Source organism: Paeniglutamicibacter sp. GQ140 (genome assembly GCF_059759235.1).
The window spans coordinates 1-97,725 of sequence record NZ_JCAXDW010000017.1; the positions used below are offsets into that span (position 1 = coordinate 1).

The following is a 97,725-nucleotide window of genomic DNA, read 5'->3' on the forward strand; positions in this document are numbered from 1 at the left end:
CGCCGATGCCTCCGCGCTTGCTCACCCGGCCTGATTGCCTGTGGTGACGCGTGGGATTTCTGGTGCCAAAGGCCTGTCTGCTGGATACCTGCTGTGCGCGTGCCCCAGGTTCGATAAGCCACTGCATGTCCCACGGCAAGGATCCAATCCTAGGGCGGAAGCCTGGACCCAGTGGATTTCCAGGCTTCGCTGCCCGGATACCTAATGGCGGTAGCGACCCGAGTCGCGCTATCCGCGGGCTCCACGCCTCCCAGACATGCACCCGGATCTCACGACCGGTCATGGGAGCTGACGAAGGACTATGGATGCGCCAATGGTCGTAGAGAGTGCTGGACCGCGCTCCAGTGAGCGTCTACGTCTGCGCTGACGGCAGGTCCTATTGCGTGCGACCCGGAGTGCTGGGCTCGCTTGTCGCCTCCCCGCCCCCAGGTAGTCCATAGGCATGAAACCAGCGTCTGCTCCGGCGCGGGGCAGGGGCCCCTCCCCCGGCGAGTTGGTTGCTCCCGTTTGCCCTGGTGGACAGTTCGCGGCATGTATCTTGTGGCAGGTGATGGCCACGGTCGGAAGCATTTTTCGGCGGACAACCATACAACGTTCGCCTCATCCTGCAGCCCACCCCTGGCTGTTCATGGCGCGGTGGGGCGCCTACCTCGGTGTCTGGGTGGCGATCCATTTTCGTCCCCGCAGGGAGGGGTAACCATGGATTGCCGGGGCGGAGTATTGGCAATGGGCGTAACCGTTTCACGTGAAACATCTGTCGGTTTGGCTGGCTCGCGAACCCGTGTCCCCCGGGTGCAGCTGAGTCCATGTTTCACGTGAAACTTTTGTTGGCGCACGCTATTGGTTTCCTGCCTAGGGATTCTGCAGTACCCGTTCGAGCCTCCAGATCCCTGCCTAGGGCCGGTTGTATGACCAGCGGGTGAAGGGCCGACACCCTGTCGAGTCCCTGCCGTACCTCAATCGATCGTTGATCGGCGAACATCGCGGAAGGCTTGGTGGGCCAAGGGAGGTCAGATCTTTCAGTGTGCCTGGTACCCCTGCGGCTCGGGATTCGTATATCCACCGGATCATGGGCGCCCTTGTCGTAGAGGAGTGCATCGCACACGTTGCTGTGTTGAATGTCCTTGGATATGTCCATGCAACCCGCATCGAGGCCTGACAACGGTCCGCAGCCGCAGCAGAGCATTGGCCGTCACCTGCTGCCAGTGGCCGACACCGCGCTGCCTCTTAGCCCGCCCCGACTTTAGGTCGCATAGTGAGTGCTGGGTTGCTGGCCCTCGGTCCCGGTATCGCTCGTCCTCCCCTAGCCATTTCAATCGGTCCCCTAATGCTGTCGCCGAGGATCGATAGATGTCGGCCGCATTGCCGAGAGGGCGCAACCAAAGGCTGAAACGACGTCCAGATGTACACAAAGCGATGTTCCTGATCCACGCTGCCAATGCACCCGACACATTGCAGCGCCACATGACACGGCCAAGCCCACTGCGAATTCCCGTTCCGGGAGCGGCAGGTGTCGTTCATGGTGGGGCATCCGGCGAGGTGCGCGCAACGTCCGGTTCGGCAGAATCTTGCCTGGGTGGCAGGCTCCATGCTCCGCGACCTGCGGAACCTTGAAACAGGAAACAGCATAATGCCGTGCCGACAGAGCTTGTCCGGCGGGTTCAACGACTACCTCAGTCAGGAAACTACCGCGGTCTCGAACCGATTCATCGGTCAATTCGGCCCGCCCCGTCCGACGACGGGCCTGGTGAGCGGTGCGAGCTTGGAACTCGCGGCCCAGTTGGAACCGCTACCCCTGTACCCGACTCCGGATCACTGACGTCGTGCCTCGAGGCGCGGTTCAATGACTTCTGCTCATACACTCAAATATGAGCCCAGGCCCTGAGGTGTTAGATACCGAAGGCGTTTGCGGCCATGGGGTCCAAACCGTGATCTGGACGGCTAATACGTCGGCTGACATCAGCCTGGTACACCAAGACCTTTGCCTGGCCCCTACTGCGCCACCCAGGAAAAGGTTCTGACGTTTACCGGGCCCCCGGTCGAAAGTGGTCGATTCACGAGCCCCTTCTCTGCCTGCCCGGACTCGGGACCACTCCCCCGAGAAAGGCAACAGGTCTCTGTGACCGGCAGCCCGGTCCTATCTCTCCGCTTGTACTTCGCCGACGGACTACCACCGAGGGGGCGAGCGTAAAGGTGGAACCCAAGCGCCTATCTCCGTCGCCCCCCGAGCTGATCCCTTCACCTTGGGTCGGTTGTGTTTCGTCAAATTTAAGTCGGCCATTAAAGCGCTAAGAATCAGGCCACGTGGGCTCGGTTTCCTGCCATGTCGGCGTTTGGCCTACTTCATGAGCGCATTCTTGACCCGGTAGGACTCGCCACGGAACTGCAACAGCCGCCCATGGTGCACCAGCCGGTCGATGACGGCGGCAGCCATGTTGTCGTCCCCGAACACGCTGCCCCACCGAGAAAACTCCAAATTTGTCGTGATGATCAGGCTCCGTTTTTCATACCCGTCCGCGATCACCTGGAACAAGCGCCTGGCCCCTCGTTGTCGATCGGCAGGTATCCCAGCTCATCGATGGCGATCAACTGGTTCTTGGCCAGGGACGCGAGTTCCTTGTCCAGCCGGTCCTCCTCCTTCGCCCGGCGCAGCATCATCACCAGCGCCGAGGTGGTGAAGAACCTCGCGGCGATGCCCTGCCGGCACGCGGCCGCCACCAGGGCTGTGGCCATGTGGGTCTTGCCGGTGCCCACGTCCCCGTAAAGCACCAGGTCCTGCGCCCGGTCAATGAAGTCCAGGGATTCAAGGGGATGGCTTCCATAGTCTTCGGGGAACCTGACGTTGCTGTAGTCAAACCCGGTCAGTGATTTCATCGCGGGCAGCCGTGCGGCCTTGAGCAGCCGCTGTCGCCGGGATTCGAGCCGGGATTCGTGCTCGGCGACCAGCACCCCGTGCAGGTATTCGCGTTGCTTCGGGGTGCCCTTCTCGGCCCATTCGGTCAACACGCTGCCGGTGAGCGAGGCGTGCTTACCGGCCTCGAGGAGGTCTTGGTCGGTGATCGGGTTCATGCGACCTCTCCTGTGGTGATGTTCAGGGTGGTGAAGGTGTCATAGACGCTCAAGTCCACGTTCGCTGCCGGTGGTTCGGTGCCGTCGGCCAGCCGGCGGGCGAGCATGCCCAGCATGGCCATGTCCGGTCCGTCCCCGCGTTGGATCAGAGTGTCGGCCGCATGTATCGCATGGTGGAATCCGGTGGTCCCGGACGCGGCATCCACGGCATTGAACAGCCGACGCCGGTCGGTGGGCGTGGCCTTGTCCGGCCACTCGCGCACCGGGTCGGCGACCAGGGCGCGTAGCGGGGAATGAGACCAGGCACCGAGCTTGGTCACCAGCAACGGGACACAGTCGGTGGCGGGTTGTCAGCACCACGTCGAAAACAGCCATGAGCGGCAATTGAATTTGCCACGGAGTCGACTCGATCGTGGACGGCAACCCTGAGCAGGTGCCGGCGGCCGAAAGGCATTGGCCCCTCTTTCAGTTGCTGCCTGGGCGGACGAGGGTGCCCGGTTCAGCGACCGCCTCAGTTCATTCTAAAACCGTGGATCGGTCGGTCGCGCTCGGTTCTGTGACGGCACCATCGCCAGACATGGATGGATGCTCAGGAGCTCCCACGGGTGGCTCGATTCAGCACAACGTTCACGTGGAAGCTTCGGATGGACCGCCTCAGGGAATGCCAACATCTCCGTCATGGGAGGCCTGGACTCCTCTGGGCCCCAGCCGGGCAAGAAGAGGATGTCCGCCTGCGGTCAACAAGGTTGCTGCAGGGTCACCCTAGAGTTTCGCCCGTGGGCAGTGTTCGGTTGCCGCTGACACAGGTTCCACTGCTGTACGTGCGATCGGAATGGCTTCCAGCTCCCATCCATGGCTGTTGGCAACCTGAGCTGGCGTGCCGCTGGTCCGGGTGTCCCGGCAGCGATGCGAGCCCGGGACAACATTCATACTCCCCTGTCCGGTGCGGTAGCCCCAGACAGGGCAGCGTTCCTCCCCGTCTACGCGCCACTGCACACCATGGCCGTCGGCGTCGATCAACGAGCTCGAAGTCTCCGGCGGCAATGCCGTTGGACCTCGTCAGCGTTTCGAATGCCCATCCCGGGGACGCCGTCGACCATCGTCATCCAAATCCGGTTGCTCACAAGCGCGGAGGGCCGCGAACTTGGATTCTCTCTTCGTGCAGAGTTGCAGGCAAAGTCGCCGTGAGCTCGTTCTGGACTCCATGGAAAGACTCATCGATAAGGGAATGAGGCCCAGGGTGTGGACGGCCATCGTCCGCTCCGCGCAGGACACATACGAAACCGAGATATTGATCTCGATGGAAACTTGCTCTCCTCCGGCATCCTCCACTGCTGCGTCCTGGATCCGGACACGGGTTATTGAATACGTCGGGCAGCATCTCACAGCTGCAGCCCCCGTGGTCGGACAAACTCCGCCGTCGGCTCGTTGCACACCTGCACCTGTGCGACACGGGGCACGAGTACGGGCTCTTCAGTCCTTCGGAGATTCCGCCGTCGTTACACTGCCCGGAAGGCGTGGCTACGTCGCATCGCATCAGACCCATGGGCATTGGTCACTTCGCCCAACTATCGCGACCAAAAGCCGCGTCCGGGATGCCCTTGCCACCAAGTTGGTGGGCGTGCCAATTCGATGTGGACAGACTCCGAAATCGTATGGATTTGACTCATGCGGCTCCGGATCGCACAATCCAGCAGTCTGTTCGCGTTACGTCCCGAGGACAATACGCGATTCGGGGCAGGCAGGCGGTACCTACCGTTCCAACGATCGTCAGTCCATGAGGCCCAGCATCTCTGACACTCCCATGAGTAGCCGAGGGTAGGCACGCTTGTCTTGGCCATTCCGTCTTCGGTTCTCTCCGCTCACAACATGGCCCACGCCGATTCAGGCCACGAAATATTTTGAAAGGCCAGCCCTTTCGCAGCCTTCCAAGACATCCTCGCGCGTCGGCGTTCAACTGAGAATGGATATTTACTTCGACGGGAGCCACCGATATTGGACGTGGCGACCATGGCCAGCACCAAGGGCGAGCGATTTCCACTTGACAGGTCCGAGCCGCACCGGGGGCCCGCCGGCCGAACTGCCACCTGGATCGAGTCCGGAGATGGGAACATGCGCGAGACGCTCTGGTCCTCCCGGGCATGAATTCACGAGTTGGAGCCCGCCGGTTCCGACCCAGGCCGCTGCTGGCCCGAATTGGCAGCATCAGTGGCCCCAAGGGGACTGGACAGTGTCCCCCAAAGCGCCGAATACCGTTGCGGACCAATAGTTGGGTGGACAACTCTGCAATCGTCCGCTGTCTTGCCTCATCACCGCTCTCGTTTTCAATCGGTGGGACCATGCGTCATCCTCAGGTCGTGATAGCGCTACTCCTGAAGCGCTTCGGCAGCCGTCATCTTGTTTCACGTGAAACATCATCTCCACCATGCACGATTGATCTTGTCTGGGCGTCAGTGGAGGGCAGTCCAGCCACCGCTTCTCTGGAGTGGAATCACGGACTTCCTGGGTAGCCGGCAAGTTCCAAGCGATTCGATTGAAACGAAGATCTAGCGTCCACCGGGTGCAGCCCGTCATCGACGATGGGTGTTCGCTCGTGTCTGACAGCCTCATCCTCTGCCAATACTCGACCGCACAGGCGTCCTAAGCGCTGGAGCTTGATCGGTCTCAATTCATGGCGACAGCACTGTCGCGCCGCTCCTGGACTCAGGCATGGGTGCAGTTGTCGTACTTGTCCTGGTTCGCAGTCACCATAAGTCGCCACACAAGTCCGACTCCCCTATTCGATGCCGACCCTCGCATGGCTGCCCCCAGGGGCCCCCTAGGGGCCTTCGGGGACGTCTGGTGCCGTACGTAGTCCGGAGATGCCCCCAGTCGCTCTCGAGGGCTTCTGCGGGCTCCTTGACGCCATGCGAGACCCCACGCGGCACAGGTCGGTGCTGTGGCCGTCGACTCCGAGAGCACTGGACGTCCAGCTACAAAGTATCCCTACTTGGTTAAACGAAAAGGGTGGAGTGTTTCACGTGAAACACTCCACCCTTTTTTCGCCTGATTGCCTACTTCGCTTCGGACTCCGGCGACAGCACGCTCATGATGCGGTTCAAATCATCGACGCTGGCGAATTCGATGCTGACACGACCCTTCCGAGCACCTAACGAAATCTTTACGTTCGTATCAAGCCGGTCAGAGAGCGAAGTTGCCAAGAAGTCCAACCGCTCATGGCGCGGCGTCTGCTTCGGAGCCGCGGTCTTGCGCGGCTTTTGCTGACCATCACTCATGGCCACGGCTTCTTCGGTAGCCCGGACGGACATCCCCTCGTTGACGATCCGCTGTGCCAGCTGCTCGATCTCCGCGGCATCGGCGAGACCCAACAGCGCACGCGCATGTCCGGCGGATATGACACCCACGGCTACTCGACGCTGCACCAGTGCGGGCAACTTCATTAGTCGGATTGTATTGGAAATCTGCGACCGTGAACGACCTATACGTTCCGACAGGACTTCCTGTGTGCAATCGAATTCGCTAAGAAGCTGCTGGTACGCGGCTGCCTCTTCGAGCGGGTTGAGCTGCGAACGGTGAAGGTTTTCCAGTAGTGCATCCCGGAGGAGATCATCGTCTTGCGTTTCACGGACGATTGCCGGAATTGTTGTAAGGCCGGCTGCCTGGGTGGCACGCCATCGGCGTTCACCCATAACGATCTCGTATGGTTCTTTGTCATTCTCCTTGGAGGGACGAACCACAATCGGTTGCAGCAGGCCGACTTCGCGAATGGAGTGGACCAATTCGTCCATGTGTTCTTCGTCAAAGTATGAACGCGGTTGCTTACGGTTCGGGTGGATCTGGTCAACCGACAGCTCGGCAAAGCTGGCACCTGGCACCTCCACTAGGTTGCTGGTGTCAGTTTCAACCGCTTCCATCTCTCCAGCACGGCCGGAAGACGCAATGAGACCCGGCATCTGGGCGCGGCGCTTTTTAGCAGCTGCGGACGTGGCTGGGGCCGATTTGGCTTTTTCTGCGGCAACTTCTTCTTCGGTCTTGCCCGGCACGAAGAACATATCGACCGGCCGAGCCTTTTTGCCATTGGCGCCACCGGCAGCGGTCTTTGGCTTGGAAGGAATCAGTTCCGGATTCTTTGCCGTTTTCGCGGTGGCCGGCTTTGATGTTTCACGTGAAACATTCGCTGGAGTCTCCTCCTCGGATTCCGCGACCGGGCTGCTCGAAATCAATGCACCAAGACCTCGTCCTAAACCACGTCGCTTTTCCGACATTGGATGTTACTCCCTTTCGACACCGTTACTACCCTGACCCAAGGCAATTCTACTGGGTGGTGATTGATTGTTGAGGACGCGGCTCACGGGTGTGGCTCGCAGAAGCCCGAAGTGCGACTTTTTGCACCCTACCCGACCCCAGGTCATGTAGCTATCCGCCAAAGAGACGCTTCTTCGGCATTCTTACTCTAAAACAACTTAAATTGGGCACTTATCGAACCGTGGCCAGACTATTCTCGCTTTGGCGTGGGTCAGACATGGAAAATTACCGGAAGCGCAACAAAACCTAGTGGTTGCCGCGCTCGGCGATCTCGGCAGCTGCTTCCAAGTAGGAAAGCGCACCCGTAGAGCTCGAATCATAAGTGATGACCGTCTGCTGATAGCTGGGTGCTTCGGAGATGCGCACGCTGCGGGGAATCAAGGCCTGCAACACCTGGTTCGGGAAATGCTCGCGAACCTCGCTTGCAACCTGAGCGGCGAGGTTTGTCCTGCCGTCATACATGGTCAGGAGAATCGTCGAGACCGTGAGATCCGAATTGAGATGCTTCTGGATCATTTCAATGTTCTTGAGGAGCTGGCTGAGGCCTTCCAATGCATAGTATTCACACTGGATAGGAATCAAGACCTCGCGGGCGGCAACAAACGCGTTGACTGTCAAAAGCCCGAGGCTGGGCGGGCAATCGATGAAAACGTAATCCAGGCGGTCCATGCCGTTCGCATCGCGATACTCAGCATACTGTTCCAGGGCTCGTCGCAGCCGTTGCTCGCGGGCCACCAGCGACACGAGCTCAATTTCCGCCCCAGCCAAGTGGATGGTTGCAGGTGCCACGGTCAGGTTATTGATGTCAGGGCATGTGGCCACAACTTCAGCGAGAGGTAAGTCGTTGATGAGCACATCATAAATGCTGTCGACATCCGCGTGGTGTTCAATGCCCAACGCAGTCGAAGCGTTTCCCTGCGGATCAATATCAATCACCAGGACGTTGAGGCCCGCTATGGCCAGGGCGGCCGCAATGTTTACAGTGGTCGTCGTCTTGCCGACGCCACCCTTTTGGTTGCTGACAGTCATGTAGCGGGTGGTGTCCGGCTTGGGCAACTGCCGGCCGCTCAACTTTTCCCGCCTTTTGTGTTCGCTTGCCAGCTGGCTTGCCAGCGGAGAACTATCGTCAGTGGTATCGAAAACGTTTCGTGCCATCACAGGTTCCTTCGCCACCACTGGGTCCTCTCCATCGGAATCCGCCAATTCCACCGCTTCGATCTCGTCGAGAATCATTGCAGTGGTAAAGATTGTTTCACGTGAAACAACATCGGACTCGGTTGAATCAATCGTTTTAGGTTGTTCTTGAGAGTTTGATGAGCCAAAACTAGCGAAAAGCGCTGCAAACGGTGGAATCTTGTTAACGCTACGCTTCAAAACAGTTCTTTCTACTAACTCAACAGGTGGCATGGAGCCACCTGATACAGCCTATCGCTAATGCGCTAACCTACGTTGATACGCACCACGGTGGTTGGTTCGCTGAGAATCTCTTCTCCCACCGTTACGACCTCGGTCTTCTTACCTCCGAGACGACGAATCATCTTCGCAGCCTTCTCGACTTCTTCGGCCGCAGAGCGCCCCTTGATGGCCAGGACAGTCCCCTTCCCATGAAGTAGCGGGATGGTGAGCCCTGCGAGGTTCGTCAGAGCCGACACCGCGCGAGCCGTGGCAAAGTCCGCGTTCACGTGCTCCACGACTTGCTCGGCGCGCCCACGCATCACCGTGACGTTTTCCAACTCAAGGTCCTCGACGACTTCGTGCAGCCAGATGCAGCGCCGCTCCAATGGCTCGATCAAGGTCAGCTCAAGGTCGGCACGAGCCAAGGCAAACGTCAGTCCCGGGAGCCCTGCCCCACTGCCTACGTCAGCCACATGAGCGCCCTCGTCAATTAGGGTGGCAACGACGGCACAGTTCAAGACATGCCGGGACCACAGGCGTGGAACTTCACGAGGGCCTAGCAGTCCGCGTTCCATGCCGGAGGTGGCCAAATGCTGAACATAGCGCTCGGCAAGCCCCAGGCGATCACCAAACACTGTCCGGGCGGCTTGGCTCTCTTCTGCGGTAAGTTCTACTTCGTTGCTCATAGAATTGTTGTTCCTTGGTTCCGGGCTTAAGAGTCGGCTGGAGACACAACGATGTGGCGGCCGGGGCCTTCACCCTCGGACTCGCTTTGCATGCCCAGGGCAGCCACACAATCGTGTACCAGCTTGCGTTCGTAGGCGCTCATGGGCTCGAGGGCTACACTTTCGCCGTTGGCTTTGACCCTGGCGGCGGCTTCCTCGGCAATGCGCTTGAGTTCACCGGCTCGCCCCTGGCGGTAGCCAGTGATGTCCAGGACTAGACGCGAACGGTTGCCGGTCGCTGTCAAGACGGCCAGCCGGGTGAGCTCCTGCAGGGAGTCCAAAACCTCGCCCTTGGCACCAATCAGGCGACGCAGCGACTTTTCGTCTTCGGGTTCACCGGCGATTGAAATGTAGGTCCGCCCACCACGGACTTCAATGTCGATGTCTCCGTCGAGGTCCGCAATATCGAGCAATTCCTCGAGGTAGTCCGCGGCGATGTCGCCTTCCTCTTCGATGTTCCTCGCTTCATCGGGAACATCGTTTTCCTGTACCGGATTTGCGGTATCGACAGTTTCGCTCTGCTCAACATTGCTCATGACTATTTCTTCTTCCTGTTCTTGCGCTGGGGCTGCACGCGCTGCACCTTTGGCTCCTCGACGACCGCTGCTGCAGCTTCGGCTTCAGCCTTCTTCTGGCCGATCGGAGGAAGTCCCTTGGCGGCACGGCGCTCATTGAGCTCGCGCTCTGCCTGCGAACCGGGAGTCGGGTTGTTGCGAATTACGTAGTACTGCTGGCCCAAAGTCCAAAGGTTCGTGGCCGTCCAGTAGATCAGGACACCGATCGGGAAGTTGATCCCGCCGATGCCGAAGACCAGCGGAAGGATATAGAGCATGATCTTCTGCTGCTGCATGAAGGGACCCTCGAGGGCTTCCTTCGTCATGTTCTTGGACATGATTTGCTTCTGCGTGATGAACTGCGAGGCAGTCATGGCAAGAATCATGATGACGGCAACAATGATCACCGCGGCGCTTGGGGATCCCGAGTTCAAGGTGTTCAGGAAGGTGTCGGAAAGACGGGCGCCAAAAATCGACGAATTGTCAAAACTACGGATGTGATCGGCAGAAAGCGCGCCAACAGCCGAATTGGTCGCACTGGCCTTGGAAGCGTTGTTCAAAACAGTAAACAGCGCAAAGAAGAACGGCATCTGCACGAGCATGGGCAGGCATGAAGAAAGCGGGTTCGTCTTGTGCTTCTTGAACAGCTGTCGCTGCTCCGCAATCATGGCCTGCTGCGAGAGCTGGTCCTTTTTGCCCTTGTATTTGGCCTGAAGCTTGCGCAGGTCAGGTTGCAGGGCCTGCATGGCGCGCTGTGCCTTGATCTGCTTGACGAAGACCGGAATCAAGGCCGTACGAATCAAGAGCACCAGGAAGACGATGGACAGCGCCCAGGTCCACCCCGAGCTGGGGTCAAGTCCGATTCGAGTGAACAATTCGTGGAAGGCCCAAAGGATCCACGAGACTACATACCGAAAAGGGCTCAGTAGCAGGTCAAAGAAGTTTGTCATTACCGGTCATGCTCCTCAGGCCGCATCTGCGGCATCTTCGTCGGCGGGAATCGGAGGATGATTCATCACCATGATCTTGGGGGTCTTGCCTTCTGGCCAAATTCGTCGGCCGTCGGGAACGTAATCGATCCCGCCATGGCTAAAAGGATTACATCTTAAGACACGCCAGATGGTTAATCCGATGCCTTTGATGGCGCCATGTACCGTAACTGCTTCAAGGCCATAGGCCGAGCAGCTGGGAAAGTAGCGACAAACATCGCCATAGACCGGCGAAATAATCTTGCGATACACCATCAGGAACCCGATGAGGAGGTTTCTGGGGATATCTATCAGGAACCAGATGAGCCCGGTTCTGGGTCTAGGATCCTTTTTCATGCTTAGCACCTGCCTTACGGACAACCGATTCAAGTCCGGAGAGGACCTGCTGGCTCAAATCGTTCCAATCGGTGCCGGCGGAGCCAGGCAAAGCCCGGAGCACGACGTCGAGACCGGTGGCATCCGCAGAGAACTGCTTGGCCAATGCACGCATCCGTCGCTTGACGAGGTTGCGGTGCACGGCATTGCCAACGGCCTTGGAAACGATAAAACCAAAACGGTTATTGCCCTGGGGTTCGTCGGAGCGAACCCGTGCATATAGCACTACGTTCCGGCGCCCAGTGCGGGCGCCGGAACGTACAGTGGCTGTAAAGTCCTGCGAAAGGCGCAAACGTTGGTTCTTTGGCAACACGACGTCACGCGTCGAGTCTGAAAAACAAAGAACCCACGAAAACCTGCGCCATTCCAGGACAGTAGTGCTTAATGGTTATGCAGAAAGTTCGACGCGACCCTTGCCGCGGCGGGTTGCCAAGATGGCACGGCCTGCACGGGTACGCATACGAAGTCGGAAACCGTGCTTCTTGGCACGACGACGGTTATTCGGCTGAAAAGTCCGCTTGCTCACGGTAGTAACTCCAAGACGATCATGTGATGCGCCTTGCCCGTTGCTAATAAGTAGGGAAGAACAGGCCGACGCTCGTATTCAGGTGGCCCTCATGGACTGTTCCATGCTTTCGATGGCCAATAGGTCTTCGAAGGCATCTCACAGTGCCAAAAGTGCGCACATAGGACTACACAACGATAGGGGTGCAAGTGAAGGTACGTCAAATTGAGCCCAGCGACGGCCCACCGGGACCCTGTGCACAATGTGATCTTAATTGTGGATACCGCGGTGGATAAGCGGCCAAAAAATCCGAATAGCGGGCCTGACACCTTGATCCTAGAGATCAATTTTTACTTGGAACCCCGCAGATTTGCAAGCCCTTGGGAGATATCCACCCCGAGTTATCCACCGTCTGTGCATAACGCTGTGGATGACGGCTAGAATCATTCCGTTGGGGTCCGGCAGTTCTGGGCCCCATTCGTCGCCCGTTTGGTCGATGTAACAGAACGAAGGGGCCTAATTGTGAGCACGGACGAGACCAATAGTGTCGGCAGTGCCTGGCGCCAGGTAGTTCGCCATATCGAACAAGACGACCGTGTGACGCCCATGCAGCGTGCATTTGCCGCCTTGGCACAGCCCCAAGGTCTCATCGGAACGACGCTCTTGCTGGCGGTTCCCAACGAGTTGACTCGTGACGTTCTCCAAACCCAGCTCAAGGATCCGCTTGAACAGTCGCTGAAGCTTGTTTTCCAGTCGGATATCAGGTGCGCGTTCAGCATCGACTCGGACTTGGTCCCGGAAGAGGTCCCGGCTCCCCCGGTCGAGCTTCCACCCGTTCCCAAGGCACGGATCAGCGATGTGCTTCCTCAGCCTTCGCCTCCTTCCAATTCCCAGGAATTCGGCCGGCTGAACCCCAAGTACATCTTCGATACGTTTGTCATTGGTTCTTCGAACCGTTTTGCCCACGCCGCCGCCGTGGCGGTTGCAGAGGCTCCGGCCAAGGCCTACAACCCCTTGTTTATCTATGGCGATTCCGGTCTTGGCAAGACTCACCTGCTTCACGCAATCGGACATTACGCCCGCCATCTCTACAACGGCATCCGCGTCCGCTACGTGAATTCCGAGGAGTTCACCAACGACTTCATCAACTCCATTCGGGACGATGAGGGTGCCAGCTTCAAGCAGACCTACCGGAACGTCGACATCCTGCTGATCGACGACATCCAGTTTTTGGCCAACAAGGACGCAACCCAGGAAGAGTTCTTCCACACCTTCAATGCCCTGCACAACCACAACAAGCAGGTTGTGATCACCTCTGACCTGCCGCCAAAACAACTCTCGGGCTTCGAAGACCGCATGCGATCGCGTTTTGAATGGGGCCTGCTCACCGACATCCAGCCGCCCGAGCTTGAAACCCGCATCGCGATTCTGCGCAAGAAGGCCACGGCCGAGAACCTTTCCGCGCCCGATGAGGTCATGGAATACATCGCTTCCAAGATCTCCACGAATATCCGGGAGCTCGAGGGCGCCTTGATCCGCGTTACTGCCTTCGCGTCGCTCAACAACCAAACCGTTGACATGAGCCTTGCAGAAACGGTTCTGAAGGACTTGATCACCGACGAGGGCGCCCAGGAGATTACGCCGGCGACCATCGTTGCCCAGACAGCGGAGTACTTCAACCTCACGATTGAAGAGCTCAACAGCAAATCCAGAACCAGGACCCTGGTGACTGCACGACAAATCGCGATGTACCTCTTGCGAGAACTCACGGATATGTCGCTGCCGAAGATTGGCCAGGAACTCGGTGGCCGTGACCACACCACCGTGATCCACGCCGACCGCAAGATCCGCGAACTCATGGCCGAGCGGCGGGCCATTTTCAATCAAGTGACCGAGCTGACCAACCGAATCAAGCAACGGCAACGCGAAGGCTAGAAGGCCCACAAATCCAATAACCACAGGTGTGGATAAACCTGTGGATTATTAAGTGGACTACATCGATTCCCTGCGGATAACTACAGGGGCAGCTGTGGATCCCTTAATTCACGGGAAAAGTTATCCACGGAGCCGTGACACTCAGTGTCACGCCCAGTCACATGTTGTGCACATGCATAATTGGTGCGTTCCCGCGGCCGGGAGTGCTTATCCACAGTATCCACAGGGGTTATTAACACTACTAATCCCATCTTTCTTATTCATCCAGATAACAAGTCCACTTCTGCACCCATGCGTCCAAACTGCGTCAAATGCCTCCTCGTCGACCTCTTTGTCTGGATTGCCGAGTACCGGTTGGCCAGGAGATCAATTCGTGGAAACGTCTCCTCTGGATTGCTGCTTGCCGGAACTTCGTCACTGGATCTTCTTTGCTGCCAAGGGCAAGGCCGAGCCACTTGAATTCCTTGTCCATGAGCTGAAAAGCGTTCGTCAGAATGATTCACCGCAGGCAAACCCCTCCGGGAAGCTTCGCGAACCACATCCACTGGTCTCCGGCATACGCCGGACATGTGATTTCCCTGGCTTCTGTTGATTTGGTCTGGTTTCTAAAGTGGCGCTTCCCGAATACCCGGATGCAATCGCTGCCTCGTTGATCCACGGCGCGCATGGGATTCTGGTTTCGAGCCCCAAAGCCACGTTTCACTCCAAGCCAGAAGCCCGATCATCATCACGGACTTGTAAAAGCCGGTATGCTCGAAGGCTGTGCCGTAGTTCTGCCATCAGATGCAGTCGGTTCACAAAGCGAGCGTGCCAACTCATACCGTTTCCCGAATCGGTTCTGCGTTTGGATTTTTTCCGAGCCGCTAAGCTTGCTTTAAGTCATGTACTGTCGACTTCGTCGTGAAAGGCGGACCACTTCGTGAAGTTCAGCGTTGAAAAGGATGTATTGGCCGAAGCCGTGTCCTGGACCGCCCGTTCACTTTCCCAACGGCCGCCCTCCCCGGTGCTCTCAGGCATCCTCATCACCGCAACCAGCGGTACCGTTTCCTTGGCCGGGTTCGACTACGAGATCTCTGCCCACCTCGAAATCGCTGCAGATGTCGCCGCCGAGGGAACCATTTTGGTCTCTGGCAAGTTGCTGGCGGAAATCTGCCGAAGTCTTCCAAACGCCACCGCGGTCATTGAAACCGACGGCACCAAGGTCACCCTGACGTGCGGTCGAAGCCGCTTCCACCTGGCCACCATGCCGGTGGCGGAATATCCGGAACTTCCATCGCTTCCCGAGGTCACAGGTGTCGTCGATGGCGAGGCTTTTGCCCATGCAATCAACCAGGTGATCGTTGCCGCGTCCAAGGACGACACCTTGCCGATTCTCACGGGTGTCAAGATGGAGATCGAAGACGACCTGATCACCTTCCTGGCCACTGACCGTTACCGACTGGCCATGCGTGAAGTCCACTGGAAGCCCTCACAAGCAGGCATTTCCACCTCTGCGCTGGTCAAGGCGAAGACCCTGAACGAGGTTGCCAAGACCCTGGGATCCGCAGGCGAACTGAAGATTGCCCTGGGCGAAGGCAACGAACTCATCGGTTTCGAAAGCGGAAACCGCAGGACAACCTCGTTGCTCGTGGACGGTGACTACCCGAAGATCCGCTCACTCTTCCCGGAAAACACGCCGATTCATGCCACCGTGCGCACCTCCGATCTCATGGAGGCCGTCCGCCGCGTGGCGGTTGTTGCCGAACGCAACACCCCGGTCAGGCTTTCCTTCTCCGGCGGCCAGCTCTCCCTCGATGCCGGCACCGGTGAGGATGCCCAGGCCGAGGAATCCATCGAGGCGCAGATCGACGGCGAGGAAATCACCGTCGCATTCAACCCCGCATACCTGAGCGAGGGACTGAACGCATTCGACAGCGAATTCGTGCGTTTCTCCTTCACCAGTGCACCGAAGCCCGCCATGATGACGGCGCAATCCTCCCTGGACGGACAGGACAGCGACCAATACCGCTACCTGGTCATGCCGGTGCGCCTACCAAACTTGCCCAATTAGGTTGCCCGCGGGGGAAAACCTGGTTTTTCCACCCGTCGCAATCTCGTGTTCGACCGCTCCACGTCCGCTCCAAACGGAGCGGTCGAACACAACTTTTCTTGGCGGTTCCAGCCAAGGCTTCATCACCAGATCTTTGGCACCCCGCCCCTTGATCCCACCGCAGGACGTATAGGTGTATATCTCACATGTCTCTCTCACCGACTTCCGCTCATATGCGCAAGCCGATGTCGAGCTGGGGCCTGGCACCAACGTCCTGGTAGGTTCCAACGGCGTCGGCAAGACCAACATTGTCGAGGCCATTGGCTATCTGGCAACGCTTTCCTCCCACCGGGTCACCAATGATGCACCGCTGCTGCGATTTGGCACCGACCGGGCATTGGTCCGTGCACGCGTCCAGCGGGCCAATCTGGTCACCACCCTCGAGGTGGAAATCACCGCCGGCAAGGCAAATCGCGCCCGGATCAACCGCGCCAACCCGGTGCGGGCCCGCGACATCCTCGGGATCGTGCGCACAGTGCTCTTCGCACCGGAGGACCTGGCCCTCGTCAAGGGCGATCCTTCCAACCGCCGCCGTTTCCTTGACGAGCTGCTGGTGACCCTGCGCCCCGGCGAGGCCGCGACGCGCGGGGACTACGATCGGGTGTTGAAACAGCGCAACGCCCTGCTGAAGTCGGCCCGGGCGGGAGGCAAGCCCTCCACCGCACACGAATCCACGCTCGACGTCTGGGACACCCATCTCGCACGTGCTGGTGCCCGGGTACTGCGCGGGCGCCTGGAGGTGCTGCGCATGCTCTCCCCCTACATGGGTGCCGCCTACGCGTCGCTTGCCGACGCCAACAAGGAAGCCCGCGCCTATTACCAGGCCACGGTCCTGGACGATTTCGACGGCGAGGAATCACCCGCAGGGGCGACTGCGGGGGAAGACGACAGCGCGCGGGTGGCCCCGGCCGCGCTGCTGGAGGCCAGCACGGAGGAACTCGAGGAAATGTTCCTCGCGGCCCTGTTGAAAACGCGTACCAAGGAACTTGAACGAGGCATCACACTGGTTGGTCCGCACCGCGACGACGTCCTGCTGACGCTGGGCGGTGCCCCGGCGAAGGGCTACGCCAGCCACGGCGAAACCTGGTCCCTGGCCCTGGCGCTGCGGCTAGCCGCCTACAAGGTCATGGGCGAGGACGATCCGCGGCCCGGCGCCGGACCGATCCTGATCCTGGACGACGTGTTTGCCGAACTCGACGCCACGCGGCGCACGCGCCTGGCCTCCATCGTGGCCGGCGCCGACCAGGTGATTGTCACCGCCGCGGTCGCCGGGGACGTGCCCGAGGAGCTCGGCGGCACGTTCCTGAAGGTCAGCCCGGGAGTGGTGCACTCGTGAGCGAGGAGAAGGATCCACACGCCCCCGAGGCGCTGGACGCAGCCCGCGCGATCCTCAACCGCATGCGCGAGTCGGCCCTGAGCCGGGGCGAAGCCCGAATCGACGCCGCCAAGGCCGCCAAGTTCGAGGAGAACGCCGCGGCGCGTAAGGCGCGGCGGCGGGCGAGTTCCGCGCCGGCGAAATACACCGACGGACGGGACCCCCAGGAAATCGGCAACCTCTTCGGCAAGATCGTGCGCGACCGGGGCTGGAGCGCCCCGGTGGCCGTCGGCTCGGTGCTCTCGCGCTGGAGCGAGCTGGTGGGTCCGCAGATTGCCGCGCATTGCACCCCCGAGTCCTTCGAGGATTCCACCGTGGTGGTGCGCTGCGACTCCACGACCTGGGCCACGCAAATGCGGCTGCTCTCCCACGAACTGCTGAAGCATTTCGACAAGGAACTGGGCGCGGGAGTGATCACCGTGATCCGGGTCCTCGGGCCCGCCGCGCCCTCCTGGCGCCACGGCGGCCGATCGGTCAAGGGCCGCGGTCCGCGCGACACCTACGGGTAGCAGAGCCAAAACGCGTAGCTGGCCGACTGGCGCACCGGGACGGCCCGAGCCACATAGCCCCCCACGCGAGGCCGGACCAATCGCTCCCAACCCTGCTTGGCGGCCAGTGGCGGTATATAGCCGCCCGTCAATGGCGGGATAATTTGGACCGGCGCGGTAGAATTGGAACAGGCGTTTTGTCCGTGCGACAAGACGCTGGTTCATGATCGGGCACCTTCGGTGTTCGGCCTTCCACTGTTTGAGGAGTCTGTAGCACCTGTGTCTACCGATAACACCACACCCCAGGAACCAATCGATTCCGTAGAGGCAGCTGAAACACCCGCCGCAAAACCTGCAGAAGAGCAGGTCAGCGGCCGAGTGGAGCACACCTACGGCGCCCAGGACATCACGGTTCTTGAAGGCCTCGAAGCGGTGCGCAAGCGCCCCGGCATGTACATCGGTTCCACCGGGCCGCGCGGCCTGCACCACCTGGTCTACGAGGTTGTCGACAACTCCGTCGACGAGGCCCTGGCCGGGCACTGCGACCACATCAAGATCAACCTGCAGGCCGACGGCGGCGTGCGCGTCGAGGACAACGGCCGCGGCATCCCGGTCGACATCCACCCCACCGAGGGCAAGCCCACGGTAGAGGTCGTCATGACCATCCTGCACGCCGGCGGCAAGTTCGGCGGCGGCGGCTACGCTGTCTCCGGCGGCCTGCACGGCGTGGGCATCTCCGTGGTCAACGCCCTGTCCTCGCGCGTGGAGACCGAGATCTGCCGCCAGGGCAGTTCCTGGCACATGTCCTTCGCCGACGGCGGCAAGCCGCAGGGCACGCTCGTCAAGGGCGAAGACACCGACGCGACCGGCACCACGCAGACGTTCTACGCGGATGCCTCGATCTTCGAGACCGTCGAGTTCGACTTCGAGACCCTGCGAGCCCGCTTCCAGCAGATGGCGTTCCTGAACAAGGGACTGCGCATCACCCTCACCGACGAGCGCACCCTCGAGATCGACGCCGACGAGATCGCCACCGAGGAAGACGAGGCCAACGACGCCGCCCCGAAGCACCGCGTGGTGGACTACCTCTACAAGGACGGGCTGCTCGACTACGTCAAGCACCTGAACTCCTCCAAGAAGGTCGAGCTGGTCCACGAGGACGTCATCGCCTTCGAGTCCGAGGACACCACCAAGGGCATCAGCGTCGAGGTCGCCATGCAGTGGACCAACTCGTACTCCGAGTCGGTGCACACCTACGCCAACACCATCAACACCCACGAGGGCGGCACCCACGAAGAGGGCTTCCGCGCCGCCATGACCTCGCTGATCAACCGCTATGCGCGCGAAAAGACGATCCTGCGCGAAAAGGACGAGAACCTCACGGGCGACGACATCCGCGAGGGATTGACCGCGGTCATCTCCGTCAAGCTCTCCGAGCCGCAGTTCGAGGGCCAGACCAAGACCAAGCTGGGCAACTCGATGGCCAAGGGCTTCGTCCAGGGCGTGGTCAACGAGGAACTCGGCGACTGGCTCGAGCGCAACCCGAACACCGCCCGGGACATCATCCGCAAGGCCCAGCTCGCCTCGCAGGCGCGCATGGCCGCACGCAAGGCCCGCGACAACGCCCGCCGCAAGTCCCCGCTGGAATCCTTCGGCATGCCGGGCAAGCTCTCGGACTGCTCCTCGAAGAACCCCGCCGAGTGCGAGGTCTTCATCGTGGAGGGCGACTCCGCAGGCGGCTCGGCCAAGCGCGGGCGCAACCCGCACACCCAGGCCATCCTGCCGCTGCGCGGCAAGATCCTGAACGTCGAGCGCGCCAGGCTTGACCGCGCGCTGGGCAATGCCGAGGTCCAGGCCATGATCACGGCCTTCGGCACGGGCATTGGCGAGGAATTCGACATGGCCAAGCTGCGGTACCACAAGATCGTGCTGATGGCCGATGCAGACGTCGACGGCCAGCACATCACCACGCTGCTGCTGACCCTGCTCTTCCGCTTCATGCGCCCGCTGATCGAGAACGGCTACGTCTACCTGGCGCAGCCGCCGCTGTACCGCATTAAGTGGTCAAACGCCGCGCACGAATACGTGTACTCGGACAAGGAACGCGACGAATCGCTGGTCGCCGGCGCCGCGAAGAACAAGCGCCTGCCCAAGGACAACGGCATCCAGCGCTACAAGGGCCTGGGCGAGATGGACTACTCGGAACTCTGGGACACCACCATGGACCCCGAGCACCGCACGCTGCGCCAGATCACCATGGACGACGCCGCCGCCGCGGACCAGATCTTCTCCGTGCTGATGGGCGAGGACGTCGAATCGCGTCGAAACTTCATCCAGCAGAACGCCAAGGACGTGCGCTTCCTGGACATCTAGTCCTCGATTTCCCGCACTCCCCCGCGTTTTAGACACAGACTTTTGACTAGAGGAAGAAATCGATGAGCGATCAGACTCCCGAAAACCCGCAGGACAACGCACCCGGCAGCGACGAGATCGTCGAGGGCGCGGTGATCGACGACGCCGTGGCGGTGAACCTCGGCGTCGACAAGATCGACCAGATCGACCTGCAGACCGAGATGCAGCGCTCCTACCTTGACTACGCCATGGCCGTCATCGTGGGCCGCGCGCTGCCGGATGTGCGCGACGGCCTGAAGCCCGTGCACCGCCGCGTGATCTACGCGATGTACGACGGCGGCTACCGCCCCGAGCGCTCCTACAACAAGTGCGCCCGCGTGGTCGGCGAGGTCATGGGCCAGTACCACCCGCACGGCGACACCGCGATCTACGACGCCCTGGTCCGCCTGATCCAGGACTGGACCATGCGCTACCCGCTGGCCCTGGGCCAGGGCAACTTCGGCTCCCCGGGCAACGACGGCGCCGCCGCCCCGCGTTACACCGAAACCAAGATGGCCCAGCTGGCCATGGAGATGGTCCGGGACATCAACGAGGACACCGTTGACTTCCAGGACAACTACGACGGCAAGAACCAGGAACCCACCATCCTGCCGGCGCGTTTCCCGAACCTTTTGGTCAACGGCTCCTCCGGCATCGCCGTGGGCATGGCCACCAACATCCCGCCGCACAACATGCGCGAGGTCGCCGCGGGCGTGCAGTGGTACCTGCAGCACCCCGAGGCCAACCGCGAGGAACTGCTCGAAGAGCTGATGCGCCACGTCAAGGGCCCGGACTTCCCCACCGGCGCCATGATCCTGGGCACCAAGGGCATTGCCGATGCCTACCGCACCGGCCGCGGCTCCATCACCATGCGCGCCGTGGTTTCCGTCGAGGAACTCCAGGGCCGCACCTGCTTGGTCGTCACCGAGCTTCCCTACCAGGCCAACCCCGACAACCTGGCGGTGAAGATCGCCGAGCTGGTCAAGGACGGCAAGATCTCCGGCATTGCCGACCTGCGCGACGAGACCAGTGGCCGCACCGGCCAGCGCCTGGTCATCGTGCTCAAGCGCGACGCCGTGGCCAAGGTCGTGCTGAACAACCTCTACAAGCACACCGAGCTGCAGTCCAACTTCTCCGCGAACATGCTCGCGATCGTCGACGGGGTGCCGCGCACCCTCTCGCTGGACGCGTTCATCCGCCACTGGGTCACGCACCAGATGGAAGTCATCATCCGGCGCACCCAGTTCCGCCTGCGCAAGGCCGAGGAGGAGGCGCACATCCTGCGCGGCCTGCTCAAGGCCCTCGACGCACTGGACGAGGTCATCGCGTTGATCCGCCGTTCCTCCACCACCGAGGCGGCACGCGACGGGCTGATGGAAATGCTCGACATCGACGATCTGCAGGCCAGGGCCATCCTGGACATGCAGCTGCGCCGCCTGGCCGCCCTGGAACGCCAGAAGATCCAGGACCGCCACGCCGAGCTCGAGGGCATGATCACCGAATTCAAGGTCATCATCGCCGATCCGCAGCGCCAGCGCACCATCATCTCCGAGGAGCTCGCCGAGATCGTCGAGAAGCACGGCGATGACCGGCGCACCAAGGTCCTGATGGGCTACGACGGCGACATGAGCGTCGAGGACCTGATCCCCGAGGAGGAAATGGTCGTCACCATCACCCGCGGCGGCTACGTCAAGCGCACCCGTAGCGACAACTACCGCTCGCAGCACCGCGGCGGCAAGGGCATCAAGGGCGCACAGCTGCGCGGCGACGACGTGGTGGAGCACTTCTTCGTCACCACCACACACGACTGGCTGCTCTTCTTCACCAACCACGGCCGCGTCTACCGCACCAAGTGCTACGAACTGGCCGAGGCAGGACGCGACGCCAAGGGCCAGCACGTGGCCAACGTGATGGCCTTCCAGCCCGACGAGCACATCGCCCAGGTCCTTGACCTGCGCAACTACGAGCAGGCCCCGTACCTGGTGCTCGCCACCCGCAACGGCCTGGTCAAGAAGACCCGCCTGGCCGACTACGACACCAACCGCACCGCCGGGGTCATCGCCATCAACCTGCGCGAGGGCGACGAGCTCGTCTCCGCGCAGCTGATTTCCGAGACCGACGACCTGATGCTGGTTTCCCGCAAGGGCCAGTCGGTGCGCTTCACCGCCACCGACGAGGCGCTGCGCCCCATGGGACGAGCCACAAGCGGCGTGACCGGCATGAAGTTCCGCGAGGCGGACGAACTGCTGGCCGCCGACGTGGTGACAGAGGATTCCTACGTGTTTGTGGTCACAGAGGGCGGCTATGCCAAGCGCACCTCGGTGGGCGAATACCGCGTGCAGTCCCGCGGCGGCATCGGGATCAAGGTAGCGAAGCTCGCCGAGGACCGCGGGGACCTTGTCGGTGCACTGATTGTGCACGATGAGGACGAGGTTCTGGTGGTCATGGAGGGCGGCAAGGTCGTTCGCTCCGACGTTTCGCAAGTTCCCGCCAAGGGCCGCGACACCATGGGTGTCATCTTTGCCAAGCCGGACAAGAAGGACCGCATCATCGCCGTGGCGAAGAACACCGAGCGCGGTCTCGGAGAGAACCCCGAGGAAGATGCAGTACCGTTGAACGCGGAAAAGACACAAGAAACGGCCTCCGAGGCCCTGCCGGGTGATGAAAACCCTGCGGGAACCGAGGAAATCCTTGGACACGACGACGAGGCCACCAACGACGGAGGTAACGCGTGAGCACCCCGAATACGCCCCGCCCGGCGGGCGGCACTGGTGGTACCCGTCCCGCACCGCCACGACAGGCACCCGTAGGCGCCCAGCGCCCCGCCGGAGCGCCGCGGCCAGGATCCGCACCCCGGCCCGCGGCCGCGCAGCGCCCGGCTGGCACCCCCCGCCCCGGGGCCCCGCGCCCCGCCGGTGCGGCCCAGGGGCGCCCGCAGCAGCTGGTGCGCCCGGCGCCCAAGGCAAAGGTCCGCAAGGCACGCTTGCTCATCTCCAAGGTCGACCCCTGGTCGGTGCTGAAGATGGCATTCCTCCTTTCGGTGGCCTTGGGCATCGTCACTGTCGTTGCCAGCGTTGTCCTGTGGTCGGTGCTTGACCTGACCGGAATCTTCGAGTCCATCAACGGGCTGTTGCGCGAGATCATCGGCTCCGAAACCGGGTTCGACTTGATGGAGATCGCTTCGCTGGGCCAGGTTGCCTCGTTCGCCACCATCATCGCCGTGGTTAATGTGGTATTACTCACTGCGCTGTCCATGCTTTCAGCGGTGCTTTACAACCTCTCGTCGACCCTTGTCGGCGGCATTGGTGTGACCCTGACCGACGATTAATTCGCGAAAACACGCCAAAATCGGCCCTCGAAGCCCTTTGCAAAGGGGGCTTGGAGGGCCGATTTGTTTCTTGGGCGGTTTCTCGGGTATTGTTTTATCTCGTTCCCAGCGGGAACAAAGAGGGCGTATAGCTCAGGCGGTTAGAGCGCTTCGCTGATAACGAAGAGGTCCCTGGTTCAAGTCCAGGTACGCCCACGGATTCCCTCGTCCGACCGATAGGTGAAAGGAAATCTCCATGCGGAAATTTCTGGTGTTGGTGGCAGTAGCCGCAGGCATTGTTGGTTATCGGAAGTACAAGGAATCTTCGGCTGAAAAGGCCACCTGGAGCCAGGGTACCGATAAGGTAAACTGAATTCATTCAGGAACATCGCGCACTTGCTAGCAGGCATGCGGTGTATAAAAAAATACGGGGACTTAGCTCAGTTGGTAGAGCGGTAGCTTTGCAAGCTTCAGGTCAGGGGTTCGACCCCCCTAGTCTCCACCGAAGGAAAAGGCCCGGAACGAAAGTTCCGGGCCTTTTGCGCTTAAACCGGAGCTGGGTCCGTGCCCGGGAAGGGAGCCCCGAACCGGTGCCTCGCTGCCCGCATTCGGTGCCGCCGCACACGGAACCATAGAGTGGTCAAGTGACTTTTCTTCTGGCCCTGGTGGGCGTCCTGGGTGTTGCCGCGTCTGGCCCGCTCATTGCCGCCTTTCCCGCGGTCCCGGCCCTTTCCATGGCCCTGTGGCGCAACGCGGTGGGAACCGCCGTCATGGCCGTTCCCGCCCTGGTGACCGACCCGCGTGGCTTCGGCCGGCTCCGCCGCCGGGAATGGGGCTGGAGTGCGCTGGCGGCCGTGTCGCTGGCCTTGCACTTCGCCTTCTTCATGACCTCGATCCGGATGACCACGGTTGCGGCGGCAACCGCTCTCGTATGCCTGCAGGCGGCCTGGATTGCCCTCTTCCAGTCCCTGCGGGGAACCAGATACGGCTGGCGGGTGGGGCTCGGGGTGCTACTGGCCTTCTCCAGTGTCCTGGTCATTACCGGGTTCGACATCGGTTCGGGAACGGAGGCCCTCATCGGTGACGGGCTGGCCCTTGTCGGCGGCGTCCTGGCCGCCGCCTACACGCTGTCCGGCTCCAAGGCCCGCGCCACCATGAGCACCAGTTCTTACACCACCATCTGCTATGGCCTGACCTCGGTCCTGCTCCTGCTGATGTGCCTGCTGGCCGGCGAACCGATCTGGGGATTCGACCTCAATGGCTGGATCGGCATCCTGGCCTTGGCCGTGTGCTCGCAGATCCTTGGCCATTCGGCATTCAACCACCTGTTGAGCTCGCTGGGGCCGTTGACCGTCTCCACCCTGATCCTGCTCGAGATCCCAGGGGCAGCCCTGCTGGCCGCATTGTTCCTCGGCCAGGTATTGCCCGCGGGCACGGTCGTGGGGCTGGCTGTCATCCTGGTGGGCCTGTTCTTCGTGGTGCGTGGCCAGGGCCGCGCCCAGGCCAAGGCAGCGTCTCTCGCGGAACCTCCGGCAAAGGAACAGGGCGGCACCTGACCCGTCGCTTCTCCCGTGGTCCGGGGCAAGCGACGGGTCAGGTGCCGCCCTGCAGCTGGATGTCGTTGCCCCGCGGCTTCCGTGTGGACGCCAGGGGCTGACAACACTACTTCTTGGTGCGGGGACCCGGCTTCGGCGCGGTGTCTGCATCGTTGGCCTCGGCGACCTTGGCCTCGCTCGTGTCGACGGCCTCCTCGGCCTTGTGCTTGGCGGTGGTGGCTGCCTCCGAGATTTCCTCAGCGGTTTCGGAGAGCTTCTCCTTGGTGTCGGCGACCGCTTCCTTGGCCGCTACTGAGGTGTTCTCCTTGGCCTCGGCCGCGGACGAGGCCACCTCGTCGCGAACCTCCTCCACGCTTGCCGGAACCTCCACCGGGCCACTGGCGCGCACTGTGGTCGGTTCCACCGGTGCCGGGGTCTTCCACGGGTCATCGATGGGCTTTGACGCGCGCCATGCGGCTACGGCCGCGGCTCCCGCGGCAGCAATGACCGCAACGACTAGCCAGCCCTTTTTCTTCTTCGCGGGCTTCTGCACCTTTTCAATCTCCTTGCTGACAGTTTCGGCGGCGGCACTTGCCGTGCCCTGGAGACGCTGGACGGTTTCAGCACTCGGGGTGAGTTTGTCGGCGACCTGGTGCAGTGCCTCGGAAGACTTGGCCTGTTCGAGCTTGCGGGTCGTGAACTCGGCCGCCTGGCCGATCTTTTCGTTGGCGGTCGGCAGGTATTCATTCAGCACGACATCGCGCGCGTGGCTAAGCGCGGGGGCTGCCTTCCCGAGTGCCTCGTTCAGGGCCGGGGTGGCACGATCGACAGCCTTCTGAACACGGGGGGTCGCTTCGTCGATGGCCGCGGAGATGCGCGGGCCCACCCGCTCAAGGGATTCCTGGATCATCGGGCTGACCTTGGCGACGGTCTCGGACAGTTCGTGGGCAGCCCAGTTCAGACCCTCTTGGATCCTCGGGGATGCGGTCTCGATGCCCTTTTCTATGCGCGGAACGGCCCACTTCACGGCCGTGTCCACCTTTGGCGCTGCCCAATCCATTGCCTGTTCGGCGCCAGTGGCAACACTTTCACCAAAGTCTCGAGCAATACGTTCTGACTTCACAGTGAACCCCTTTGATCGTTTCGTAAGCTTCGTCCTAGCCTACGACCTACGCTTGGCTTACAGCCATTACCTGCCCGGCATATAAACAATCGATTATCCGTGTTCACTGAGCGCGTAGCCATTCGCAGCGGCGGTTCAAGCGCGCATGGAAGAATGACTTCATGACTGCAATCCCTACGCATACAGCCACCATCCACACCAACTTGGGCGACATCGTCGTCAACCTTTTCGGCAACCACGCCCCCAAGACCGTGAAAAACTTCGTCGGGCTTGCCACCGGTGAACAGACCTGGACCGATCCGCGCAGCGGCGAGGAGAAGACCAACACCCCGTTGTACAACGGCACGATCTTCCACCGCATCATCTCCGACTTCATGATCCAGGGCGGGGACCCGCTGGGCCAGGGCACCGGCGGCCCGGGCTACCGCTTCGACGACGAGATCAACCCCGAGCTTGATTTCCGCGAGCCGTACAAGCTGGCCATGGCCAACGCCGGCATCCAGATGGGCCAGGGCACCAACGGTTCCCAGTTCTTCATCACCTCGATCCCGACCACTTGGCTGCAGGGCAAGCACACCATCTTCGGTGACGTCACCGACGAGGCTTCGCGCAAGCTCGTTGACCAGCTGAACGTCGTTCCGACCGACGGCCGCGACAAGCCACTGGAAGACGTCGTCATCAGCAGCATCGACATCGCCGCCGTCTAGCCACGTGAATTCGGCGCGCTTCACGCGCCGTTGACCGTGAAGGGCCCCGTCTGCCGCCTCGCACGTTTGTTTTTCACCTCGCCCTGCAAAGTGAAAGATGACGGCGGGACGTGTGGATGGGGCCTTTTGCATGGCCAGACAGGCCGTGCGCCCATGCAACGTTCCCGGCTCCAGCCCCTGGACCGCGGCACCCGAACCCCGTCCCGTGAAACGGGACAATGAACGTACTTACCCAGGAGCATCGATTCCATGTCCTATGGACTGTCCAACCCGAACCAGTCCGCCAAGGCCCCGGTGTGTCCGAGGCACCCCGACCGGATCTCATACGTCAGCTGCCAACGGTGCTCGCGCCCGGCGTGCCCCGAATGCCAGGTGACGGCGGCGGTCGGGACCCAATGCGTGGACTGCGTGCGCGAGGCCAACCGGCAATTGCCGAGCACCCGGACGGTGTTTGGCGGCAGAACGACGGACGGCCGGCCCCTGGTGACGTACGTGCTGATCGCAATCAACGTGATCGTCTTCGGACTGCAGATGCTGCTGCCAAACGTCAGCACCTACGTGGTCTATGCGGGGCTCTACACCAGCCCATACCTGGAGCCCGAGCCGTGGCGCATGCTCACCTCGACCTTTGCCCACTCGACATCCTTCATCGGACACATCGCCTTTAACATGTACGCCCTGTATATCTGTGGGCGCGTGCTCGAACCAATGTTGGGACGGTTGCGCTTCCTGGCCCTGTATCTGGTCGCCGGGCTGGGTGGTTCCGTAGCGGTGCTCTTGATCGCCGATCCGCGGATTCCGGTTCTCGGCGCCTCCGGTGCGGTGTTCGGACTCTTTGCCGCGATGTTCGTGCTCCTGCGTTCACGCGGAGTGCAGACCATGCAGATCCTGGTCCTCATCGCGATCAACCTTGCCATTGGTTTCATCTTCCCGGGGATCGCCTGGGAAGCCCACGTGGGAGGGCTGGCGGTCGGCGCCGCCACCGCAGCCATCATGGCCTACGCGCCGAAGGGACCCCAGCAGGCCCTGATGCAGTGGGCGGGGACTGCACTGCTGGTCTTGCTGCTTGTGGCCTTGACTTTCTATGGGGCAGCCAACATTCGACTTGGATAGGAAAACGGACGCGGCTGCAGCAAAAGTTGTCCACACGGGTTATCCACACTGTTAATAACTCACAACCATGTAATTCACACGAGCCTGACCGGCCTTAGCGCCCGCGCTGACGCCGGTCAGGCTTTATTGTGGACAGTTTTTGGCACGTATTCACAACTTCATCCACACCTGTGGATAACTTAGTGCACAACCTGTGCAGTGTTTGGTCTCCGATTCGAAAACAGGACGAACCGCATTCTTCGAAAATATAACCTAATCCGCGGGAGCGCGCGGAAAATAGGGCGTCCGGAGGGGTGTGCGACCCCCGTTGTCCACACGCCTTATCCACAGTGTTAATAACTTACGCACATGTAATTCACACTGGAGAAAAGCGCGGAATGCCACGAATCCCGTGTGCTGCGAGGCGAAACCCACAGCCTTGTCCCCAGCTGTGGATAACTTTCGTGCACAGCATGTTACTAAGTTTTGCCACCCTCCGACACTCGCATCCCTGTGAATGATCGGGCGAAAATGCAAAACTGGACCCTGTCCGCACCTTCGCACCAACCATGCTTCTTCACGTAGTCACCGGAGGCCCCAAATGCGCCGAGATTGGATCCATCCCGAGCAGGTAGCCGCGTGGGCCGGGCTGACGAACCGGCTGGCGGTCGTTGACGATACCGGGGAATTCTACGAAGTCGAGGATCTCGCTGAAGAGCTCGAAGAACCGGGCGTCGATCCCGAGCGAGATACCCTCGGGCTCTGGGACAACGACACCATGATCGGTTTCGGCCAGCTTCGACTCGGTGAACAGTTGCGCGACGGCCGCGGGCGAGTTTCCATCGGCGGCGGCATCGCCCCCGAATACCGGCGGCTCGGCCATGGTTCGGCAATCATGGACACCTTGGAATCCCGGGCGGGGGCAAAGATGGCCGAACGCCATCCCGGCATTGACTTCACCATCGACATGTGGGGAAACGCGCCCGGGCACAGCGCGGGTGCCATGGCCCTGTCCAGGGGCTATGAGGCGGCCCGCTATTTCCAGGACATGTCGATGAAACCAGGCGAATTCAAGCCTCGGGGACGCCCTGCGGCCGGAGCCGAGGGCGCGCGGCTGGTTGCCTACTCCCCCGCCCTCTCCGAGCCGGTCAGGCTCCTGGACAACGAGGCATTCGCCGATCACTGGGGTTCTGCCCCGAAGAGCGTCGAGGAATGGGCGGCCATGACCGGCGCACGCTCCTTCCGGGGCGAATACTCCACGGTGCTCCTGGAAGACGGCACCGGCCCGGCATCCGCCCGGGTGCTCTGCTATGTCTTGGCCGCCGAATGGGTGCCCGGGGAGCTTTACATCTCCCGTGTGGGCACCGCGCGGGCAGCCCGCGGGCGCGGCTATGCGGCCTGGGCCCTCTCCGCGACCGTCCAGTCCGCATTCACCGCCGGATTCACCAAGGCGGACCTGGCGGTCGATGTACATAGCCCCACCCGCGCAGCGGGACTCTACTCCCTTCTGGGCTTCGAGTTGGTCCGCCAGGGGACGGTGTACCGCAAGGCCGTCCGGGCGCAATGATCAGTTGGCGGGCGGCGCCATGACCCGACGTGGGGAATTGTCAGGCAAATATCGGCAACAACAGTGAAGCGGCGAGCAAGGCCATGAGCGACGCGATGACGGCATCGAGGATGCGCCAGGATCGGGGACTGGCAAAGAACCCGCGCAAGTAGCGTGCCCCGAATCCCAGGCCGATGAACCACAGGATGCTGGCAAGCGCCGCACCCGCTCCAAAAACCCAGCGCCCGGTGTCGCCTTGGGCCGCGGCGATGGAGCCGAGCAGGATCACGGTGTCCAGGTAGACGTGCGGGTTGAGCCACGTCAGGGCCAGCGCCGTGATGGCCGCTGAGCGTCGCGGGGTCGGTGCCATGGCGGTGTTGGTTTCCATCCCCTGGGGGCTGATGGCCCGACGGCCGGCAAAGAAGGCGTAGACGAGCAGGAACGTGGCGCCACCGATCCGTGCAACGTCAATGAACCACGGGGCCACCGCCAGCAAGGCGCCAAGCCCGGCCACCCCGGCAAAGATCAGGACGGCGTCGGAGACCAGGCAAATCAGCACCGTGATGCCAACATGTTCCCTTCGGATGCCCTGGCGCAGGATAAAAGCGTTTTGGGCGCCGATGGCAACAATCAACGACAGGCCACTGGCCAGGCCGGAAACAAAAGGAAGGAACGTCACCAACCGAGATTAGGTGAACCAGCTAAGACGTGTCGAGCTAAAGATTATTAGCGTCCATTAGGATTTCTAACTATGGACTTTCCCGCGGAGCAGCTTCAGACATTCAAGGCCGTGATCGATGCCGGAACCCTGGAACGGGCGGCGCGGCAACTGAACGTCACCGCATCCGCCGTCAGCCAACGACTCAAGGCCCTGGAAAAACGGGCAGGTAGCGTGCTGTTCATTCGTTCCCGGCCGATTCGGACCACCGGCAGCGGGGAGGTGCTGCTGCGTTTGGCGCGCGAGATCCAGATGTTGTCCACGGAAGCGCAGCGGGAGCTTGGATTGGACGCGAGCGGCGGCCAGGGGTCCCGGCGCACGGATCTCAGCGTTGCCGTGAACGCCGATTCCCTGGCCAGCTGGTTCGCCCCGGTACTCGATGGGCTGGCCGCCCAGGACGTCATGAACTGCGAGATCCTGCGCCACGACCAGTCCCATTCCACCGAGTTGCTTCGATCGGGTCAGGTCATGGGAGCGGTGACGACGAAACGCACTCCCGTCCAGGGGTGTTCCTCGGTGTATTTGGGAACCATGCGCTACCGGGCCATGGCCGGTGCGGGTTTCGTGGACCGATGGCTGCCGGGTGCCGACCCGGAGACCGAACTCGCGCTCGCGCCCATGGTGAGTTTCGATCGGAGCGACGACCTGCAACGGGAGCTTCGCCGAAGGATAGTAGGCGCCCGGGTCCCGGAATCACCAGTGGAACATTTTGTGCCCGACTCAAGGGTCTACGTGGCGGCAGTGGCGGCTTCGCTGGGTTGGGGCATGATTCCCGAGATCCAAGACCCGGGGGACGGTTCGCTGGTGTGCATCAATCAAGGATGGACGAGCGAGGTCCGCCTCTACTGGCAGCGGTGGAAAGTGCCCTCCCAGGCACTGGACCTGCTGACGGGGATGGTCGTCGACGCGGCAGGGGCCGCGGGGCTGCGCCAGGATCGTTGAGGCTTCCGGCAGCAGGCCGCCCAACGTCAGGACCGGGGTTCAGCTAGGTTCCGCGGGCAAGCGGAGCGCCGTCGGTGCCGGGATCTGGCAGCGGGTTCTGACCGTCCCGGGACCGGTCGTAAATCGTCGCGGTTCTAGTTTCCTCCGCCGGGAGGGCCGATGAACAGAAGTACAGCGGTGATCGCCGCAACCAGTACCAGGCCTGCAATTGCCGCCAGCCAGGGGCGACGCAATGCCGTTGCCTGCAGCTTCTCGACGAGCCCCTGGGGGGCCTCCCCGCCCGGGGCCAGGCGCCAGGAATCACTGAGCAGCCCACGCCGCAACATTGCCCGCTCGAAGGGCAGGGTGGCGAAGGGAATGACCGCCGATGTCAGGCCCAGCACCCCGCGGGAAACACTCCAACGCTCATTGGCCCAGACAAACAGCGTCACCAGACCGTAGGCAATGAACACCACTCCGTGGACCATGCCGAAGATACGGACAAAGATCTCCGGTCCCACACCGTACTTGATGACCATGGCGATGATGAGCAGCGCCCACGTGACCATCTCGGCGGCCGCAAGAAAACCATACAGGCGCTTCGGCGAGAGCTTTGACTGGGTGGTGACGGAGGGGGACCCTCCGGCAAGACTGGGGCGAACCATGGGGTTTGGCATGCCTTTCTGGTCGTTGGTGTGAACGGCGTGTGCAGGCCGGGGAGACTGCCAGGGCGTGCGCATTTGAGCGCACCGGCGCCCCGGACGAGGGAGCCGTACCCGGACGGCGACAAGTCGGCCACGAAAGGAATCGGTGTTAGCTACATGTCGTGGATAGTCGTCTCTGGCCCTTCTGAGGCCACCTGGGCCATGGCCCTGGGAGTCGCGGAGGGATTCACCATGCTCTTTCCCACCGCGTTCTTTGGCGGCGAGACCATCAGCGTGACCAAGATCCTGCTGAGGGTCGGGCTGGTGGGCTACATCGTCGGCCCGGAGGCCGTGAGCTAGCGCCAGCCCGTGGTCATGAAGAAACCAACCATGGCCACGCCAAAGCCGATGACGATGTTCCAGCCGCCGATGTCCGGGATCGGGAGCAGGGTCTGGGAAATGTAGTAGACCATGATCCAGACCAGGCCGAAGATCATCAGGCCGAACATGACCGGCTTGTACCACTTGGGCAACGGCTTGTCGTAGGTCTGGGCGTTGCCGCCATCCTGTGGCTTGCGGTTTTTCCGACGTGTCTTGGATTCAGGCACTGCTGCTCCTCGAGTCTTCAGGCGCCGGCACGATCCAACGAGTACGTGTCCGAACGGTAGGCTGGTAAGTGGGTGTTGGCGGCAGGTTCTTCCCGCCAACACGCTTACATCCAATACTATCCGCTCAAACTGGACGCCGCCGGGTATCAGGGTGGTCCAAGTGACAGTGAGGGAAGTTCCCATGACACGATCCGCATTGCGGACGAGGGCCAAGGCCACGCCGGGCCAGCGCCTTTTGGGCGGAATCGGCGAAATCCTTATCACGCTGGGAATCGTCCTGCTGCTCTTCGTCGGCTGGGAATTGTGGTGGACCAACATCGATGCCGGTCGCACCCAATCCCAGGTGACTTCCCAATTTGTCCAGGACCTCAACATGGGCAGTCCCGGAGCCTCGAACGCGCAAGGGGAAGCGGATGAGGATTTCGGCACGGCCCCGATCACTACGATCCCGGATGGGGAAACCTTCGGGATCTTCTACATCCCGCGTTTCGGAAAGGACTTCGCCCACCCGGTCACCAACGGCGTCGGGATGGATGTGCTGAACTCGGTGGGCATTGGCCACTATCCAGACACCCAGGAGCCGGGCGAACCAGGAAACTTTGCCGTTGCGGCCCACCGGCAGACTCATGGCCAGGTGTTTTGGAACATCGACAAGTTCCAGGACGGGGACAAGGTCTACCTGCAGACGCGCAAGGGTTTCTACACCTATGAGTGGCGCGACACCGAGATCGTGCACCCCTCGCAGAGCGAGGTGCTGCTGCCGGTTCCCCATCAGCCGGGCGCCGAGCCGTCGGCCTCCATGCTGACCATGACCAGTTGCCATCCGCCCTTCACCACACGAATGCGCATCATCGCGTACGCCGAACTGGAGTCGTGGCGGCCGGCCGATGCAAGTCCGCCGCAGGAAATCGCCGACCTGGTGACAAAGACGATGGAAAACTAGGAACACCACACATGTATGCATGGATCTTCTCCAAACTCCCCGGGCCGTTGTGGTTCCGCGTCATCCTGGCGGCGCTGCTGATAGCGAGCGCCGTATTATTGCTCATGACCTATGTCTTCCCGTGGCTGAGCCAGTACAGCCCGTGGACCGAATCAACGATTGGCTTGATGCTGCTGTGAGCACCCCCAAGATCCTGGTGATCGACAACTACGACAGTTTCGTCTACACCCTGGTCGGTTACCTGCAAGAGCTGGGAGCCGAAACCACCGTGATCCGCAACGACGACCTGTCCCTGGCCGAGGTCATCGAACTGGCCGAGGCCCGCGACGGAGTCCTGGTATCCCCCGGCCCCGGCACGCCCGCCGAAGCAGGGGTCTGCATCGAGACGATCAAGTGGTGCGGCGTGCACGCCAAGCCCATGCTCGGGGTTTGCCTCGGACACCAGGCCCTGGCCGAGGCCTACGGAGGTGTCGTCACGCACGCGCAGGAGCTCATGCACGGCAAGACCTCCCCGGTTCTCCACACCGGGCACCCGATCTTCGCGCACATCCCCAGCCCGTTCACCGCCACCCGCTACCACTCGCTGGCGGCGGTGCGCTCGAGCATTCCCGATTCCCTGGAGATCACCGCCGAGACGGAGAACGGCGTGATCATGGGACTGGCACACCGCGACGCCCCGCTGTGGGGCGTGCAGTTCCACCCCGAATCGGTTCTCACGGAAGGTGGATACCAAATGCTTGGCAACTGGCTCGAATCCCTGGGCCTGGCCGGCGCCGCCGAGCATGCGGCAACGCTGAGCCCGCTAATCCGCGAGGCATAACCCGATCCAACGCCGAGGGGCCCTGAATCCTCAGATTCAGGGCCCCTCGGCGTTTCCGCCACATAGCGGTGGCAGCAGCCTGACTACGGGCTTGGCACCGGCAACACCGGTAGCGGAAGGGCAGGATCCTTGCCCTTCCCCGACTTTTCTGTCGGCGCCGGGGAAGTGGGGGTGCCGGAGGATTCCTTCGGGGCACTGGGGCCTTCCGAGGCGGTGTCAGTCGGTGTCGGCGTCGGGGAGGGTTCCTCGGGCTTCACGGCAACCGTGACCCTGACGGTGCCGCCCTGCGGGGTGGTGGAACCGGGCACGGGATCCTGGTTGATGATCGTTCCTGGTTCAACCGCGGCATTCGGTTCCTCAACGGTGGTGATTCCCAGACCAACCTCGGGATCCTCGAGAAGCTCCGTGGCTTCGGGAACCATCAGGTTGACCAGCTGTGGAACACTGACCATCCCGGTCGACAGAACCAGATCGATCTTGGTGCCGACCTTGACCTTCTTGCCAAGCTTTGGTTCCGTGTCCACCAGCCAGTCCGTGGGAATCGACGGATGGTTGGCGCGGGAGACCGTGCCAATCTCGAATCCCAGGTCGGTCAGGACCTGACGTGCCCCTGCCTCTGACTGACCGGAGAGGCTCTCCGGCAGGACCCGTGCCTCCGGCCCCTTGGAGACCATGAGCCGCACCGTGGTGCCCTTGCGGACCTCCCTGGGAGCAGCCGGATCGGATTCAACGACCAAGCCGGTTTTGATCTCGTCGTCGAAAACCGTTTCGACCTTCGGTACCAGTTGCAGCTCCCGAAGCGTCGACTCTGCCTTGGCTTGGGTCATTTCCTGGAGAACGGGGACGGCAACGGGGGCGTTGCGTTCTGCCTCGGCGCGCATCCAGTTGTAGAAGAAGAGGCCCGAAACCACCAAGGCGAGGACCAGAACCGTCGAAATCGCCACGGTCCAGTTGCGCTTGGATTTCGCGCGGTGCTCATTGAGCTCACGTTGCAGGTTTTGTTCCCAGATCGGTGGCGTTTCCCAACGGGAATCCTCGGCGACAGGTTCCAGGTATCCGGTCTGGTTGACCGGAACCGATGCGGCGCTGTCGGGGGTCGACGTGGATATGGCTGCCGTGGGCGCCGCCGCAAACGGGGCGACCGCGGTCAGGTCCCCGTTGTTTGCCCGGGATTGCGGCAGCGGAGCGGTGAGCTCCTCCGGGGGCAGGGCGATCCCGCCGCGGGCATTGGAGAGCGCCGTCGCGAATGCCGTGGCGTCGGCGTAGCGGTCCTCGCGGTCCTTGGCCAGCGCCTTGAGCACCACAGCATCAAAGATCGGGTCAAGCTCCGCAACCAGCGTGCTCGGGGCCGGGGCGTACTCCCCCACATGCTGGTAGGCGACGGATACGGGAGAGTCCCCCGTGAAGGGAGGCCTTCCGGTGAACAGTTCGTAGAGCAGGCATCCGGTGGAATACAGGTCGGTGCGGGCATCGACGGCCTCGCCGCGGGCCTGCTCCGGCGAAAGGTACTGTGCGGTGCCAACGACGGTCTGCGTCTGGGTCATGGTGCTGGCCGAATCGGCCAGGGCCCGGGCAATGCCGAAGTCCATGACCTTGAGGTTGCCGCGCTCGGTGACCATGATGTTGGCCGGCTTGATGTCGCGGTGCACGATTCCCATGGAATGCGAGTGCGCCAGGGCCTCGAGCACGCCGAGGACGTACTTGATGGCCAAGTCGTTGGTCATCTCTCCGGACTTGATGAGGTCGCGCAAGGTGCGTCCGCGGACATACTCCATCACGATGAAGGGCAGTTCGACGGTTGAACCGGAGAATTCCTGTTCCTCCTCGCCGGTGTCGAAGACCGAGACGATGTTGGGGTGGTTCAGCCCGGCCACCGCCTTGGCCTCGCGTCGAAAACGGGCCTGCACCATGGGGTCGCGCGCCATCTCGGCACGCAAGAGCTTGATGGCTACCTTGCGCCCCAAGACCTGGTCGACGCCCAGGTGCACGTCGGCCATCCCGCCGCGTCCAATGAGCTCACCGACGACGTAGCGGCCGTTGAGAATCCGTTCCTCGGTCACTGTGAAAACACCATCATCTATTCGGTCACCGTGGGCGAACCGGTTGCGCCGGCGGCCGCCGACGATGACGTGGTCTCGGTTGTAGGCGTGGTGCTCTCCGTGGGCGGTGTCGGTGATTCGCTTGGAGTTTCCGTCGGGGTCGGAGTCGGGGTGGGTGTCGGCTCCGCCGGGCCCAGCGAGAGGATGTAGGTGACAGTCGTTCCCGGAGTCACCTTGGCGCCGTCAACGGGGCTCTGGGCAATCACGGTCCCCGCAGCCAGCGAGTTTTCCTGTGCCTGGCCCTCGCGCGGCTCCAGGCCAAGGGCCTCGAGTTCCGAAATTGCCTGTTCCTCGTCCATGCCCAGCAAACCGGGGACCGCCACCGTGGTGACGGGGGGCGTGCTCGAGCGCGTGGGTGTCGGTGTCGGTGTAGGGGTGGGTGTTTCGGACGGCGTCTCGGACGGTGTTTCCGAGGTCGGTTCGCTGCTCTGGGTCGTGGCGGTGGTGGGGCTCTGGCTGGTTTCCGGCGAGTTGTCGGCGGTGAGCAGGGGGAACAGCCAGGCGCCGAGGATCGCAAGTACCACCAAGGCGATCAGCGCTATCAGCGGCGCGGTCCATGGGTTGCGCTTCTTCTGCGGGGTGCGTCGGTCGGCGACCTCGGTCTCATATTCGTCAACAGGTTCGTCCTCCCAGCGCTGTGAGGCTCCCATGAACGAATCGGAGTCCGCGCTGTCGGTGCCCTGTGCGGGCACCTGCGGCAGCGCGTTGGTGGCCGGGGCTGCGGCCGTCGGGCCGACAGGAGGGAGCGCAACGGTCTCGTTGCCCCGGGTCACCGGGGTGTGGTTGATGGCCTGCGTGGCGGCATCGGAACCCGAAAAGAGCAGCATCCCGGGCACGGCGAGCGTAGCCGTCTCCGGGTTCCCGGCGCGGATGGCGTCGGCGGCCACGGCCAGGGCCTCGGCGTCGGCCGGACGGTCGGCCGGGTCCTTGGCGAGCATCGACATCACCAGCGAGCGGACCGGCACCGGGATGTTTTCCGGCAGCGGCGGCGGGGTGTCGTTGACCTGGGCCAGGGCAATGGCGATTTGGGACTCGCCGGTGAACGGGCGGCGTCCGGCCAGCAACTCGTAGCCGATCACGCCGAGGGCATAGATGTCCGAGCTGCCCGTGGCCTGCTGCCCGGTGGCCTGCTCCGGGGCCAGGTACTGGGCGGTTCCCATGACCTGGCCGGTGGCCGTGAGGGGAACCTGGTCGGCAATGCGGGCAATGCCGAAGTCGGTGATCTTCACGCGGCCGTCGGGCAGCATCAGCAAGTTGCCCGGCTTCACGTCGCGGTGCACCAAGCCCTGAACGTGGGCGGCGGCAAGCGCCTTGGCGGTCTGCGAGATGATCGACAGGGTGCGGTCGGGCGAAAGCACCCGTTCGCGCTCGATGATGGTGGACAGCGGCTGACCGGGCACCAATTCCATGACCAGGTAGGCAGAGCCCTCTTCCTCGCCGTAGTCGAAGACGCTAGCGATGCCGTTGTGGTTCAGCAGGGCCGTGTGGCGGGCCTCGACGCGGAAGCGCTGGAGGAATCCGGGGTCGCCGGTGTATTCCTCCTTGAGGATCTTGATAGCCACCAGGCGGCCAAGGACCTGATCCCTGGCCCTCCACACCTCACCCATGCCACCAATGGCAATACGGTCGGTCAACTTGTATCGACCGCCCAAGGTGATACCGGAAATTGGCCTCACTGGTTGAACACCGCCTCTAGAATCTTCTTCAGGTTGGGACTGGTCAACGAGGAACCAGTCTTGAAATCAATTTTTTCAAACACAATTGTCACCGCGACCTGCGGGTCGTCCGCCGGTGCGAACCCGGTGATCCAGGAGTTCACGAGGCCCTGGCCGCCGGGGATTACCGAGGTTCCGGTCTTCGCCGCAACGTCCAGTCCCGGGACCTGGGCCCGGACCGCCGTGCCGTTCTTGACCGGGCCGCGCATCAGGTCGGTGACCTGGTCGGCGACCTCCTTGCTGGTCGCGGTGCTGAATTCCTTGGGTTTGCTTTCCGAAAGCACCCTCAGGTCCGGGGCAATGACCTGCTTGACCAGGTTCGGCTGCATGATCACCCCGTCGTTGGCGATGCCCATGGCGGCCATGTTCATCTGCATGGCAGTGGCGCGCACGTCGCGCTCGCCAATCACCGACTGGCCGAGCGCGGCCGGGTCGAGATCCGGGGGGAAGACGCTGGGCACCACGCGCATCGGGATCTCCAGCTGCTGGCCGAAGCCGAAGCGCTCGGTGACGTCCTCGAATGGTCCCCTGCCCAGGTCCTCGCTGATGCCCACGAAGGGGGTGTTGCAGCTTTGGGACACGATGTCCGCGAATGTTGCCTCGGGGATCGCCGCGCAGTTGCCGCCGTAGAAGTTCTTCAGCGGCGTCTTGGTTCCCGGAAGGGTCACGCTCGGGGGATTCTTCAGGACCGTGTCGGCGGTGTACTTCCCGGATTCCAGGGCGGCAACCATGTCGAAGATCTTGAAGGTGGACCCGGGGGCCGTGAGGTTGCCGATGGCCGGGTTCCGGTAGGGGCTCAGCCCGTTGACCTTCAACAACTCCTTCATGTTGGCCGCGGCCTGGCTGGAGCTGTGCACCGCCAGCTTGTTGGTGTCGTAGCTGGGCTTGGACGCCATGGCCAGGATGTTTCCGGTCTTGGGCTCGGACACGATGATGGTCCCGAGGGTTCCGCCGGGGATCAGGTCGTAGACCAGCTTCTGCAGCTCGCCGTCGATGGTGAGCTCGACCGAGGCGCCCTCGTTGGCCTTGCCGGAGAACAGGTTGATCACGCGGTCGAAGAACTGGTCCTGGCTCTGGCCGGTCAATTCCTCGTTCATCTCGGATTCGAGCTGAGTCGAACCATTGGACAGCGAGTAGAAGCCGGTCAGGTGCGAATAAAGCTCGGGATCGGTGTAGACGCGCTGGTACTTGAACTGCCCCTCCGAAGGCTTGGACTCGGCAATGGGCTTGCCGTCGACCAAGATGGCGCCGCGCGGAAGATCGAATTCACGGAACAGCTGGCGCTTGTTCAGCGCGTTGTCGTTCAGGTCCTCCGAGGCCAGGAACTGGACGTAGCTCAGCGCGCCGAGGCTGAGCACGAACAGCAGCATCACGGCGATCCAGGTGTTGCGAATGGCTTGGTTCATCGCTTGGTCTCCTTCAGCGACTCAAGGAGGCCCCGGGAACGGCGGGGAGCCTTGGTGGCCACCTCCGCCGTGGCCGAGACGCCGGAGAGCATGGGACGGCGTGAATTGTGCGAAATCAGCAGCAGCAAGGCAACAATGATCCAGTTCGAGAGCAGGGAGGAACCGCCGGCGGCCATGAACGGCGTGGTGAGTCCCGTCAAAGGGATCAGGCGCGTGACGCCGCCGATCACCACGAAGCACTGCAGCCCGATGGTGAAGGACAGCCCGGTGGCCAGCAGCTTGCCAAAGGTGTCGCGCGATCCCAGGGCGGCACGCATGCCGCGACTGACCAGGATCAGGTAGAGCAGCACGATGGCACTCAGGCCGATGAGCCCAAGTTCCTCCCCGAGGGAGGCGACGATCATGTCGCTGTTGGCCAGGGGCACCATGTAGGGGCTGCCGTTACCCAGGCCGGTTCCCATCAACCCGCCGTTGGCGAGACCGAAGAGCCCTTCGACGATCTGCCGGCTGCCGCCGCTGGCGTGGTAGATATCGGGGTCGAAGGCGTTGAGCCAGCCGTCGATGCGCCGGGTTACGTGGCTCATGGTCAGGTAGGCGAAGGTGCCACCGCCGACCAGCATCAGGGTGCCGATGACGATCCAGCTCACGCGTGCCGTGGCGACGTAGATCATCACCATGAACAAGCCGAAGAAGAGGATGGAGGAGCCTAGGTCGCGCTGGACTACCAACACGCCGATGCTCACCAGCCAGGCGACGACCATCGGGCCAAGGTCCCGGGCGCGGGGCAGCTGCAAGGGGCCGATCTTGCGGCCGGCCAACAGGATCAGTTCGCGGTTCGAGGACAAATAGCCGGCGAAGAATATAGCCAGGGTGATCTTGGCCAGCTCGCCTGGCTGGAATGACAGGCCAAAGAAATGCACCCAGATCCGGGCACCGTTCAGCACCACGCCGACCTTGGGAATCAGCGGCAGCAGCAGCAGCAATACCGAGACCGCCAGCGCAATGTAGGTGAAGCGGCGCAGCACGCGGTGGTCGCGGATGGCCCACAGCGTTACGCAGGCCACGGCCATCGCAACCCCGGTCCAGAGGATCTGGCGGAATGCCTGGTCGTCGTTGCGGGCCAGGTCAATACGATGGATCATGGCCAGGCCGATGCCGTTGAGGGCAACGGTGACGGGAAGTATCACCGGATCGGCATACTTTGCCCAGATGCGCAGGATGACGTGGAAGACCAAGGCCAGCCCGGCCAGGAACAGGCCCTGGGTGATGAATTCCTGACTCGGCCCGTCATCGCTGTTGATGCCCACGAGGTAGTAGGCGCCCATGGCAACCGCCAATGCCAGCAGGAGCAACAGCAGTTCCATGTTGCGGCGGGGGACGGGTGCGGTTTCCAGCTCGCTCACGGTCTGATCTCCTGGCAGTAAGGGGGCAGGATCGGCAGGGTCCCGGCCTCGCCTGGGTTTTCCGGAACGACAACGGGGCAGCGTTGCTTGGCCGTCACCATCAGCTCTCCGATCATCGTCTGGGCATGTGCGAGGTCCCGTGCCGGCAGGGCGGCGTCAATGCGCTGTTGCGTGTACTGGGGGAGGGCATCCAGGGGAATCTCGGTCACCGTGTCGACATGCGAGAGCTTCAGCGGACCGAGGTCCTGTGAAACGCCCTTGAAGATTGCCACGTGCCCATCCTGGTTGCCCACGAAATACTGGGTTTGCGTCCACAGGTAGCCCCAGCCGCAGACCGCGGCAAGGATCAATGCCATGAGCGCCAGGAAGGTCGGCACGAGCCAGCGCCGGGGCCTGCGGTCCAGGGCCGCGAATTCGTCCTGTTCCGCCGATGCCTGCGCGGCGGGAGTCTTGTGCGTGAGGATCGCCGCGGCGCGCTTTTCGCCCGAGCGCTGGGTGACGACCGGGATCTTGCCGGTCTGGGTGGCCAATTCGGCCGCTCCAACCAACAGGTGCGGACGCTTGGACATCTCGTGGCGGATCAGGGCAGCGCTGGCTTCAAGGTCTCCACCGGCGGCAATGTTGAGCTGGCCGGTGTCCGGTGCCGGCTCGTTGGCCGGGGTCTCGGTCTCGGCCGGCAGCGGCTCGGCGGCGCCGTCGTCCTCGACGACCTCAAAGACGACGATGGTCACGTTGTCCGGGGACCCGTGGGCCAACGTCGTTTCGACGAGGTCCTCAACCGTCTCCTCGAGGGAGGCGGTGCCGCGCATGATGCGTTCGGTGATTGAATCGGGCACCACGGCGTTTAGGCCGTCGGAACACAGCATCCAGCGCTCCCCGGCCTCGACCGGGTATTGGTTGACATCGAGTTCCGGGCTCGCGTCCGAATCGCCCAGCACGCGCAGCAGCACGTTCTTGTGGGGGTGCAGCTCCGCTTCCTCGGGACGCAGGCGGCCCTCGTCGACCAGACGCTGGACGAATGTATGGTCGTGGCTGATCTGCTCGAACACGCCGTTCTTCAGGCGGTACGCCCGCGAGTCGCCGATGTGCGCGAATTGCAGCACGTCGCCGGTCAACAGCATGGCGGTGACGGTGGTGCCCATTCCCGAGAGCTTGGGATTGGCATTCACCAGTTCGTTTAGGACAAGGTTTGCCGCCTGGATTTCATCGGGCAGCACCGTTTCGGCCTCGGGTGTCTCGGGGACATCCAGGTGGACGAGGTCCAGCACGGTGGAGGCGCTGGCGACATCGCCGCCGACGTGCCCGCCCATGCCGTCGGCCACCACGGCCAGGTAGCGTCCCACATAGGCGGAGTCGTCATTCTTGGACCGGACCTTGCCAACATCGCTCCGCGCCGCAAACTTCAGCATCAACGCCATGTCTAGGGCCTCAACTCCATGACCGTCTTGCCGATCCGGATCTTCTGGCCGAGTTCAACCGGCTGGGCGCGGGTGAGCTGGGCTTCACCCAGGAACGTGCCGTTGGTCGACCCCAGATCCTCGATGAACCAACGGGTTCCCTGGGGGAACAGGCGTGCATGGCGGCCGGAGGCGTAGTCGTCCTCGAGCACGATCGACGCCTCCTGGGCGCGGCCCAACAGGACCGGGCTGGCCGTGAGCTGGTGTTCGAGGCCGGTCAGCGGTCCCTCCAGGATTGCCAGCGTCTTGGCCTGCTGCTTGGCGGGGGCCTCGGGCGGCGAGGCCAGCGAGGGGTCCTTGCGGATTTCCCGGGCGGACGGGCCGCCGACACGTGCCCTGCTGCCGATGGCAAGATCGCGCCGAAGCGCGCCCACGATGCTCAAGACGAGCAGCCAGAGCAAAATGAGAAATCCGAGCCGCAGCACGGTGAACACTAGGTCGTTCACGCACGGTCTCCTTGCGATTGGGGGAGGAGTCTGAAGATGATGCGCGTTTGCCCCATGGCGATGTTGGAGCCGTCGTGCAGCTCCGTTTCGCCGACGATTTTCTGGCCATTGACGAAACTCCCGTTGGTGGAGCCCATGTCAACTGCCCACGTCGTCGTGCCACGCTGCTCGATCTTCAGGTGCCGGCGTGAAACGCCGGGATCCTCAATGGGAATGTCGGTTTCCGCCGAACGTCCCAAGACAATGTTGGGATGGTTCAAGGCGTAGCGCTGGCCGGCGATGTCGAGCACTGGCCGCATCTTGGATGCCCCGCGCGGAGGGGTGGGCGGCGCCGGCGGTGCGGCGGGGGAATTGCGCACCTCGGTGGCCGAGGCCTCCGAGAAGGTGGCATCGATCTCAAAGCCACCCGGCCGGAGCTCACTGTCCTTGCGAAAATTCACCTCGACGGAGCCCTGCAGGGTGTAGCCCTGGCTCTTGGCGTGGTCCAGGGCGGTCGTGCAGAGTTCCCTGGCGAGCGGGGCGCCCCATTCCCGGGCCCTGGCGAAATCGGCGTCCGCCAGGCGGATCGTGAAGAGGTTCGGCGCCAGGGTTCGGGCCTGGGAAATGGTCAGCGACTTCGCATCCATCTGGTTGCGCAGGCGTGAAGCGATCTCCACGGGCTTGACCTCGGAACTGCCGGAGCCGCGGAAGACGCTGGTGACAAGCTTTTCAAGTCCGCGCTCAACATTGTCGATGAGGCCCATCGCTTCGCTCCCTTCACTGGTTCTAACGCGTGTGGTTGCACGGTTATTGGCATTGCGTCGCAGAGCGTTGATGCCTTGCGCCTTGTTCGATACTACTTGGCTTGAAAATCATGTGGGTCGAAATGTGGTGAAAGCGGCCCTCAGTTCCCCAACGAATGGACGGTGCCAATGGTTGCCCCAACGTGGCCCTGATCACAAAGATGCCGTGGATTAGTGGATCCGGGCAACCTGTGTATATGATTGATCTCGCTGTTGAAGTCATCGACGAAAACAGCAGTGAATATGCGCGAATGGCGGAATTGGTAGACGCGCTGGCTTCAGGTGCCAGTGCTCGCAAGGGCGTGGGGGTTCAAGTCCCCCTTCGCGCACATATGGGAAACACCCCCGGTCCTTGGACCGGGGGTGTTTTGTTTGCTGCGGCCAGTGGTTGACGGCCCCGGTTCCGGGCGCCGGCCGGCGTGCGCGCCCGGCCGGTACCCGTTGCGCGGCGTCAGTGGACGGTGAATGCCAGGAATCTATCTGGCGTCGCTGTCCGCATTGGCCTCGGCCGCGGTGGCGTCCTCCGAAAGAGTGGGATCCGGATCATCGGTCGAGGACTTCAATGCGGATTCAATCAGCGGCGAGGCGAACAGCAAGGGATAGGTAAGTCCCGCAATGGCCGCGCCAATCAGCGGGGCGACGATGAACAGCCAGACCTGGCCGAGTGCGTCCGGTCCGGCAAACCAGGCCACACCCAGCGAGCGGGCCGGGTTGACGGAGGTGTTGGTGATCGGGATGGACACCAGGTGGATCAGGGTTAGTGTGAGGCCGATGGATATTCCGGCAAATCCCTTGGGTGCCCGCTCATCGGTGGAGCCGAGAATGACATAGAGGAACACCGCAGTCAGGATGATTTCCACGAGCAGGGCGGCAAGCATGCTGTAGCCGTCGGGGGAGCGGTCCGCATATCCGTTGGTGGCGAAGCCGGAGGCGACCGGATCAAAGCCGTGTTTCCCGGTGGCGATGGCAAAGAGTGCCAAACCTGCGACCGAGGCTCCAACGATCTGCGTGGCCATGTACGCGGGCACGGCCTTCCACTCAACCCGACCGGCCAATGCGGCGCCCAGGGTCACCGCCGGGTTGAAATGCCCGCCGGAGATGTGGCCGACCGCATAGACCATGACCAGAACCGTCAGGCCGAAGGCGAGGGCCACTCCGAGGAATCCGATCCCCATGTTAATGGTGTTGGATGCGACAACCTTGGCCGAGAATATGGCGGCGCCACACCCTCCAAAAACAAGTACGCCGGTACCGAGAAACTCGGCTGCCAAACGCGATGACATGGGATGGGACATCGTTTGCTCCAAACTTGAAAGTGCACGGTTTTGTCACCCCACCGTATGCCGCCCAGGGCCCCGAGGTCACTACCCCCGGCGAAAATTCATCATTTGAAAGGGGAAATTCATCGCCAATACACGGTTCCGGTTCCGGCGGGGAGGCACCGATGTGAGGAAACTACCGGCGATTCACGGCGAGGCGCCCGATACCGGTGCATAGACTGGGAGACGTTCAAGCTTTTTCATCGCCACCAAGACATGCAGAGCAGGAGCAGCCGGTCCCATGCCTTCCCAGACAGCGCGCCAGAACGTTTCGTTTCCCTCCGAGGGGCAGACCGCTCACGGATACCTCGCCTTGCCCGAGGGCGGCAGGGGCCCGGGCATCATCGTCATCCAGGAATGGTGGGGATTGACCGACCACATCCGCGACGTGGCCGACCGTCTGGCGGCGGAGGGCTTTGTTGCCCTGGCACCCGACCTCTACGGTGGCTCGGTCGCCCACGGCGGCGCGGAGGCCGCGGAAATGATGGCGAAGCTGCCCGAGGAGCTCGGGGCGAGGCTGCTTGCAGGTGCCGTCGACTACCTGCTGGACCTCGAGGCCGTCACCGGCTCCGCCCTCGGAACGATCGGGTTCTGCATGGGCGGCGGATTTGTGCTGGCGCTTGCCGCGCAGCAGGGGGAGAAGATCTCCGCAGCCGTTCCCTTCTACGGGGTCGGCCAGGGCGTACCGCGAAGCTATGCGGGGGTACGGGCCAAGATCCAGGGACACTACGCCAACGACGACTCTTCCTACCCCGTGGCGAAGGCGCATGCCCAGGAGGCGCAGATCCGCGCCGAATCCGGGTCCGAGGTCGTGTTCCACTATTACGACGCCCCGCACGCCTTCCACAACGACGAGAACCCGTCGGGCAACTACCGGCCCGAGGCCGCGCGCCTGGCGTGGGATCGGGCAGTTGACTTCCTCCGGCAGAATATTTCCTAGACAGTTTTCCCACCCAACCCCGGCCGCCGCAGGTGGCCACACCAAAAGGAGCGTCAGAACATGGCAGAAACCATCATCGTCGGTGTTGACGGCAGCGAAACCGCACAGCGGGCCGCCGAACGCGCGGCACGCATCGCCACCAGCATGGATGCGGAACTGGTTGTCGTGACCGCCCACACCTCGGACAACACCGAGGTCGTGAAGATCGGCACCGACACCTGGATCCTTGACGACGCGGAGCAGGCAGGAAAGGTCGCCGAGCAGTGCGCGGCCGGGCTGCGCATCACCGAGCCGAGCGCCAAGATCACCGCAAGCGCCGCGCACGGCAAGCCGCAGGAAGTGCTCGTCGCCGAGGCCGAGCGCCTGAACGCCACCCTGATCGTGGTTGGCAACGTCGGCATGAAGGGCCTGGGCCGCGTGCTTGGCTCCGTGGCCACCTCCGTGGCACACGCAGCCCCGTGCGATGTCTACATCGTCAAGACCGTGAAGTAAGACCCCACGGCCCTGATTCGTTTCTGATTAGCTGCGGTCGCCTTCGGCGGCCGCAGCATCACGGACACGCTTTTCCTCGGCGCGCACCGCGGCGAGCGAGGCGCGCTCATCCTGCAGCCACTGCGGGCGATCGGCCAGCAAGGCCTCGATTTCCGCGGTGGTCAGCGCCTCGGTGATTTCCGCCCGGGCCAGGCCGGAAATCGACACGTTCAATTTGTGCGCCACGACCGGGCGCGGATGCGGGCCGTTGGCCCGCAATTCCTCAAGCCACGCGGGCGGGTTCGCCAGCATTTCGTCGAGCTCGGCCCGGGACACCGGACCCTCCTGGAACTCGGCCGGAGCTGCGGGCAGGTAGATGCCCAATTTCTTTGCGGCAGTCGCCGGCTTCATGTTCTGTGGGGTTTTCTCGCTCATGTGAACAAGCGTACCGGTACGCTGGGGTGGTGACAGGACTAAAAATCGCCTATGTACCGGGTGTCACGCCCGGCAAATGGCTGAGCCGGTGGAACGAACGCTATCCACAAAACCCCTTGCTGGCCCTGCGCTACGACGGCGGGGAGATCCTGGCGCGCCTGCTGAGCGGCGAATCGGACATCGTCTTCGTCCGCTTTGCCGCAGGAACCTCGCCCAAGACCCCCGCGATCCACGTGATTCCGCTCTATGAGGAGCAACAGGTCGTCTGTGCGCCCAAGGACCACGACATCGAGCTCCACGACGGGGCGGTGCCGCTGGCCGAGCTCAAGGACGAAAACTTCCTGGACCTTGCCGACTACCCCGAATCCGTCGGCGGCACCGCAATGGCCATGGAGGTGTGCTCCTCCGGGGCCGGCCTGCTGGTGCTCCCGCTGGGCGTGGCGCGACTGCACGGCCGCAAGGACGTCGTGCACCGGGAACTGTCCGGGGTCCCGGAAACCGCCATCGGCATCGCCTGGCTGGCCCCGGAGGGCGACGACCCCACGGACCCGTTGATCGAGGAATTCATCGGCGTGGTCCGCGGCCGCGGGGAGAACTCCTCCCGGCAGGCATCGGTGGCGCAGAAGCAGCAGGAGCAGGCCGTCGAAGCGCGCAAGAAGCGCCAGATCGCCGACACCGCCGCGGCCAAGAACGCCAAGGAAGCCAAGAAGAAGTCCGCCCGCTCGGGCCGTCCCGGCGCCAAGCGCGGGACCAAGCCGGCCTCCCGGGGGCGCAAGCGCTAACCCGGCTCCCGGCTGCGCGCCCGGCCTCCCTGCCGGTCCGGCCCCGTTTCACCTGAGCGCGCCAACTCGGTGGTGCTTCGCAAACATGAGACGCTGGTCTCAAATGGCCAATCACAAGGGAGTGCACATGGATTTCGGGACCTACGAGACATTGCTCGTCGAGCAGCGCCAGGACGCGCTGCTCGTGACCATCAACCAGCCGGCGTCGATGAACGCGTTGGCAGCGGCCGTGGTCGAGGATCTCCACGCCCTCACCGGGGTGCTGGCGGGCATCGGGACCGATGCCCGGTGGCCCGTGCGCGGCATCATCGTCACCGGCGCCGGGGACAAGTCCTTCGTGGCCGGTGCCAACATCGTGGAGATGAACTCCATGGACCCGGAGGCCGCGCTGGCCTACGGGCGGCGCATGCATGAGGTCACGCTGCGCCTGGAGGCGCTGCCGGTTCCCGTGATCGCTGCCGTCAACGGCTTCGCCCTGGGCGGGGGCTGCGAGCTGGCCATGGCCTGCGACTTCCTCTACGCCTCGGCGAACGCGAGCTTCGGCCAGCCGGAGGTCAACCTCGGGCTGGTGCCGGGCTTCGGCGGATCCGTGCGGCTGCAGCAGCGCGTGGGCATCGGCATGGCCCGCGAGCTGATCTACACGGGCCGGCGCATCAAGGCCGCCGAGGCGCTGCGCATCGGCCTGGTCAACCGGGTGCTCGACGACAATGCGGCGCTGCTTGCTGCCGCCGAGGAAACCATCGCGGAAATCGCGACCAAGGCCCCGACCGCGGTGGCAAACGTGAAGAACGCCCTCAACGAGATCGCCGGGCTGAACGTGGTTGACGGACTCGAGGCCGAGGCCCGCTCCTTCGTCAGGGCCTTCGAGACCGAGGACTCGGTCGTGGGACGCGCGGCCTTCGTGGCCAAGGCGTCCCCGGAGTTCCCGGGCCGCTAGTGGCGGACGCAGCAGGCCCCGTCAGGTTCGACTACGGGGAACACCCAAGCCAGTACGCCGAATTATGGGTGCCCGGCACCCGGTTGCACGAGGTGGTCGCCGTCATCGTGCACGGCGGTTTCTGGCGGCAGTCCTATGGCGCGGAACTGGGCCGCCCGTTGGCGGCCGATCTGGCGGCCCGCGGCATCGTGGCGTGGAATCTGGAATACCGGCGCACCGCGGGGGGCGACGGCGGCTACCCCGGGACTTTCCTCGACGTCGCGGCGGGAATCGACGCCTTGGATGCGGCACTGTCCGGGTCCGGGCTGCACGACGGCCCGCGCATCGGGATCGGGCATTCGGCCGGCGGCCACCTGGCGCTCTGGGCGGCGGGCCGCTCCCGGCTGCCCGCCGGGGCGCCCGGCGCGCTGCCCGAAGGCGGCAGGGCCCTGGACGGGGTCGTTTCGCAGGCCGGCGTGCTTGACCTCCACCTGGCCCACGAACTGGGCCTGAGCGGCGACGCGGCGGGCGAGCTCATGGGTTGCTCGCCGGAATCCGGCCCCGGGGCGTGGCGCATCGCCGATCCCGCGGCCCGGCCCCTGCCCGAGGCCCCGCTGGTGATGCTGCACGGGCGCGCGGACGCCGATGTGCCGGTTGACCTCGCCCGATCCTTCGCCGCCCGGGCGCTGGAAGCCGGGTCGCACGTCGACTACCGGGAATTCGACGGGGACCACTACGGGCTGATCACCCCGGGGGACCCGGCCTGGGAGGCCACCGTGGCGGCCCTGTTGGAACTTGGCGGCGGAGCCGCGCGGGGCGGGCATCTCCACACGCTGCCGGCCGACCGGCTACCGACCGGTATATTGAAGTCGTCACCCCCTGAAAAACGATGAGGAGCCCGATGTGCTGACGGTCATAGGCGAGGCCCTGGTCGATGTGCTGTCCGGCGGGATCAGCGCGCCACGTTCCTTCGTCGGCGGCAGCCCGCTGAACGTCGCGGTGGGCCTGGCCAAGCTGGGGCACCCGGTGACCTTCATTGGACGCTGGGGGCACGACGAATTCGGCATGAAGATCCAGCACGCGCTGGACTCGAACAACGTGCGGCACATTGCCGGCCCCGATGGCCACCCGACCTCCACGGCCCGGGGCATCCTCGACCCCGTTGGCGCCGCCAGCTACACCTTCGACGTGCACTGGGACCTGCCGGACCTGCCGGCCGACACCCCGGCGCTGGCAGACGCCCAACTGGTGCACACCGGCTCGCTTGCAACGCTGGTGGAACCGGGCGCGGAAAAGGTGCTGCGCCTCGTCGAGGCCGCCCGCCCGCACGCGACGATCTCCTACGACCCCAACATCCGGCCCTCGCTGGTCACCGACCACGCCCGGGCCGTCGCCGACGTCGAACGCTTCGTCGCGCTGGCCGACGTGGTGCGGGCCTCGGACTCGGACCTCGAATGGCTCTACCCGCACCGCAGCGTCGAGGACACCGCCGCCGCCTGGCTGGCCCTGGGTCCGGCGCTGGTCATCGCAACCTACGGCTCCGGCGGCCCCTGGGGGCTGGTGAAGGCGGGAACCGCACGCGTCGCGGCCCCGGTGGTCGACGTTGCCGACACCGTGGGCGCCGGCGACTCGTTCATCTCGGCGATGATTTCCGCCCTCGAGGTCCGCGGGCTGCTGGGCAGCGCGCGGCGCGAGGCCCTGCACAAGCTGGACACCGGCACGCTCACCGAGATCCTTGACTACGCGGCGCGCGCCGCAGCCATCACCGTCTCGCGGCCCGGCGCCAACCCGCCGACCCGGAACGAAATTTCCTAGCAAGGCGAATCGGACATGGAAGTGCGGTTGGTCGCCAGCGACCTGGACGGAACCATTATTCGCGCGGACGGAACGATCTCCCCGCGCACCATCGAGGCATTCAGGCACGCCCGCGAGGCCGGGATGCACATCGTGTTCGTCACCGGGCGGCCGGTGCGCTGGCTCGAACCGATCCGCGAGGCGTTTGGCCACCTGGGCGCCGTGATCTGCTCCAACGGGGCGGTGCTCTACGACCTGGAGACCGAGCGGCTCCTGAGCGCCGAAACCATCGAGCCGGAGCTGCTCATCGAGGCGAAGCGGATCATCCTGCAGGCCGAACCCGGCGCGACGTTCGCCGCGGAAACCACCCGCGGCCTGCACCTGGAACCCGGCTTTGCCGACAGCGCAGAAAGCGCCAGGCTGGACACCGTCAGCACCCTTGACCTGCGCTCGGCGGAACTGCGCGCGGAGGGGGTGGTGAAGTTCCTGGCCAAGTCCCGCACCCGGAACTCCGACGACTTCATGGCGGCGGTCGCCGAGGACCTGGGGCACCTGGTGTCGGTGACCCACTCCGCGTTCGACGTCTCGCTGCTGGAAATGGCCCACGTGGCGGTCAACAAGTCGGTGGCCCTTGCCGCCTATGCCGCGAACCTGGGGATCGACCCGGGAGAGGTTGTGGCATTCGGGGACATGCCCAACGACCTGCAGATGCTGGCCTGGGCCGGGCACGGCTACGCGATGGCTTCCGGGCACCGCTCGGCGCTGGACGCCGCCGCCCACCGGGCGCCGGGGGTGGAGGACGACGGGGTTGCCTGCATCCTGGAAGACATCCTCGCCGCCAACGGGCAGCTGCCCGGGGAGCGCTAGCAGCCGCTCCGGGGGAACGTGCCCGCCCCCCCGGGACCGGGCACGGACACGGCGATCCACCTTCGAGGAACAGGACATGATGGACACCGCACGCGTGGGCACCGCACCCTACCTGCTCAACACCGCGGGCTCCGCGCTGGCCGGATCCCCGCTGGCCTTCGCCCACCGCGGGTTCGCGCCCGATGGCGCGGAGAACACCCTGAAGGCCTTCGCCGCCGCACACGAGCTGGGCTTCGCCTACCTGGAGACCGACGTCCGCGCCACGAAGGACGGGGTGCTGGTGGTGTTCCACGACGAGGACCTGTCCCGGCTTGCCGGGGACCGGCGCAGGATCGCCGACTGCACCGCCGCCGAACTCTCCGCGCTGCGGGTCAAGGGCGAGCCCATACCCACCTTTGACGAACTGCTCCTGGCGTTTCCGCGGGCGCACTTCAACGTCGACGTGAAGGATGCCGGCTCGGCCGCGTTGTTGGCCAAGGCCATTGTGCGCCGCGGCGCGCACGAGCGGGTGCTGGTGGCCTCCTTCGGCGGACGGCGTCGGCGCACGGTCCAGCGCCTGCTGGCCGGCAGCGGGCACCGGGGTCCGCGGCTGGCTGCCAGCCCCGGGGTGCCGGGGGTGGCCGCGGCGGTGCTGCTGGGCAACCTTGCCCCGCTGCCGCGTTCCGCGTTCCGGGCGGTCGATGTCCTGCAGGTCCCCGAAAGGCGCGGGCCAATCCGCGTGGTGACGCAAAAATTCATCGACAATGCCCACGCCGCGGGGCTGCAGGTCCACGTGTGGGTCGTCAACGATGAGCCGGCCATGCTCCGGCTGCTGGAGATGGGCGTCGACGGGATCATGAGCGACCGCGCCGACGTCCTGGCCCGCGTCATGGGGCGGTACGGCATCTGGCCGCAAAACCGACGGGACGGCTGAACGCCGCCTGCCTGCGGCGGGGCTCAGGCGGTGGCCGTGGCCAGGGACGCCAGCGGCTCGAGCACCTTCGGGGCCCAGCGCCGCAGCGCCGGTTCGTCGGCATCGGCCAGCAACTGCAGCCAGGTCTCGTGGGTGTGCAGCGGGGAGATCCGCAGGGCCGGGGCCACCAGCTCGTAGAGTTCGTCGGGGGACCCGTAGTCGTCCCACGCGGAAAGGTATGCGCCGATCGCGGCCATGATCCTCGGATCGTCGGCCGGGGCGCGGAAATCGATCCGCATGCGCTCGATGGCACGGGCCAGCGAGGCAAAGGGGTGCGCCCAGTGCGCGTCGCCCAGGTTCAGGATCCGCGGTGGGGTGTGCCCGTCGGTGGGTGCGAACATCCTGCGGCGGTCGAAGGAGCCGTGCTCCAGGCTCAGCGGAACGGGACCGGCGATCAGCGCCGCGCAGGCCTCCTCGATGTCCTTGTAGGCGGCGAAGGCGTGGTCGGCGTCGCGTGCCGGAATGCCCAGCGGGTGCTCGGCGGGCAGCGAGGCATGCAGCGTGAGCGCGTTGTTGAACTCCTCGGGGATCCATGCCGGATCCAGGATCTGCAGCCCGGCGTCGAAGAGGGCCTCCTCGGAGTCGACCACCTCGCGCTGCAGCGCACCGAGGGCGCCGAGCGCCCGGGCCCACAGTTCGGGGGTGGTGGCCAGCTCGTCGAGCGTGGCGCCGTAGTCGGGGGAGAGCATCCAGCCGCGTTCCGGGTCGATCGCCAGGGGCATGACCAGCCGGTCCGGGACCAGGGTGGCCGCGGCGGCCGTCAACGGCGGCTCGAAGTACTGCCCGGGGGCCACTGCCTTGAAGAAGAGCGTCCCGGCGTCGGTGGGAACGCGCAGGTGCTTTGCCCGGATCGACGAAGATGCGTCCTGAAGTGCACCTATGCGCTTGAGGGAATATGCCTCGCAGGCCATGTCCACCCAGGCGAGCACCTCGGCCCGCCAGCCGTCGTCAATCCAAGTATTTATCCACTGAGCCACGTCATCCATCCTAGCCAGTGAATCGTCGGCTTTCCTGTGAGGACCGCTTCCGGGGCCGCTGCGGGCGCCCCTAGCCCTTGGCGGAACCGGCCAGGAGCCCGCGGACGAAGTAGCGCTGCAGGGCGAAGAAGACCGCCAGCGGGACGATGATCGCCAGGAAGGCCCCGGCGGTGAGCAGGTGCCAATCCTGCCCGCGGGTGCCGGTGATCTCCGCCAGCAGCTTGGTGATCGGGGCGACCGGGCCGTCGGCGAAGATCAACGCGACCAGCAGGTCGTTCCAGACCCAGAGGAACTGGAAGATGGAGAACGCGGCGATGGCCGGGGCGGTCAACGGCAGCACGATGCGGAAGAAGATCTGCCCGTGGCTGGCACCGTCCACCCGGGCCGCCTCGATGATCTCGTTGGGGATCTCGGCGATGAAGTTGTGCAGCAGGAAGATTGCCAGCGGCAGGGCGAAGATGGTGTGCGCGATCCAGACCTGCGCGTAGCCGGCCTGGCCGAATGCCCCGATGACGGGAAAACCGAAGAGCTCACCGGCGGCGAAGAGCCGCAGCAGCGGCACCAGCGCCATCTGGATGGGCACGATCTGCAGGGCAAAGACCAGGACGAAGATCAGGTCCTTGCCGGGAAAGCGCATCCAGGCGAACGCGTAGGCGGCAAGGGTGGCGAGCACCAGCGGAATCACCGTGGCCGGCAGGGTGATCGCGATCGAGTTGAGGAACGACCCGGCCATTGTCAGCTGCGAGTTGCCGGCCTGCAGGACGTCGGTGTAGTTCTGGGTGGTGAACCCCCGGTTTTCAAAGATCGTCCACCAGCCCGTGGTGCGCACCAGTTGCGCCGGCCGGAAGGAGGAGACCAGCAAGCCGATGGTCGGGATGGTCCACAGCGCGGCAATGACCAGCGCCGCGAGGGTGGCCCAGCGGTTGGTCAGCCGGGTCTTGGCCAGCGAGGCGGTCTTGCGCCGGCGGGGGGACCCGTTGGCCGGGTCGAGGGCCAGGGGCGTGGCCTTGGAAAGCGTGGACATCAGCGCAGCTCCCTTTGCATCTTGATCTGCCGGGCGTTGTAGATGACGATGGGCATCACCATCACGAAGAGGATGACGGCGAACGCCGCGGAGCGCCCGGCCTCGAAGTTGCGGAACTGGGTGTACATCTCGTTGGCGATCACCGAGGTGTCGTTGGCACCTGCGGTCATGGTGCGCACGATGTCGAAGACCTTCAACGAGGCGATCGAGATGGTGGTCAGCACGACCACCAGCGTGGAGCGGATGCCCGGCAGCGTGACGTTCGCGAAGCGCTGCCACGCGCTGGCCCCGTCCAGCTCGGCGGCCTCCAGCTGCTCGATCGGCACCGCCTTGATCGCAGCGGAGAGGAGCACCATCGCGAAGCCGGTCTGCACCCAGATCAGCACGACGATCAGTGCCACGGTGTTCAACGGCTCGTTCTGCAGGAACCGGATCGGTTCCCCTCCTGCCCAGACAATCAACTGGTTCAGCAGGCCGATCTGTTCGGCGTTGGCGGGGCGGTCCGTGTAGATAAAGCGCCAGATGATCGAGGCACCGACGAACGAGATCGCCATCGGCATGAACACCAGGACCTTGAAGAACTTCTCCCCGCGGGACTTGTCGATGAATACCGCATAGGCCAGTCCTGCGATGGTGGAAACCGCCGGGGCAATCAGCACCCACATCACGGTGTTCAGCACCGTGCGCACGCCCGAGGGCTGGGTGAAGATCCATGCGAAGTTCTCCAGGCCCACGAATTCGGTGCCGCGGGAATTCATGAACGAGGCGATGGTGGTCTGGATGGTCGGGATGACCAGCCCGGCCGCCAGCAGGATCAACGCGGGGGAGAGGAAGCCGAAGAGGGCGAAAACGTAGCCGGTCCCGTGCCGCGAGCGAAGATCGAACCAGAACAGCAACAGGCCCAGGAAGCCTGCCGCGATGATAGCCCAGGTGTAGGAATCCAGGATCGCCACCATCGCCAGCGGGAACACGACGCAGGCCGCCGCCCGAATGATGGTGTACTTGCGGCCGCGTCGCGGCGCCAGCTCGATGAGGAAGAGCAGCAGCGCCACCACGGCCAGGAACACCCCGATGACGATGGGGATCTGCGCCAGCGTGGGCAGGGTGCTGAGCCATAGCAGGAACATTGTCATGATGCCGGGTGCCGACCTTTCGGAAAGTCCCCCGTGCCGGTCCGCTGCCGCAGCGGGCGGCGGGCCCGGCACGGGAGGCGGGGCGGGAAACGCTTGTGGCGGCGGTGCCCGGTCCGGGCGGAACTAACCCGCCTGGACCGGGCCGCGTGCGGACTAGCTCGAGGGCCAGCCGTTCTCGACCTGCTCGAGCACCGTCTCGGAATCCGAGCCGTTGATCCAGTCGACCATGCCCTTGAAGAAGGTGCCGGTGCCCACGGAACCGGGCATCAGGTCGGAGGCGTCAAAGCGGAACGTCGTCGCCGGATCCTGCAGGATCTTCACCGCTTCCTCAAGCAGCGGGTCCGCGGCGTTTGCCGGGTCCAGTCCCTTGTTGGCCGAAAGCACGCCGCCGAGCTTCACCCGGGAGTTGGCCCACTCGGGGCTGGAAAGGTATTCCTGCACCTTCACCACCGACGGGTCGTCGCTGAACGCGCCGATGATCTCGCCGCCGCCCGTGACGGCGTTGCCCGACCCGTCGATGGACGGGGTGAGGAATCCCCAGACATCGGCATCCGGGCCAACCTCGCCGCCGGCGTCGGTGATGAATCCGCTGAAGAACGAGGCCTGGTGGGTCAGCGAGCAGTCGCCGCTGACCATCACGTCCGCCACGTCTCCGAAGGCGGTGGCGTTGATCGAGGAGATGTCGCCGTAGCCGGCGTTGACGTACTTCGGGTTCTTCAGGATCTTTCCGACCTCATCGAGTGCGGACTTGATCTGCGGATCGGTGAATTTCACCTCGTTGGCAACCCACTGGTCGTAGACGTCCTTGCCGGACTGCCGCAGCACCAGGTCCTCGACCCAGTCGGTGCCGGGCCAGCCGGTGGCATCGCCCGAGCCGAAGCCGGCGCACCAGGGCGGCTCGCCCTTGTCCTTTTCAATCTGCGCGGTCAGGTCAAGCAGTTCCTGCCAGGTAGTGGGGACCGCGTAGCCCTTCTCCTTGAACTCGGCCGGGGAATACCAGACCCAGCCCTTGACGCTGGCCATCATCGGCGCCCCGTAGAGGGTCCCGTCGACGGTTCCGTACTTGGCCCAGTCCTCGGACCAGCCGGAGGCCACGTTCGCCTTGACGCCCTCGGGCGCCGGCTTGAGGAAGCCGCGGGTGGCCAGGTCGCCCAGCAGGCCCGGCTGCGGGAAGATTGCCAGGTCCGGGGCGTTGCCGCCCTGGGCGCGCACGGCGATCTGGGTCTCGAATTCCTTCGAGGATTCGTACTTGATCTTGATGTTGTTTTCCTTGGACCAGTCGGCCCAGGACTTCTCCAGCAACTTGGCCTCGGCGTCGGCGATGGTGCCGTACAAGGTCACCTCCGACTTGCCGGTCGCCGTGGCTCCCCCCGTGGCTGCCGGGCTGGTTTCCGGTGCGCCCGGGCCCCCGCCGCAGCCGGTGAGAACCAGGGCCGCGACGCCCACGGATGCGAGAGAGGCGTACGCCTTTCCCCGTCGTGATGTTTTCATCATTCCTCCTGCTCGGTCGGGTGGCAGTCGCCTCCCGCTACGTATGGGACGGGGGAAGGGCATGTTCCACCGGCCGTGAGCTCCGCGGCGGACCCTGCCCGGTGGGGACGCAAGTCCCGACCCGGCAGGAACACCGTGAAGTCCCCCGTGAAGGTGAAGCGCCCCGCAGTCATGAAGGTCTCGAGGCTCTTCTACTGCTCATCTTGTAGAGCCAGGGGGTGGTTTTCAAGGGTTGGGGGCATAAAACCTACGTAACAATTACGAATTGACTAGAAGTTTTGGGCTAAAAGGCGGCGATGCCGGGTTTGTCCGGCCCAAGCGCCGTGCACGGCCCGCCGCGGCGGGCCCGCCGCGCCCCGTGGTGGCGGGGAAGCCGCGGCCCGTTCGGCCGGTTCGACACGTCCCAATTTCCCGGCGTGCTTCACGCGCGCATTGATCGGTGACTAGGCTGGGCAGTGCAGGGCCCGCCGGCGCGACACGGGGGCGCACGTTTGCTCCCCCCGATGCGTGGCCGCGGGAAAATCCGTTGAGGCGGTTCCGCACCCGAACGCCCGCGAAGTTCCGTGGGCCGGGAGCCGCCGCGAGACAGAGATGGGAATTCAACACCATGCGTGAAGCCCTCCCCACGGGTGCCACCTACCGGCGCCGCGATTTCAAGGCCGTGCTTTTTGACCTGGACGGGGTGCTGACCCCCACCGCCGAGGTCCACCGGGAGGCCTGGGCCCAGCTCTTCGCCGGGTTCTTTGACGAGGTCGGGATCGGGAAGCCGTACACCGAGGACGACTACTTTGCGCTGGTCGACGGCCGGCCCCGCTACGAGGGGGTCGCCGCGGTGCTCGCCGACCGCGGGATCGAGCTGCCGTGGGGCTCCGCCTCGGATGCGCCAGGCAACACCAGCGTGTGCGCCCTGGGAAACCGCAAGAACACGGTCTTCCGCTCGATCCTGCACGAGACGGGAATCAAGCCCTACCCCGGCTCGCTGTCCTACCTGCGCCAGCTCCAGGAAGCGGGGCTTGAGGTGGCAGTCGTCTCCTCCTCGCGCAACGCCGAGGAGGTGCTGGAGGCCGCCGGGCTGCGCGGCGAATTTTCCGTCGTGATCGGCGGGCTGCAGGCAGCCGCGCGCAACCTGCCGGGCAAGCCGGCCCCCGACACCTTCCTGGCCGCGGCCAGCGACCTGGGCTGGTCGGTCAACGAGTGCGTCGTCATCGAGGACGCGATCTCCGGGATCCAGGCGGCCGCCGCCGGGGAATTCGGGCTGGTGGTGGGCGTGGCCCGGGACCAGCCGGAAGAGGCGCTGCGGGCCGCCGGGGCCGACATCGTGGTCGCCGACCTAGAGGACCTGGTCAACCAGCAGGCCCGCGACGACTTCGAGTTGGACACGTGGTCCTATACGCGGTCCCACCCGCGCCCCGTCGACCCGGGCGTGGAACAGACGATCTTCTCCCTGGGCAACGGCTTCCTCGGGCTGCGCGGGGACTCGCTGGGCATCGGTGAATGCACCGAGGGGATGTTCATCAACGGGCTCCACGAGACCTGGAAGATCCGGCACGCCGAATCGGCCTTCGGGCTCGCCGAGGCAGGCCAGACCATGATCGCGGCCCCGGACGCCCGCACCGTGCGCGTCTACATCAACGACGAGGCCCTGGAGATCGGGCGCACCGAGATCCTCAAGGACGAGCTGCGGCTGGACTTCAAGGACGGGACCCTGATTTCCGACACCCTCTGGCGCACCGCCGAGGGCCACCGCGTCATGGTGCGCACCCGGTCCATGGTCTCCTTCTCCGAACGCCACCTGGCCCTGTTCCGCGTCACCGTGCGGCTGCTCGATGCCCCCGCCCACGTCTTCGTGCAATCGGCGCTAATCGGCCAGTCGCGTTCCCGTCCCGTGCCCACCCCCGCCGAGGCCGACGCCGGGGAGGTGCCCTTCGATCCGCGCAAGTCCGAGGGCAGCGGCGAGGAGTCGATGATCCCGGGCGGAACCCACGAGCAGGGCGGAATCTGCGCGCTGAGCTACTACGTGCGCGGCTCGCACATGTCGGTGGCCGCCGCGATCTCGCACGTCACCCGCATCGCCGGGGAGACCCGCGACTTCGTCGAGGAATCCACCGTCACCCCCGAGCGCGTCGAGCACACCGTCTCCGCCTACCTGGAGAAGGACGAGGCGCTGCACATCGACAAGTTCGCCTCCTTCCACTCCTCCCGGCGGCACGACACCGAGGAAATGATCAGCCGCTGCGTGCGCGCCCTGAACCACCTGGTCCCGCGCGGCGCCGACACCCTGTTCTGGGCCCAGCGCGAGTTCCTCACCGAGTTCTGGGGGCACTCGGATGTGCGGGTGCATTCCCACCCGCTGCTGCAGCGGGCAATCCGCTGGAACCTTTACGCCCTGGCGCAGGCCTCGGCACGCGCCGACGGGCTGGGGATCTCCGCCAAGGGGGTCTCCGGCACCGGGTACTCGGGGCACTACTTCTGGGACACCGAGATCTACGTGCTGCCGTTCCTGACCTATACCAACCCGCAGTGGGCGCGCAATGCGCTGCGCGCCCGGGTGTCGATGATCCCGGCGGCCAGGCGCCGGGCGGCGACGCTGAACGAGCACGGCATCCTCTTCCCGTGGCGCACCATCAACGGCGAGGAGGCCAGCGCCTACTACCCGGCCGGCACCGCGCAGTACCACATCAACGCGGACGTGGTGTATTCCCTGGCCCGCTACGTGGGCGCCAGCGGGGACACCGGGCTGCTGCTGGGCGGCGGGGCGGAAATCGTGGTGGAAACCGCCAGGATGTGGAATTCGCTGGGGTTCTGGCGCGAGACCAAGACCGGGCGCAGCTTCCACATCCACGGGGTCACCGGCCCCGACGAGTACACCGCGGTGGTCAACGACAACACCTTCACCAACGTGATGGCGCGCTTCAACCTGAACTACGCGGTGAACCTCATGGGCTACCTGGCCGAGGAGTTCCCCGCGGAGCACGCGCGCGTCCTCGACGAGCTGTCCATCGGGCCGCGGGAGGTCCGGGACTGGAGGGACGCGGCCCTGGCGATGTACATCCCCTTCTCCGAGAAGGTGGGGATCCACCCGCAGGACGCCGGCTTCCTGAACCGCGAGGTGTGGGACATGCGCGGCACCGGCCCGGAGAACCGCCCGCTGCTGCTGCACTACCACCCGCTGGTGATCTACCGCTTCCAGGTGCTCAAGCAGGCGGACACGGTGCTGGCCCTCTGGCTGCGTTCCGCGGACTTCACCGCGGAGGAAAAACGCGCCGACTTCGACTACTACGACCCGCTGACCACCGGGGACTCCACGCTCTCGGCCACGGTGCAGGCGATCCTCGCCGCGGAGGTCGGCTACCAGGACCTGGCCTACAAGTACTTCGAGCATGCGCTGAACGTGGATTTGCAGAACCTGCACGGCAATGCGGCGGACGGGGTGCACGTGGCCTCGACCGGCGGGGTGTGGGCGGCGCTGGTGTACGGCTTTGCCGGGCTGCGCGACGACACCGGGGAATGGCTCTTCGACCCGCGGCTGCCGGAGGAATGGGACGGGCTGGAGTTCAACCTGCGCCGCAACGAATCCTCGGTCCGCTTCCGCCTCGAGGCGGGGTCGCTGTCAGCGAAGCTGGCCGAGGGCGGGGACGAGGTGTCGTTCAGCGTGCGCGGGGTGCAATACACGCTGTCCCCGGAAAAACCCGAGGTCTCCGTCGTGCTTCACGGGCAGGGTCCGGTGCTGGCGGGAGAGCCGTCCATCGACGCGGTCTTCGCGCTGCAGCGCGAGGACGGCTCCCCGCTGACCTCCAGCATGAAGAAGCTCACGCGCGAGGAGGAGCTGGCGAAGGAGCCGCCGATCACCGTCATCGGATAGCCGGGCACCGCGTCGCCGCGAACGCAAAAACCGGGTGGGGAACCCCGCGAAGGGGGACCCCGCCCGGTGCGTGTCGGTGCGGGCTGCTGCCTAGCCGAGCTTGGAGTGCGTGGCCCCGCCGACGGCCTCGATTTCCGTCGGCTCGGTGCCGCGCACCTTGGCAATGGAACGCATGAGGTGGAAGACCACCAGCGTGGCGGCGGTTCCCAGGGCGATGCCGCCGAACTCCATGTTGCCGATCGACAGCACGTTGTTGCCAAAGAGCGCGATGGCGATGATCAGCCCGGTCCCGGCGGTCATCAGGTTGATCGGGTTGGAGAAGTCGACCTTGTTCTGCACCCAGAGCCGGGCTCCGACGATCGCGATCATCCCGTAGAGGACGATTCCCGCGCCGCCTGCAACCCCGGCCGGGATGGTGTTGATCAGCACGCCGAACTTCGGGAAGAAGGCCAGCGCGATGGCCACGGAACCGGCGATCCAGTAGGCGGCCGTCGAGTAGACGCGCGAGGAGGCCATGACCCCGATGTTCTCCGCGTAGGTGGTGGTGCCCGAGCCGCCTCCGGCCCCGGCGATCATGGTGGCGGCGCCGTCGGCCATCAGCGCGCGGCCGTTCACGTTGTCAAGCTCGCGCCCCGTCATCAGCGCCACGGTCTTGACATGGCCCACGTTTTCGGCGATCAGCACGAACACCACGGGCAGGAACAGGGTCAGCGTTTCCAGGTGGAACGAGGGAACTGCGAAGTCGGGCAATCCGAACCAGGCGGCATCGCCGATGGCCGAGAAATCGACTTGGCCCTGGGCCCAGGCGACCACGTAGCCCACGATGATGCCCAGCAGGATGGACAGGCGCCCGAGCATGCCGCGGAAGAGCACCGTGGAAACCACGATGGCCAGCACCGTGGCGAAGGTGGTCAGCGGGACGGTCGTGATCTTCTCGGTGGTCGTGGTGGCCAGGTTCAGCCCGATCAGCGCGACGATGGTGCCCATGACCACGGGCGGCATCAGTGCGTGGATCCAGGCCGTTCCGGCCTTCTGCACGATCAGTCCCACGATGAACAGGCACGCCCCCGCCATCACGATCCCGCCCAGGGCACCGGCCATCCCGTGGCCCGACATGGCCCCGGTAACGGGTGCGATGAAGGCGAAGGAGGAACCCAGGTAGCTGGGCACGCGGCCCGCGGTGATCAGCAGGAACAGCAGGGTGCCCACGCCGGTGAAGAGAAGCGTGGTGGTCACCGGGAAACCGGTGATGGTCGGGACCAGCACGGTGGCGCCGAACATCGCCATGACGTGCTGCACGCCGACGGAGATGGTCTGCGGCCAGTGCAGGCGCTCGTTCGGGGCCACCACCGTCCCGGGGGAGATGGACTTGCCGTCGCCGTGCAGGCTCCAGCCAATGCCGAATCGGTTGCTCATGGGTGCCTTCCGGGCGCAGGGTGGGGAAAATGCCGGGGGAGCGCACGCGCGGCGCGCCAAACCCCCTGTGGCATTTTACTCACCCCACGGGCAGTGCGACAGCCGGGGCCGCGGGGCCCGCCTCGTGGGCGGCACCGGGCGCATCCGCGGAGGTCTGCGCGAAGAAGGCCAGCTCGTGCACGGACGAGGCCTCGAACGCGCGCCACATCCGCTCGCGGGTGGCCCCGTCGGCCCGGGCGTGCACCGAGCGGACCAGTTCGATGGCCCGCGCCGTGGCCTCGTCGAACTGGACCGAGGAGTAGGCGGCGAGCCAGTCGGCGTAGGGGTGCGCGGGGTGGCCAGATGCCGCCAGCCGGCTGCCCACGTCCTGGTAGATCCAGAAGCAGGGCAGCAGCGCGGCGGCGAGCACCGGGTAGTCGTTGGCCCCGGAGAGCAGGTGGTTGAGGTAGGCGGTGGTCGTGTCCGAGGGTTCCGGGACTTCCTCGGCGAGCCGGCCGCGGTGCAACGCGAGTTCCTCCTCCAGGCAGCCGGCGGCGCTGGTTGCCCAGAAGCGTTGCTCCACGGTGGTGGGGGCCAGTTCCGAGGCGCGCGACATGACCCGCGCATAGCCGCGCAGGTACAGGGCGTCCTGGCCCAGGTAGTCCTCGAAGTCGGCCGTTTCCAGGGTCCCGTCCTTGAGCCGGCGGATGAACGCGAGTTCGTCGATGCCCGCGCGGATGCCGGAGATCTCCTCCCACCACCGCGCCAGCGGGTCCTGCGCCTGCGCCGGGGGCACCCCGTCCCAGAGCCCGGCCAGGTGGTTCACCGGGCCGTGCCCGGAACCGACGGCCAGTTCGTCGGCGCGTGAGATCGCGTCGAAAAGCCAGGCCTTCGCATGGCGCAGCGCCGATCCCCAGTCGCCGCCGCGGGCGTAAAAGGTCGCCAGTGCGGAGGAGAGCGAGCAGCCGGTGCCGTGGGTGTTGGCGGTGGCGAGGCGCGGGGAGGCGACCTCGCAGAGCACGCCGTCGGGACCGATGATCGCGTCCCTGCAGGTGTCCCCTTCCAGGTGCCCGCCCTTGGCCAGCACCAGCAGGCGGTATTCGGCCGCGAGGCCGCGCGCCTGGGCGACGGCCTGCTCCCAGTCGGTGGCCACCGGGCCGCGTGCCAGCACCGCGAGCTCCGGGATGTTGGGGGTGAGAACGTCGACGTGGGCCAGGAGGCGACGCAGGGCGGCCTCCGCGTCGGCATCCAGCAGCGAGTCCCCGCTGGTGGCGACCATGACCGGGTCCAGCACGACGGCCGGCGCGGCGGATCCGACGGCCCGGATGCCGGCGAGCCAGCCGCCGAGTTCGTCGATGACCCGCGCGTTGGCGAGCATCCCGATCTTGATCGCGTCGATGGAGATGTCCTCGGAGATCGCGCGCAGCTGCGCCAGCAGGAACCCGGCCGGCGGCACGTGCACGGCACTCACGCCGCGGGTGTTCTGCGCGGTCAGGGCGCTGATGGCGGCCATCCCGTAGCCGCCTGCAGCGGCAATGGACTTCAGGTCGGCCTGGATCCCGGCGCCGCCGGAGGGGTCGGAGCCGGCGATGGACAGGATGTTCTTCACGGTGTTCGGGGTGCTCATGGCTTGGTGCCCTCCCAGAGGTTGCGTAGGTTCGTGGCTGCGGCGCGCGGGTCCTGCGCGGAGCAGATGGCGCGGACCACCGCGACGCCGGCGGCCCCGGAGCGGGCCAGCGGGGCCACATCGGCGGCGTCGATCCCGCCGATGGCGATAACGGGCAGGTCGCTGAGTCCCGCGGCGCGGGCCAGGCCCGCATGGCCCAGCGGTTCGGGGTGGTCCTTCTTGGTCGGGGTGGCGTGCACGGCGCCGACGCCCAGGTAGTCGATGGTGCCCGGTGCGTTGGCGTGCAGCCTGTTTGCCGCATCGATCTGCGCATCGGTGGCGGCGCTGAGGCCCAGGATTGCGTCGGGGCCGATCAGTTCGCGCACCAGCGCCGCGGGCAGGTCGGACTGGCCGATGTGCACCCCCTGCACCGAGGCGCCGGCGGCACGGGCGGCCAGGTACACGTCGACGCGGTCGTTGACCAGCAGTGCCGCGCGCCCGGCGGTGTGCCGGGCGCAGGCGGTGACGATGTCCAGGAATTGCGCCGCCGGCAGGTCCTTGCAGCGCAGCTGCACCGTCTCGATCCCGCCGTCCACCGCGGCCTTCACGATCTCCGCCAGGGGCCGTCCGGCGGTGGAGGCGGAATCCGCGACCAGGTACACGCCGCGGGCGCTCATGAGAGCACCGCCGTGGCGCCCAGGCCGGCGGGGGAGATGGCGGCCAGCGCATCGAGGAAGAGCGGGGCAAAGGTCCCGGGTCCCGCGGACGTGGCCGCGGCGCGTTCGGCAGCGGCGGAGTAGAAGGCGTGCGCGGCAACCGTGGCCACCAGCGGGTCCGGGCCGGTGGCGAGGAAGGCGGCGCAGACCGCGCCCAGCGCGCACCCGCCGCCGGTGACGCGGGTCAGCAGCTCGCTGCCGCCGTGCACGTACACCGTGCGCGCCCCGTCGGTCACCAGGTCGGCTTTCCCGGAGACCGCGACCACGGCGCCGGTGCGCCTGGCCAGCTCCCCGGCGGCGTCGGCCGCCGCCGCAACCGAGTCGGTTGACTCGACGCCGCGACCCCCGGCCGCCTCCCCGGCAAGCGCCAGGATTTCCGAGGCGTTGCCGCGGATCAGGGTGGGTCCGGCGGCGGCGAATTCGCGGGCCAGCGAGGTGCGCACGCGCAACGATCCGACGGCCACGGGGTCAAGCACCCAGGGGGTCGAGGCGGCCCCGGCGCCGGCAACGGCCTCGCGCATGGCGGCGGCCTGCTCGGTGTTCGGCGTGCCCAGGTTGACCAGCACCGAAGCCGCGACTCCGGCGAAATCCCCCGCCTCCCCTGGCGTCTCGACCATGGCCGGGGAAGCGCCGGCGGCCAACAAGACGTTGGCGGTGAAGTTGGTGACCACCGTGTTGGTCAGGCACTGGACCAGGGGCGTGGAGGCGCGCAAGGCGCCCAGGGCATCGGCGAGCTCGCCGGGTGATACAACAATTGAAGGCGCCATGGATTCCATGAGCAACATCCCTCCGCTAGTACGAACTAGATCAGGTTCTACGGGTTTCATCTCAGCCGGCCGCATGCGCCGACACCCCGTGTCACTATGCGCGAGCCTATCCCACCGGGCGCCGGGGCGGGCAGTCGATGTCTCCGGGCACCGCCCCCGGCACCGGCCCCAAGCGTGGCGGCCTGTTGCCGATGCCACACTGGCCGTAGGCTCGGGACATGGGCACATCCGACACTTCACATAAATCCGCGCCGCCTCGCGAGTCAACGGCGCTGAACGAGCTCGAGCTGCCCGAGGTGGTGCCCGAACTGCCGGAAAACATCATGGAGATCGTCGCCTCGATGCACGACGTGGTGGCAACCCGGCTGGCACACCCGCGCCGCTTCAGGGCCTCGCAGCTCAAGGCGCTCGAGCGGATGCTCGACGCGCACGAGCAGGACTTCATCGACGCGCTGGCCGACGACCTGGGCAAGGGGGCGGTCGAGGCGAAGATGACGGAAATCGACATGGTGCGCGCGGAAATCGACCACGCGCAACTGCACCTCTCCGAGTGGATGGAATCCAAGCCGGTGAAGATCCCGCTGGTGCTGCATCCCGCGGCGGCCAAGATCGAGCCGCAGCCGCTGGGAGTGGTGCTGGTCATCGGTGCCTGGAACTACCCGCTGCAGCTGATCCTCGCCCCGCTGGTTGCCTCCATCTCCGCGGGGAACGTCACGGTGCTCAAGCCCTCGGAGCTGGCCCCGGCGACCTCCGCGCTGCTGGGCCGGCTGGTCCCCAAGTTCCTTGACCACCGCGCGTGCGCCGTTATCCAGGGCGGGGCGTCAACCAGCAAGGTGCTCCTGGAACAGCACTTCGACCACATCTTCTACACCGGCGGCGAGCGGGTGGGAAAGATCGTGGCCCGTGCCGCGGCCGAGCACCTGACACCGGTGACCCTCGAGCTGGGAGGGAAGTCCCCGGCCGTGGTGATGGACGGGGCCTCCGCCACGGTGGCGCGCCGGCTGGCCTTCGGCAAGTTCATGAATTCCGGGCAGACCTGCGTGGCCCCCGACTACGTGCTGGCGGTCGGCGACGCCGCGGGAAGCCTGGAAAAGCAGCTGGCCAAGGCCATTACCGCGTTCTACGGCAAGAACCCGCTGGCCAGCCGCGACTACGGCCGCATCGTGAACAAGGCCCACTTCGACAGGCTGGTTTCCTACCTGGAGCACGGAGAGGTCCTCGTCGGCGGCGGGTACGACGCCGACACCCTGAAGATCGAGCCGACCGTGATGGCCAACGTGGATCCGGGCTCGCCCTTGATGCGCGAGGAGATCTTCGGACCGATCCTGCCGATCATCGAGGTGGAAAGCTTCGACGCGGCGGTGCGCTTCATCAATGCGCGTCCGACCCCGCTGGTCGCCTATCTCTTCAGCGAGAACCCGCGGCTGCAGTCCGCCTTCGGGGACCAGGTGCGCGCGGGCGCCATCGTGCACAACGCCCCCAACCTGCACCTGGCCGTCCCGGGGCTCCCCTTCGGCGGCGTGGGCGACTCCGGCATGGGTTCATACCACGGGCGGCATGGCTTCGAGCGGCTCTCGCAGATGCGTTCCGTGATGGGCAAGACCACCGTGGTCGACACGCTCAAGGCGATCTACCCGCCGTACACCTGGGCGAAGTCCAAGCTCATCGACAGGCTGATGTAGGCATTCCACAAGGCGCATATTTGCTTGTGGGAGAGTTTTTACCTGCCTGATCCGACGGAAGCCCGGCCCGGATGGGCGCCGTCCCGCAGCGGCGACCCCCCCCGGGACAGGCGCCGGCTAGGCGAGTACTGCGGAGACGATGTCCTTGGCCTCGGACTGGACCCGGGCCAGGTGCTCGTCGCCCAGGAACGACTCGGCATAGATCTTGTACTTGTCCTCGGTGCCGGAGGGACGCGCGGCAAACCAGGCGTTTTCGGTGGTGACCTTCAGCCCGCCGATTTTCGCCCCGTTGCCCGGCGCCTCGGTCAGCCGCGCGGTGATCTTTTCCCCGGCGAGCATCTCGGCCGCCACGTCGGTGGCCGCGAGGTTCCCCAGCCGCGCGCGCTGCTCCCTGTCGGCCGGGGCGTCGATCCGCGCATAGCTCGGGGAGCCGTGCTCGGCCGCCAGCGCGGCATAGTGCCTCGAGGGGGAGGACCCGGTGACAGCGGTGATCTCGCTGGCCAGCAGCGCCAGCAGGATCCCGTCCTTGTCGGTGGTCCAGGGCCGCCCGTCGCGGCGCAGGAAGGAGGCGCCGGCGGATTCCTCGCCGCCGAAGGCCCCGGATCCGTCCAGCAGGCCCGGGACGAACCACTTGAAGCCCACCGGGACCTCGACCAGCTTGCGGCCCAGCTTTGCCGCGACGCGGTCGATCATCGAGGAGGAGACCAGCGTCTTGCCGATGCCCGCCTGCGGGGACCAGCCGGTGCGGTGCGCGTACAGGTACTCGATGGCCACGGCCAGGTAGTGGTTGGGGTTCATCAGCCCGGCATCGGGGGTGACGATGCCGTGGCGGTCCGCGTCGGCGTCGTTGCCCGTGGCGATGTCGAAGGAGTCGCGGGCGGCGATCAGCGACGCCATCGCGTCGGCCGAGGAGCAGTCCATGCGGATCTTCCCGTCGGTGTCCAGGGACATGAACGCAAAGCGGGGGTCCACCCCCGGGTTGACCACGGTCAGGTCCAGCCGGTGGGTTTCGGCGATCGCGCCCCAGTAGTCGACGGCCGCCCCACCCATCGGGTCGGCGCCGATGCGGATGCCGGCGTCGCGGATCGCGTCCAGGTCCAACACGGAGGGCAGGTCGTTGACGTAGGAGGACATGAAGTCGAAGGAACCGATCTTGCCATTCAGGCGTGCGACTCCCAGCGAGATGCGCTTGACCCCGGCCAGCTTGGCCTCCAGCAGCTCGTTGGCGCGGTTCGCGATCCACGCGGTGGCGTCGGTGTCTGCCGGCCCGCCGTGCGGCGGGTTGTACTTCAGCCCGCCGTCGGCCGGCGGGTTGTGTGAGGGGGTGATGATGATGCCGTCGGCGCGCGGAGCGGACGGGTCGGCGTTGTGCCCCAGGATGGCGTGGCTCAGTGCCGGGGTGGGGGTCCAGCCGGTGCGCGCGTCGGCGAGGATGGCGACGCCGTTTCCGGCCAGGACCTCGAGCACGGTGTCCTGCGCCGGGTCCGAGAGCGCGTGGGTGTCCTTGCCGACGAACAGCGGCCCGGTGATGCCCTGCCCGCGCCGGTATTCGACGATTCCCTGGGTGATGGCGGCGATGTGGTCCTCGTTGAAGGAGCCGTTCAGCGAGGTTCCGCGGTGCCCGGAGGTGCCAAAGACCACGCGCTGGGCGGGGTCGGCGGGATCCGGGTGGATGTCAAAGTACGCGTCGCGCACCGCGGAGAGATCGATCAGGTCTTGGGGCAGTGCCGGGGTGCCGGCGCGAGGGTGGGCCATGGGACCAGTTTCTCATTGATTGCCCGCCGGGGGCTGGAGAAAACACGGCACCGGGTCGCGCAAGGCGGTCCGCGAGTGGCGGAGGGGTCCCCGGGGATGCCGTGGAACCGCGCGCCGACGGGCTACTGCCCTGCGGTGTCCAGCACGCGGGGGACCACGCCGACGGCGTCCCAGGCCCCGGACAGGGCGAGCTCCACGGCCGACCCTGCGCCGTGGTCGCGGCGGGCCTGGAGCAGGGTCTGCTCGGCGAAGGTGCCGAAGTCCGCGTCCCCGGGCAATGCGCGGGTGGCGATCACGTTGAACCAGAGGGACCCGGCGGTTTCCCAGGCCTTGCCGCCCAGGGCCGTGGCAAAGAGATGGAAGGCACGGTTGGGGATGCCGGAATTCAGGTGAACCCCGCCGTTGTCCTCCTCCGTGTCCACATAGCCGGCCATCGTTGCCGGCTGCGGGTCCCTGCCCAGGATGGGGTCGTCATAGGCGGTGCCGGGGGCGGCCAGGGAGCGCAGGGCCCGGCCCCGCACCTTGTCGGTGAACAGCCCCTCGCCGACCAGCCAGCTGGCGTCCGCCGCGTCCTGCCCGGCCACGAACTGCTCCACCAGCACCCCGAGGATGTCGGCCATGGACTCGTTGAGGGCGCCGGACTGGCCGCGGTATTCCAGGTTGGTGGTGTACTGCAGCAGGCCGTGGCCCAGCTCGTGCGCGATGACCGAGAGCGAGGAGGTGAAGGATTCGAAGACCTCCCCGTCCCCGTCGCCCATCACCATTTGCGTGCCGTCCCAGAACGCGTTGGCGTAGTGCAGCCCGTAGTGCACGGTGCCGCCCAGGTCCAGCCCGGCGCCGTCAAGCGCATTGCGCCTGAGCATCGAGACCAGGAACCTGTGGACGGCGCCCAGCCCCTCGTAGGCGCGGTTGGCGTCCTCGTCCTCCACGGGTGCCCGGCCCTCCGTGCGGGTGGCCGACCCGGGGGTGGTCTCGGCACCCTGTGCGTCCGAGATGGTTCGGGCCAGGCGCCCCGAGGGCCCCATGAGCCGACGGATGTCGGTGGCCGTGGTGGCCCGGTCATGCAACAGGGCCTGGTCAAGCAGCAGGGTCCGGCGCGCCCTGGTGGCGATGCGGGCACGGACCTCGTTCCCGGGATCCTTATGGTCTTCGGGAGGCGGCGGCGGGGAGATGAATGCGCGCATTCCCTCCGGCGGCTCCCAGGCGCCGTCGCAGGCCGCCATCGACATCAGCAGATACGGGGGAACGGCATGGTGCCGGGGTAGGGGGTCCGCGGCCGGAGGATGTGTTGCCTTGTACATGGGGCCAACTCTCCCACCGGTTCCTGAGCGGCGAATGTGAGTGCGCTGTGCCGGGGAATCGTGGCTAAACTGGGGGCCAGGTACGGCGCCGCGCCGGCGCCTGGGAGCGCCCGGTCGGCCGGGTGCCGGTGAGGAAAAGGGACCATGGGGAATCCAGAAGACGCAGCGCACGAACCCGAGAACGGACCGTCGTTTGGCGATCCCAACGACCCGCGCTGGTCGCAGAACCCGCACGCGGCACCGCCGCGCAACCCGTACCTCGACATGCCGCTGGATGCGCCGCCGGTCGCCGGCGGCCCGGACGGACGCGGATACGGATTCGCCGGCCAGGGCGGCAGGCCGGGACAGAACTCCGCACAGCAGGCGGGCGGGCCCTCCGGCCATCCGCGGCAATACCCGCCACAGGCCCACCCGCAGCCCGGCTACCCGATGCAGGCCCAGCAGCCGGCGGGCGTCTTGGCCATCGTGTCACTGGTGACCGGAATCATCGGCGTGGTCACCGGCGGGATGCTGCTTCTTCCCCAGATCGCCGCGATCATCTGCGGGCACCTGGCCCTTCGCCGCGAACCCCACATGCGCGGAATCGCCATTGCGGGACTTGTGACCGGCTACCTGATGCTGGGGTTCATCGTGCTGGGCGCGCTTTTCCTCATCGTCGTCCTGACCGCCTCGTTTTCTTCCTATTCCTCCTAGCCGGGAACACCGGCCCCAGACGCGAGCAGCGGCCACACCGGGATCTCGAAGACCGGTTGTGGCCGCTGCTTTTGTGCGGGCGGAGGGGTGGGGTTCCTAGCGGACCTCGCCCATCAGCTTCTTCAGTGCCGGGGCGGCCAGCAGCAGGGCAACGCCCAGCACGATGGCGGTTCCGCCCAGGGCCAGGAAGTAGGCGACCTCGTTGCCCTCGGTGTAGAAGCCGGCCAGGATGCCGGCCAGCGTGGTGCCCAGTGACACCGAAAGGAAGAACAGCGCGATCATCTGCGTGCCGAAGGCGGCCGGGGCCAGCTTGGTGGTCACGGACTGGCCGATCGGGCTAAGCAGCAGCTCGGCCAGCGTGCACAGCAACAGGATGCCGACCAGCACCAGCAGCGGGGTCTTCTCCAGCGAATTCATCGGGATGAAGACCAAGAAGGCCAGGCCGACCAGGACCAGCGACAGGGAGAACTTGACGACGGTGCCCGGCTGCCGGGTGCCCATCTTGGTCCACAGGGCCGCGAACACGCCGGCCAGCACGATGATGAAGACCGGGTTGATCGACTGGACCCAGGAGGCGGGCATTTCCCAGCCAAAGAGCGAACGGTCCAGGCGCTCCTGCGAGTACACGGCGATAAAGGTGAACTGCTGCTGGAACAGCGCCCAGAACGCGGCCGAGGCGATGTACAGCGGGATGAAGGCGAGCACGTGCTTGCGTTCAACCGCGGTGACGCGCTTGGAACGCAGCATCAGGGTGAAGTAGATGACCGAGGCCAGGATGACGGCGTACGCAATGGTGCGTGCCAGGGACTCGGCGGTGACGATCTTCAACGCGAAGGCGACCACCACCAGGGCGATGAAGGCCAGGAGGCCGAGCAGGTACTTCCTGCGCTCGCCGGCGGGCAGCGGGTTGCCGACCGCCTTGACGGAGTCGGGCAGGTTCTTGCGTCCGGTGAGGTAAATCCCGACGCCGATGGCCATGCCGATCGCGGCGGCGGCAAAGCCGACGTGGAAGCCCCAGCGCTGCTGCAGGAAGCCGGTGAGCAGGGGACCGAGCAGGCCGCCGATGTTCACGCCCATGTAGAAGATGGAGAAGCCGGCGTCGCGACGGGTGTCTTCCTTGGAGTAGAGCGAACCGACCAGGGCGGTCGCGTTGGCCTTCAGCCCGCCGGAGCCGACGGCCACCAGGACCAGGCCTGCGGCCAGACCGGTGGCGCCGGGCAGGGCCGCCAGGGCAAGGTGTCCGGCCATGATCAGGAAGGCCGAGCAGAGCAGGACCTTTTCCGATCCGAGCAGGCGGTCGGCGAGCCATGCCCCGAGGATGGTGCTCAGGTAGACGGCGCCGCCGTAGGCGCCGACCAGGGACAGCGCCAGGTCCTGGGGGATCCCGAGCCCGCCGTCGGCGACGGAGAAGTACATGTAGTACGCAAGGATCGCTTGCATCCCGTAGAAGGAGAAACGTTCCCACATCTCGATGCTGAACAGGTTCGAGAGCGTTTTGGGGTGGCCAAAGAAACCGGTCGAGGACTGATCCTTCAGCGAGGTGGATATAGACATGTCTCCAATTTTTCGCCCGTGACGCGCGTCATGCCCACTTTGTAGACCAATCTCACATTTTGGACAGTTGCTCCGCCAGGGCCAGGAGCTGGGCTTCCGAGCCGGTCCTGCCGATCAATTGCACGCCCATCGACAGCCCGCCGGCGGTGGTCAGGGTCGGAACCGTGATCGCCGGAAGGCCGGAGACGTTCACCATCGAGGTGAAGGGGGTGTACTGGCACTGGCGCATGTAGTCGGTGTCGGCGTCCTGCGAGGTGTAGAAGCCGATTTCCGGGGGAGCGAACGCCATCGCCGGAGTCAGCACCACGTCATAGCGGCCCCACTGGGTGCGGAAGTCGGCGGCGATTTGGGTCAGGCGGCGTGCCGCCTCCACGGAGGTCTTCACCGCGCGGGCGGTGGCGCGTTCGCGGAAGGAACGTGCCAGGGTTCCCAGCTTTGCCTCGCTTCCCGCCGGGATGGGAGCGGCCGCCAGTCCGCCGGTCCAGACCGTGGAAAACGTCTGGGGGTAGGCGGCGTCGTAGAAGATTTCGGCCTCCTCGAGGTGGTGGCCCCGGGCGCCCAGGACCTTGATCCCGCGGTTCAGTGCGACATGGGCATCAGCGGAAAGCCTGATTTCGTACACCGAGGCAAAGGGGCTGGCGGTGCTGACCCCGATCCGCAGTCCGCGCAACGCATCGACGGCGCCCTCGTCCAGGGCCTCGAGGTAGGTCTCGCGGGTCGGGTCGACCATGGCATCCATGAGCAGGGCGGCGTCCAGGGCGGTGCGGGCCAGCGGGCCGGACACCGTGAGCTTCGGTGCCCCGAAGCCGTCGACAGTGCCGTCAAGGACGTCGCTGGGGATGGTTCCCAGGCCTGGCTTGAGTCCGATCAGGCCACAGGCCGAGGCGGGAATCCGGACCGATCCGCCGCCGTCGCTGCCCGGGCCAAAGGGCAGCATGCCGGATGCGACGGCCGCCGCCTCCCCGCCGCTTGAACCGCCGGCGGACAGTGCCGGGTCCAGCGGGTTGCGGGCCGGCGGCGCCACGTCGTTCTCCGAGTGACAGCTCAACCCGAACTCGGGCACCTGGGTCTTGCCCAGGGAAATCGCACCGGCCCGGGACAGCGTGGCCACCAGGGGCGAATCCTTCTCCGGAACCACGGGATCAAAGGCGGCGGTCCCGTAGCCGGTCGGCACGCCGGCCACATCCAGCAGGTCCTTGTAGCCCAGCGGCATGCCGTGGAGCATGCCGGGCGCGACCCCCGCTGCGTGCCGTTCATCGGCGGCGGCCGCCGCGGCCATCGCGCGCTCGGCGGTGACGGTGACGAACGACCCCAGTGCGGGGTTGAGCTCCTCGATGCGCGCCAGGAAGTGCGCGGCGGCCTCGCGCGCCCCCAGCTCCCCGCGGCGCAACGCATCGCGAAGTTCCAGTGCGGTCAACGTGGCTATCTCGGACATCAACGACTCCTTCTGCGGTGGCGGGCGGCCCGGGCTTCCGGTTGCCCCTCCCCTTGAGCGTAGTACGGGTCGCGGGCCACGGGCGCGGGCGCCGTGGGCTGCCCCGGAGCCGGCTCCAATGGCCGGGCGCGGACCGCAACATCCGCTTCACCGACCCCGTGGGCAAGTGCCCCCGGGCGCTAGGCTGGTGGGCAACAGAACAACTGCTGGGCCAAAGGAGTGCCATGAGTGATTTCGAAACGGTTACGGTCGACCAGGTTCCCGCCGGCGCACTGATCCTTGACGTCCGCGAGGACTACGAATGGGTCGAGGGGCACGCCGCGGGAGCCATCCACATCCCGCTGGGCGACCTGCCGCTCCGCCTCGAGGAACTCGACCCCGACACCGACGCATACATCATTTGCCGCACCGGCGGCCGCTCGGCCCAGGCCGCGGCCTGGCTGGTCGCCCAGGGGTACAGCGCCCTCAACATCGCGGGCGGTTCCGGGGCCTGGCTCGAGGCCGGACTGAAGCTGGAGAGCGAAAACGGGCAGGAGCCCAACGTCCGATGATCTACACCTATTTGGGACCGGCGGGGACCTTCACCGAGGCCGCGCTGCTGCAGGTTCCCGGCGCCGGGGACTCCGAACGCATCCCGGCTGCCAACGTCAACGCGGCCCTGGACAAGGTCCGCAGCGGGGAAGCCGACGCTGCCATGGTCCCCATCGAGAACTCGGTCGAGGGCGGGGTTTCCACCACCCTCGATGCGATCGCCACCGGCGAGGCCCTGCAGATCATGCGCGAGGCCCTGGTGACAATCACCTTTGTGCTGGCCGTGCGCAAGAACATCGACTCCATCGACCAGATCCGCACGGTCGCCACCCACGGCCACGCCTGGGCACAGTGCCGCGGGTGGGCCGAAACGAATATTCCGGGCGCGGAATTCGTTCCCGCCTCCTCCACCGCTGCCGGAGCGCTGGGCCTGCTGGACGATGAAACCAGCCACGACGCGGCCATTTGCTCGCCGCTGGTCGCCGAGGAACGCGGGCTGAAGGTCCTGCGCACGGGCATCGAGGACAACCAGGGAGCAGTCACCCGCTTCGTGTTGGTCACCCGCCCGGGCCCGATTCCTGCGCCCACCGGCGTGGACAAAAGCACCGTGATCCTGCCGCTGGCCGAGGACCGCCCCGGTGCGCTGATGGACATCCTGGAACAATTCGTGGTCCGCGGGGTCAACCTCAGCCGCATTGAATCGCGTCCCACCGGCGAGGGCATGGGCAAGTACTTCTTCTCCGTCGACGTCGACGGGCACCTGGCCCAGGAACGCGTGGCCGACGCCCTGACCGGCCTGCACCGGGTCTGCCCGGACCTGCGGTTCCTGGGATCCTATCCGGCGGCCGAGGGGCTTTCCTCATCGGTGGATGCCCACAATTCCGACGCCGCGTTTTCCAAGGCACAGGCCTGGGTTTCCGGACTCAGGACGCGCCTGCCCAAGTAGGGCGGTGCGTCGTTGCCGGGGACCGGGTCGCCGCTCCCCGGCAACCGCACGGCCTTCTAGCCCAGGCGGATCTTCAGTGATGCGGGCTTGACCGAAACCTGGAGCCCGGTCACCAGCCCGGTGCCGTCGCCGTCGATCTGGGTGTTCATGGGTTCGTGGCAGCGCACCTTCAACGAGGCGCTCGGGTAAAAGCCCATCACCGGGATCGCGCCCCGGGCCCGGAACGCCGTCTTGAGGAAGATCCATCCCCATCCGGCGGCGCTGCGCGGGCTGAGCACCACCACATCCAGCACGCCGTCGTCGATCTTTGCCTCCGGAACCAGGTCCAGGCCCTGCAGCTTCCCGCAGTTGGCAAAGAGCACCGAGCGCACGCTACGTGTCTGCTCGTTGCCGCCGTCGAGGGCGATCGAGATCTTCTTGCGCTTGCCCGGCAGGTGCCGGAACCCGGCCTCCGAGTAGGCGAGCCAGCCGACCTTGGCCTTGAGCTCCTCGTTGGTGTCGTCCATGACGTCGGCATCCGTGCCGACGCCGGCAATCACCAGGAATGCGTGCTCGCTGCTGCTTCCGTCGAGGTGGTCCAGCGTGATCGAACCGGTGTCGATGGTGCGCACCGGCCCGCGAACTGCCCCGAATGCCGCGGTGCCGATGTCCTCGAGCGGCACATCGACGTTGCGGGCCAGCAAGTTCCCCGTGCCCAGCGGAATCAGCCCGAGGGTGGCCTCGGTGTCGCGCAGGACCTCGGCCACGGCGCGGACGGTGCCGTCGCCGCCTGCGGCAATGACCACGTCACAGCCGGCTTCCAGGGCCTTGCGGGCGGCACCCTGTCCCGGGTCATCCACCTCGGACTCAAAGACCAGGGGCTCCACCAGGCCCGCCTCGGCGCACACATGCTGCACCGCGGATATCGCCTCATCGGTTCCGGACTTCGAAGGGTTGACCACCAGTGCCACCTTGAGGGCGGACGTGGCAGTCCCCACGACGGGAGCCAGGGATGCCGGCCGATTCCGGTCCACGAGCCGGCGCACGGAGAGCCAACTAATTGTTGCCGCCGTGCCCGCGGCACCCGCGCTGATCAGGGCAAAGAGTCGATTACGTTGCATAGTCTCCCCAGACTAACGGGGATTGCTAGGCTTAGGACGTGATCGACGTAAAAGTACTCAGTGAAAATCCAGATACCTTCCGCGCATCGCAGCGCGCCCGCGGGGCGGATGAGTCCCTGATTGATGCGATTTTGGCCGCAGATACAGCGCGCCGCGAGTCGATTGCATCCTTTGAGGCGCTGCGTGCCCAACAGAATGCCTTCAGCAAGAGGGTCGGCGCGGCCAAGGGCGAGGAAAAGCAGGCGCTGCTGGCCGAGGTCAAGGACCTGGCCAAAAACGTCAAGGAGGCGCAGGCCGCCTCCGACGCCGCGGCCGAGACCTACACGAAGCTGCAGCGCTCCATTCCCAACCTGATCCTGGACGGCGTGCCCTCCGGCGGCGAGGACGACTTCACCGTCGTCAAGCACGTGGGAACCCCCCGAGACTTCGCCGCCGAGGGCTTTGAACCGCGCGACCACCTCGAACTCGGCGAGCTGCTCGGCGCGATCGACATGGAACGCGGCGCGAAGGTCTCCGGTTCCCGCTTCTACTTCCTCAAGGGCATCGGTGCCCGCCTGGAAATCGCACTGATGAACATGGCGCTGGACCAGGCCGTGCAGAACGACTTCATCCCGATGATCACCCCCACGCTGGTGCGTCCCGAAACCATGCAGGGCACCGGCTTCGACGTCGAGCACGACGACGAGATCTACAAGCTCGAACGCGACGACCTCTACCTGGTGGGAACCTCCGAGGTGGCCCTGGCCGGGTACCACGCCAACGAGATCCTCGACCTGTCGGATGGACCGACGCGCTACGCCGGCTGGTCCTCCTGCTACCGCCGCGAGGCCGGTTCCGCGGGCAAGGACACCCGCGGCATCATCCGCGTCCACCAGTTCAACAAGCTGGAAATGTTCGTCTACTGCTCCCCGGAGCAGTCCGAGGCCGAGCACGCCAAGCTGCTGGCCTGGGAAGAGGAAATGCTCGCCAAGGTCGAGCTGCCCTACCGCGTCATCGACACCGCGGCCGGGGACCTGGGCATGAGCGCTGCACGGAAGTTCGACTGCGAGGCATGGGTCCCGACCCAGGACGCCTACCGCGAGCTGACCTCCACCTCCAACTGCACCACCTTCCAGGCCCGCCGCCTGAACATCCGCGAACGCGAAATCGGCGCCGACGGCAAGCCGGGCAAGACCCGCGCGGTCTCGACACTCAACGGCACGCTGGCGACCACCCGATGGATCGTCGCCATCCTGGAGCACCACCAGAACGCCGACGGCTCGGTCAACGTGCCGGTCGCACTGCGCCCGTACCTCGGTGGCATGGAAGTCCTTCCCGTCCTGTAGCCCAGGGGCCGAAGAACGCTGCACCAACCGTTGGGAGGAGGCATCCGCCTCCTCCCAACGGCGGTTAACGGCGGTGTCGTCGTTGGGAATACCGGCGGTTCGGGCGGCATTCACGCATCGTTCATGACACATTGTGGGTTGGCTCATGCCCAGAAAGCGGATTTGATGCTTCACTGGATAAATGACAGTTATGACAAGAACCGGCATCGAAGACCGGTCAGAAGCAATCGACACCCACATGATCTGCCTTGACGTCGACGGCACCCTGGTCAACCACGTCGGGGAAATGAGCCCGGCGGTCAAGGACTCGGCACGCGCCATCGTCGCGGCCGGCCACGAGGTCGTCATTTCCACCGGACGCTCCCTCGGTGCGACCCTGCCGGTCATCCAAATGCTCGGCATCGAAAACGGCTATGCCGTCTGCTGCAACGGCGGCGTCACGGTGCGCATCGACACAGCCCTTGAAGTCGGCTACGAAGTCATCGAACGCAAGACCTTCGACCCCGCCCCCGCGTTGCACGCCCTGCTCAAGGCGCTACCCACCGCGAAGTACGCATTGGAAGACGACGCGGGCCAATTCCTTTCCACCGAGCGCTTCGAGGATGCCAGCTTTGGCGTCGTCGCCACCCCGGTGACGCTGGACAAGATGCTCGAAGCCACGGCCGTCCGACTGGTGGTCTTCTCCACCGACGCCACCGCCGAGGAATTCGGCGAGGCGGTGGGCACCCTGGGATTGGCCGGGGTCACCTACTCGGTGGGCTGGACGGCATGGCTGGACATCGCCGCCGAGGGCGTCACCAAGGCCAGCGGCCTCGAGGCGCTGCGCACGGGCCTCGGATTCGACATCGAGCAGACCATCGCCGTGGGCGATGGCCGCAACGACATCGAGATGCTGTCCTGGGCAGGACGCGGCGTGGCCATGGGCCAGGCCCCGGACGAGGTCAAGGCCGCGGCGGACGAAATCGCCGCGGGCGTTGACGACGACGGACTGGCGACGGTCCTGCAGGACATTCTGGTGCGCAAGGCCGCCTAGTCCCCGCATGAACGACCAGAACGTCCGCCGCGGCACATCGCCGGGGCGGACGTTCGGTTTAACCGCCAGTGGTGTCGCGGGCGCACCGGAGGGGGCATCCATGCGGAATCCCCGTCCCCGGGCCGCGGTGTGTGGACCGGCACCCGAATGCGTGCCGTCGATTCGCTGGCCTATGCTTAAACCCATGAAACGCGCCGGAATCCTTGCCCTGTCCTTGTTCGGCGCCGGGGTGCTGGTGACCGGGTGCACGTCCCCGGACGTCATCTGCAACACCGGCAAACCCGGTATCGAAGAAGCCATGGGCCACCTGGTGGAATCGACACTCGCCGGGGACCAAATCGAGGTGTGCAGGGTGACCACCACGGGCGGGACCGACACCGTGGGGGAACAGTTCGACAGGTTGAGCGCCGAACTCGGCCGGCTCGGCGTTGCCGCCGGGTTTACCGTGGAACCCGTGAAGGATTCGACCATGGGCCACTGGTCGCAGCTGGAACTGAGCACCCCGAGCCACCCCGAGGGCGAGCGCTTTGACGTGTTCGAGCGCGGGGGGAAGTACACGATCGGGTGGCTCGAGTTCGAGCAGGAACTGCTGCCCGCACCGACAAAGTAGGGCCGGCTCCCGGGCCGGCGGCTAGACGCCGAATAGCCCGATGACCAGGCCCATCACCATGAATGTCACCAGCTCGTGGAGGCAGTTCAGCGCGGTGAGCCCGACCGGGCGGCCCTCGAAGGCGTCGTGGGTGATGAAACGCGCCGCCGTGAAGCCGCCCCACAGGATCAGGGCCGTCAACAGCGCGTTGGTGAGGTAGGAGCCGCCGTAGAAGTCGAACGACAGGTACGTCGCCCCGGCCAGCACCCAGGCGCTGATGAAACTGACGATGAGGGTCACCACGATCGGGACGACGGCGCTCTTGGCCTCGCCCGGGGTCACCTTGGCCACCCGCATCCAGTAGTTGCCGAACACCTTCGGCGTGTACCAGATGCTGCCAACCACCATGGTCGAAAGCGTGGCAACAACCACGGCGATCCAATTAATTTCCGGAACCATCGTTTGCTCCTCCTGACATCGTGCGGGGACGGAATCCCGACCCCGGTGTACGGGTCGTCAATATCGCCGATACTACGGGCAAAACCACAGGTTGACTAGGGAACCGGAGTTTTTTGACGCGGACTAGAGGGCGGACGGGGCGTCGGGGGATTCAATCCAGCGCAGGAGCCTGGCGGCCGCCGGGCGGGCGGCCCATTCCTCGACCCATGCGGAGCGGACCACTGCCTTGGAGACGGCCTGGGCGCTGATGCCCAGCTCCGCCGCGACGTGCTTTTGCTGTCCGCGCACCCCCGGGGTGAGCAAATCGAGCACTGCCCATTCGGCGGCGCTGCGGGTGCTGACAATTTGCCCGAGCAGGCGCAGCACCGCCTCGGCCTCCGCGGCGACGGCGGCGTCCGGACCGATGACGCTCAGCGGTATGCGTTCCCCGGTGTGCTCGGAGCGCTCGACGGCGGTGTGGGCGTAGCCCAGTGCGGTGCCCTGGAGGTATTGCGCCTCGCGCGGGACCGGCTCGTACAGGCTTCCGACGCCGAGGCCGACCAGCCAATGGTGGCTGCGCAGTGCGCGGAGCGTCGCGTCGACGGCGTCCTCGGCGCGCTCGGGGACGCCGATGAGCAGGGACGGCCCGGAGCGCTGGAACGGGGCCAGCGCGGAAATTCCGGACAGCGAGCGAAGCATTTCGTCGCCGAGGTCGCCGTCGCCGCGCCGATCACGTTGTTTGAGGGTTACGAGGTACACATTCCCAATTATGCAGCGAAACGCCGCTTTCGTCCGGCTAAACGGCGAAGCGGAGTGCCGCTGCCGGTGGGCCGCCGGAGGCCAGACGCAGCCTACGGGGCGGTAGAGCGGACTTCCTCGGTGCTTCTTTCTGGCCGGAGTTCGACGATGCAGAATCGCAGGAACAATTGGGTGACCGGTCCGATGGCCACGGCGTACAGGACGGTGCCGAATCCGACGATGCCGCCCAGGAACCAGCCGATGACCAGCACGATGACCTCGACGCCGGTGCGAGCCATGCGCAGGCTGACGCCGGTGCGTGCATGCAGCCCCGTCATCAGTCCGTCGCGCGGACCCGGGCCCAGCTGGCTGCCGATGTAGAGCCCGCCGCCGAGTCCGTTCACCAGCAGGGCCCCGACGAAGAGGGCCAGTTGGGCGGGCAGGCCGTGGGCCTCGGGAATGAGCGCCAATCCGATGTCGGCCGAAACGCCTAGCCAGAGGACATTGGCGATGGTGCCAAGTCCGGGCATCTGGCGCAGGGGGATCCACAGCAGCAGCACAATGAACCCGAAGAGGATCACCACGGTGCCCAGGCTGAGGCCGGTGTGCAGGGTGACGCCGTAGTGGAGCACGTCCCACGGGGCCAGGCCGAGGCCCGAACGGACAAAACCCGCCATGGCCAGGCCAAAGAGTGTCAGGCCCACGAAGAGCTGGATCAGGCGCAGGGGAAGTCGCCCGGCGCGCAATTGCGCGAGTGGTGTCAGGCGGGCCAATTCGGGGGAGCGGAACTTTGTCATGGATCAATCATCCCGGTAAGTGGCCTTCAAAAAAAGTGCCAATTGGTGCACACTGGACTCATGCCAGTCATCCAGCGCCATCTTCCCGCCCGACGCCTGCGCGGGATGCTGGGCGAGCGGGCCGGGGAACAACCCGCCTACACCTGGCTTTCGGAGGGAATCCGGCACCTCGTGGCCAACGGCCGGGTGCTTCACGGGACCATGTTGCCCAGCGAACGCGAATTGGTGGCCGAGCTCGGAATGAGCCGCACCACCGTCACGCGCGCCTACCAGGAGCTTCGCGAACGCGGCTTTGCCGAGGCCAGGCAGGGCTCGGGGACCAGGATCCGGATTCCCGGCGGGGAGATCGGCGGCGGGTTCGAGCCGCTGGCCGTGGGAGTCCAGGAAACACTCCCGCCCGGGGGAATCGACCTCACCTGCGGTGCTCCCACGGCCCCGCTGGGACTGGCCAGCTACTACGAACGCGCCCTTGACCAGCTGCCCGGCTACATTGGCGGGATGGGCTACTACCCGATGGGGCTGCCCGTGCTGCGCGAGGCAATAGCCGCGGACTACGCCCGGCGCGGCCTGCCCACCGGACCCGAACAGATCATCGTCACCGCCGGCGCGCTGTCGGGGGTGGCCACCGCGGCCCGGGCGGTGCTTGCACGCGGTGCCCGGGTGCTGGCCGAAAGCCCCAGTTACCCCAACTCGGTGACCTCGCTGCGGCAGCACGGCGCCCGCATGACGGCACTGCCCATCGGGCCCGAGGGCAGCGACGTCCCGGGCATCGAGGCGGCACTGGCCCGCGGCGGCATCGGGGCCATGCTGTGCCTGCCCGATTTTCACAACCCCACCGGAACGTTGCTGGACAACGAGGGACGCGAGCGCTGGGCGCGGGCATTGGCACGCAACGGCGTGCAGGGGATCGTTGACGAGACGAACGCCGAGCTGTGGCTGGACGAGCGGCCGCCGGTGTTTCCCATGGCGAAGTTCGGCGAGAACCTGATCACCGTGGGCAGCGCCAGCAAGACGTATTGGGGAGGGCTTCGGCTCGGCTGGATCAGGGCGCCGCGGGCATTGGTTGGGGCCATCAACCAGGTGCGGGCCACCGTTGACCTCGGCGCACCGGTGCTCGAGCAGCTGGTGCTGAACCTGCTCATCACCGAACGCGCGGGCCTGGACGGGCAGACGCGTGCCGGACTCCGCAAAAGCCGCGACTGGCTACACGGCGCCCTCGAGGCGGAACTGCCCGAATGGAAGATCCGAAAGCCCGGCGGGGGCATGTCGTTGTGGTGCAATCTTCCTGCGCCCCGGTCCATGGCCGTGGTGGCGCGGGCCCGGAAGGCCGGCCTGGTGCTGAGCCCCGGTTCCACCTTCGCCGTGGATGACCACGGCCTGGACCACTGGTTGCGCGTGCCCTACGCCCTTGACGGTGAACATCTGGGCCAGGCCCTGCCGCTGCTGGTTGCGGCCTGGAAGGCTGTCGCCTGATTCCCGCCCACGGCAAAACCCCGCCCCGCGGCATTAAACGGCGACGGGGCCCGAACAACGCGTCAACGCGATGAATCGGACCCCGTCCCCGGGATGCGGCAATGCCGGCGAAAAACCTAGGCCTGGGCCTTGTAGCGCTCGATCGAGCGCTCCAGCTCGGCCTCGGCCTCGGCGCGCCCCATCCAGCCCTCGGCCTTGACCCACTTGCCCGGCTCCAGGTCCTTGTAGCGCAGGAAGAAGTGCTCGATTTCCTTGATGAGCCACCCGTCGAGGTCCTCGAATTCCTGGATGTGGTCAAAGCGCTTGTCGGCCGGAACGCAGACGAGCTTGGCATCTCCGCCGCCGTCGTCGGTCATGTTGAACACGGCGATCGGGCGGGACTCCACCACGACGCCCGGGAACAGGTCAACGCCCGGGATGAAGACCAGGGCGTCCAACGGGTCGCCGTCTTCGCCCAGGGTGTCATCGAAGAAGCCGTAGTGCGTCGGGTACTGCATGGACGTGAACAACACGCGGTCCAGACGCAGGCGGTGGGTCTCGTGGTCGATCTCGTACTTCACGCGCGATCCGGCAGGGATCTCGATGGTGACGTCGTGGCTCATGAAAAGTCTCCTCGACTCTCGCGACCAGCGGCACTCACGGATGCGGGCGCGTCCGATTGCCGTCTAGTCTTAGGTAGCTGCGCTTAAGGGTATATGGCGCACGCTGACTACGACGATTTCGGGGATGTTGAATGAAGCATGCGAGCCAAATCCGGCGCCTGGGCATCACGGCGGTGGTCCTGGGCTTGCTGATGGGCCTGGTGGCGTTCTTCCTCATTCCCGTGGCGGCTTCGGGGTTCGCAGCCAAGGAGGCCGTCGAGGAGCCGGTTCCCCCGGTGCTCGCCCCCGCCGCTGCCACGGCGCTGCCTCCGCTTGATCCCGCGGCTCCGGCACCGGTTGCCGCCGTGCTGGCAGCGAAGCTGGATCCGATCCTGTCCGCCGCCCCCGCCGATGCCTCCGTCAGCGCCGGCGTCATCGACGTGGCAAGCGGGGAGACACTGTATTCGCATGCCGGCGACCAGCCGGGCATCCCGGCCTCGAGCCTGAAGGTGTTCACCGCCATTGCCGCCATGCAGGTGATCGGCGAAGACCATCGCTTCACCACCAGGGCGGTGCTCGCGGACCCGAACACCGTGGTGCTGGTGGGTGGCGGAGACGTGCTGCTGGGCGCCGGCACGGGTGCGGAATCAGCCAGCGGCCGGGCCGGGCTCGAGACGCTCGCACGTCGTGCCGCAAAGTCGCTGGTGGCGGCCCGCGCCGCCGGGGAAACCGCCGACGCGGTGTCAGTCCAGCTGGACGACTCGCTCTTTGCCGGCCCGGCGCTGAACCCCGACTGGGACGCGTCGCTTGTCACCACCAACAACATCGCGCCCCTTTCCCCCGTCGCCCTGTACGGGGCCCGCGCCAACGCCAATCCGAAGGCCGAACGGGTGGGGGACCCGGGCATGTATGCGGCGACGACATTCGCCAAGGCGCTGCGCACCGCCGTGGGCTCGGCGGCCGGCGGCCCGCAGGTCGCCACCGAGGTCACGCGCTCCGCCCCCGGTGTGCAGGGCACCGAGCTGGGTGCAGTCACCTCCGCCACGCTGGGCGAACAGGTCAGGTTCATGCTGGAGGTCTCGGACAACTACGTGGCCGAGGCGCTCGGCCGCCTCGTCGCGGTGAAGCTGGGCCAGCCGGGGGACTACGCCCACGGAGCCGCCGCGGTGAAGCAGGCGCTCGCCGACCTGGGCATCGACACCACGGGGATGGCACTGACGGACACCTCCGGGCTGGCCAACACCAACCGCGTGAGCCCTTTGGCCCTGGCGGGGGCGCTGGCATACGCGGCAACCTCGGAACACGCCTCGCTGCGCAACCTCGGCTACGGCCTGCCGGTTGCAGGAGCCACCGGAACCCTGTCCACCCGGCTCGGCGCAGTCGACACGCGCGGGATGGTGCGCGCCAAGACCGGATCGCTCATGGAGGTCTCCAGCCTCAGCGGCCTCACCGTGACCCGGGACGGACGGGCACTGGCCTTCTCGATCTTCGTGAACACCCGTGACCGTGCCATCGGGCCACAGCGGCAGCTGCTCGATGCCGCCGCGGCGGCACTCACCCGCTGCGGGTGCAGCTAGGTGCGGATTCCCGCGCCGCGCCGCGGCCGGGGATTTTTTGCCCAGCGCGCAATCCCGCCGCACTGGCGAAAAGCGTGATGGGATGGAAGGCATGGACACCACCGACTTCCGGCTGATCAATTGGGACCTCGCCGCCACCACCGCGGCCAAGCTGGCCGGCGCCGGCCCCGGCCTCACCGGCCCCGAAATTGCCGCGGTGGTCGCCGACCTGCGCGCCAAGGCCGAGGCATCGGTCGAGCACGTGCACCGCATCACCGGGTTGGCGGCGGCCGCGGACCTGCGCGATTCGCAAGTGCTCATTGTCGACCGGCCCGGCTGGGCCAAGGCGAACACCCAAAGCTTCGAGGCGATGCTGGGCCCGGCCATGGAGAACCTGGCCAAGACCCGCGGCGAGAAGATCAGCGAAGCCACCCAGCTGCTTTCCTCCACGGCCACCGGCGTGGAGATGGGCGCCATCCTGGCCTTCATGTCCTCCAAGGTGCTGGGCCAGTACGACCCCTTCGCGGGCCTGCTGCGCGCGGACCTTCCGGCCGGGGGCCGGCTGATGCTGGTGGCGCCGAACATCGTGGCCATCGAGCGGGAACTGAAGGTCGACACCGACGACTTCCGGCTCTGGGTCACTTTGCACGAGCAAACCCACCGGGTGCAATTCGCCGCCGCCCCGTGGCTGCGCGAGCACCTGCAGTCCAAGATCGCCGAGCTGCTGGCCTCGCTGCTGGCCGAGCCCGAGGCGCTGGGCGAGCGCCTGCGCGCCGCCGCGTCGGAGGTCATCCGCGGCAAGAAGGACCTGGAGACGGCAGGCGCCGACCTCGGGGAGGCAGGAGGACCAACCGGGGAGACCGGGCTGCTGGCCTCGCTGCGCACCGGCGAGCAAAAGGCGATCCTCTCGCACATCACCGCGGTGATGTCCCTGCTGGAGGGGCACGCCAACGTGGTGATGGACGCCGTGGACTCCTCGATCGTGCCCTCGGTGCGCACCATCCGCCAGCGCTTCGGCGCCCGCGGCAAGGACCGCGGCATGGTGGAGAAGTGGCTGCGCAAGCTGCTGGGACTGGACGCGAAGATGCGCCAATATGCCGACGGGCAGCGCTTCGTCTCCAAGGCGGTGAAGCTCATGGGCATGGAGGGCTTCAACCGGGTCTGGGAGGGCCCGGAAAACCTTCCCACCGAGCACGAGCTGCACCACCCGGAGCAATGGGTGGCGCGCATGGGCGGGAACCCGGCCGGGCCGCAGGCACCGGCAAACGACTAGGCACGCACCCCACCGGGGGAGAGGGGCAGGGATGGGCGGGAAGCTGCCGCGCGCGCTGGCCGAGGCCCGCAACTCGATCCGCGCCATGGTGCCGCCGGGCGGCAAGGTGCTGGTGGCCTGCAGCGGCGGGGCCGACTCGCTGGCGCTGGCCGCTGCCGCGGCATTCCTGCACCGCAAGATGGAGATCGACGCCGGGGCAGTCATCATCGACCACCGGATGCAGCCGGGCAGCACCGAGGTGGCCCACCGGGCGGCCGCCCAATGCCGGGAGCTTGGCCTCGGAGAGGTGCTGGTGCTCCAGGTCAACGTGGACGGAGGCAGCGAACAGGCGGCCCGCACCGCGCGCTACGCCGCCTTCGGGGAGGCCCTGCGGCAAACCGGCGCAGACCACGTGCTGCTCGGGCACACCCTGGACGACCAGGCCGAACAGGTGCTGCTGGGGCTGGCCCGCGGTTCCGGGACGCTCTCGCTTGCCGGGATGCCGGCCGCGCGCGGGCCCTACCTGCGCCCGCTGCTGGCCCTGGGACGGGCGGATGTCGAACTGATCTGCCGCCACGAGGGGCTTGAGTACTGGAACGACCCGAGCAACACCGACCCGCGCTACCTGCGCAACCGGGTACGCCACGAACTGATGCCGGTGCTGCTTGGCGTGCTGGGGGACCACGTGCCCGCCGCGCTGGCCCGGACCGCCGCGCTGGCCCGTGCCGACGCCGAATACCTCGACGGGTTGGCCGCGGGAGCGCTCAGCGAGGCGACCCTGGCCGCGCCGGCTGCCGCTGGCGCGGCAGACGCCGGGGCCGCGGCCACGGTGTGCGACCTCGACCTGGCCCGCCTGCGCGCCATGCCCGAGCCGCTGCGCTCGCGCGCCCTGCGCCTTGCCGTGGTGAAAGCGGGGGCGCCGGCACCCGACTTCGAGCGCCTGGCCGCCCTTGACGCCCTGGTGCTCGGCTCCAGGTCCGCCGGCCCGGTCCAGCTCGAGGGCCCGGTGTTTGCCACCCGGATCGCCGGAACACGGCTGCCGGCGGGTGCGATCCCGGTCCTGCGGCTTGACGCCACGGCCCTGCGGCGCGGCAGAGGGTGAGAATTGCCTCACAATCCCGGGCCGCCAGCCGCAAGGCCGCGGCAACACCGGGGTGCCGCGCTCCCCACCGCAAGCCAGACTGTGGCACTCTAGTTCGTGGGTAGAAAACCCCCTTCGACCGGTATATCGCCGACCCCAGAACCAGGAGCCCTCGTGGATTCGAAAGATGTCAGCGCCGATTTGGCGCATGTCCTCTACACCAAGGAAGAAATCCAGGCCAAGATCAATGAGCTTGCCGCACGGATCGACGCCGACTACGTAGGCCGGGACATCCTGGTTGTCGGCGTGCTCAAGGGCGCCGTGATGGTCATGGCCGACCTGGTCCGCGCCCTGCACTCCCACGTGACCATGGACTGGATGGCGGTCTCCTCCTACGGCTCGGGCACCCAGTCCTCCGGCGTCGTGCGGATCCTCAAGGACCTCGACACCGACCTTCTGGGCAAGGACGTGCTGATTGTCGAGGACATCATCGACTCCGGCCTGACCCTGTCCTGGCTGCTGGCGAACCTGCACTCCCGCGGCCCGGCCTCGGTGGAAATCTGCACCCTGCTGCGCAAGCCGGAGGCAGCCAAGGTGGAGATCGACGTGAAGTACGTCGGCATGGAAATCCCCAACGAATTCGTGGTCGGCTACGGCCTGGACTTCGACGAGAAGTACCGCAACCTGGACTTCATCGGCACCCTGGCGCCGCACGTCTACCAGTAGCGCGCGGCACCCGCCGCCCCCGCGCCCTGCGGGGTGTGCATGGCCGTTTCCGGTTCCCCGGGGGCGGCCATTGGTGTTCTTACGCCCAAAGGGGAACTTACCGTGAAGCCCATCCGTGGGTACACATGAGGGCGTTTACTTAATTAACTTGTAGCAAGATGCCGGCGTCGCCCAGGCGCCCGGGCCGCCAAGGGCCTGAAAGCAGGAGGGATGGGGCGGGACCCCCAATCAATGAACGCGAAAAAGATCTTTAACAGCTGGATCGTCTGGGTGCTTCTGGGCGCCGCGGTGCTGCTGATTTTCCTGCCGACGCTTTTGGGCGGCAATTCCGGGCGCATCGACACCTCCGTTGGCATGCAATTGCTCAAGGACGACAAGGTCACCGAGGCGAAGATCTTCGACGGCGAGCAGCGCGTGGACCTGACGCTGAAGGAACCGCTGAACCTCGACGGCGAGGACAAGGGCAAGAACGTCTCGTTCTTCTACTCCCAGCCGCGCGGAACCCAGGTGGTGGACGCCGTCAACGAGGCCAGCCTCTCCGGCTACACCGACCAGCCGGTGCAGAGCAACTGGTTCACCTCCATGCTCGGCTTCATGATCCCGATGATCCTGATCGTGGGCCTGTTCTGGTTCATCCTCTCCCGCTCCCAGGGCGGCGGATCCAAGGTCATGCAGTTCGGCAAGTCCAAGGCGAAGCTGATCACCAAGGACATGCCCCAGGTGACCTTCGTCGACGTCGCGGGCGCCGAGGAAGCCGTGGAGGAGCTCCATGAAATCAAGGAGTTCCTGCGCGAACCGGGCAAGTTCCAGGCGGTCGGCGCCAAGATCCCCAAGGGCGTGCTGCTCTACGGCCCTCCGGGCACCGGCAAGACGCTGCTGGCCAAGGCCGTCGCCGGCGAGGCCGGCGTCCCGTTCTACTCGATCTCCGGCTCGGACTTCGTGGAGATGTTCGTCGGCGTCGGCGCCTCGCGTGTCCGCGACCTCTTCGAGCAGGCCAAGACCAACTCCCCGGCCATCATCTTCGTCGACGAGATCGACGCCGTGGGTCGCCACCGCGGCGCCGGCATCGGCGGGGGCAACGACGAGCGCGAGCAGACCCTCAACCAGCTGCTGGTCGAGATGGACGGCTTCGACGCGACCACCAACGTCATCCTGATCGCCGCGACCAACCGCGCCGACGTCCTTGACCCGGCGCTGCTGCGCCCGGGCCGCTTCGACCGCCAGATCCCCGTCGAGGCCCCCGACATGATCGGCCGCGAGCAGATCCTCAAGGTCCACGCGCAGGGCAAGCCGATGGCCACCAACGTGGATTTGAAGGCCGTGGCCAAGAAGACCCCCGGGTACACCGGCGCCGACTTGGCCAACGTGCTCAACGAGGCGGCGCTGCTGACCGCGCGCTCCAACGCCCAGCTGATCGACGACCGCGCCCTGGACGAGGCCATCGACCGCGTCATGGCCGGCCCGCAGAAGCGCAGCCGCCTGATGAAGGAACACGAGCGCAAGATCACCGCGTACCACGAGGGCGGCCACGCCCTGGTCGCCGCGGCAATGCGCCAGACCGCGCCGGTCACCAAGGTCACCATCCTGCCGCGCGGCCGCGCCCTGGGCTACACCATGGTGGTGCCCGACGACGACAAGTACTCGGTGACCCGCAATGAGCTGCTCGACCAGATGGCCTACGCCATGGGCGGGCGCGTGGCCGAGGAAATCGTCTTCCACGACCCCTCCACCGGAGCCTCCAACGACATCGAGAAGGCCACCGCCACCGCGCGCAAGATGGTCACCGACTACGGCATGTCCGAGCGCGTGGGCGCCGTGAAGCTGGGCTCTTCCTCGGGCGACGCCATGTACGGGCAGTCCGGCAGCCGCGACTACTCCGAGACCATGGCCAACGTGGTCGACGAAGAGGTCCGCGCGCTGATCGACACCGCACACGACGAGGCCTACGCGGCGCTGACCGAGAACCGCCACGTGCTTGACCGCCTGGCCCTGGCGCTGCTCGAGCACGAGACGCTGAACCAGAAGGAGATCGAGGAAATCTTCCACGACCTCACCAAGCGCCCCGAGCGCGACGTCTGGCTGAGCAAGGACACCCGCCCCGTGCATGCCGCCGGACCGGTCCTTTCCGCGAAGGAAATCGCCGCCGATGCCGCCGCCTCCACGTCCGGCGACGTCACCGGCGAGTAACCGATCGCACACACAGGCTAGGATCTGAAGGGTGAACGAGATCGATCAGTTTGAAGATGACAACGTCCAGGACCTCGGCGGCGTGGACCTGCTCCGCATCGAAAACGCGGTGCGCGAGATCCTCCACGCCATCGGCGAGGACCCTGACCGCGACGGGCTGGTGGAGACGCCCAAGCGCGTGGCCAAGGCCTATGCGGAGTTCTTTGCCGGGCTCCACCAGGACCCGGCCGACCACCTGGGAACGACGTTCGACATCGAACACGACGAACTGGTCCTGGTCAAGGACATCCCGTTCTACTCGACCTGCGAACACCACCTGGTGCCGTTCCACGGCACCGCCCACGTCGGCTACATCCCCGGACCAGAGGGGAAGGTCACGGGCCTGAGCAAGCTGGCCCGCCTGGTGGAGGTCTTTGCACGCCGCCCGCAGGTCCAGGAGCGCCTGACCACCCAGATCGTCGAGGCGCTCATGGAGCACCTGAGCCCTCGCGGCGCCATCGTCGTGGTCGAATGCGAACACATGTGCATGTCCATGCGGGGCGTCCGCAAGCCGGGCGCCAAGACCGTCACCAGCGCCGTGCGTGGCCAGCTCCGTGAGCCGGCCACCCGCGCAGAGGCCATGAGCCTCATCCTCGGAAAGTAGGTAAACCCCATGTCACTTGGAGCAATCCCCGGAACCGGCCCGGCCACCAGCCCGCTGCCTGTCATCAAGAAAATCACGGCCCGCACCCTGGCCGACCTGCCCGTCGACCGCACCCTGGTCATGGGCATCCTGAACATCACCGAGGATTCCTTTTCGGACGGCGGGAAGTACACCAACGCCGACGATGCCATCTCCCACGGGCTGCGCATGTACTACGGCGGTGCGGACATCATCGACGTCGGCGGCGAATCCACCCGCCCCGGGGCCGACCCGGTCGACCCCGCCGAGGAGCAGAAGCGCATCCTGCCGGTCATCAAGGCGCTGGCCAAGGCCGGGGCGATCATCTCGGTCGACACCATGCACACCTCCACCGCCCGGGCCGCCCTGGAGGCCGGCGCCCACATCATCAACGACGTCTCCGGGCTGACCCACGAGCCGGACATGCCCGCGCTGATGGCCGAGACCGGCGCGCCCTACGTGCTGATGCACCGCCGCGGGGACGCCGCCTCGATGGTCACCGAGGCCAGCTACACCGACGTGGTCACCGAGGTCCTGGCGGAGCTGACGGAGCTGCGCGAGCGGTTCATTGCCGCCGGGGTCAAGCCCGAGGCCCTGATCCTGGACCCGGGACTCGGCTTCGCCAAGGACCACGAGCACAACTGGGAACTGCTCAACGCGCTTGACCGCTTCACCGCACTGGGCCACCGCGTGCTGGTGGGAACCAGCCGCAAGCGCTTCCTCGGCGCCCTGCTGACGGTCGACGGCAAGCCCGCCGCCCCGGCCCAGCGCGACGCCGCAACCGCGGCGACCAGCGCGCTGGCCGCCGCCAACGGCGCCTGGGGTGTGCGCGTGCACGACGTGCCCTCTTCCCTTGACGCCATCAAGGTCGCCCGCGCCTGGTCCGCGGCCCGCGTTCCGGCACTCTAGGACTCGGGGACCGGGGGCAGCATGCGCAGCGACACCATCACCCTTTCGGGCATCACCGCGATCGGGCACCACGGGGTCTTCGAGCACGAGAAGCGCGACGGGCAGCCCTTCACGCTCGACGTGGTGCTGCACACCGACATCCGGAAGGCCGCGGCCAGCGACGACGTCGCCGACACCGCCCACTATGGCGAGCTCGGTGAGCTGGTGGTGGCCCAGATCCAGGACGGGCCCTGGGACCTGATCGAGACGCTGGCGGAGAAGACCGCCGCGGCGATCCTCGCGTCCTTCGGCACCGTCTCGGCGGTGGAGGTCATCGTGCACAAGCCCAAGGCCCCGATCACCGTGACGTTTACCGACGTCACCATCCATATTTATCGCGAACGGGAGTGAGCCCCATGGTTTCCTGCATCCTTGCCCTGGGCTCGAACCTGGGCGAACGTGCCGGAACGCTCCAGGCCGCCGTTGCACGGCTGGCCGCCACCGGGGGCATCGAGGTGCTGAAGGTCTCCGACACCGCGGTGACCAAGCCCGTGGGCGGGCCGGCCGGGCAACCCGACTTCCTGAACCTGGTGGTGCGCATCGACACCGACCTGGCCCCGCGTGAACTGCTCTTGGCCTGCCAGGAGATCGAGGCCGCGCACCACCGCACCCGCGAGGTGCGCTGGGGGCCGCGCACCCTGGACATCGACGTGATCACCTACGGGGATGAAACCAGCGAAGACCCGGTGCTGACGTTGCCGCACCCGCGGGCGGCGACACGCGGGTTCGTGCTGCTGCCGTGGTCCTGGATGGAACCGGACGCCCTGCTTTCAGGGAAGCCGGTGGCCTCCCTGGCCGCCGCCGCGGCCGACACCCCGGACATCGTCCGCGCCGAAGCGGGGGCCTAGGGCCATGAACTCGCTGCGGCCCCTGTGGGTCTTCACGGTGCTGGTGATAGGCGTCGTGGGCGGCTACGCCCTGCAGATCTTTGCCACGACCCGTGGCTACCCGGTGCCCGTGCTGCACTGGACCTCCCTGGTGACCATGGGGGCCGCCTGCCTGCTCACCCTGGTCATGGGCATCCGGATCAAGGCCTACACGAGCGGACGAACCAAGAAGCGCGTGAACCCCATTGCCGCGGCCCGGACCCTGGTGCTGGCCCAGGCCAGCGTGTACGCCGGATCCACGATCGCCGGGTGGCACGGCGGGATCCTGCTGGGCCTGCTCGCCGCCGGCGGAATGGGCAGCGCGGCGGTGAAATCATCCTTGGTGATGATCGGCGGTGCCCTGGTGATGGTTATCGTGGGATGGGTTGTGGAACAGTTCTGCAAGCTGCCCCCGGAAGATCCCTCAGACCCGGCGGCCAAGACCGAGGGCAAGGACGAGGAAGGCTATGCCGCAGGAACCAATTGACCCGGCCGGTATCCACTGGACCCGGGTGTCCCCGAGCTACGCGAAGGTCCGCATGGCGGGTTGGGCCGTTGGCGCCCTGGTGACACTGGTGGTGCTGTGCGTGCCGCTGGTGCTGAACCGGTTCGGGGTGTGGAGCGGATTCCCGCTCTGGCTGGCCATCGCCGCCCCCGCCGTCGTGCTGGCGATCGAAATCGTGCGCCTGCTGTTGATCCCGCGGCAGGTCGCCGCGATCGGCTACGCCGAACGCGAGGACGACCTGCTGGTGCGCCAGGGCCTGATGTTCCAACGGGTTCTGGTGGTTCCCTATGGCCGGATGCAATTCGTCGACGTGGCAGTGGGCCCGATCGACCGGATGCTGGGGCTGTGCAAGGTCAAGCTGCACACCGCCGCCGCCGACGCCACCGCGGAGATCCCCGGCCTGCCCCTGGCCGAGGGCACGCGCCTGCGCGAGCAGCTGGCGGCCCGCGGCGAATCGCGTTTGGCCGGGCTGTGAACCCCGAAGCGGCCCCGGGGCACGGCGGGTCCGAGGCACCGTGGCACCGGGTCCACCCGGTCTCCCCCCTGGTGCGCGGCTGGCTCGCGGTGGTCGCCATCGCCTTCGTCTACGGGCAAAACACGCTGTCCTCGCTCTTCGGCGAGGAAGAGCCAAATCCCGGGCCGGACTTCGTCTCCGGCGCCCCGCTGCTGGTGTCGCTGCTCATCGGCGGCGGCATCCTGCTGCTGATCCTGCTGGGTTTCTTCGGCACCTGGTGGTTCACCAAGTACCAGATCACCGACCGCCACGTGAACGTGAATTCCGGCATGGTCTTCCGTCAGCAGCGCCAGGCACGCATCGACCGGGTGCAGTCGATCGACATTGTCCAGCCGCTGGTCGCCCGCATCTTCGGGCTCGCCGAGCTGCGCTTCGACGTCGCCGACTCGGGCTCCGCCGCGATGAACCTGGCCTTCGTGAAGCTGTCCGAGGCCCACGAGCTGCGCAATGCCATCCTGGCCCGCGCCGCCGGGCTGAAGGACAGCTCCGTGCCCCCGGCACCCGTCGTCCCGCCGGCGGCACCGGCCGGCGACGGGGCGGATATGGGGGGCCCGGAAACCGCCCCGGCCGAGGCGGCTCCGGTGGCTTCCGCCGATGCGGCGCCCTACATCTCCCTGGCCGCGAGCGAGCGCGTGGTCGCCAGCGTCCCGCTGGGCCGGCTCGCGGGCTCGATCCTGCTGCGCCCCTCCACGGTGTTCATGGTGCTGGCCATCATCGGGCTCGGAATTGCCATGTCAAACATCGACGGCTTCGCCCCGTTCTACCTGCTGCCGGCGCTGCTCGGCATGGCCGGTGCGCTGTGGAACAACCTCAACACCGGCTACAACTTCAAGGCCGCCACCAGCGCCGACGGGCTGCGCCTGGGCTACGGCCTGCTGGACACCCGCCACCAGACGGTTCCCCCGGGCAGGGTGCAGGCCATCAAGGTCTCCGCCCCCTTCCTCTGGCGGAAGCTGGGCTGGTACAAGGTCTCGGTGAACGTCGCCGGCATCGGGGGCGGGGCCGCCAACGACGCCGAACAACGCAGCGTGCTGCTGCCGGTGGGCACCTTCGAGGACGTTTTGGCTGTGCTTTCGGTCGTGCTGCCGGCCCCCGGGGTCGAGGCGCCGCGCGAGTTCTTTGCCGCCGCCCTCAACGGAAGCGGCACCGACCACGGCTTCGTGGTCTCACCGCCCAGGATCCGGCCGCTCGCGCCGCTGGCCTACCGCAGGCAGGGATACGCGCTGACCGACACCGCACTGGTGGCGCGCAACGGCGCGCTGCACCGCACCGTCGCCATCGTGCCGCACGCGCGCACCCAGGGCCTGTCCCTGCGCCAGGGCCCGGTGGCGCGGCGCCTGGACGTGGTGGACCTCTGGCTGGCCACCATCCCCGGTCCGGTCGTGCCGATAGTGCGCCAGCTCGACATCGGCTCGGGACGGGAATTGTTCCTGGAGCAGGCCGACCGTGCCGCCGCGGCACGAAGGCAAACCGATTCAAACCACTGGCTGGGGGACGCATGAGGAACACGGGCAAGCCGGGACGGCTGGGGGTCGGCGTCATCGGCGCCGGCAAGGTCGGCGCCGTGCTGGGGGCCGCACTGCGCGCCGCCGAGCACCAGGTGGTCGGCGTCCATGCCGTCTCTCAGGCCTCACGGGAACGCGCCGAACTGCTCCTTCCCGACGTGCCGGTGCTGGAGATCCCCGAGATCCTGCGCCGCGCCGAACTTGTCATCCTGGCGGTACCCGACGACGCGCTGGCGGACCTGGTTTCCGGGCTCGCCGCGGCGGGCCACTGGCAGGCCGGCCAGCTTGTCGTGCACACCGCCGGGCGCTACGGCACCGAGGTGCTGGCCCCGGCGATGGCCGCAGGCGCCATCGGGCTGGCCATCCACCCGGCCATGACCTTCACCGGGATGAGCATGGACCTGGAGCGGCTCGGCGACTGCGTCTTCGGGGTGAGCGCCTCGAACATGGTCCTGCCCATCGCCCAGGCGCTCGTGGTGGAGATGGGCGGCGAACCGGTGGTCATCGCCGAGCAGGACCGGGTCAAGTACCACGCGGCCCTGTCGCACGCCTCCAACCACCTGGTCACGGTCGCCGGACAGGCCGCGGGCATCCTGGCGGGCATCGGCGTCGAACGCCCCGAACGGGTGCTCTCCGCACTCATGCGCGCCTCGCTGGAAAATGCGCTGGCCTCCGGCGAGGGCGCACTGACCGGGCCGGTGGCCCGCGGGGACGTGCAAACTGTTGCCGCGCACCGTGCCGCGCTGGCCGGGGAGGACATCGGGGAGGACACCCGCGCGGGCTACCTGGCGATGAGCCGGGCGACGGCGCTGCGTGCCCATGCCCGCGGATTGATCGGCAGGGAAACCCTCGAGGGGATCCTGGCCGTGCTGGGCGCGCCCACGGACTAGGGCCATCGACGGCACCCGCGGATAAACTGGACCGGTGAGCATCCCAGCAGACCCAGCCGACCGCACCCCCCGCATCGTCCGCACCGCGGCCGAGCTTTCGGCGGCCATGGCGCAGGCCATCGAAGCGAACGCACCGGAGCACGGCACCGCCACCCTGGGCCTGGTGCCCACCATGGGCGCCCTGCACTCGGGGCACGAGTCGCTGGTGTCCACCGCCCGGGCAGAGAACGACGTGCTGGTGGTCAGCATCTTCGTCAACGAGTTGCAGTTCAACGATGCGCAGGATTTCGCCAGGTACCCGCGCACGCTCGAGGCCGATGTCGAGATCCTGGCCCGCGCCGGCGCCGACATCGTCTTCGCCCCCGAGGCGACCGAGGTTTACCCCGACGGGCGTCCGCTGGTCAGGCTCGATTCCGGTGAACTGGGAACGAAATTCGAGGGGGCCTCGCGCCCCGGACACTTCGACGGGATGCTCGCGGTGGTGGCCAAGCTGCTTCACTTTGCCATGCCGCCGGCCACGCTCGGGGTCCCGGTCTCCTACCGCGCCTACTTCGGGCAAAAGGATGCGCAGCAGCTGGTGCTCATCAACCGCATGGTGGCGGACCTGAACTACCCGGTCGAGATCCGCTCGGTGCCCATCATCCGCAGCGCCGAGGGCCTGGCGCTTTCCAGCAGGAACCAGTTCCTCACCGGGGAGCAGGCGAAAGCGGCACTGGTGATCCACCGGGCCCTGGTCCTGGTCAAGGAACGGGCCGACCGCCACGAACCGCTGTACCTGGAGGACGCCGCGGGGCTCTTCGACATGGAACCGCTGGTGGAACTCGACTACTTCGAGCTGGTGGATCCGCGCACCCTGAAGGAGCTGGCCTTCAATTGCCAGGACACCCCGTTCACCGGGGAGGGCCTGCTGCTGGTGGCCGCGAAGGTCGGCGAGGTCCGGCTTATCGACAACATGACACTGGGCTACTGAGCCGACGGGCCCGAATCGCTCAGGCGGTTTCCCAGCGCCGGGCGGCCCGCTGGAGCACCGAACGGAATCCGGCAAGGTCCGCAACAATCTCGGCGGCGCCTTGCCCCGCTTTCGACAGCCCCGCTGACTGGCCGGCATAGACCGGGGCCAGGGAAATATCGCCCTTCGCACGGGCGCCGTCGACTTGCTTGGTCAGGGTGTCGTCGGCACCGACGGCTGCCTTGAGTGCATCGATGTCGCCGGCCCAGGTGTCGCTGAAGTCGTTGCGCAGGGCCCTGCCGCCGTAATGGACCGGCCAGTCTATGCGCTGGGCGATGTCGAAGGCGCTCGTGTATACGGTGTCGTCGATGCCGGCCGCCCCAATGGCCTCCTTGATATTTCGGTGGCTCATGGATTCGGTGGCCGCGGCGAAGCGCGTGCCGATCCATGCGGCCGAAGCGCCCGAACCCAGGACGGCGGCTACCCCGGCAGCCGTGGCCAGGCCACCGGCGGCAATGACCGGCTTGCCGGTCCTTTCCAGGGCCAGCTGAAGCAGGGGAAGGGTGGACACCTCATTGCGCCCATGGCCTCCGCCTTCATTGCCGCGGCAGATCACCACGTCGATGTCGTCCTCAAGGGCGCGGGAAAATTCTGCCGCATTGCCGACCTGCATTCCCACCAGGGACCCGGACTCATGTGCCAGGGCGGCGGCGGGGCCGGGTTCGCCAAAGCTGATGCAGACAAACGATGGTCCATGGGCCAGCACATGCTCGAGCGGTTCCAGGTTCTTCGCCAGGACCCATGCCATCAGGCCGGCACCCCAGCCCCGGCCGGAGGACGCGGCCAGTGACGCTTCACTGTCGATCCATTCCTTGGTGGCATTGCCGCCGATACCCAACATGCCAAAGCCACCGGCTGCCGATACGGCGGCGGCCAGCGCGCCGCCGGCCGCCCCGGCCATCGGGGCATTGAAGATGGGCTCCGTGTAGCCGAGTATCTGTTGCAACGAGTTGAGGGGCTGGAGTCTGGCCGATGCGTCTACTGGAAGTTCAGGCATGTTTTCAGTCTATGACCGACCAGGTGGCGTCGTTGTGATGCAGGGCTCAATTGGAGATTCCCCCCGAACGGCCTGAAAAGCCGTCCCAAGAAGGGGTTGTTCCCCGTCTTTGCGGGGTTTGCGGACCCCTGGTGGTGCGGGTG

General features: G+C 65.8%; 88 protein-coding genes, 3 tRNA genes, 1 pseudogene and 2 riboswitches. Of the genes and pseudogenes, 51 read left to right on the top strand and 41 right to left on the bottom strand.

Translation table 11 applies throughout. From position 1 onward, the window contains the following. Positions 1-2,338 precede the first annotated feature (2,338 nt). The 10 genes and pseudogenes from istB to rpmH form a co-directional block, all read right to left on the bottom strand. Positions 2,339-3,069, bottom strand: a pseudogene (gene istB, locus AC6CHY_RS18370) (IS21-like element helper ATPase IstB). Then, the gene (locus tag AC6CHY_RS18375) at positions 3,066-3,395 is read right to left on the bottom strand and encodes a hypothetical protein (RefSeq protein WP_217390887.1); all 330 of its coding nucleotides are present in this window, start codon (positions 3,393-3,395) and stop codon (positions 3,066-3,068) included. The pseudogene istB and the gene AC6CHY_RS18375 overlap by 4 nt, the downstream one beginning before the upstream one ends. Before the next feature lie 2,727 nt (positions 3,396-6,122). Beyond that, positions 6,123-7,334, bottom strand: coding sequence for a ParB/RepB/Spo0J family partition protein (locus tag AC6CHY_RS18380; protein WP_217390886.1), 1,212 nt, complete (start codon positions 7,332-7,334; stop codon positions 6,123-6,125). Between the two features lie 286 nt (positions 7,335-7,620). Continuing rightward, positions 7,621-8,529, bottom strand: a complete 909-nt coding sequence (locus AC6CHY_RS18385; protein ID WP_254456422.1) for a ParA family protein — start codon at positions 8,527-8,529, stop codon at positions 7,621-7,623. Between the two features lie 284 nt (positions 8,530-8,813). Continuing rightward, a complete protein-coding gene (gene rsmG, locus AC6CHY_RS18390; RefSeq protein WP_217390885.1) occupies positions 8,814-9,455 on the bottom strand; it encodes a 16S rRNA (guanine(527)-N(7))-methyltransferase RsmG in 642 nt (213 codons plus the stop codon). Between the two features lie 26 nt (positions 9,456-9,481). Further along, entirely contained in the window at positions 9,482-10,030 is a 549-nt protein-coding gene (locus AC6CHY_RS18395; protein ID WP_217390884.1) for a Jag family protein, read from the bottom strand. A gap of 2 nt (positions 10,031-10,032) precedes the next feature. Beyond that, positions 10,033-10,998, bottom strand: coding sequence for a membrane protein insertase YidC (gene yidC, locus AC6CHY_RS18400; protein ID WP_217390883.1), 966 nt, complete (start codon positions 10,996-10,998; stop codon positions 10,033-10,035). 15 nt (positions 10,999-11,013) lie between these two features. After that, positions 11,014-11,373, bottom strand: coding sequence for a membrane protein insertion efficiency factor YidD (yidD, locus tag AC6CHY_RS18405; protein WP_217390882.1), 360 nt, complete (start codon positions 11,371-11,373; stop codon positions 11,014-11,016). Continuing rightward, positions 11,357-11,725 (bottom strand): ribonuclease P protein component, encoded by a 369-nt coding sequence (gene rnpA / locus AC6CHY_RS18410; protein WP_217390881.1) that lies wholly within the window; start codon positions 11,723-11,725, stop codon positions 11,357-11,359. Before rnpA ends, yidD begins: the two co-directional genes overlap by 17 nt. A gap of 75 nt (positions 11,726-11,800) precedes the next feature. After that, positions 11,801-11,938: a 50S ribosomal protein L34 gene (rpmH, locus tag AC6CHY_RS18415; RefSeq protein WP_217390880.1), complete on the bottom strand. Its 138-nt coding sequence runs from the start codon at positions 11,936-11,938 to the stop codon at positions 11,801-11,803. 501 nt (positions 11,939-12,439) lie between these two features. Between rpmH and dnaA the strand changes: the two genes are divergently transcribed. The 11 genes from dnaA to AC6CHY_RS18470 all read left to right on the top strand — a co-directional run bounded on the left by dnaA (position 12,440) and on the right by AC6CHY_RS18470 (position 25,058). Continuing rightward, positions 12,440-13,852 (top strand): chromosomal replication initiator protein DnaA, encoded by a 1,413-nt coding sequence (gene dnaA, locus AC6CHY_RS18420; RefSeq protein WP_217390879.1) that lies wholly within the window; start codon positions 12,440-12,442, stop codon positions 13,850-13,852. 919 nt (positions 13,853-14,771) lie between these two features. After that, on the top strand, positions 14,772-15,902 hold the full coding sequence (dnaN, locus tag AC6CHY_RS18425; RefSeq protein ID WP_217390878.1) for a DNA polymerase III subunit beta: 1,131 nt from the start codon (positions 14,772-14,774) through the stop codon (positions 15,900-15,902). Positions 15,903-16,074: 172 nt separating this feature from the next. Further along, complete coding sequence (gene recF / locus AC6CHY_RS18430) at positions 16,075-17,277, top strand: DNA replication/repair protein RecF (protein WP_217390877.1); 1,203 nt, start codon at positions 16,075-16,077, stop codon at positions 17,275-17,277. Beyond that, complete coding sequence (locus AC6CHY_RS18435; RefSeq protein ID WP_217390876.1) at positions 17,274-17,825, top strand: DciA family protein; 552 nt, start codon at positions 17,274-17,276, stop codon at positions 17,823-17,825. The genes recF and AC6CHY_RS18435 overlap by 4 nt, the downstream gene beginning before the upstream one ends. 258 nt (positions 17,826-18,083) lie before the next feature. Then, positions 18,084-20,177, top strand: a complete 2,094-nt coding sequence (gene gyrB, locus AC6CHY_RS18440) for a DNA topoisomerase (ATP-hydrolyzing) subunit B (RefSeq protein ID WP_336245169.1) — start codon at positions 18,084-18,086, stop codon at positions 20,175-20,177. Positions 20,178-20,239: 62 nt separating this feature from the next. Beyond that, positions 20,240-22,930, top strand: coding sequence for a DNA gyrase subunit A (gyrA, locus tag AC6CHY_RS18445; protein WP_217390875.1), 2,691 nt, complete (start codon positions 20,240-20,242; stop codon positions 22,928-22,930). After that, positions 22,927-23,523, top strand: a complete 597-nt coding sequence (locus tag AC6CHY_RS18450) for a DUF3566 domain-containing protein (RefSeq protein WP_217390874.1) — start codon at positions 22,927-22,929, stop codon at positions 23,521-23,523. The genes gyrA and AC6CHY_RS18450 overlap by 4 nt, the downstream gene beginning before the upstream one ends. A 121-nt stretch (positions 23,524-23,644) precedes the next feature. Then, positions 23,645-23,718 (top strand) — tRNA-Ile (locus AC6CHY_RS18455). 40 nt (positions 23,719-23,758) lie between these two features. Beyond that, on the top strand, positions 23,759-23,875 hold the full coding sequence (locus tag AC6CHY_RS18460) for a DLW-39 family protein (RefSeq protein WP_498227750.1): 117 nt from the start codon (positions 23,759-23,761) through the stop codon (positions 23,873-23,875). Between the two features lie 56 nt (positions 23,876-23,931). Further along, positions 23,932-24,004: transfer RNA gene (locus AC6CHY_RS18465), tRNA-Ala, on the top strand. Positions 24,005-24,146: 142 nt separating this feature from the next. After that, complete coding sequence (locus AC6CHY_RS18470) at positions 24,147-25,058, top strand: DMT family transporter (RefSeq protein WP_498227752.1); 912 nt, start codon at positions 24,147-24,149, stop codon at positions 25,056-25,058. A 106-nt stretch (positions 25,059-25,164) separates the two neighbouring features. Here AC6CHY_RS18470 and AC6CHY_RS18475 read toward each other — a convergent pair whose 3' ends face one another. Further along, complete coding sequence (locus AC6CHY_RS18475; RefSeq protein ID WP_498227754.1) at positions 25,165-26,064, bottom strand: hypothetical protein; 900 nt, start codon at positions 26,062-26,064, stop codon at positions 25,165-25,167. 257 nt (positions 26,065-26,321) lie between these two features. On the opposite strand from AC6CHY_RS18475, the gene AC6CHY_RS18480 reads away from it, so the two are divergent. From AC6CHY_RS18480 to AC6CHY_RS18490, 3 genes are all read left to right on the top strand, one after another. Next, entirely contained in the window at positions 26,322-26,867 is a 546-nt protein-coding gene (locus tag AC6CHY_RS18480; RefSeq protein ID WP_217390870.1) for a peptidylprolyl isomerase, read from the top strand. Positions 26,868-27,116: 249 nt separating this feature from the next. Beyond that, complete coding sequence (locus tag AC6CHY_RS18485) at positions 27,117-27,980, top strand: rhomboid family intramembrane serine protease (protein ID WP_217390869.1); 864 nt, start codon at positions 27,117-27,119, stop codon at positions 27,978-27,980. 580 nt (positions 27,981-28,560) lie between these two features. Beyond that, positions 28,561-29,526, top strand: coding sequence for a GNAT family N-acetyltransferase (locus tag AC6CHY_RS18490; RefSeq protein WP_498227756.1), 966 nt, complete (start codon positions 28,561-28,563; stop codon positions 29,524-29,526). A 40-nt stretch (positions 29,527-29,566) separates the two neighbouring features. On the opposite strand, the gene AC6CHY_RS18495 is transcribed toward AC6CHY_RS18490, so the two are convergent. Beyond that, positions 29,567-30,184, bottom strand: a complete 618-nt coding sequence (locus AC6CHY_RS18495; RefSeq protein ID WP_498227758.1) for a LysE/ArgO family amino acid transporter — start codon at positions 30,182-30,184, stop codon at positions 29,567-29,569. A gap of 72 nt (positions 30,185-30,256) precedes the next feature. Here AC6CHY_RS18495 and AC6CHY_RS18500 point away from each other — a divergent pair, with 72 nt between their 5' ends. Beyond that, positions 30,257-31,165, top strand: a complete 909-nt coding sequence (locus AC6CHY_RS18500) for a LysR family transcriptional regulator ArgP (protein WP_498227759.1) — start codon at positions 30,257-30,259, stop codon at positions 31,163-31,165. Between the two features lie 134 nt (positions 31,166-31,299). On the opposite strand, the gene AC6CHY_RS18505 is transcribed toward AC6CHY_RS18500, so the two are convergent. Next, positions 31,300-31,809, bottom strand: coding sequence for a DUF3817 domain-containing protein (locus tag AC6CHY_RS18505; protein WP_217390865.1), 510 nt, complete (start codon positions 31,807-31,809; stop codon positions 31,300-31,302). Positions 31,810-31,883: 74 nt separating this feature from the next. Beyond that, positions 31,884-31,946: riboswitch (guanidine-III (ykkC-III) riboswitch) on the top strand. Positions 31,947-31,965: 19 nt separating this feature from the next. On the opposite strand from AC6CHY_RS18505, the gene AC6CHY_RS18510 reads away from it, so the two are divergent. Beyond that, positions 31,966-32,148 carry a hypothetical protein gene (locus AC6CHY_RS18510; protein ID WP_217390864.1) on the top strand — a complete coding sequence of 61 codons (183 nt, stop codon included), beginning with the start codon at positions 31,966-31,968 and terminating at the stop codon, positions 32,146-32,148. Here AC6CHY_RS18510 and AC6CHY_RS18515 read toward each other — a convergent pair. Beyond that, positions 32,145-32,396 carry a cell division protein CrgA gene (locus AC6CHY_RS18515; RefSeq protein ID WP_217390863.1) on the bottom strand — a complete coding sequence of 84 codons (252 nt, stop codon included), beginning with the start codon at positions 32,394-32,396 and terminating at the stop codon, positions 32,145-32,147. The two genes, AC6CHY_RS18510 and AC6CHY_RS18515, sit on opposite strands and share 4 nt — an antisense overlap. A 181-nt stretch (positions 32,397-32,577) precedes the next feature. Between AC6CHY_RS18515 and AC6CHY_RS18520 the strand changes: the two genes are divergently transcribed. From AC6CHY_RS18520 to AC6CHY_RS18530, 3 genes are read left to right on the top strand one after another with little or no spacing between them, the layout of a single operon-like run. Then, positions 32,578-33,339: a class E sortase gene (locus tag AC6CHY_RS18520; protein ID WP_498227761.1), complete on the top strand. Its 762-nt coding sequence runs from the start codon at positions 32,578-32,580 to the stop codon at positions 33,337-33,339. A gap of 11 nt (positions 33,340-33,350) precedes the next feature. After that, positions 33,351-33,518: a hypothetical protein gene (locus AC6CHY_RS18525; RefSeq protein ID WP_217390861.1), complete on the top strand. Its 168-nt coding sequence runs from the start codon at positions 33,351-33,353 to the stop codon at positions 33,516-33,518. Continuing rightward, positions 33,515-34,159 carry an anthranilate synthase component II gene (locus tag AC6CHY_RS18530; protein ID WP_217390860.1) on the top strand — a complete coding sequence of 215 codons (645 nt, stop codon included), beginning with the start codon at positions 33,515-33,517 and terminating at the stop codon, positions 34,157-34,159. Before AC6CHY_RS18525 ends, AC6CHY_RS18530 begins: the two co-directional genes overlap by 4 nt. 83 nt (positions 34,160-34,242) lie before the next feature. Here AC6CHY_RS18530 and pknB read toward each other — a convergent pair whose 3' ends face one another. The 7 genes from pknB to AC6CHY_RS18565 are packed head-to-tail and all read right to left on the bottom strand — an operon-like array spanning position 34,243 to position 43,428. Beyond that, entirely contained in the window at positions 34,243-36,219 is a 1,977-nt protein-coding gene (pknB, locus tag AC6CHY_RS18535) for a Stk1 family PASTA domain-containing Ser/Thr kinase (protein ID WP_498227763.1), read from the bottom strand. Positions 36,220-36,236: 17 nt separating this feature from the next. Continuing rightward, the gene (locus tag AC6CHY_RS18540) at positions 36,237-37,934 is read right to left on the bottom strand and encodes a protein kinase domain-containing protein (protein WP_217390858.1); all 1,698 of its coding nucleotides are present in this window, start codon (positions 37,932-37,934) and stop codon (positions 36,237-36,239) included. Next, positions 37,931-39,379 carry a peptidoglycan D,D-transpeptidase FtsI family protein gene (locus tag AC6CHY_RS18545; RefSeq protein ID WP_498227765.1) on the bottom strand — a complete coding sequence of 483 codons (1,449 nt, stop codon included), beginning with the start codon at positions 39,377-39,379 and terminating at the stop codon, positions 37,931-37,933. Before AC6CHY_RS18545 ends, AC6CHY_RS18540 begins: the two co-directional genes overlap by 4 nt. Next, a complete protein-coding gene (locus AC6CHY_RS18550) occupies positions 39,376-40,782 on the bottom strand; it encodes an FtsW/RodA/SpoVE family cell cycle protein (RefSeq protein WP_498227767.1) in 1,407 nt (468 codons plus the stop codon). Before AC6CHY_RS18550 ends, AC6CHY_RS18545 begins: the two co-directional genes overlap by 4 nt. Next, complete coding sequence (locus AC6CHY_RS18555) at positions 40,779-42,200, bottom strand: PP2C family protein-serine/threonine phosphatase (RefSeq protein WP_498227769.1); 1,422 nt, start codon at positions 42,198-42,200, stop codon at positions 40,779-40,781. Before AC6CHY_RS18555 ends, AC6CHY_RS18550 begins: the two co-directional genes overlap by 4 nt. Before the next feature lie 2 nt (positions 42,201-42,202). Then, complete coding sequence (locus tag AC6CHY_RS18560; protein WP_217390854.1) at positions 42,203-42,685, bottom strand: FHA domain-containing protein FhaB/FipA; 483 nt, start codon at positions 42,683-42,685, stop codon at positions 42,203-42,205. Then, positions 42,682-43,428 (bottom strand): FHA domain-containing protein, encoded by a 747-nt coding sequence (locus tag AC6CHY_RS18565; protein WP_217390853.1) that lies wholly within the window; start codon positions 43,426-43,428, stop codon positions 42,682-42,684. The genes AC6CHY_RS18560 and AC6CHY_RS18565 overlap by 4 nt, the downstream gene beginning before the upstream one ends. A gap of 284 nt (positions 43,429-43,712) precedes the next feature. Between AC6CHY_RS18565 and AC6CHY_RS18570 the strand changes: the two genes are divergently transcribed. Further along, a tRNA-Leu gene (locus AC6CHY_RS18570) sits at positions 43,713-43,796 on the top strand. Between the two features lie 147 nt (positions 43,797-43,943). Here the strand turns inward: AC6CHY_RS18570 and aqpZ are convergent. After that, a complete protein-coding gene (gene aqpZ / locus AC6CHY_RS18575; protein ID WP_217390852.1) occupies positions 43,944-44,762 on the bottom strand; it encodes an aquaporin Z in 819 nt (272 codons plus the stop codon). Between the two features lie 265 nt (positions 44,763-45,027). On the opposite strand from aqpZ, the gene AC6CHY_RS18580 reads away from it, so the two are divergent. Both AC6CHY_RS18580 and AC6CHY_RS18585 read left to right on the top strand, forming a co-directional pair. Continuing rightward, positions 45,028-45,726 carry a dienelactone hydrolase family protein gene (locus AC6CHY_RS18580; RefSeq protein ID WP_217390851.1) on the top strand — a complete coding sequence of 233 codons (699 nt, stop codon included), beginning with the start codon at positions 45,028-45,030 and terminating at the stop codon, positions 45,724-45,726. Positions 45,727-45,786: 60 nt separating this feature from the next. Next, on the top strand, positions 45,787-46,218 hold the full coding sequence (locus AC6CHY_RS18585; protein WP_217390850.1) for a universal stress protein: 432 nt from the start codon (positions 45,787-45,789) through the stop codon (positions 46,216-46,218). A 27-nt stretch (positions 46,219-46,245) separates the two neighbouring features. Here the strand turns inward: AC6CHY_RS18585 and AC6CHY_RS18590 are convergent, their stop codons facing one another. Next, positions 46,246-46,632 (bottom strand): DUF5997 family protein, encoded by a 387-nt coding sequence (locus AC6CHY_RS18590; RefSeq protein ID WP_254456401.1) that lies wholly within the window; start codon positions 46,630-46,632, stop codon positions 46,246-46,248. Positions 46,633-46,661: 29 nt separating this feature from the next. Between AC6CHY_RS18590 and AC6CHY_RS18595 the strand changes: the two genes are divergently transcribed. From AC6CHY_RS18595 to AC6CHY_RS18620, 6 genes are all read left to right on the top strand, one after another. Continuing rightward, positions 46,662-47,414, top strand: a complete 753-nt coding sequence (locus AC6CHY_RS18595; RefSeq protein ID WP_217390849.1) for a substrate-binding domain-containing protein — start codon at positions 46,662-46,664, stop codon at positions 47,412-47,414. Positions 47,415-47,541: 127 nt separating this feature from the next. After that, positions 47,542-48,351 carry an enoyl-CoA hydratase/isomerase family protein gene (locus tag AC6CHY_RS18600; RefSeq protein WP_217390848.1) on the top strand — a complete coding sequence of 270 codons (810 nt, stop codon included), beginning with the start codon at positions 47,542-47,544 and terminating at the stop codon, positions 48,349-48,351. After that, positions 48,351-49,223, top strand: a complete 873-nt coding sequence (locus tag AC6CHY_RS18605; protein WP_217390847.1) for an alpha/beta hydrolase family protein — start codon at positions 48,351-48,353, stop codon at positions 49,221-49,223. Before AC6CHY_RS18600 ends, AC6CHY_RS18605 begins: the two co-directional genes overlap by 1 nt. Positions 49,224-49,233: 10 nt before the next feature. Then, positions 49,234-50,145, top strand: a complete 912-nt coding sequence (locus AC6CHY_RS18610; RefSeq protein WP_217390846.1) for a carbohydrate kinase family protein — start codon at positions 49,234-49,236, stop codon at positions 50,143-50,145. Between the two features lie 15 nt (positions 50,146-50,160). Continuing rightward, positions 50,161-50,991: an HAD family hydrolase gene (locus AC6CHY_RS18615; RefSeq protein ID WP_217390845.1), complete on the top strand. Its 831-nt coding sequence runs from the start codon at positions 50,161-50,163 to the stop codon at positions 50,989-50,991. Between the two features lie 76 nt (positions 50,992-51,067). After that, positions 51,068-51,904: a glycerophosphodiester phosphodiesterase family protein gene (locus AC6CHY_RS18620; protein WP_498227773.1), complete on the top strand. Its 837-nt coding sequence runs from the start codon at positions 51,068-51,070 to the stop codon at positions 51,902-51,904. Between the two features lie 23 nt (positions 51,905-51,927). On the opposite strand, the gene AC6CHY_RS18625 is transcribed toward AC6CHY_RS18620, so the two are convergent. The 4 genes from AC6CHY_RS18625 to AC6CHY_RS18640 all read right to left on the bottom strand — a co-directional run bounded on the left by AC6CHY_RS18625 (position 51,928) and on the right by AC6CHY_RS18640 (position 56,568). Then, the gene (locus AC6CHY_RS18625) at positions 51,928-52,920 is read right to left on the bottom strand and encodes a hypothetical protein (RefSeq protein ID WP_217390843.1); all 993 of its coding nucleotides are present in this window, start codon (positions 52,918-52,920) and stop codon (positions 51,928-51,930) included. A gap of 70 nt (positions 52,921-52,990) precedes the next feature. Next, on the bottom strand, positions 52,991-53,944 hold the full coding sequence (locus AC6CHY_RS18630; protein ID WP_217390842.1) for a carbohydrate ABC transporter permease: 954 nt from the start codon (positions 53,942-53,944) through the stop codon (positions 52,991-52,993). Beyond that, positions 53,944-55,077, bottom strand: a complete 1,134-nt coding sequence (locus AC6CHY_RS18635) for a carbohydrate ABC transporter permease (protein ID WP_217390841.1) — start codon at positions 55,075-55,077, stop codon at positions 53,944-53,946. The genes AC6CHY_RS18630 and AC6CHY_RS18635 overlap by 1 nt, the downstream gene beginning before the upstream one ends. Positions 55,078-55,230: 153 nt before the next feature. Beyond that, entirely contained in the window at positions 55,231-56,568 is a 1,338-nt protein-coding gene (locus AC6CHY_RS18640; protein ID WP_498227775.1) for an ABC transporter substrate-binding protein, read from the bottom strand. A gap of 607 nt (positions 56,569-57,175) precedes the next feature. On the opposite strand from AC6CHY_RS18640, the gene AC6CHY_RS18645 reads away from it, so the two are divergent. Beyond that, a complete protein-coding gene (locus AC6CHY_RS18645; RefSeq protein WP_498227777.1) occupies positions 57,176-60,430 on the top strand; it encodes an HAD-IA family hydrolase in 3,255 nt (1,084 codons plus the stop codon). 90 nt (positions 60,431-60,520) lie between these two features. Here AC6CHY_RS18645 and AC6CHY_RS18650 read toward each other — a convergent pair whose 3' ends face one another. From AC6CHY_RS18650 to thiM, 4 genes are all read right to left on the bottom strand, one after another. After that, positions 60,521-61,846, bottom strand: a complete 1,326-nt coding sequence (locus AC6CHY_RS18650; RefSeq protein WP_498227779.1) for a uracil-xanthine permease family protein — start codon at positions 61,844-61,846, stop codon at positions 60,521-60,523. Between the two features lie 79 nt (positions 61,847-61,925). Next, positions 61,926-63,452, bottom strand: a complete 1,527-nt coding sequence (gene thiD, locus AC6CHY_RS18655) for a bifunctional hydroxymethylpyrimidine kinase/phosphomethylpyrimidine kinase (RefSeq protein WP_498227781.1) — start codon at positions 63,450-63,452, stop codon at positions 61,926-61,928. After that, on the bottom strand, positions 63,449-64,108 hold the full coding sequence (gene thiE / locus AC6CHY_RS18660) for a thiamine phosphate synthase (protein WP_498227783.1): 660 nt from the start codon (positions 64,106-64,108) through the stop codon (positions 63,449-63,451). Before thiE ends, thiD begins: the two co-directional genes overlap by 4 nt. Further along, entirely contained in the window at positions 64,105-64,923 is an 819-nt protein-coding gene (thiM, locus tag AC6CHY_RS18665; protein WP_498227784.1) for a hydroxyethylthiazole kinase, read from the bottom strand. The genes thiE and thiM overlap by 4 nt, the downstream gene beginning before the upstream one ends. Next, a riboswitch (TPP riboswitch) is annotated at positions 64,915-65,013 on the bottom strand. It overlaps the preceding gene by 9 nt. A gap of 119 nt (positions 65,014-65,132) precedes the next feature. On the opposite strand from thiM, the gene AC6CHY_RS18670 reads away from it, so the two are divergent. Beyond that, complete coding sequence (locus tag AC6CHY_RS18670; RefSeq protein ID WP_498227786.1) at positions 65,133-66,596, top strand: aldehyde dehydrogenase family protein; 1,464 nt, start codon at positions 65,133-65,135, stop codon at positions 66,594-66,596. Between the two features lie 117 nt (positions 66,597-66,713). Here AC6CHY_RS18670 and pgm read toward each other — a convergent pair whose 3' ends face one another. Continuing rightward, positions 66,714-68,351 carry a phosphoglucomutase (alpha-D-glucose-1,6-bisphosphate-dependent) gene (pgm, locus tag AC6CHY_RS18675; RefSeq protein WP_498227788.1) on the bottom strand — a complete coding sequence of 546 codons (1,638 nt, stop codon included), beginning with the start codon at positions 68,349-68,351 and terminating at the stop codon, positions 66,714-66,716. Between the two features lie 122 nt (positions 68,352-68,473). After that, the gene (locus tag AC6CHY_RS18680) at positions 68,474-69,652 is read right to left on the bottom strand and encodes a M4 family metallopeptidase (protein ID WP_498227789.1); all 1,179 of its coding nucleotides are present in this window, start codon (positions 69,650-69,652) and stop codon (positions 68,474-68,476) included. A 144-nt stretch (positions 69,653-69,796) separates the two neighbouring features. Between AC6CHY_RS18680 and AC6CHY_RS18685 the strand changes: the two genes are divergently transcribed. Next, complete coding sequence (locus AC6CHY_RS18685) at positions 69,797-70,345, top strand: DUF4190 domain-containing protein (RefSeq protein ID WP_498227791.1); 549 nt, start codon at positions 69,797-69,799, stop codon at positions 70,343-70,345. A gap of 96 nt (positions 70,346-70,441) precedes the next feature. On the opposite strand, the gene AC6CHY_RS18690 is transcribed toward AC6CHY_RS18685, so the two are convergent. Together AC6CHY_RS18690 and AC6CHY_RS18695 are read right to left on the bottom strand one after the other, a co-directional pair. Further along, positions 70,442-71,899 (bottom strand): peptide MFS transporter, encoded by a 1,458-nt coding sequence (locus AC6CHY_RS18690; RefSeq protein WP_498227792.1) that lies wholly within the window; start codon positions 71,897-71,899, stop codon positions 70,442-70,444. 52 nt (positions 71,900-71,951) lie between these two features. After that, positions 71,952-73,334, bottom strand: a complete 1,383-nt coding sequence (locus tag AC6CHY_RS18695; protein WP_498227793.1) for an amidase — start codon at positions 73,332-73,334, stop codon at positions 71,952-71,954. 224 nt (positions 73,335-73,558) lie between these two features. Between AC6CHY_RS18695 and AC6CHY_RS18700 the strand changes: the two genes are divergently transcribed. Both AC6CHY_RS18700 and pheA read left to right on the top strand, forming a co-directional pair. Continuing rightward, positions 73,559-73,885, top strand: coding sequence for a rhodanese-like domain-containing protein (locus AC6CHY_RS18700; RefSeq protein WP_217390828.1), 327 nt, complete (start codon positions 73,559-73,561; stop codon positions 73,883-73,885). Beyond that, positions 73,882-74,811 carry a prephenate dehydratase gene (gene pheA, locus AC6CHY_RS18705; RefSeq protein ID WP_217390827.1) on the top strand — a complete coding sequence of 310 codons (930 nt, stop codon included), beginning with the start codon at positions 73,882-73,884 and terminating at the stop codon, positions 74,809-74,811. Before AC6CHY_RS18700 ends, pheA begins: the two co-directional genes overlap by 4 nt. A gap of 56 nt (positions 74,812-74,867) precedes the next feature. Here pheA and AC6CHY_RS18710 read toward each other — a convergent pair whose 3' ends face one another. Further along, positions 74,868-75,911, bottom strand: a complete 1,044-nt coding sequence (locus AC6CHY_RS18710) for a diacylglycerol/lipid kinase family protein (protein WP_217390826.1) — start codon at positions 75,909-75,911, stop codon at positions 74,868-74,870. Between the two features lie 38 nt (positions 75,912-75,949). Between AC6CHY_RS18710 and serS the strand changes: the two genes are divergently transcribed. The 3 genes from serS to AC6CHY_RS18725 all read left to right on the top strand — a co-directional run bounded on the left by serS (position 75,950) and on the right by AC6CHY_RS18725 (position 78,879). Continuing rightward, positions 75,950-77,236, top strand: a complete 1,287-nt coding sequence (gene serS, locus AC6CHY_RS18715; protein WP_217390825.1) for a serine--tRNA ligase — start codon at positions 75,950-75,952, stop codon at positions 77,234-77,236. A 181-nt stretch (positions 77,237-77,417) separates the two neighbouring features. Then, positions 77,418-78,269 (top strand): HAD family hydrolase, encoded by an 852-nt coding sequence (locus AC6CHY_RS18720; RefSeq protein WP_498227795.1) that lies wholly within the window; start codon positions 77,418-77,420, stop codon positions 78,267-78,269. Between the two features lie 184 nt (positions 78,270-78,453). Beyond that, positions 78,454-78,879 carry a hypothetical protein gene (locus AC6CHY_RS18725; protein ID WP_217390823.1) on the top strand — a complete coding sequence of 142 codons (426 nt, stop codon included), beginning with the start codon at positions 78,454-78,456 and terminating at the stop codon, positions 78,877-78,879. A 21-nt stretch (positions 78,880-78,900) separates the two neighbouring features. On the opposite strand, the gene AC6CHY_RS18730 is transcribed toward AC6CHY_RS18725, so the two are convergent. From AC6CHY_RS18730 to yczE, 3 genes are all read right to left on the bottom strand, one after another. Continuing rightward, positions 78,901-79,317 carry a DUF1761 domain-containing protein gene (locus tag AC6CHY_RS18730; RefSeq protein WP_217390822.1) on the bottom strand — a complete coding sequence of 139 codons (417 nt, stop codon included), beginning with the start codon at positions 79,315-79,317 and terminating at the stop codon, positions 78,901-78,903. 123 nt (positions 79,318-79,440) lie between these two features. Then, positions 79,441-80,055: a hypothetical protein gene (locus AC6CHY_RS18735; RefSeq protein WP_217390821.1), complete on the bottom strand. Its 615-nt coding sequence runs from the start codon at positions 80,053-80,055 to the stop codon at positions 79,441-79,443. 92 nt (positions 80,056-80,147) lie between these two features. Continuing rightward, positions 80,148-80,831, bottom strand: coding sequence for a membrane protein YczE (gene yczE / locus AC6CHY_RS18740; RefSeq protein ID WP_498227797.1), 684 nt, complete (start codon positions 80,829-80,831; stop codon positions 80,148-80,150). Between the two features lie 60 nt (positions 80,832-80,891). Here yczE and yczR point away from each other — a divergent pair, with 60 nt between their 5' ends. After that, positions 80,892-82,304, top strand: a complete 1,413-nt coding sequence (gene yczR, locus AC6CHY_RS18745; protein ID WP_217390819.1) for a MocR-like transcription factor YczR — start codon at positions 80,892-80,894, stop codon at positions 82,302-82,304. 116 nt (positions 82,305-82,420) lie between these two features. Here yczR and AC6CHY_RS18750 read toward each other — a convergent pair whose 3' ends face one another. Further along, positions 82,421-82,906: an inorganic diphosphatase gene (locus AC6CHY_RS18750; RefSeq protein WP_217390818.1), complete on the bottom strand. Its 486-nt coding sequence runs from the start codon at positions 82,904-82,906 to the stop codon at positions 82,421-82,423. A gap of 131 nt (positions 82,907-83,037) precedes the next feature. Here AC6CHY_RS18750 and dacB point away from each other — a divergent pair, with 131 nt between their 5' ends. From dacB to panC, 14 genes are all read left to right on the top strand, one after another. Further along, positions 83,038-84,462 (top strand): D-alanyl-D-alanine carboxypeptidase/D-alanyl-D-alanine endopeptidase, encoded by a 1,425-nt coding sequence (gene dacB, locus AC6CHY_RS18755; protein WP_498227799.1) that lies wholly within the window; start codon positions 83,038-83,040, stop codon positions 84,460-84,462. A gap of 91 nt (positions 84,463-84,553) precedes the next feature. Further along, positions 84,554-85,714 carry a zinc-dependent metalloprotease gene (locus tag AC6CHY_RS18760; protein WP_498227801.1) on the top strand — a complete coding sequence of 387 codons (1,161 nt, stop codon included), beginning with the start codon at positions 84,554-84,556 and terminating at the stop codon, positions 85,712-85,714. Between the two features lie 31 nt (positions 85,715-85,745). Beyond that, positions 85,746-86,795 (top strand): tRNA lysidine(34) synthetase TilS, encoded by a 1,050-nt coding sequence (gene tilS / locus AC6CHY_RS18765; protein ID WP_498227802.1) that lies wholly within the window; start codon positions 85,746-85,748, stop codon positions 86,793-86,795. A 153-nt stretch (positions 86,796-86,948) separates the two neighbouring features. After that, a complete protein-coding gene (gene hpt / locus AC6CHY_RS18770; protein ID WP_217390814.1) occupies positions 86,949-87,500 on the top strand; it encodes a hypoxanthine phosphoribosyltransferase in 552 nt (183 codons plus the stop codon). Positions 87,501-87,731: 231 nt separating this feature from the next. After that, positions 87,732-89,687, top strand: coding sequence for an ATP-dependent zinc metalloprotease FtsH (ftsH, locus tag AC6CHY_RS18775; protein ID WP_498227804.1), 1,956 nt, complete (start codon positions 87,732-87,734; stop codon positions 89,685-89,687). 40 nt (positions 89,688-89,727) lie between these two features. After that, positions 89,728-90,330: a GTP cyclohydrolase I FolE gene (gene folE / locus AC6CHY_RS18780; protein WP_498227817.1), complete on the top strand. Its 603-nt coding sequence runs from the start codon at positions 89,728-89,730 to the stop codon at positions 90,328-90,330. A gap of 9 nt (positions 90,331-90,339) precedes the next feature. Further along, the gene (gene folP / locus AC6CHY_RS18785; RefSeq protein ID WP_217390812.1) at positions 90,340-91,257 is read left to right on the top strand and encodes a dihydropteroate synthase; all 918 of its coding nucleotides are present in this window, start codon (positions 90,340-90,342) and stop codon (positions 91,255-91,257) included. Positions 91,258-91,278: 21 nt separating this feature from the next. Next, positions 91,279-91,647 (top strand): dihydroneopterin aldolase, encoded by a 369-nt coding sequence (gene folB, locus AC6CHY_RS18790; protein ID WP_498227807.1) that lies wholly within the window; start codon positions 91,279-91,281, stop codon positions 91,645-91,647. 5 nt (positions 91,648-91,652) lie between these two features. Then, entirely contained in the window at positions 91,653-92,144 is a 492-nt protein-coding gene (gene folK / locus AC6CHY_RS18795) for a 2-amino-4-hydroxy-6-hydroxymethyldihydropteridine diphosphokinase (RefSeq protein ID WP_498227809.1), read from the top strand. A 4-nt stretch (positions 92,145-92,148) separates the two neighbouring features. Next, on the top strand, positions 92,149-92,649 hold the full coding sequence (locus tag AC6CHY_RS18800; protein WP_217390809.1) for a DUF3180 domain-containing protein: 501 nt from the start codon (positions 92,149-92,151) through the stop codon (positions 92,647-92,649). Beyond that, positions 92,630-93,142 carry a PH domain-containing protein gene (locus tag AC6CHY_RS18805; RefSeq protein ID WP_217390808.1) on the top strand — a complete coding sequence of 171 codons (513 nt, stop codon included), beginning with the start codon at positions 92,630-92,632 and terminating at the stop codon, positions 93,140-93,142. The genes AC6CHY_RS18800 and AC6CHY_RS18805 overlap by 20 nt, the downstream gene beginning before the upstream one ends. After that, positions 93,139-94,683, top strand: a complete 1,545-nt coding sequence (locus tag AC6CHY_RS18810) for a PH domain-containing protein (RefSeq protein WP_498227811.1) — start codon at positions 93,139-93,141, stop codon at positions 94,681-94,683. Before AC6CHY_RS18805 ends, AC6CHY_RS18810 begins: the two co-directional genes overlap by 4 nt. Further along, entirely contained in the window at positions 94,680-95,576 is an 897-nt protein-coding gene (locus AC6CHY_RS18815; RefSeq protein ID WP_498227812.1) for a Rossmann-like and DUF2520 domain-containing protein, read from the top strand. Before AC6CHY_RS18810 ends, AC6CHY_RS18815 begins: the two co-directional genes overlap by 4 nt. A gap of 34 nt (positions 95,577-95,610) precedes the next feature. Further along, entirely contained in the window at positions 95,611-96,546 is a 936-nt protein-coding gene (gene panC / locus AC6CHY_RS18820) for a pantoate--beta-alanine ligase (protein ID WP_498227814.1), read from the top strand. A 19-nt stretch (positions 96,547-96,565) separates the two neighbouring features. Here panC and AC6CHY_RS18825 read toward each other — a convergent pair whose 3' ends face one another. Continuing rightward, the gene (locus tag AC6CHY_RS18825; RefSeq protein WP_498227816.1) at positions 96,566-97,582 is read right to left on the bottom strand and encodes an NAD(P)H-dependent flavin oxidoreductase; all 1,017 of its coding nucleotides are present in this window, start codon (positions 97,580-97,582) and stop codon (positions 96,566-96,568) included. Positions 97,583-97,725: the final 143 nt, after the last annotated feature.

Excerpts from the sequence above, each read along its gene's own strand:
- AC6CHY_RS18380 (WP_217390886.1), bottom strand. The coding sequence starts at position 7,334 with ATGTCGGAAAAGCGACGTGGTTTAGGACGAGGTCTTGGTGCATTGATT.
- AC6CHY_RS18385 (WP_254456422.1), bottom strand. The coding sequence starts at position 8,529 with ATGGCACGAAACGTTTTCGATACCACTGACGATAGTTCTCCGCTGGCA.
- rsmG (WP_217390885.1), bottom strand. The coding sequence starts at position 9,455 with ATGAGCAACGAAGTAGAACTTACCGCAGAAGAGAGCCAAGCCGCCCGG.
- AC6CHY_RS18395 (WP_217390884.1), bottom strand. The coding sequence starts at position 10,030 with ATGAGCAATGTTGAGCAGAGCGAAACTGTCGATACCGCAAATCCGGTA.
- yidC (WP_217390883.1), bottom strand. The coding sequence starts at position 10,998 with ATGACAAACTTCTTTGACCTGCTACTGAGCCCTTTTCGGTATGTAGTC.
- yidD (WP_217390882.1), bottom strand. The coding sequence starts at position 11,373 with ATGAAAAAGGATCCTAGACCCAGAACCGGGCTCATCTGGTTCCTGATA.
- gyrA (WP_217390875.1), top strand. The coding sequence starts at position 20,240 with ATGAGCGATCAGACTCCCGAAAACCCGCAGGACAACGCACCCGGCAGC.
- AC6CHY_RS18460 (WP_498227750.1), top strand. The coding sequence starts at position 23,759 with ATGCGGAAATTTCTGGTGTTGGTGGCAGTAGCCGCAGGCATTGTTGGT.
- AC6CHY_RS18480 (WP_217390870.1), top strand. The coding sequence starts at position 26,322 with ATGACTGCAATCCCTACGCATACAGCCACCATCCACACCAACTTGGGC.
- AC6CHY_RS18485 (WP_217390869.1), top strand. The coding sequence starts at position 27,117 with ATGTCCTATGGACTGTCCAACCCGAACCAGTCCGCCAAGGCCCCGGTG.
- AC6CHY_RS18490 (WP_498227756.1), top strand. The coding sequence starts at position 28,561 with ATGCGCCGAGATTGGATCCATCCCGAGCAGGTAGCCGCGTGGGCCGGG.
- AC6CHY_RS18500 (WP_498227759.1), top strand. The coding sequence starts at position 30,257 with ATGGACTTTCCCGCGGAGCAGCTTCAGACATTCAAGGCCGTGATCGAT.
- AC6CHY_RS18505 (WP_217390865.1), bottom strand. The coding sequence starts at position 31,809 with ATGGTTCGCCCCAGTCTTGCCGGAGGGTCCCCCTCCGTCACCACCCAG.
- AC6CHY_RS18510 (WP_217390864.1), top strand. The coding sequence starts at position 31,966 with ATGTCGTGGATAGTCGTCTCTGGCCCTTCTGAGGCCACCTGGGCCATG.
- AC6CHY_RS18520 (WP_498227761.1), top strand. The coding sequence starts at position 32,578 with ATGACACGATCCGCATTGCGGACGAGGGCCAAGGCCACGCCGGGCCAG.
- AC6CHY_RS18525 (WP_217390861.1), top strand. The coding sequence starts at position 33,351 with ATGTATGCATGGATCTTCTCCAAACTCCCCGGGCCGTTGTGGTTCCGC.
- AC6CHY_RS18545 (WP_498227765.1), bottom strand. The coding sequence starts at position 39,379 with ATGAACCAAGCCATTCGCAACACCTGGATCGCCGTGATGCTGCTGTTC.
- AC6CHY_RS18555 (WP_498227769.1), bottom strand. The coding sequence starts at position 42,200 with ATGGCGTTGATGCTGAAGTTTGCGGCGCGGAGCGATGTTGGCAAGGTC.
- AC6CHY_RS18565 (WP_217390853.1), bottom strand. The coding sequence starts at position 43,428 with ATGGGCCTCATCGACAATGTTGAGCGCGGACTTGAAAAGCTTGTCACC.
- aqpZ (WP_217390852.1), bottom strand. The coding sequence starts at position 44,762 with ATGTCCCATCCCATGTCATCGCGTTTGGCAGCCGAGTTTCTCGGTACC.
- AC6CHY_RS18580 (WP_217390851.1), top strand. The coding sequence starts at position 45,028 with ATGCCTTCCCAGACAGCGCGCCAGAACGTTTCGTTTCCCTCCGAGGGG.
- AC6CHY_RS18585 (WP_217390850.1), top strand. The coding sequence starts at position 45,787 with ATGGCAGAAACCATCATCGTCGGTGTTGACGGCAGCGAAACCGCACAG.
- AC6CHY_RS18590 (WP_254456401.1), bottom strand. The coding sequence starts at position 46,632 with ATGAGCGAGAAAACCCCACAGAACATGAAGCCGGCGACTGCCGCAAAG.
- AC6CHY_RS18600 (WP_217390848.1), top strand. The coding sequence starts at position 47,542 with ATGGATTTCGGGACCTACGAGACATTGCTCGTCGAGCAGCGCCAGGAC.
- AC6CHY_RS18615 (WP_217390845.1), top strand. The coding sequence starts at position 50,161 with ATGGAAGTGCGGTTGGTCGCCAGCGACCTGGACGGAACCATTATTCGC.
- AC6CHY_RS18620 (WP_498227773.1), top strand. The coding sequence starts at position 51,068 with ATGATGGACACCGCACGCGTGGGCACCGCACCCTACCTGCTCAACACC.
- AC6CHY_RS18630 (WP_217390842.1), bottom strand. The coding sequence starts at position 53,944 with ATGTCCACGCTTTCCAAGGCCACGCCCCTGGCCCTCGACCCGGCCAAC.
- AC6CHY_RS18635 (WP_217390841.1), bottom strand. The coding sequence starts at position 55,077 with ATGACAATGTTCCTGCTATGGCTCAGCACCCTGCCCACGCTGGCGCAG.
- AC6CHY_RS18640 (WP_498227775.1), bottom strand. The coding sequence starts at position 56,568 with ATGAAAACATCACGACGGGGAAAGGCGTACGCCTCTCTCGCATCCGTG.
- AC6CHY_RS18645 (WP_498227777.1), top strand. The coding sequence starts at position 57,176 with ATGCGTGAAGCCCTCCCCACGGGTGCCACCTACCGGCGCCGCGATTTC.
- AC6CHY_RS18650 (WP_498227779.1), bottom strand. The coding sequence starts at position 61,846 with ATGAGCAACCGATTCGGCATTGGCTGGAGCCTGCACGGCGACGGCAAG.
- thiD (WP_498227781.1), bottom strand. The coding sequence starts at position 63,452 with ATGAGCACCCCGAACACCGTGAAGAACATCCTGTCCATCGCCGGCTCC.
- thiE (WP_498227783.1), bottom strand. The coding sequence starts at position 64,108 with ATGAGCGCCCGCGGCGTGTACCTGGTCGCGGATTCCGCCTCCACCGCC.
- thiM (WP_498227784.1), bottom strand. The coding sequence starts at position 64,923 with ATGGAATCCATGGCGCCTTCAATTGTTGTATCACCCGGCGAGCTCGCC.
- AC6CHY_RS18670 (WP_498227786.1), top strand. The coding sequence starts at position 65,133 with ATGGGCACATCCGACACTTCACATAAATCCGCGCCGCCTCGCGAGTCA.
- pgm (WP_498227788.1), bottom strand. The coding sequence starts at position 68,351 with ATGGCCCACCCTCGCGCCGGCACCCCGGCACTGCCCCAAGACCTGATC.
- AC6CHY_RS18680 (WP_498227789.1), bottom strand. The coding sequence starts at position 69,652 with ATGTACAAGGCAACACATCCTCCGGCCGCGGACCCCCTACCCCGGCAC.
- AC6CHY_RS18685 (WP_498227791.1), top strand. The coding sequence starts at position 69,797 with ATGGGGAATCCAGAAGACGCAGCGCACGAACCCGAGAACGGACCGTCG.
- AC6CHY_RS18690 (WP_498227792.1), bottom strand. The coding sequence starts at position 71,899 with ATGTCTATATCCACCTCGCTGAAGGATCAGTCCTCGACCGGTTTCTTT.
- AC6CHY_RS18695 (WP_498227793.1), bottom strand. The coding sequence starts at position 73,334 with ATGTCCGAGATAGCCACGTTGACCGCACTGGAACTTCGCGATGCGTTG.
- AC6CHY_RS18700 (WP_217390828.1), top strand. The coding sequence starts at position 73,559 with ATGAGTGATTTCGAAACGGTTACGGTCGACCAGGTTCCCGCCGGCGCA.
- pheA (WP_217390827.1), top strand. The coding sequence starts at position 73,882 with ATGATCTACACCTATTTGGGACCGGCGGGGACCTTCACCGAGGCCGCG.
- AC6CHY_RS18710 (WP_217390826.1), bottom strand. The coding sequence starts at position 75,911 with ATGCAACGTAATCGACTCTTTGCCCTGATCAGCGCGGGTGCCGCGGGC.
- AC6CHY_RS18720 (WP_498227795.1), top strand. The coding sequence starts at position 77,418 with ATGACAGTTATGACAAGAACCGGCATCGAAGACCGGTCAGAAGCAATC.
- AC6CHY_RS18725 (WP_217390823.1), top strand. The coding sequence starts at position 78,454 with ATGAAACGCGCCGGAATCCTTGCCCTGTCCTTGTTCGGCGCCGGGGTG.
- AC6CHY_RS18730 (WP_217390822.1), bottom strand. The coding sequence starts at position 79,317 with ATGGTTCCGGAAATTAATTGGATCGCCGTGGTTGTTGCCACGCTTTCG.
- yczE (WP_498227797.1), bottom strand. The coding sequence starts at position 80,831 with ATGACAAAGTTCCGCTCCCCCGAATTGGCCCGCCTGACACCACTCGCG.
- yczR (WP_217390819.1), top strand. The coding sequence starts at position 80,892 with ATGCCAGTCATCCAGCGCCATCTTCCCGCCCGACGCCTGCGCGGGATG.
- AC6CHY_RS18750 (WP_217390818.1), bottom strand. The coding sequence starts at position 82,906 with ATGAGCCACGACGTCACCATCGAGATCCCTGCCGGATCGCGCGTGAAG.
- dacB (WP_498227799.1), top strand. The coding sequence starts at position 83,038 with ATGAAGCATGCGAGCCAAATCCGGCGCCTGGGCATCACGGCGGTGGTC.
- AC6CHY_RS18760 (WP_498227801.1), top strand. The coding sequence starts at position 84,554 with ATGGACACCACCGACTTCCGGCTGATCAATTGGGACCTCGCCGCCACC.
- tilS (WP_498227802.1), top strand. The coding sequence starts at position 85,746 with ATGGGCGGGAAGCTGCCGCGCGCGCTGGCCGAGGCCCGCAACTCGATC.
- ftsH (WP_498227804.1), top strand. The coding sequence starts at position 87,732 with ATGAACGCGAAAAAGATCTTTAACAGCTGGATCGTCTGGGTGCTTCTG.
- folP (WP_217390812.1), top strand. The coding sequence starts at position 90,340 with ATGTCACTTGGAGCAATCCCCGGAACCGGCCCGGCCACCAGCCCGCTG.
- folB (WP_498227807.1), top strand. The coding sequence starts at position 91,279 with ATGCGCAGCGACACCATCACCCTTTCGGGCATCACCGCGATCGGGCAC.
- folK (WP_498227809.1), top strand. The coding sequence starts at position 91,653 with ATGGTTTCCTGCATCCTTGCCCTGGGCTCGAACCTGGGCGAACGTGCC.
- AC6CHY_RS18800 (WP_217390809.1), top strand. The coding sequence starts at position 92,149 with ATGAACTCGCTGCGGCCCCTGTGGGTCTTCACGGTGCTGGTGATAGGC.
- AC6CHY_RS18805 (WP_217390808.1), top strand. The coding sequence starts at position 92,630 with ATGCCGCAGGAACCAATTGACCCGGCCGGTATCCACTGGACCCGGGTG.
- AC6CHY_RS18815 (WP_498227812.1), top strand. The coding sequence starts at position 94,680 with ATGAGGAACACGGGCAAGCCGGGACGGCTGGGGGTCGGCGTCATCGGC.
- AC6CHY_RS18825 (WP_498227816.1), bottom strand. The coding sequence starts at position 97,582 with ATGCCTGAACTTCCAGTAGACGCATCGGCCAGACTCCAGCCCCTCAAC.